87 protein-coding genes (1 of these 87 cut by a window edge) are annotated in these 115,343 nt (G+C 60.1%); 36 read left to right on the top strand and 51 right to left on the bottom strand.

Annotated elements, in window-relative coordinates:
- A protein-coding gene (locus ACILSR_RS21540; RefSeq protein WP_395751862.1) for an AAA family ATPase crosses the window boundary here: on the top strand, positions 1 to 538 show its 3' end. It extends 584 nt beyond the left edge of the window; only the last 538 of its 1,122 coding nucleotides appear in the window; its start codon lies beyond the left edge, outside the window; its stop codon occupies positions 536 to 538.
- 79 nt (positions 539 to 617) lie between these two features.
- Here ACILSR_RS21540 and fusA read toward each other — a convergent pair whose 3' ends face one another.
- From fusA to ACILSR_RS21520, 4 genes are all read right to left on the bottom strand, one after another.
- Positions 618 to 2,690, bottom strand: a complete 2,073-nt coding sequence (gene fusA / locus ACILSR_RS21535) for an elongation factor G (RefSeq protein WP_395751861.1) — start codon at positions 2,688 to 2,690, stop codon at positions 618 to 620.
- 591 nt (positions 2,691 to 3,281) lie between these two features.
- The gene (locus tag ACILSR_RS21530) at positions 3,282 to 4,382 is read right to left on the bottom strand and encodes a glycosyltransferase family 4 protein (protein WP_395751860.1); all 1,101 of its coding nucleotides are present in this window, start codon (positions 4,380 to 4,382) and stop codon (positions 3,282 to 3,284) included.
- A 1-nt stretch (position 4,383) separates the two neighbouring features.
- The gene (locus ACILSR_RS21525) at positions 4,384 to 5,169 is read right to left on the bottom strand and encodes a glycosyltransferase family 2 protein (RefSeq protein WP_395751859.1); all 786 of its coding nucleotides are present in this window, start codon (positions 5,167 to 5,169) and stop codon (positions 4,384 to 4,386) included.
- Between the two features lie 51 nt (positions 5,170 to 5,220).
- Complete coding sequence (locus ACILSR_RS21520; RefSeq protein WP_395751858.1) at positions 5,221 to 6,366, bottom strand: beta-ketoacyl synthase N-terminal-like domain-containing protein; 1,146 nt, start codon at positions 6,364 to 6,366, stop codon at positions 5,221 to 5,223.
- Between the two features lie 280 nt (positions 6,367 to 6,646).
- Here ACILSR_RS21520 and ACILSR_RS21515 point away from each other — a divergent pair, with 280 nt between their 5' ends.
- From ACILSR_RS21515 to ACILSR_RS21500, 4 genes are all read left to right on the top strand, one after another.
- Complete coding sequence (locus ACILSR_RS21515) at positions 6,647 to 8,098, top strand: polymer-forming cytoskeletal protein (RefSeq protein ID WP_395751857.1); 1,452 nt, start codon at positions 6,647 to 6,649, stop codon at positions 8,096 to 8,098.
- Positions 8,099 to 8,348: 250 nt separating this feature from the next.
- Positions 8,349 to 9,095 carry a murein L,D-transpeptidase family protein gene (locus ACILSR_RS21510; RefSeq protein WP_395751856.1) on the top strand — a complete coding sequence of 249 codons (747 nt, stop codon included), beginning with the start codon at positions 8,349 to 8,351 and terminating at the stop codon, positions 9,093 to 9,095.
- 265 nt (positions 9,096 to 9,360) lie between these two features.
- Positions 9,361 to 10,353, top strand: a complete 993-nt coding sequence (locus ACILSR_RS21505) for a zinc-binding alcohol dehydrogenase family protein (protein ID WP_395751855.1) — start codon at positions 9,361 to 9,363, stop codon at positions 10,351 to 10,353.
- A gap of 693 nt (positions 10,354 to 11,046) precedes the next feature.
- Positions 11,047 to 12,216, top strand: coding sequence for a class I SAM-dependent rRNA methyltransferase (locus ACILSR_RS21500; protein WP_395751854.1), 1,170 nt, complete (start codon positions 11,047 to 11,049; stop codon positions 12,214 to 12,216).
- 378 nt (positions 12,217 to 12,594) lie between these two features.
- Here the strand turns inward: ACILSR_RS21500 and ACILSR_RS21495 are convergent, their stop codons facing one another.
- Positions 12,595 to 12,894 carry a hypothetical protein gene (locus tag ACILSR_RS21495; RefSeq protein WP_395751853.1) on the bottom strand — a complete coding sequence of 100 codons (300 nt, stop codon included), beginning with the start codon at positions 12,892 to 12,894 and terminating at the stop codon, positions 12,595 to 12,597.
- 213 nt (positions 12,895 to 13,107) lie between these two features.
- On the opposite strand from ACILSR_RS21495, the gene ACILSR_RS21490 reads away from it, so the two are divergent.
- Positions 13,108 to 13,503, top strand: coding sequence for a BlaI/MecI/CopY family transcriptional regulator (locus ACILSR_RS21490; RefSeq protein ID WP_395751852.1), 396 nt, complete (start codon positions 13,108 to 13,110; stop codon positions 13,501 to 13,503).
- Between the two features lie 386 nt (positions 13,504 to 13,889).
- Positions 13,890 to 15,965 carry a M56 family metallopeptidase gene (locus ACILSR_RS21485; RefSeq protein WP_395751851.1) on the top strand — a complete coding sequence of 692 codons (2,076 nt, stop codon included), beginning with the start codon at positions 13,890 to 13,892 and terminating at the stop codon, positions 15,963 to 15,965.
- A gap of 161 nt (positions 15,966 to 16,126) precedes the next feature.
- Here the strand turns inward: ACILSR_RS21485 and ACILSR_RS21480 are convergent, their stop codons facing one another.
- From ACILSR_RS21480 to murA, 6 genes are all read right to left on the bottom strand, one after another.
- Positions 16,127 to 17,005, bottom strand: a complete 879-nt coding sequence (locus ACILSR_RS21480) for a DUF4159 domain-containing protein (RefSeq protein WP_395751850.1) — start codon at positions 17,003 to 17,005, stop codon at positions 16,127 to 16,129.
- A 154-nt stretch (positions 17,006 to 17,159) separates the two neighbouring features.
- On the bottom strand, positions 17,160 to 18,644 hold the full coding sequence (locus ACILSR_RS21475; RefSeq protein ID WP_395751849.1) for a hypothetical protein: 1,485 nt from the start codon (positions 18,642 to 18,644) through the stop codon (positions 17,160 to 17,162).
- A 29-nt stretch (positions 18,645 to 18,673) separates the two neighbouring features.
- Positions 18,674 to 20,791, bottom strand: coding sequence for a c-type cytochrome (locus ACILSR_RS21470; RefSeq protein ID WP_395751848.1), 2,118 nt, complete (start codon positions 20,789 to 20,791; stop codon positions 18,674 to 18,676).
- A gap of 41 nt (positions 20,792 to 20,832) precedes the next feature.
- Positions 20,833 to 21,408, bottom strand: a complete 576-nt coding sequence (locus ACILSR_RS21465; protein WP_395751847.1) for a DJ-1/PfpI family protein — start codon at positions 21,406 to 21,408, stop codon at positions 20,833 to 20,835.
- A 173-nt stretch (positions 21,409 to 21,581) separates the two neighbouring features.
- Positions 21,582 to 22,484, bottom strand: a complete 903-nt coding sequence (locus tag ACILSR_RS21460; protein ID WP_395751846.1) for a sugar phosphate isomerase/epimerase family protein — start codon at positions 22,482 to 22,484, stop codon at positions 21,582 to 21,584.
- Positions 22,485 to 23,293: 809 nt separating this feature from the next.
- A complete protein-coding gene (gene murA, locus ACILSR_RS21455; protein WP_395751845.1) occupies positions 23,294 to 24,559 on the bottom strand; it encodes a UDP-N-acetylglucosamine 1-carboxyvinyltransferase in 1,266 nt (421 codons plus the stop codon).
- A gap of 139 nt (positions 24,560 to 24,698) precedes the next feature.
- On the opposite strand from murA, the gene ACILSR_RS21450 reads away from it, so the two are divergent.
- The 5 genes from ACILSR_RS21450 (at position 24,699) to ACILSR_RS21430 (ending at position 32,019) form a co-directional block, all read left to right on the top strand.
- A complete protein-coding gene (locus ACILSR_RS21450; RefSeq protein ID WP_395751844.1) occupies positions 24,699 to 25,103 on the top strand; it encodes a BlaI/MecI/CopY family transcriptional regulator in 405 nt (134 codons plus the stop codon).
- A gap of 7 nt (positions 25,104 to 25,110) precedes the next feature.
- Positions 25,111 to 26,919 (top strand): M56 family metallopeptidase, encoded by a 1,809-nt coding sequence (locus ACILSR_RS21445; RefSeq protein ID WP_395751843.1) that lies wholly within the window; start codon positions 25,111 to 25,113, stop codon positions 26,917 to 26,919.
- A 199-nt stretch (positions 26,920 to 27,118) separates the two neighbouring features.
- Positions 27,119 to 28,642: a polysaccharide lyase gene (locus ACILSR_RS21440; protein WP_395751842.1), complete on the top strand. Its 1,524-nt coding sequence runs from the start codon at positions 27,119 to 27,121 to the stop codon at positions 28,640 to 28,642.
- Between the two features lie 97 nt (positions 28,643 to 28,739).
- Positions 28,740 to 30,635: a DUF1549 and DUF1553 domain-containing protein gene (locus tag ACILSR_RS21435; protein ID WP_395751841.1), complete on the top strand. Its 1,896-nt coding sequence runs from the start codon at positions 28,740 to 28,742 to the stop codon at positions 30,633 to 30,635.
- Between the two features lie 34 nt (positions 30,636 to 30,669).
- On the top strand, positions 30,670 to 32,019 hold the full coding sequence (locus ACILSR_RS21430) for a DUF1501 domain-containing protein (RefSeq protein WP_395751840.1): 1,350 nt from the start codon (positions 30,670 to 30,672) through the stop codon (positions 32,017 to 32,019).
- Positions 32,020 to 32,079: 60 nt separating this feature from the next.
- Here ACILSR_RS21430 and ACILSR_RS21425 read toward each other — a convergent pair whose 3' ends face one another.
- From ACILSR_RS21425 to ACILSR_RS21415, 3 genes are read right to left on the bottom strand one after another with little or no spacing between them, the layout of a single operon-like run.
- Entirely contained in the window at positions 32,080 to 33,504 is a 1,425-nt protein-coding gene (locus tag ACILSR_RS21425; RefSeq protein WP_395751839.1) for a N,N-dimethylformamidase beta subunit family domain-containing protein, read from the bottom strand.
- A 32-nt stretch (positions 33,505 to 33,536) separates the two neighbouring features.
- Positions 33,537 to 34,289: an SDR family NAD(P)-dependent oxidoreductase gene (locus ACILSR_RS21420; RefSeq protein WP_395751838.1), complete on the bottom strand. Its 753-nt coding sequence runs from the start codon at positions 34,287 to 34,289 to the stop codon at positions 33,537 to 33,539.
- Between the two features lie 18 nt (positions 34,290 to 34,307).
- Positions 34,308 to 34,712: an FKBP-type peptidyl-prolyl cis-trans isomerase gene (locus tag ACILSR_RS21415; protein WP_395751837.1), complete on the bottom strand. Its 405-nt coding sequence runs from the start codon at positions 34,710 to 34,712 to the stop codon at positions 34,308 to 34,310.
- 136 nt (positions 34,713 to 34,848) lie between these two features.
- On the opposite strand from ACILSR_RS21415, the gene ACILSR_RS21410 reads away from it, so the two are divergent.
- Positions 34,849 to 37,554 (top strand): DUF1592 domain-containing protein, encoded by a 2,706-nt coding sequence (locus ACILSR_RS21410; protein WP_395751836.1) that lies wholly within the window; start codon positions 34,849 to 34,851, stop codon positions 37,552 to 37,554.
- Positions 37,555 to 37,598: 44 nt separating this feature from the next.
- Positions 37,599 to 38,255, top strand: coding sequence for a hypothetical protein (locus tag ACILSR_RS21405; protein WP_395751835.1), 657 nt, complete (start codon positions 37,599 to 37,601; stop codon positions 38,253 to 38,255).
- Position 38,256: 1 nt separating this feature from the next.
- Here the strand turns inward: ACILSR_RS21405 and ACILSR_RS21400 are convergent, their stop codons facing one another.
- Complete coding sequence (locus ACILSR_RS21400; RefSeq protein WP_395751834.1) at positions 38,257 to 39,219, bottom strand: Kelch repeat-containing protein; 963 nt, start codon at positions 39,217 to 39,219, stop codon at positions 38,257 to 38,259.
- Positions 39,220 to 39,332: 113 nt separating this feature from the next.
- On the opposite strand from ACILSR_RS21400, the gene ACILSR_RS21395 reads away from it, so the two are divergent.
- Complete coding sequence (locus tag ACILSR_RS21395; RefSeq protein WP_395751833.1) at positions 39,333 to 40,829, top strand: sodium:solute symporter family transporter; 1,497 nt, start codon at positions 39,333 to 39,335, stop codon at positions 40,827 to 40,829.
- Here ACILSR_RS21395 and ACILSR_RS21390 read toward each other — a convergent pair.
- From ACILSR_RS21390 to ACILSR_RS21340, 11 genes are all read right to left on the bottom strand, one after another.
- Positions 40,786 to 41,535, bottom strand: coding sequence for an SDR family NAD(P)-dependent oxidoreductase (locus ACILSR_RS21390; protein ID WP_395751832.1), 750 nt, complete (start codon positions 41,533 to 41,535; stop codon positions 40,786 to 40,788). The two genes, ACILSR_RS21395 and ACILSR_RS21390, sit on opposite strands and share 44 nt — an antisense overlap.
- A gap of 50 nt (positions 41,536 to 41,585) precedes the next feature.
- Positions 41,586 to 44,831, bottom strand: coding sequence for a LamG domain-containing protein (locus ACILSR_RS21385; protein WP_395751831.1), 3,246 nt, complete (start codon positions 44,829 to 44,831; stop codon positions 41,586 to 41,588).
- A gap of 20 nt (positions 44,832 to 44,851) precedes the next feature.
- Positions 44,852 to 46,240 carry a polysaccharide-degrading enzyme gene (locus ACILSR_RS21380; protein ID WP_395751830.1) on the bottom strand — a complete coding sequence of 463 codons (1,389 nt, stop codon included), beginning with the start codon at positions 46,238 to 46,240 and terminating at the stop codon, positions 44,852 to 44,854.
- A 201-nt stretch (positions 46,241 to 46,441) separates the two neighbouring features.
- The gene (locus tag ACILSR_RS21375) at positions 46,442 to 47,959 is read right to left on the bottom strand and encodes a hypothetical protein (protein ID WP_395751829.1); all 1,518 of its coding nucleotides are present in this window, start codon (positions 47,957 to 47,959) and stop codon (positions 46,442 to 46,444) included.
- Between the two features lie 58 nt (positions 47,960 to 48,017).
- Positions 48,018 to 49,682, bottom strand: a complete 1,665-nt coding sequence (locus tag ACILSR_RS21370) for a phosphate ABC transporter substrate-binding protein (RefSeq protein ID WP_395751828.1) — start codon at positions 49,680 to 49,682, stop codon at positions 48,018 to 48,020.
- Positions 49,679 to 50,869: a hypothetical protein gene (locus ACILSR_RS21365; protein ID WP_395751827.1), complete on the bottom strand. Its 1,191-nt coding sequence runs from the start codon at positions 50,867 to 50,869 to the stop codon at positions 49,679 to 49,681. The genes ACILSR_RS21370 and ACILSR_RS21365 overlap by 4 nt, the downstream gene beginning before the upstream one ends.
- On the bottom strand, positions 50,866 to 52,158 hold the full coding sequence (eno, locus tag ACILSR_RS21360) for a phosphopyruvate hydratase (protein WP_395751826.1): 1,293 nt from the start codon (positions 52,156 to 52,158) through the stop codon (positions 50,866 to 50,868). Before eno ends, ACILSR_RS21365 begins: the two co-directional genes overlap by 4 nt.
- Positions 52,155 to 53,105, bottom strand: a complete 951-nt coding sequence (locus ACILSR_RS21355) for a phosphotransferase family protein (RefSeq protein WP_395751825.1) — start codon at positions 53,103 to 53,105, stop codon at positions 52,155 to 52,157. The genes eno and ACILSR_RS21355 overlap by 4 nt, the downstream gene beginning before the upstream one ends.
- A gap of 19 nt (positions 53,106 to 53,124) precedes the next feature.
- Positions 53,125 to 54,495: a hypothetical protein gene (locus ACILSR_RS21350; RefSeq protein ID WP_395751824.1), complete on the bottom strand. Its 1,371-nt coding sequence runs from the start codon at positions 54,493 to 54,495 to the stop codon at positions 53,125 to 53,127.
- A gap of 133 nt (positions 54,496 to 54,628) precedes the next feature.
- On the bottom strand, positions 54,629 to 55,828 hold the full coding sequence (locus tag ACILSR_RS21345) for an SGNH/GDSL hydrolase family protein (RefSeq protein ID WP_395751823.1): 1,200 nt from the start codon (positions 55,826 to 55,828) through the stop codon (positions 54,629 to 54,631).
- 15 nt (positions 55,829 to 55,843) lie between these two features.
- Complete coding sequence (locus ACILSR_RS21340) at positions 55,844 to 56,944, bottom strand: sialidase family protein (protein WP_395751822.1); 1,101 nt, start codon at positions 56,942 to 56,944, stop codon at positions 55,844 to 55,846.
- Positions 56,945 to 57,016: 72 nt separating this feature from the next.
- Here ACILSR_RS21340 and ACILSR_RS21335 point away from each other — a divergent pair, with 72 nt between their 5' ends.
- A complete protein-coding gene (locus ACILSR_RS21335; protein WP_395751821.1) occupies positions 57,017 to 58,105 on the top strand; it encodes a substrate-binding domain-containing protein in 1,089 nt (362 codons plus the stop codon).
- Positions 58,106 to 58,109: 4 nt separating this feature from the next.
- On the opposite strand, the gene ACILSR_RS21330 is transcribed toward ACILSR_RS21335, so the two are convergent.
- The 3 genes from ACILSR_RS21330 to ACILSR_RS21320 form a co-directional block, all read right to left on the bottom strand.
- Positions 58,110 to 58,892, bottom strand: coding sequence for an SDR family oxidoreductase (locus tag ACILSR_RS21330; RefSeq protein WP_395751820.1), 783 nt, complete (start codon positions 58,890 to 58,892; stop codon positions 58,110 to 58,112).
- Positions 58,893 to 58,966: 74 nt separating this feature from the next.
- Positions 58,967 to 59,194 (bottom strand): hypothetical protein, encoded by a 228-nt coding sequence (locus tag ACILSR_RS21325; RefSeq protein ID WP_395751819.1) that lies wholly within the window; start codon positions 59,192 to 59,194, stop codon positions 58,967 to 58,969.
- Between the two features lie 115 nt (positions 59,195 to 59,309).
- A complete protein-coding gene (locus ACILSR_RS21320; RefSeq protein ID WP_395751818.1) occupies positions 59,310 to 59,828 on the bottom strand; it encodes a hypothetical protein in 519 nt (172 codons plus the stop codon).
- Positions 59,829 to 60,155: 327 nt separating this feature from the next.
- On the opposite strand from ACILSR_RS21320, the gene ACILSR_RS21315 reads away from it, so the two are divergent.
- Both ACILSR_RS21315 and ACILSR_RS21310 read left to right on the top strand, forming a co-directional pair.
- Positions 60,156 to 61,157, top strand: a complete 1,002-nt coding sequence (locus tag ACILSR_RS21315) for a permease (protein ID WP_395751817.1) — start codon at positions 60,156 to 60,158, stop codon at positions 61,155 to 61,157.
- An 8-nt stretch (positions 61,158 to 61,165) separates the two neighbouring features.
- Positions 61,166 to 62,482: a hypothetical protein gene (locus ACILSR_RS21310; RefSeq protein ID WP_395751816.1), complete on the top strand. Its 1,317-nt coding sequence runs from the start codon at positions 61,166 to 61,168 to the stop codon at positions 62,480 to 62,482.
- Positions 62,483 to 62,627: 145 nt separating this feature from the next.
- On the opposite strand, the gene ACILSR_RS21305 is transcribed toward ACILSR_RS21310, so the two are convergent.
- Together ACILSR_RS21305 and ACILSR_RS21300 are read right to left on the bottom strand one after the other, a co-directional pair.
- Positions 62,628 to 63,752, bottom strand: a complete 1,125-nt coding sequence (locus ACILSR_RS21305; RefSeq protein ID WP_395751815.1) for an Ldh family oxidoreductase — start codon at positions 63,750 to 63,752, stop codon at positions 62,628 to 62,630.
- 117 nt (positions 63,753 to 63,869) lie between these two features.
- Positions 63,870 to 64,226 carry a hypothetical protein gene (locus ACILSR_RS21300; RefSeq protein WP_395751814.1) on the bottom strand — a complete coding sequence of 119 codons (357 nt, stop codon included), beginning with the start codon at positions 64,224 to 64,226 and terminating at the stop codon, positions 63,870 to 63,872.
- Between the two features lie 243 nt (positions 64,227 to 64,469).
- On the opposite strand from ACILSR_RS21300, the gene ACILSR_RS21295 reads away from it, so the two are divergent.
- Genes ACILSR_RS21295 through ACILSR_RS21285 form a run of 3 tightly spaced genes read left to right on the top strand, consistent with a single transcriptional unit; the run spans position 64,470 to position 68,980 of the window.
- A complete protein-coding gene (locus tag ACILSR_RS21295; RefSeq protein WP_395751813.1) occupies positions 64,470 to 67,574 on the top strand; it encodes a hypothetical protein in 3,105 nt (1,034 codons plus the stop codon).
- A 3-nt stretch (positions 67,575 to 67,577) separates the two neighbouring features.
- Complete coding sequence (locus ACILSR_RS21290) at positions 67,578 to 68,057, top strand: hypothetical protein (RefSeq protein ID WP_395751812.1); 480 nt, start codon at positions 67,578 to 67,580, stop codon at positions 68,055 to 68,057.
- Positions 68,054 to 68,980 (top strand): hypothetical protein, encoded by a 927-nt coding sequence (locus tag ACILSR_RS21285; RefSeq protein WP_395751811.1) that lies wholly within the window; start codon positions 68,054 to 68,056, stop codon positions 68,978 to 68,980. The genes ACILSR_RS21290 and ACILSR_RS21285 overlap by 4 nt, the downstream gene beginning before the upstream one ends.
- A gap of 66 nt (positions 68,981 to 69,046) precedes the next feature.
- Here the strand turns inward: ACILSR_RS21285 and ACILSR_RS21280 are convergent, their stop codons facing one another.
- The 4 genes from ACILSR_RS21280 to ACILSR_RS21265 all read right to left on the bottom strand — a co-directional run bounded on the left by ACILSR_RS21280 (position 69,047) and on the right by ACILSR_RS21265 (position 76,154).
- Entirely contained in the window at positions 69,047 to 72,193 is a 3,147-nt protein-coding gene (locus ACILSR_RS21280) for a hypothetical protein (RefSeq protein ID WP_395751810.1), read from the bottom strand.
- A 175-nt stretch (positions 72,194 to 72,368) separates the two neighbouring features.
- Positions 72,369 to 73,256 (bottom strand): MBL fold metallo-hydrolase, encoded by an 888-nt coding sequence (locus ACILSR_RS21275; RefSeq protein WP_395751809.1) that lies wholly within the window; start codon positions 73,254 to 73,256, stop codon positions 72,369 to 72,371.
- A 151-nt stretch (positions 73,257 to 73,407) separates the two neighbouring features.
- The gene (locus ACILSR_RS21270; protein ID WP_395751808.1) at positions 73,408 to 74,316 is read right to left on the bottom strand and encodes a thiamine pyrophosphate-dependent enzyme; all 909 of its coding nucleotides are present in this window, start codon (positions 74,314 to 74,316) and stop codon (positions 73,408 to 73,410) included.
- Positions 74,317 to 74,360: 44 nt separating this feature from the next.
- On the bottom strand, positions 74,361 to 76,154 hold the full coding sequence (locus ACILSR_RS21265; protein ID WP_395751807.1) for a 2-oxoacid:acceptor oxidoreductase subunit alpha: 1,794 nt from the start codon (positions 76,152 to 76,154) through the stop codon (positions 74,361 to 74,363).
- A 163-nt stretch (positions 76,155 to 76,317) separates the two neighbouring features.
- On the opposite strand from ACILSR_RS21265, the gene ACILSR_RS21260 reads away from it, so the two are divergent.
- Both ACILSR_RS21260 and ACILSR_RS21255 read left to right on the top strand, forming a co-directional pair.
- The gene (locus ACILSR_RS21260; RefSeq protein WP_395751806.1) at positions 76,318 to 77,076 is read left to right on the top strand and encodes a hypothetical protein; all 759 of its coding nucleotides are present in this window, start codon (positions 76,318 to 76,320) and stop codon (positions 77,074 to 77,076) included.
- 125 nt (positions 77,077 to 77,201) lie between these two features.
- Positions 77,202 to 79,562: a DEAD/DEAH box helicase gene (locus ACILSR_RS21255; protein ID WP_395751805.1), complete on the top strand. Its 2,361-nt coding sequence runs from the start codon at positions 77,202 to 77,204 to the stop codon at positions 79,560 to 79,562.
- Between the two features lie 164 nt (positions 79,563 to 79,726).
- On the opposite strand, the gene ACILSR_RS21250 is transcribed toward ACILSR_RS21255, so the two are convergent.
- On the bottom strand, positions 79,727 to 80,368 hold the full coding sequence (locus ACILSR_RS21250; RefSeq protein ID WP_395751804.1) for a hypothetical protein: 642 nt from the start codon (positions 80,366 to 80,368) through the stop codon (positions 79,727 to 79,729).
- A gap of 205 nt (positions 80,369 to 80,573) precedes the next feature.
- Between ACILSR_RS21250 and ACILSR_RS21245 the strand changes: the two genes are divergently transcribed.
- Positions 80,574 to 82,010, top strand: a complete 1,437-nt coding sequence (locus tag ACILSR_RS21245; RefSeq protein ID WP_395751803.1) for an AAA family ATPase — start codon at positions 80,574 to 80,576, stop codon at positions 82,008 to 82,010.
- A gap of 389 nt (positions 82,011 to 82,399) precedes the next feature.
- Here ACILSR_RS21245 and ACILSR_RS21240 read toward each other — a convergent pair whose 3' ends face one another.
- The 4 genes from ACILSR_RS21240 to ACILSR_RS21225 all read right to left on the bottom strand — a co-directional run bounded on the left by ACILSR_RS21240 (position 82,400) and on the right by ACILSR_RS21225 (position 86,689).
- Positions 82,400 to 83,983: an aldehyde dehydrogenase (NADP(+)) gene (locus ACILSR_RS21240; RefSeq protein ID WP_395751802.1), complete on the bottom strand. Its 1,584-nt coding sequence runs from the start codon at positions 83,981 to 83,983 to the stop codon at positions 82,400 to 82,402.
- 146 nt (positions 83,984 to 84,129) lie between these two features.
- Positions 84,130 to 84,756 (bottom strand): hypothetical protein, encoded by a 627-nt coding sequence (locus ACILSR_RS21235; protein ID WP_395751801.1) that lies wholly within the window; start codon positions 84,754 to 84,756, stop codon positions 84,130 to 84,132.
- A 102-nt stretch (positions 84,757 to 84,858) separates the two neighbouring features.
- Positions 84,859 to 85,686, bottom strand: a complete 828-nt coding sequence (locus tag ACILSR_RS21230; RefSeq protein ID WP_395751800.1) for a fumarylacetoacetate hydrolase family protein — start codon at positions 85,684 to 85,686, stop codon at positions 84,859 to 84,861.
- 43 nt (positions 85,687 to 85,729) lie between these two features.
- Positions 85,730 to 86,689 (bottom strand): MerR family transcriptional regulator, encoded by a 960-nt coding sequence (locus tag ACILSR_RS21225; RefSeq protein WP_395751799.1) that lies wholly within the window; start codon positions 86,687 to 86,689, stop codon positions 85,730 to 85,732.
- A gap of 135 nt (positions 86,690 to 86,824) precedes the next feature.
- On the opposite strand from ACILSR_RS21225, the gene ACILSR_RS21220 reads away from it, so the two are divergent.
- Positions 86,825 to 88,249 (top strand): nucleoside recognition domain-containing protein, encoded by a 1,425-nt coding sequence (locus ACILSR_RS21220; RefSeq protein WP_395751798.1) that lies wholly within the window; start codon positions 86,825 to 86,827, stop codon positions 88,247 to 88,249.
- Positions 88,250 to 88,500: 251 nt separating this feature from the next.
- Positions 88,501 to 89,763 (top strand): glutamate racemase, encoded by a 1,263-nt coding sequence (locus ACILSR_RS21215; RefSeq protein WP_395751797.1) that lies wholly within the window; start codon positions 88,501 to 88,503, stop codon positions 89,761 to 89,763.
- Between the two features lie 6 nt (positions 89,764 to 89,769).
- On the opposite strand, the gene ACILSR_RS21210 is transcribed toward ACILSR_RS21215, so the two are convergent.
- The 3 genes from ACILSR_RS21210 to ACILSR_RS21200 all read right to left on the bottom strand — a co-directional run bounded on the left by ACILSR_RS21210 (position 89,770) and on the right by ACILSR_RS21200 (position 94,123).
- Positions 89,770 to 91,431, bottom strand: a complete 1,662-nt coding sequence (locus ACILSR_RS21210) for a prenyltransferase/squalene oxidase repeat-containing protein (RefSeq protein ID WP_395751796.1) — start codon at positions 91,429 to 91,431, stop codon at positions 89,770 to 89,772.
- Between the two features lie 128 nt (positions 91,432 to 91,559).
- Complete coding sequence (locus ACILSR_RS21205; RefSeq protein ID WP_395751795.1) at positions 91,560 to 92,975, bottom strand: M81 family metallopeptidase; 1,416 nt, start codon at positions 92,973 to 92,975, stop codon at positions 91,560 to 91,562.
- Positions 92,976 to 93,151: 176 nt separating this feature from the next.
- A complete protein-coding gene (locus tag ACILSR_RS21200) occupies positions 93,152 to 94,123 on the bottom strand; it encodes a L,D-transpeptidase (protein ID WP_395751794.1) in 972 nt (323 codons plus the stop codon).
- A gap of 90 nt (positions 94,124 to 94,213) precedes the next feature.
- Here ACILSR_RS21200 and ACILSR_RS21195 point away from each other — a divergent pair, with 90 nt between their 5' ends.
- Positions 94,214 to 95,074 carry a hypothetical protein gene (locus ACILSR_RS21195; RefSeq protein WP_395751793.1) on the top strand — a complete coding sequence of 287 codons (861 nt, stop codon included), beginning with the start codon at positions 94,214 to 94,216 and terminating at the stop codon, positions 95,072 to 95,074.
- A 105-nt stretch (positions 95,075 to 95,179) separates the two neighbouring features.
- Here ACILSR_RS21195 and ACILSR_RS21190 read toward each other — a convergent pair whose 3' ends face one another.
- From ACILSR_RS21190 to ACILSR_RS21180, 3 genes are read right to left on the bottom strand one after another with little or no spacing between them, the layout of a single operon-like run.
- A complete protein-coding gene (locus ACILSR_RS21190; protein WP_395751792.1) occupies positions 95,180 to 97,414 on the bottom strand; it encodes a trypsin-like peptidase domain-containing protein in 2,235 nt (744 codons plus the stop codon).
- Positions 97,415 to 97,460: 46 nt separating this feature from the next.
- Positions 97,461 to 97,862 carry a PIN domain-containing protein gene (locus ACILSR_RS21185; protein WP_395751791.1) on the bottom strand — a complete coding sequence of 134 codons (402 nt, stop codon included), beginning with the start codon at positions 97,860 to 97,862 and terminating at the stop codon, positions 97,461 to 97,463.
- Positions 97,834 to 98,094, bottom strand: a complete 261-nt coding sequence (locus tag ACILSR_RS21180) for a type II toxin-antitoxin system VapB family antitoxin (RefSeq protein WP_395751790.1) — start codon at positions 98,092 to 98,094, stop codon at positions 97,834 to 97,836. The genes ACILSR_RS21185 and ACILSR_RS21180 overlap by 29 nt, the downstream gene beginning before the upstream one ends.
- Positions 98,095 to 98,211: 117 nt before the next feature.
- On the opposite strand from ACILSR_RS21180, the gene ACILSR_RS21175 reads away from it, so the two are divergent.
- From ACILSR_RS21175 to ACILSR_RS21160, 4 genes are all read left to right on the top strand, one after another.
- Entirely contained in the window at positions 98,212 to 101,316 is a 3,105-nt protein-coding gene (locus ACILSR_RS21175) for a PVC-type heme-binding CxxCH protein (RefSeq protein WP_395751789.1), read from the top strand.
- A 104-nt stretch (positions 101,317 to 101,420) separates the two neighbouring features.
- Positions 101,421 to 102,317 (top strand): 1,4-dihydroxy-2-naphthoate octaprenyltransferase, encoded by an 897-nt coding sequence (menA, locus tag ACILSR_RS21170; protein ID WP_395751788.1) that lies wholly within the window; start codon positions 101,421 to 101,423, stop codon positions 102,315 to 102,317.
- 13 nt (positions 102,318 to 102,330) lie between these two features.
- Positions 102,331 to 103,296, top strand: coding sequence for a hypothetical protein (locus ACILSR_RS21165; protein ID WP_395751787.1), 966 nt, complete (start codon positions 102,331 to 102,333; stop codon positions 103,294 to 103,296).
- A complete protein-coding gene (locus ACILSR_RS21160) occupies positions 103,281 to 104,408 on the top strand; it encodes an AMP-binding protein (protein WP_395751786.1) in 1,128 nt (375 codons plus the stop codon). Before ACILSR_RS21165 ends, ACILSR_RS21160 begins: the two co-directional genes overlap by 16 nt.
- A gap of 7 nt (positions 104,409 to 104,415) precedes the next feature.
- On the opposite strand, the gene ACILSR_RS21155 is transcribed toward ACILSR_RS21160, so the two are convergent.
- Positions 104,416 to 105,030, bottom strand: a complete 615-nt coding sequence (locus tag ACILSR_RS21155; RefSeq protein ID WP_395751785.1) for a hypothetical protein — start codon at positions 105,028 to 105,030, stop codon at positions 104,416 to 104,418.
- A 204-nt stretch (positions 105,031 to 105,234) separates the two neighbouring features.
- Between ACILSR_RS21155 and ACILSR_RS21150 the strand changes: the two genes are divergently transcribed.
- From ACILSR_RS21150 to ACILSR_RS21135, 4 genes are read left to right on the top strand one after another with little or no spacing between them, the layout of a single operon-like run.
- On the top strand, positions 105,235 to 105,474 hold the full coding sequence (locus tag ACILSR_RS21150; RefSeq protein WP_395751784.1) for a glycine zipper domain-containing protein: 240 nt from the start codon (positions 105,235 to 105,237) through the stop codon (positions 105,472 to 105,474).
- A gap of 42 nt (positions 105,475 to 105,516) precedes the next feature.
- Entirely contained in the window at positions 105,517 to 105,828 is a 312-nt protein-coding gene (locus ACILSR_RS21145; protein ID WP_395751783.1) for a glycine zipper domain-containing protein, read from the top strand.
- Complete coding sequence (locus ACILSR_RS21140) at positions 105,767 to 106,390, top strand: GtrA family protein (RefSeq protein ID WP_395751782.1); 624 nt, start codon at positions 105,767 to 105,769, stop codon at positions 106,388 to 106,390. Before ACILSR_RS21145 ends, ACILSR_RS21140 begins: the two co-directional genes overlap by 62 nt.
- 6 nt (positions 106,391 to 106,396) lie before the next feature.
- A complete protein-coding gene (locus tag ACILSR_RS21135; RefSeq protein WP_395751781.1) occupies positions 106,397 to 106,867 on the top strand; it encodes a tRNA (cytidine(34)-2'-O)-methyltransferase in 471 nt (156 codons plus the stop codon).
- A gap of 244 nt (positions 106,868 to 107,111) precedes the next feature.
- On the opposite strand, the gene ACILSR_RS21130 is transcribed toward ACILSR_RS21135, so the two are convergent.
- The 4 genes from ACILSR_RS21130 to ACILSR_RS21115 form a co-directional block, all read right to left on the bottom strand.
- Complete coding sequence (locus ACILSR_RS21130; RefSeq protein ID WP_395751780.1) at positions 107,112 to 107,825, bottom strand: hypothetical protein; 714 nt, start codon at positions 107,823 to 107,825, stop codon at positions 107,112 to 107,114.
- Between the two features lie 204 nt (positions 107,826 to 108,029).
- Positions 108,030 to 108,746, bottom strand: a complete 717-nt coding sequence (locus ACILSR_RS21125; RefSeq protein WP_395751779.1) for a hypothetical protein — start codon at positions 108,744 to 108,746, stop codon at positions 108,030 to 108,032.
- A gap of 42 nt (positions 108,747 to 108,788) precedes the next feature.
- Positions 108,789 to 111,449: a hypothetical protein gene (locus tag ACILSR_RS21120; protein WP_395751778.1), complete on the bottom strand. Its 2,661-nt coding sequence runs from the start codon at positions 111,447 to 111,449 to the stop codon at positions 108,789 to 108,791.
- Between the two features lie 101 nt (positions 111,450 to 111,550).
- Positions 111,551 to 114,265 carry a hypothetical protein gene (locus ACILSR_RS21115; RefSeq protein WP_395751777.1) on the bottom strand — a complete coding sequence of 905 codons (2,715 nt, stop codon included), beginning with the start codon at positions 114,263 to 114,265 and terminating at the stop codon, positions 111,551 to 111,553.
- Between the two features lie 379 nt (positions 114,266 to 114,644).
- On the opposite strand from ACILSR_RS21115, the gene ACILSR_RS21110 reads away from it, so the two are divergent.
- Positions 114,645 to 115,322, top strand: a complete 678-nt coding sequence (locus ACILSR_RS21110; RefSeq protein WP_395751776.1) for an ABC transporter ATP-binding protein — start codon at positions 114,645 to 114,647, stop codon at positions 115,320 to 115,322.
- The last annotated feature ends 21 nt before the right edge of the window (positions 115,323 to 115,343 follow it).

Here is a 115,343-nt window from a genome sequence, read left to right as displayed (position 1 = left end):
CTTCACGGCAGAGTATCCCTTTGCCAATGATCAGGCGCGCTTTCTCTACCACCGCGATGAACTGACGAGCCTCCACTACACACCGCACGAGGAGCCACGCTGCACTGTCACCATGATGAGTGCCCTGCCCGGTGCTGGCAAGGACACCTGGCTGGCCAGGGACCGGCGCGGGCTTCCCGTGGTGTCGCTGGATGCCGTGCGCGAGGAACTCGATGTCTCCTCCACCGACAATCAAGGCCATGTCATCCAGGCTGCGAGGGAGCAATGCCGTGAGCACTTGCGCGCTCATCGCGACTTCGCCTTCAATGCCACCAATCTGACCACCTCCCTGCGCAAACGCTGGATCGACCTCTTTGCCGATTATCACGCCCGCATCGAGATCATCTATCTCGAGCCGCCTTTGGCCACCATCCTGAAGCAGAACAAAGCCCGTGAAGCCGACGTGCCCGAGAGCGTGATTCATCGCCTGCTGGCCAAGACCGAAGTCCCCACACTCGCCGAAGCCCATGCACTCACGCTCATCGGCAGCCCGTCTTGACCTCTTGACTACACCTTGACCTCTTGACTCAAAAAAAGCGGGGCCTGCTCTCTTTCGAAAACAGGCCCCGCCGTAGGGTTCACTTGCCCTTGACCAACTTCGCCTTCACCGACTCCGGCACTACTTCATAGGAAGCAGGCACCATCGAGTAGCTGGCGCGGCCGCGGGACAGACTGCGGATGGCGCCCGCATAACCAAACATCTCCACCAGCGGCACTTCGGCGAGGATTCCCGCCTCGGTTCCACGATGGTCGATGTTCATGACACGGGCACGGCGGCGGTTCAGATCGCCCAGGATGTCTCCCTGATGCTCTTCTGAAACGGCGCACTCCACCTGCATCACAGGCTCCAGCACAACGGGAGCCGCCTGACGCACAGCTTCGCGGAGGGCTTCTCCAGCGGCCATGCGGAAGGCCTGGTCATTCGAGTCCTTCGCATGGAAGGCACCATCGACAATGCGTACGCGGACATCCACCAGCGGACTGCCGGCCAGAGGTCCGGCCACAGCAGCTTCGGCGATGCCACGACGCACTGCGCCCATGAAATGCGACGGAATGGTGCCACCGACGACAGCGTCTTCGATGACGATGCCCGAGCCACGCTCCAGGGGCTCAACGGTGAGCTTCACCCGCGCATACATGCCTGAGCCACCGTTTTGCTTTTTGAGCAAATGGTCGGCTTCAGCCGCCTGCGTGATGGTCTCGCGACACGCGATCTCCGGTGCGCCAGCAATCGTTTCGACGCCATGCTCGCGCAGCAGTTTTTCGCGGATCACTTCCAGGTGCAGCTCTCCCATGCCGGAAATCAGGCACTGGCCGGTCTCCTCATGAGTGCGCACACGGAAAGTGGGGTCCTCATCACTGAGGCGTCCCAGAGCGGTCGCCAGCCTCGACTGGTCGGCGGATTTCGCAGGCTCGATGGCCATGCTGACGACGGGTTCAGGGAACAACGGCGGCTCGAGCATGATCACGTGGTCCTCCAGGCACAGGGTGTCCCCTGTGCTGAAGTCACGCAGACCTGTGACTGCGCAGATGTCGCCCGCCTGAACGCTTTCGAGTTCATCCCGGCGATCAGCAAAGACACGGAGCAGCCTGCCGCAGCGCTCGGTTTTGCCGAGCCGCGGATTCAGGAGCGAGGCCCCCTTCTGCAGCGTGCCTTGATAAACACGCACATAGACCAGACGCCCCGCCTGCGGATGACGCACGACTTTGAAAGCCAGCGCTGCAAACGGAACCTCAATGGCCTGCGTGCGCTGCACCTCGGCAGGAGCAGGCAGGAAGTCCACGATGGCATCCACCAGCGCCGAAACGCCGATGTGCTTGTACGCACTGCCGCCGATCACAGGCACGAAGCGCCCAGCGATGGTCTGACGACGCACCGCGGCACGCAGCACCTGTGCAGGCACAGGCTGGCCTTCGATCCACAGCGCGGCGATCTCATCATCCAGATTGGCAAGCGCTTCGATCAGCTCACGCCGGGCCGTTTCCACGGCGGAAAGCCATTCCACAGGAAGGTCTTCCACAATGAATCCAGCGGGCGATTCTGCATTCGTACGCAGCGCATGCTCGTCGATGATGTCGATCTGGCCGCAGAGTGCGGACTCCGCGCCCCAAGGCAGCAGCACAGGCCAGGCGTTGGCGCCCAGCTTGGCACGCAGTTCATTCACCACGCGGGCAAAGTCGGCCCCCTGGCGATCCATCTTGTTGATGAACGCCACACGAGGCACGCGATAGCGGTCCGCCTGTCGCCAGACGGTCTCGCTCTGCGGCTGCACACCGCCGACGCCGCAAAACACGGCCACAGCGCCATCGAGCACGCGCAGGGAGCGCTCCACCTCGGCTGTGAAGTCCACGTGGCCGGGTGTGTCGATGATGTTGAGCCGGTGCGGCTGGCCCGCATGCAGACGCGTCAGTCCTTCCACCGAGCGCTGCGTCCATGTACAGGGCGCGGCGGCGGAGGAAATGGTGATGCCTTTGTCCTTCTCGATGTCCGAGAAGTCCGTGGTGGTATTGCCCTCATGCACATCTCCACACGCATGGATGGCGCCTGCATAGAAGAGAATGCGTTCGGTGAGCGTGGTTTTGCCAGCATCAATGTGGGCGGCGATGCCAATGTTGCGGATGCGGCCAGTGTCAGTCGTATTGAGTTTCATAAGAGTCAGATGTTCGAAGTTTGGAACGTGCTGCTCCCCGGACATGAAAAGGCCCTGATGCAGACTGACGGCATTCAGGGCTCCCGGGGATAGCAGCAAAATCTGACCTCTGTCTCTATGACATAGTCATCCCGAGCCCTGGCCGCAGCCGGGCTGAAGAAACTATTTTGAGAACGCGGGGTGTCATAAGACGCGGTGATGATTTAACATACGGCTTGAAAAAGTCAATGGCTGCACCAGCCTCCGGTCCCAAAACCAAACCAGGAGGGCCTTATGCAAAACAACATTGATCAATACGAACAGGCATCCTTTTTTCGAACGCTCCAGCAAGCGTCGTAAAGGCTACCCAAGCGAAACACGCGTCAAACGCGGCGTACGCATCGTCCACGGAGACAAGTGGCTGGAAGAGAAACTCGGCCGCGAGGATCTCTGCCCCTGCGGTTCCAGCCGCCGGTTTCAAAAACTGCTGCCTCGCCGCAGGCCGCTACGAAGGCGCGGAACGCCACCGCTTTTTTCCGTGAGTGAATGAAGCGACGCGAGAGCGCTGCCTGTTGTTCTTTGACAGCAGGCAGCGATTCTCAAGATGCCGCACTATCTTCCCTCAAGAACCTCCGCCCACTCCTGCATGTGGCGTTTCCAGGTAAGCGCCTGGACGGTCTCCCGTGCCGCGGCGGAGAGGGCCTGCCAGGCTGGAACATCATAAGCCAGAGCCTCCTGAATCCGGGCGGCCAGTTCCTTGGACTGCTGCGGGTGATAGAGCATGAGGCCGTTCTCTCCGTTGCGCACATGATCGACAGCACCATCCATGACTGAGACAAGGCCCGGAAGCCCGCAGGCCATGCTTTGCAGCACAGTGTTTGAAAAGGCATCATACTGCGTGGGATGAATAAACCAGTCGGCGGACTGGTAGAGCTCCACGAGATCACTCGTGACTGGCACAGCGCGGATACGGGAGGAGATGCCGAGGCGGTTTACCTTCTCACGCAGAGCGGAGCTGAGGCTTTTGCCGACGATCCAGAGTGTGGCGTCAATCCTCGCCATGGCCTCCAGCAAAGGCTCCAATCCGCGACGACGATGGCTGAGCGAGACGAAGATGAGCACCGGCTTTGCTGCATCTGTTTGCAGTTTCCTGCAGATGATTTCGCGAGTGTTCGCCCGATTCTCCGCCGGCTTGAAGAGATGGGTTTCCACAGGCGGCGAAATGATTCGATAGCGTTCGCCATCGGCACCGTAAACGCCCTGCAACTGGGCGGCCACACGGGCGGAGCTTGAGATAAACCGTTTGGTTTCGCGGCCAGTGTAGAGGCGGCGCTCGAGATGGAGTTCGTAGAGGTGCTTGACACTCAGGCGCTGCCACAGGGGGAGCAGATTGCCGTAAAGGCGGTGGCATCCGGTTCCATTCCTGTGGATGTCCTGCAAGCAGGTGCGGCCAAATGCAATGCTGAGATCCACGCCCGCAGCGGCGCGGGGGGCGAGGCGGTTGAAGTGCCACATCCGCATGGTGGCGGAGCCGCGGATGCGGGGCTGCAACTCCCAGCGGCCCGGCAGGGCGGCGCCGGTTTCAGGAGTGGTGAGGGTGGTGATGTAGGTCAGTTCATGACCCGCAGTGGAGAGGCGTTTGGCGAATTCGATGAGGTAATTCTCCACGCCGGAGCCGCGGATAATTTGCGGATGGATGAGGGCGAGTTTCATCTTATTGCCTCTTCCTGCTCTCTGCTGCGCTTTCATACATGCGGCTGTAACGGTCAAAGGTGAAAAAGGCGGTGGCGGCGGCGATCCAGAGCCCGGGGAAACCGTCGAGGAAGCCGAGTTTCAGGATGTAGGCGCGGGTGAAGCGCCACCAAGGGCGGAAGAGGGTGTGGAGAAGGGACCAGCGTTTTCCTTTGGACTGCTGGGTTTGCAGGAAGACGGTCGAATACTGCACGTGCTTGATGAGGTAGTGCTGGATGTTTTTGAAGGAGTAGTGAAGGAGGTCTCCCTGCAGCGTGGTGCAGGGCCCTGCAACGTCGAGGCGCTCGTGAACCTGGCCTCCGCCGTCTGCAATCCATTGACTTTCAGTGCGTCGGAAGAGGCGGATTTTGCGGTCGGGGTACCAGTCGCCGTGGTGAATCCAGCGGCCCATGAACCAGACGAGGCGGGACATCCAGGCACCATCGAAGCGTTCGTCATCGCCGTTTTTGAAGAAGTTGTGTATCGAATTCCGCAATTCGGGGGTGATTTCTTCGTCGCAATCGAGCGCCAGAATCCAGGGTTGGGAGCAGAGGGAGAGGCAGTGATTTTTTTGGGCGGTGTAACCCAGCCAGTCTTGATGCACAAAAGTTGCACCAAACTCGGCGGCGATTTCGGCAGTGCGGTCCGTGGAGCCGGAATCGACGATGATGATTTCCTCGGCGAGATCGACCACGCTGGCGAGGCAGCGGCGCAGGTTTTCCTCCTCGTTGAGAGAGATAATGGAGATCGAGAGAGGCAGGCGGGTCATGCGGTGCGGTGGGCGATATTCGCGAATCCGCCGCCGGTGCCAAGCACGGAATCAGATGACCGCGAGGGATACGGCCGCATTGTGGCCGCCCATGCCTGAGGCGAGTTTGATGATTCGGTCGCCGGAGGCGAGGTGGAAGGGGGCCTCGATCAGGGGGAGGCCGCAGGCAGGAGGGGTGAGGTTGGGGAGGGTGGCGGGGAGGCAGCGTTCGGCCATGCAGGGGGCGAGGAGGGCGACGTCCAAGAGGCCGCTGGCGCCGAGGGTGTGGCCGGTGTGGGGCTTGAGGGGGAGGAGAGGGACTTTGCGGCCATCGAGGGCACGGAGGAGGGCGGGAGGCTCGACGCGGGCGTGATTGAGGGTGCCGGTGGCGTGGGGGCAGAGCGCGACGACTTTGGCGGGATCTCCTGCCAGAATGGCGGCGCGCAGGCAGGATTCGATGCCGCCGCCGTCTGCGGGGATCATGAGGGTGTCGTAGGCGTCGCTGTTGGCGGAGTAGTGTTCCAGGCGACAGAGGCCTGAGGTGCTGCGTTCCAGGGTGACGGCCACAGCGGCTTCGGCGGGGAAGAAGCCGCTGGTGGTGGGGGCGAAGGGGTCGTTGAGGCCGTTGGTGGAGAGGAGACCGGTATCGCGGAAGTCCTGCAGGAGGGCGGGAATGAGGGGGAGATCGACGGCGACGACGAGGGCGCGGGGGGCGGCGCCACTGGCCACGGCCATCCAGGCGAGGCCGAGAGCATCGAGGCCGGAGGAGCAGCCGTTGGAAATCATCTGCCAGGGGCCGCGGATGCCGAGTTCGATGCTGACGGCGGCAGGTATTTCACAGTGCATGGTATTGCTGGCACTGAACTTGCGGAGAGGTCTGCGTGATGCATTCACTCCCAGCATTTCTCCTGCGTTGCCACGGCTGCTGGCACCGAACAGCCAGGACTGGCGCAGATCGTCCTGGCTCCAGCCAGCGCGGCGGACGGCTGAGGAGGCTGTTTGCAGGGCTGCATTGCTGGCTGCGCCGTAGCGACGGCCTTTCAGAGGTTCGCGTGAAGGCAGAGTGCCTGCCAGCAGAGAGGCGAAGGGCGTGTCTGCGAGGCAGGCGGACAGGGAGAGGCCGCCGCGCCGCTGACGCAGAGCGGTGAGGCAGTCTTCCAGCCGTAACCCCAAAACACAGGCCGTCTCCACGGCTGTGATAAACACAGATTCCATCATGACAAGATACAGCCGCAAAACCCACCCAAAGCAACCCCGCGCCACAACACACTGACACCAAACTGACAAAAAATAAGCAAGCCGAAGATTGACACTCAACTTAATAGCCAGCTATATTTTAAACCTCATGTTAAGGCAAATCATTGGACAACCCGAAGGGCAAAAGGAAGACAGGCGTTCCGAGGCACACGCACCGGCTCCAGCAGCTGAGCGCGCACCCATTCTCTCCACCGCATCCGCTCCCGCTGCACAACCCCAACGCTCACATCAAGCTCCCGTCATGACCACCAGTAAAAACGTTCTCGCCAACGACGTCGAAATCAAAGGTTCCATCAAGTTTTCTCACGATCTCATCATCGACGGTAAAATCGAAGGCGAAGTGATTTCTGACGGCAGCCTTACCGTGGGTGAAAACGCTCTGATCAAGGGCGAAGTGAAAACCCGCTCCGTCATCATTTTCGGCAAAGTCGAAGGCAACATCACCGTGCAGGAACGCTGCGAGCTGAAGAGCAACGCGATCCTGGTGGGTGACATCGCAGCCGGCACGCTTGCCATCGAAGAAGGCGCCACCTTCATGGGTCAGTCCCAGGTCGGTAAAAAAGCTGAAACAAAAGTCCCCCCCCACCAAAACAACACACTCTTTGGGGGTCCCCTTTGTGGGGGCGGTCTTATTTTGCCCCCCCGCCTCGTTGTTTCCACATTTTGCAAAAAATGCGGAGTGCACCTGACCGTGGAAAAACGCCGGGTCATTGCCTCGGCCGTGACCCGCTCAGGAGCCGGCATGGGAGATGACTGGGCGACGGAGAAGGCTCCTGCCAGTCCGGCCCCCACTCCTGCAGCCTCCGCTCCTGCCAAGGAAGCGCCACCGGCCAAACCGGCGGCTGCGAAACCCGAGCCGGTGCAGGCGCCAGTGCCTGAGAGCCAAGTGGAACTGCCCCTGACCGCCGCCGAGGGATTTGGGGCCTTTTTGCAAAGCCAGAACCTGCCTCCGCCTGCCGATGCAGCGCCGAAAGTGAGAGCGGAGACTGTTGAACCTGCTCCGGCGGCTGAGGCGAGCACTGCGAGCATGCGCCGTCCGCAGTCCAACTCCCCTCCCCCAACGCCTGCCCCCGCGCCGCAGACTGCGACGTCCCTGCAAAAGATGAAGGAGCAGGGGATGTACCGGAACCAGTATTTCAAGGACGCGGAATGCTTTGACTGCGGTCACAAGTTCAAGACCGGGCGCTCCGCCAAGTCCGCCAACTGCCCTGCCTGCGGGGCTTATATTTCACTGGAGGATGTGGAGATCAACATGACCTCCACGCAGCCAATCAAGACGCGTGGCGATGTGCTGATCCGCAAGCGCGGGCGTCTTTCCGCCAGCAGTGTGATGTGCCGTGATCTGGTATGCCAAGGCATCATTGAAGCGAATGTGACGTGCTCCGGAGACGCCACCTTCCGCACGACGGGAAGCATCATTGGTGAGATTCACTGCCACCGTTTTGTGGTGGAGAAAGGGGCGGACGTGGCCTTCCTGAACACCGTGCATGCCAGCGAGGTGGAGATCCAGGCCCGGGTGACGGGGACGATTTACAGCAGCGGGCCGGTGCTCATTGGTGGTGGCGGATCGGTGAATGGAGATGTGACGGCGCGGTCGGTCTCCATCGAGCCCGGGGGTGAACTCAACGGCGCGATGAACATTGTGAGGGGCAAGCAGCCGCCGCCTTCACTAGCGCCAGCGCCCGTGGCCTGAACGAGGAACTGGCATGAAAAAGGCGCGCGTGATGAATTTCGTGATCGCGACTTTTGTAACAGGGATGCTTGTCCTGTGCGGGCATGTGCTGAAGCTGGCGTTTAACGAACTGAGTCCGCCTGCGGCAAGCACTGCGTCTGCGCGTGCATCTGAGCCTTCGCATTCCTCATCGAAGGCTCGGAGCCCGACTTCCAAGCAGCCGGCAGTTCAAAAAGCTGATGCCCCCCCAAGACAGGGTGAAGATTCTTTGATGAAGAAAGCCGAAGCCTGGATCCGACCCGCCATGCAGATCATCACCCACCGCGACATGCCCCTGCCCTACCCCGCCCCACCTGCTGCTGAGAAGTGGCAGGGACTGCCTGCGGCGGAGCGGCTGAGTGATGTGCGGAAGCGGCTGCAGCCGAGACTTAATGAGGAACTGGCCTCCAAGCAGTGCCGGCTGGGGCAGCCGGTGTTTATCCGGATTTTCAAGGAGAGCCGTGAGCTGGAACTGTGGATGAAGGTGGCTGACAAGGCGGAGTGGCGGTTGTTCCGGAGTTATCCGATCGCGTGTTTTTCAGGGACGCTGGGACCGAAGACGCGGGAGGGTGACCTGCAGGCGCCGGAGGGGTTTTACAGTGTGGCGCAGAAGCAGCTGAATCCGGCGAGCCGGTATCACCTGGCGTTCAATGTGGGGTATCCGAATGCGTATGATCTGGCGCAGAAGCGGACGGGGAGTTTGATCATGGTGCATGGGGACATGTGCAGTGTGGGGTGCTTTGCGATGACGGATGCGGTGATCGAGGAGATCTATCTGGTGGTGGAGGCGGCGGTGAAGGGTGGAGGGAGTGTGCCGGTGCATTGTTTTCCGTTTCGGATGACGGAGGAGAGGATGAAGGAAGCGGATGCCCAGCATGTGGAGTTTTGGCGAGGACTGCAGGGCGGCTATGATGTTTTTGAGAAGGAGAAGCGGGTGCCGGAGATTGGGGTCGTGGGTGGGAAGTATTTGGTGAGGTGATGACGGAGCCGGAAGGGGTTGGCCGAAAGAGGGAAAAGAAGGAAAAAGTCGGAGGGGAGTGAAGGTAGAAAGATTTGGGGTAGAAAAATTTCCCGGAGGTTCTGAGAGGGGACTGTTTGGTGCGGGAGCGCGGGGGGAAAGAAAGGTTGAGGGACGGGCGAGCCGCTCAGGGGACTGAGCGGACCACTATGAGGTGGGTGGATTGTTTGTTGTGAGGAGGAATTATGGGATAGACCGGACAGGCGGGACGCCTATCCTCCGAGGTATGCGTGCGCTGACTCTTTCTGCTGCGAGGACTTTTGAATGGACGACTTTGCCAGAGGCGGAGGGGCCGGGAGTTGGGGAGGTGTTGGTGGGGATTCGGGCGATTGGGATCTGTGGGACGGATTTCAGCGGGTATCTGGGGAAGATGCCGTTCATTGAGTTTCCGCGGATTTTGGGGCATGAGCTGGGGGTGGAGGTGCTGGCGGTGGGCGATGGGGTGACGAATGTGGCTGCGGGGGATCGGTGCTCGGTGGAGCCGTACTTGAACTGTGGGACGTGCCACTCGTGCAAGCGTGGGAGCACGAACTGCTGTGAGACGTTGCAGGTGCTGGGGGTGCACTGTGATGGGGGCATGCGGGAGCGGATGGTGCTGCCGGCGCACAAGCTGCATGTGTGCAGTGCGCTGGGCTTTGAACAACTGGCGCTGGTGGAGACGCTGGCGATTGGGTGCCATGCGGTGAACCGGGCGCAGGTGGCGCCGAGTGATGATGTCTTGATTATTGGCGCGGGGCCGATCGGGCTGACGGTGCTGGAGTTTGCGCGGGCGGCGGAGGCGGCGATCACGGTGCTGGAACTGAACCCGGCGCGGCGTCTGTTTGTGGAGCAGAATTATCCGGGCGTGAAGGTGGTGGCGACGGCGCCGGATGAGGCGGCGTTTCAGGTGGTGTTTGATGCGACGGGCCACGCGGGATCGATGAGCGGGGCGCTGAGGTTTGCGCGGTTCACGGGGAGGATCGTGTATGTGGGGATCACGAAGGAGCCGGTGGGGATTGATGATCCGCTGTTTCACCGGAGGGAGCTGACGGTGATGGCGAGCAGGAATGCGGTGGCGTCAGACTTTCCGAGGATCTTGGGGATGATTCAGAGCGGGCAGATTGATACGAGGCCGTGGATCAGCCACCGGTGCGAGTTTGAGGAGCTGCCGGGAAAGATGGAGGAGTGGCTGCTGCCGGAGTCGCGGGTGATCAAGGCGGTGGTGGCAGTGGCGGGATGATGGGTACTTACTGCTTGAGAGACTGAAGCATTGGATTCATCCGTGCTGGTCGTGATATCCGTGGTTCAAATCCGGAATTTTTTGACCACGGATTTCACGGATTTCACGGATGACGGAAACTGAAGCAGTGAATTGATCCGTGCTGGTCGTGAGATCCGTGGTTCAAATACGGAATTTTTGACCACGGATTTCACGGATTGTCACGGATGACGGAAACTAAAGCAGTGAATTGATCCGTGCTGGTCGTGAAATCCGTGGTTTAGGTCCGGAGTTTTTGACCACGGATTTCACGGATTGTCACGGATGACGGAGGCCGAAACATTGGATTGATCCGTGCTGGTCGTGAAATCCGTGGTTCAGATCCGGAGTTTTTGACCACGGATTTCACGGATTGTCACGGATGACGGAGGCCGAAACATTGGATTGATCCGTGCTGGTCGTGAAATCCGTGGTTTAGGTCCGGAGTTTTTGACCACGGATTTCACAGATTGTCACGGATGACGGAGGCCGAAACATTGGATTGATCCGTGCTGGTCGTGAAATCCGTGGTTCAGATCCGGAGTTTTTGACCACGGGTCGCACGGGTCGCACGGATTGTCACGGATGACGGAATTCGGCATTCGTCATTTGCGCGAAGCGCTTTAACATCTCCTCCAATCCTGTTTAACAACCTTACTCCCCTTCCCTTCAACCATGCCTACTCTTACTGTTCAGCCACGCGCGCGTCTTTTTCACGGTCACCTTTGGGTTTATGCGACGGAGATTCAGAAGAGGTTTGGGGATCCGAAGCCGGGGGATGTGGTGCATTTGCAGGATGTGAGGGGGAAGCCGCTGGGGAGTGCGATTTATAATCCGCAGTCGCAGATCTCGGCGCGGCTGTTTTCGTATCGGCGGCAGGACCTGGATCTGGACTTTTTTACGCGGCGGATTCAGCGGGCGATCAAGGTGCGCGAGGAGTCGGGGGTGGATTTGAATTTGTGCCGCCTTGTGTGGAGTGAGTCTGATGGCATTCCGGGACTGATTGTGGATCGCTATGGCGACTTTCTGGTGGTGCAGACGCTGACGCTGGCGATGGATCTGCGGAAGGACCTGATTGTGCAGGCGCTGAATGATGTGCTGAAGCCGCGGGGCATTGTGGAGCGGAATGAGGTGGCGGTGCGCAAGGCTGAGGGGATGGAGCAGGTCAAGGGTGTGATCAGTGGGGAGACGCCAGAGCCGTTTGTGGTGCGGTATCAGGGCAGCGCGTTTCATGCGGACCTGATCGAGGGGCAGAAGACGGGGCTGTATCTGGATCAACTGGACAATTATCAGCAGGTGGCTCGCCTGGCGAAGGGTCGGCGGGTGCTGGACTGCTTTTCCAATCAGGGCGGGTTTGCGCAGGCCTGTGCGCTGGCAGGTGCGAGCGAGGTGACGGCGGTGGACATCAGTGAGCCGGCGACGGAGGTGGCGAAGCAGAATGCGGCGATTGCGGGTGTGAAGATCGAGTGTGTGGCGGAGAACTGCTTTGATTTCCTGAAGCGGAACGAGGCGGCGGGGACGAAGTATGATCTGATCATCCTGGATCCGCCGTCATTTACGAAGACGAAGAGTTCGGTGAAGGATGCGCTGCGAGGGTACAAGGAGATCCACCTGCGGGCGATGAAGATGCTGGAGCCGGGCGGGATCTTTGCGACGTTCACGTGCTCGCACCATGTGAGTGCGAGCGAGTTTCACAGCAGCATCACGGATGCGGCGGTGGATGCGAAGAAGACGCTGAGGCGAGTGACGACGTACACGCAGCGGCCGGATCATCCGATTCTGGCGACGATTCCGGAGACGGAGTATTTGAGAGGGTATGCGTATGAGGTGGTGGCGAGCTGGTGAGTGGATGGGTTTGGGGACGTTCGATTTTGCCGCAAAGGGGCAGAGAGGCAGAGGGAGCAGAGCTTGAATCTTGTTTTTGATCTTCTGTTCCTTTGGGATTGATCGGATGTTGCAGGATTTCTGAATTGGAGCGCGGGCTGATCGCGGAGACAAGGTGTGGCGGGGATCCTTGTTGACGCTGCTGGTCGGCGCTAGGTGTGGCGGAGTGCTGGGTTTGCTTCCCACTCATGAGGACTGAAACCCAGGGCGGCGCTCGCTGAGGCTCGCTTGCCCTGGGCTATATTACGTCGCCCCTTTGGGGCTGGAGCGAGGCGGTGGAAGAGCCGCGTTATGTATGCGGTGGCGGATGCGAAGCAATGATGCTCGCTGTGGGTTGGCTCATGAGTTCATTGCTTCTAATTCGTCCAAGATTTCTGCAACTTGAATAAAATTGACATCATCTTTTGATGGATAGTCGCGCAAAAAGGTTCTTCCCTGAACCTCGATAAAATATTTTACGGCTCTTTCATCACAATCTGACATCAACAGAGGCGGCACCATATGACAAAGCTCAGCCCATTCCTCTAGCATTACTTGCTGCTGATCATTGCGATTAGAGGATGCAGAAAAGTTACGAACTGCGATCAGTCCTATCCTCAACAAATGCAATAGGAGAAGCTCTTTTGTGCTTGTTTTCATAACTTTCTTTTCGGTGAGAGCATAATTGGCCAATGTTCGTTGCCTCAGGCAAAATCCACCATCGTTCATAACTAAATTTTTATAGGGCTATTCAGAAGAAGCCATCACAAACCAGCATGCGCTTTAGGGCTTTAGAGCCTTGCCCGCTTCAAAGATTGAAAATTCAATCTTTGATATTGACTCGAAGGCCTTCATGGGTTGAAAATTCAACCCATGAAGAAAATTGCTCAATTGAGCCGCCGTGAGCGGGAGGTGATGGACCTGGTGTTTGCGCAGGGGGAGGCGACGCTGTCGCAGATTTTGGAGGGGATGGAGAAGGCGCCGACGCGGGCGGCGCTGAGGTCGATCCTGACGATCCTGGAGGGGAAAGGTCAGCTCAAACACCGGCAGGAGGGGCGGGAGTTTATCTATGCGCCGGTGCACTCGCGGGAGGAGGTGGGGCAGAGCACGCTGAGCCGGGTGATCGGGACGTTTTTCGGGGGATCGCTGACGCAGGCGCTGGCGGCGTACCTGAGTGCTCCGGGGACGAGGCTGAGCGAGGGGGAGGTGGAGGAGCTGAGGGAGTTCCTGGCGCAGGCGAAGACGGGGAAGAAGTCTAAGAAGGCCTGAGTTTCAACGCAGAGATTAGAAGACCGCAGAGATGAGGGACTGATTTTATGATTCACCAAACACTGAGGCATACCTCTATGAACGCGGAACGCTTCGGGACGAACACGATTAAGGAGACCGGATTTCTACACCGCAGAGTTTTGAAAAACGCAGAGATGAGGGACTGATTTTATGAGTTACAAACTGCTAACGCATCGGGCCATGAACAGCGCATTCTCTCTGAGGGAGACGGTGGGGCATGGAGGGTGTGGAGAGATGCGGGGCATGGGGTGGATGCGGAGTGAGGCGGCATCGGAGTGCCGCGCTCGCGGCGCTGCCAGAGGGGCTGATTTTTCGAATTTGAAGGCACAGATCTAACCACGAACACAAACAAGGAGATGACTGTTATGAACTTGGAATCGATCTATACTTTTACGCCGGGGTGGCTGGTGGATGTGGGGCTGCAGATGACGGTGGTGATGGGGGTGGCTGGCGGTGTGGTGATGATGCTGGGGAGACGGATGGCGGCGGCGAGGAGGCACTTTATTTTGGCTTCGGTGCTGATGCTGATTCCGGTGGTGATGGGGTGCAGTTTTGTGGCGCCGGTGTGGCGGATGCCGTGGAGTGAGAAGGCGGGGGTAAGAGAGGGTGGGGCGATGGAGGGGAGCGGGGCGCTGACGACCACGAAGGTGGATTACAGCGGTGGGCGGCCGAGGCTTGCTTCGGTGGTGACGGTGGCGCTGCCGAAGGATGAGGCGCGGGCTTCGTGGGTGTGGACGGTGCTGTGGCTGACGGGGATGGGAGCTGGCGCGGTGGTGCTGGGTTTTTCGGCGTGGTCGCTGCGGAGGCTGCGGGTGGGAGCACGAACTGTGGTAGATCCTACCATGCAGCGGTGTTTTGACGAGGAGGCGGAGGGGCTCGGGCTGTCGCTGCCGAAGGCTTGTCTGCGGATGAGCGCGGGGTGTGCGGTGCCGATGACGTGGGGGATTTTTACCAAGACGGTGCTGCTGCCGGAGGCGGCGGCGGATTGGGAGGAGGGGCGGCTGCGGCTGGTGCTAAGGCATGAGCTGGGGCACATCGCACGCGGGGATGTGCTCACTACTTTGCTGACGACGGTAGCGGCGCTGCTGCTGTGGTTTCACCCGCTGGTGTGGGTGGTGCTGAGGGCGTGCGGGAGGGCGCGGGAGCAGGCGTGTGATGATGTGGCGCTGGAGCGCAGCGGGCAGAGCGCGGAGGATTTCGCGGAGGAGCTGCTGGCTGCGGTGGCGGGGCTGGGAGGTGGCGGAGGTGCTTCGCGGGCCCGGCCGTGGATGCCGCTGGCGCTGGCCATGGCGATGGCGGTGTCTGCAAATGCGAAGGCGATGCGGCTGAGGCTGACGAATCTGGTGCAGGCGGGTCGCGGACGATGCGGCTATTCTTTGATGCAAAAGATGACGATGGTGGTGCCGATGCTGGGCGTGGTGTTTGTGCTGGCGGGGCTGAGTGCGTGTCGGAAGACGGAAACGAAGGCGGGGGCGGCAGCGACGAACGAGGTGCCGAGGCAGATCCTGGTGAGGAGCCGGTTTGTGAGCATTCCGAAGGATTCGCCGGTGCTGGCGGAGATGGGGCTGGTGCTGGATGAAAAGCAGCCGCCGGGGCTGCAGAGCCTGGGTCTTTTAACTGAGGAAAAAACCAAGGAGCTGCTGCACAAGCTGAGCGAGCAGAAGGGTGTGGAGCTGATGAGCGCGCCCTCGGTGACGACGCGGAGCGGTGCGAAGGCGACGGTGGAGGTGGCGCGTGAGTTTATCTATCCGACGGAGTTTGATCCGCCGAAGCAGGCGACGCAGAAGGAGCCGGTGATCCCGACGACGCCGACGGCGTTTGAGATGAAGAAGGTGGGGGTGAAGATGGAGGTGGTGCCAACGCTGGAGGAAGGCGGGAACCTCTTTCTGGAGGTGACCCCTGAGGCGACGAGCTTTGAGGGGTTCATGGACTATGGCGCACCGATCACGCACGAGGGCAAGGTGGTGTCTGAAAACAAGATTCAGCAGCCGATTTTTTACACGATGAAGACGACTGCGAGCTTTGTGATGAAGCCGGGGCAGAGCGTGGTGTTTGGCGGGCTGGGAAGTCCGGATGCGACGCCGCTGACGAGCCGGATGCCGAAGACGAAGGACCTGATGTTTTTCATCATCGAGGCGGATGTGGTGGAGGCGGGGAAAGAGGTGGCGAAGACTAACGTCACGGCTGACGTTCGGGTGGCGGACGCTGCGGTGACGGTGGTGGGACAGGTGAAGCGCCAGGGCGTGTACGCTTTCAAACCGGGGATGACGGTGGGGGATCTGGTGAAAGAGGCTCAGGGGCTGAGCGAGCGGGCGGATGCGACGAAGGTGGAGCTGAGGCGCGGACCGAAACACGCGGCGCGAGCCACGGTGCTGGATCTTCCCAACGGCAATGGGAAGGTGCTGGAGGCGGGGGATGTGGTGACGGTGCCGGAGAAGTGAGTGGGGCGGGCACCTCATGCTAGTGAAGGGTTTCCGCCCGCCCCTCACCCCAACCCTCTCCCCGAAGAAATGCCGTCGATTTCTCCGTGTTTTATGGCGGGGAGAGGGAGAACCGTTTTGGCAGCGCTATCGTCTATCGGATTGAAAATGGATTCACTGAGCTAATGAGTGAGGGCGTAGAAGACGATGTTGATGCCGAGGGGGTAGGCGTGTTTTTCGGAGACGTGGGTGAAGTACCAGGGATCGCTTTGCTCCTGCTCCCAGCCGTCGCCGAGGTCGTTGTTGAGGCAGATGAGCATGACCATGCGGTGGCGATCATCAAAGACGGCGCGGAAGTGAGGGGTGGCGGATTCGGGGCGGATCTCGTTGTGCATGTTTGTTTTGCCATGCTGGTTCATTTCCTGCCAGTAAACGTTGCTATGGATCTGGGGTGGTGTGGGGAGATCGTAAACGCAGTGGAAGATGGGGTGGTCGGGCTGGAGCTCTGTGTAGCCGCGGTCGGGCCAGATTTTTTTGAAGATGGGCTCGAAGCCTTTCCATTCATCGTTGCCCCAGAAGTCGTCGATCATGATGAAGCCGCCATTGAGCATGTAGTCGCGGAGAATGCGGGCCTGCGCGGTGGTGAGATCCATGTGGCCGGGCTCTGAGACGTAGAGGAAGGGATGGTGGCGGAGACGCTCGGCGTCGATGTCGAGGATGACGGGAAAGGGGCTGACCTGGACGGAGGTGAGCTGGTGGAGGCGGAAGGAGAAATTGAGATCGGCCTCGGGGTAGTCTGCGGTCCAGCGGCCGCCACGGCGATGGGGGTAGCTCAGGCGGGCGAAGGTGAAGACGTCCTTGGGGAGCTCGGCGGAAACTTCCCACAGAGGGGTGTTTTGGCCGTAATGGCGCCAGCCTTTGAACTGGCGTGGATCCTGAGGAAAGTGGACTTCCCTGCCATGGTAGGTCATGCGGATGCGGGGCGCTTCTTCCTGGGAGAGCAGTGGCGTGCCGAGGAGGAGCAGCGCCAGGCATGGCGGCAGGAATTTGAGAAAATTCATGCCGTGCTTTTACCTGAGGTGGGTGGGTAAAAGCGATGTCTTTTTTGGGGAGGATAGGCGCGGGAGTGGGAAGGGCGGACTGGATGGAGTGGTGCGCTTTACAGAGTGCGATAAAGCTCACGAGTACTTTTCCAGAGCGAGCTAAAGCTCTAGACTACTTTAGCTTGTTCACCGTGTAGTAGGCCATGCGGTGCCAGAGCGGGGTGCCGTCTTTGGCTTTAAGCTGGGGGAGTTCGAACTCGTGGACGTAGCCGGGGCGGAGTTCGGAGCATTTGACTTCGAGGGTGAGTAAGTCGGGGCTGAGGGTGGCGCTTTGGATGGAGAGAGGCTGGGTGTCGAGCTCTTCGCCGCCGTATTTGCTCTGGAAGGGGTAGGTATAGCTTTTGCCGGTGAGGGTGGTGAGGGTTTTCTGGTCCAAGGGGAGGGTGAAGGTGAAGCGGAAGCCGGATTTGGCGAGCTCCATTTTTTGGACTTCAAGAGGGGGCTTTTTTGTCCAGACGATGCGCTGGAGGCCGAAGGGGCGGTTGCCTTTGCTGTTCCAGCCGCGGTTTGACTGGCCGACGACGAGGGAGCCGTCAGGGAGGAAATTGAGGGCGAGGGCGGCGCACTGGAGGCCATCGATGAAGGGGAAGCAGGCGCCCTGGTATTCGCCGCCCACTTTTTCGAGGAAGACGCGGTTGACGCCGGAGAGGACGAATTCGCCGAGGAACATTTGTTTTTCAAAGGGGCCGAATTTGCCGGAGCTGAGATCGCAGGCGATGCCGGTGCCGCTCTGGCCCATCTTCACATAGGGGAGCCATACGGCGGCGGGCGTGTATCCCTGGACGGTCTTCATGGCTTCGGCGACGGTGATGCCATCGGGTTGCTTGGTGGCGATTTTGACCGGGGACTCGGGGCGCTGGGCGTCGGGGATGGATTCGGCGTGGGAGAAGTAAGCGCCTTTGCGGGCGTGGAAGAGAGGGGTGGTGGGGATCCAGTTGCCCTGCTGGTCGGTGATGAAGATGTCGCCTTCGGCGTTTTCGCCAATGCCGCAGGGACTGCGGAAGCCGGCGCAAAAAGGCTCGAGCTTGCCGGAGGGCGTCATGCGGACGACCCAGCCGCGCCAGAGGGGGTGCGTGGCTTCTTCGCCCGCGCCCTTCCAGGCTTTGCCCATGCTGGAATTGAGGGAGGTGTAGAGATTGCCTTCTTTGTCGAAGACGGGGCCGTAGGCGTACTCGTGATAGGCGCCGGAGACGCCCCAGCCGGTGGAGGCGCAGAGATATTCATCGGCTTTGCCGTCGCCATCGGTGTCGCGGAGCTTGGTGACTTCGGAGCGCTGGGTGGTATAAAGTGCTCCGTCATGCCAGGCGAGGCCGAGGATCTCGTGGAGGCCGGTGGCGAAGAGATGGAAGTCGGGGCTGGCGGTATTGGTGGGATTGTGGGCGATCCAGACTTCACCTTTGCGGAGGCCGACGGCGAGTTTGCCGTCGGGGAGGATGGCGATGCCGCTGGCTTCGAAATTGACGCCTGGGGGAGAGGCGTAGGTTTCGATGTGGTAATAGTCGGACTGGTCCTGGGCGCGGGATGTCGAAGCGACTGCCAGGAGACCAAGGATTAGCCGCAGAGGGGCAGAGAGGCAGAGGGAGCAGAGTTTTTTCATGGATGTTCTCTGCCATTTTGTGATTGATTTTACCATGACAGCACTTCCTTGGTTTCTTTGCCGTTCGTTTTTATGATGTGCTCGAAGCCGTCTTTGACGGGGCGTAGGGTGTCTTCGATTTGCTGGCCGTTTTCGATATATCGGAAGGTGGGGATGCCGGCTTTGTCGAGCGTGTAGCCGCCGTAGGTGCGTTCGCTGGTCGATGCTGGCATTGGCTTCACATCGGTGCCGAGGGGCTTGATGGGCGGCATGGAGCGATCCTGCCAGTTGCTCATGGCATCGAGGAAACGGCCTTTCCAGATGACTGCCCAGCGGCTGGTTTTGGCATCGAAGGCGGCATTGAGGCCTCCGGGGAAACCGACGCCGATGGCGTGGGTGCCAGCACCTTCGATGAAACTGCGGAAGATGATGACGCGCTTCTGCTGGTCGGGCTTGAGCTCGAAATCTTCGGAGGACATGAGGCCTTCGGGGAGGGGCTGGCCTTCGACTTCGCGGAGATAGGTCCAGATGCTCTCTATGTCTTTGTCGGCGGTCTTGCGGCCGATGAACATGGGCGGCATGACGGTGCCGGGCTGGGTGACCTGGGGATTGAGAAGGAGTTCTTTAAAGTATTCAGGCTGCAGGCGCTCGGTGGTGTGGGTGAGGCGGATGACGGGCGGGCCAAGTGATTTGCGATCTTTGAGGCCGTGACAGGCGACGCAGGCGAGGCCTTTGGCACCGAGGAGCTGGCGCCCGAGTTCTGCGCGGTGATGTTTGGCGAGCCCGGTGACGTCGATCTTGAATGGCTTTTCCAAGGCGTCCGCTTCATTGAATGAAGGGATCAACATTTCGGTCTGCTCGCGACCGAAGCTGGGCATGCGGGTGTCCATGTAGGGGCGGACGCTGCCGTCCTGACCCCAGAGGATTTTTTCGAACCAGGCACGGGTGAGCTTGCGGCCGACTTTGTCGAGATTGGGCGGAAGATTGGCGAGGTGACCGAGGGACTCGGCACCGGGATCGTTTACGCCAAAATACTGCGCACGGGGATCTTCAGGGCCGCCTTTGCCATCGCGATCGTGGCACGCGTAGCAGTTGAGGCGAGTCATCTGCCAGTCCACTTTTTCATGAGCGGTGAGCTTGGGGGCATCTTCTTTTTGGATGAGTGCCAGTGCGAGAGTGAGGGCGCGTTTCTGGAGATCGTTGAGGTCGTAGCGTGGGGTGCCGGTGAGTTGTTTTTCAGCGAGGCAGCCTTTGGCTGGTGCGAGATCTTTGAGCGGTTTGGGGGCGATCGCTTTTACCGGCGGAGAAACTGGGGAGAAAGGTGCCCCGACGGAGCTGATGGTGTGGCATGCCACACAGTTCATCTGCTGGAAGACATCGCGGCCTTTGGCGGCGCTTTGTTTTGGGAGCTTGAGGGCAGCGCGGGTGGTGGCTTTTTCGATGGTGCGGCCGGTGTGGAGGTAGGCGGCGATGTCTGAGGACTGCTGGGCGGTGAGGCGCATGTCTGGCATGCGGCCAGCGGGGCGGGAGTGCAGCGGGTTCTGGAGGAAACTGGCAAGTGTGAGGAAGTCGTAGGCATCGGCGAGAGCGATGGGCACGGAGGCCTCACCGGGTTTTTCCACTTCGGCGTCAGCGGCGACTTTGGGCGGGCGCGCATCTTTGGCGGGCTCGTGGCAGGCGATGCAGCCGACTTTGTGGTAGAGCTCTTTGCCGCGCTCGGCATCGCCCGAAGGCATGGGAGCGGGCGAGCTTTTGAGGGTGGAGAGATATTCCACCAGGGCTTCGACCTTTTCGTCATCGCCCTCGGCTCCGTGGAAGAGTCCGGGCATTTGCGTGCCTTTCTTGCGCGACTGAGGGCTGCGGATGAAGAGCCAGAGAGTATCGGGATCGAGACGCGAGCCGACGCCATTGAGATCCGGGCCGGGCTTGGGCTTGAGGCGCTCCTCCCATGATTTCGGGACCGCATGGCACTGAGTGCAGTTCAGTTCGGCAAGGAGGAGGAGACCGCCGTTGACGAGAGATTCGTCCGGGTCTTGCGGAATGTTGAACCGGTCGAAGGTAGAGACGAAGGCGTGGTTGATGGGCTCTGCCTGGAGAGGATGGGCCTGGAGATGGCCGCAAAAAAACGCAGAAGCCGCAAAAAGGGGCCAGAGTTTTGAGGTGTTCATTTTGCGTTTTTGCGTCGTTTTGCGGCCATACACATTCTGAGTTAGAGGCCCATGCGCTTCTTCTCTTCGTCGAGGGCTTTGATCCAAGGAAGAACGAAGTGGCCGGAGTCGTGGTAGGTGCGGCCGGAATACATGTGCTGATCGATCACGCAGGGTTCGTTGACGTAGATGCCGCCGCAGATTTCGAGGTCGAACTTGCACTTGGCGACTGTGGCCATGCGGAGGCCTTTGACGATGTCCGCACGGGCGGGGATTTCGACGCCGTGGCACACGCTGGCGCAGGGCTTTTTATTCTCCCAGAACCATTTGGTGATGCGGAGAAGATCGGCGTCTTCGCGGATGTACTCGGGTGCGCGGCCGCCGCTGAAGAAGATGCCGACGTATTCTTCGGGCTTGATGTCCTTGAAGGCGATGTCGGCATCGATGCTGTAGCCTTCCCACTCTTTGGTGATGGTCCAGCCGGGCTTGATTTCATGCAGAACCATCTGGTATTTCCGCTTTTCCGGTGCGGCGACGACGGGCTTGTAGCCGCCTTCGATGAGGCGGTAGAAGGGATAGAGGGTGTCAACGGTTTCGGTGGCGTCGCCGACAATGATGAGGACTTTGGCGTCTGACATATTTATGATTTATGATTTATGATTTATGATTTATGATTTCGGATGTGGGGGACTTTGAGAGTGCGGGGGAGATGAATGGGCTGGGGAAAGTTGAGTGGGGCTATTTTTGTCACGGTTTACGATCTAGGCGAAGCCAAATCATAAATCATAAATCGTAAATCATAAATGCGGCATCAGCTGATCAGGCTATCGAGATGCCGTTTGGCTCTCACGATTTCCGCCGTGGTCTCTGCGGCGGTGGGCATGATGGGGATGCCGCGGGGAGTGGGGTGCATGAAGACTTCGGTGGGGCCGGTGAACTTGATGGCTTTGAGGGCCTGGAGCAGAGGCTTCCAGTCGAGCTTGCCACGGCCGGGCATCTGCTGGAGTTCTTCGTCTTTGGGCATGGGCTTGGAGCAGCCCATGCCGTGCTCCCAGGCATAGAAGAGGGTGAGCTTTTGGTCGATGTGCTTGATGAGATCTGCCATGAGGGCAGTGTCCTGCGGCAGATGATAAGGAGCGAGGGCGATGCCGATGCCAGGGATGGTGCGGATGTCATCGGCGAGCCAGCGAAGGGAGTCAGGGGTGTCGATGAGGTTGTTGATGTGGTTTTCGATGCCGATGGTGACGCCGTTTTCGGCGGCGAGTGCGGCATGGGGCTTCATCTTTTCGACGAAGGCTTTGACGTTCAGCTTGAGCTTTTCCGGGGTAACTTTGTAGTCCCCTGCCCCGCCTGTGACGATGAAGGTGCCGCCGAGTTTTTTCACGACGGGGATTTCATCGGTAAGGCGGAAGGGCCCGAGATCATAACGGGTGGTGCCGCCGAAGGTGAGACCGTGGGACTTGAGCATGCCGGCGAATTTGTCGTGGCCGATGGTGTCCATCTCTTCGCGCTGGGTGGCGTGTTTTTTTGGCCAGAGCTCGATGCTGGTGGCGCCGGTTTTCGTTACTTCGGGGAGGATTTCTGCGAGCGGCAGATTTCCATACATGGAGGAAGCGAGCATGTAGTTCAGCTTCCACGGCGACGCGTCTGCCGCGAATGCGGGAGCGGCGGCGAGCGCGGAGAGTGACTGCAGGAAGCGGCGACGGTTGGTCATGCGGGAGTAAACGCAGGCTGGGGAGGTGAGTCATTCAGACTTTGATTTGGGTTCTTCAGGTTTTGCGGCAGGGGGAAAGATGCCGATTCCCAACACTGTCACTTAGACCGGTTCTCAAAACGCGTTGTGTCGTATCGGTTTGAAAGCCGTAGGAATGTTCGATTTTGCCGCAGAGGGGCAAAGAGGCAAAGGGAGCAGAGAATGGTCTCAAACGTGACTGCATGGCGCCGCCACACGGATTTACCGGAGTCGAATACCGAGGGGAAAGGAAGCGGATTTGAACCGCTGATGAGACGCTGACATGGCGCTGATACAGAATCCGGAATTCGGATTTTCCAAATGTCGTTATAGCGTCGCACCCGTGGTTAAGATGAATGAGGAGCTCCATGCGTTGTGAACACACGGCACGCTGCCTCAGGCCGTGTTTGAAAAAGCCGCTCTATCGCTGGCGCAGTCTGGCCAGTGTATGGCGGCGTTTTGTGCTACCGCTACGCGGTTCCACGACCTTTGGGAGGTGTGGGTGATGCGGTTCCGTGGGCTGGCACCCACGGCGACGGTTGTGCCAGCGCTACGCGCTTTCGGAAGGAGAGCAGGTGGAGAGGCGCCGCTCCGTGGCATGAAAGGTCACCCAGCGTGTTTCGGCTGCCCAAAGCCGCACTCGGAGAGTGCGGACCACTGCACGAGTCGGTTTGCCACGCTCCGGGAGGTTTGCGGCCGCAATGGATTGTTTGCCTCGCTTTGGACAAGCAATGTTCTTCAACAGAGCACGCTCTGCCTTGACCTCTTGAACACTCCTTGATCGTTGGGCCTTACTTGTCCTGAACGCGCTCGAGCTGGGCGCCGAGGGCGGCGAGTTTGTCGTCGAGGTGTTCGTAGCCGCGGTCGATGTGATAGAGGCGGTTGATCTCCGTTTTGCCTTCGGCGACGAGACCGGCGAGGACAAGGGCTGCGGAGGCGCGAAGATCAGAGGCCATGACGGGGGCGCCTTTGAGGACATTGCCGCCGCGGATGCGGGCGGTGGCGCCCTGGAGATCGATATTGGCGCCCATGCGCTTCATCTCGGCGCAGTGCATGAAGCGCTGGGGGAAGATGGTCTCCGTGATGGTGCTGGTGTCATTGATGACACAGGCGAGGGCGCACATCTGGGCCTGCATGTCGGTGGGGAAGCCGGGATAGCAGAGGGTGGTGAGGTCGAAGCCTTTGGCGTTAGGATTGGGCCTGACGGTGATGCTGTCCTTGGTGATGTCGATGGGGAATCCGCATTTGATCATGGCATCGGTGACGGCTTTCATGTGCTCGGGCATGACGCGCTTGAGAGTGACGCCATCGCCAAGCATGGCTCCGGCGACGAGGAAGGTGCCGGCCTCGATGCGGTCTGGGATGACGACGTGCTCAGCGCCGTGGAGTTCCTTGACGCCTTCGATGGTGATGCGGTTGGTGCCTGCTCCTTCAATTTTTGCGCCCATTTTGATGAGGAAGTTGGCGAGGTCCTCGACTTCAGGTTCTGCGGCAGCGCCTTCGATGATGGTGGTGCCTTTGGCGAGGACGGCGGCCATCATGACATTGTCGGTGCCGAGGACAGTGGAGCCGTGCTTGCCCATGAGATTCATGGGGCCGCCTTTAAAGCCTTTCTTGGCGTTCACGTAGATGTCGCCGCCTTCAACGGTGATCTGCGCACCGAGGGCTTCGAGGCCTTTCAGGTGCAGATCGACAGGGCGATCGCCAATGACACAGCCGCCGGGAAGGGAGACGGTGCACTCTTTCAAGCGACCGGTGAGCGGGCCGAGCACGCAGATGGAGGCGCGCATTTTGCGGACGAGATCGTAAGGAGCGACGGATTTGATCTTCTCTGCCTTGACGACGACGACGCCGCTGGCGCGCTCGACCTCGGCACCGAGTTCACCGAGGATGCGGACCATGTAGTTGGTGTCGCTGAGATCAGGGACACGGCGGATGGTGCAGGTGTCATTGGTGAGGAGCGTGGCCGCGAGAATGGGCAGCGAAGAGTTCTTTGAGCCGCTGATATTGATGCGGCCTTTGAGCGGAGCGCCGCCGTGTACGATGAGTTTTTCCATGTGATGGTGTTTTGTGCTGCGGAATGGGGCAGTGGCAAGCCATTCTTCGAATTCCTCGCACTGGAAAGACCACTTGAAAAAAAGTTCTTGCCGTTTCGGATTACATGCGTAATCCTCGGATCACGTTTGTAATCCTAACATGGCACGCCGCACTCCCACTCCCCCCGCCCCGAAGATCTCCGACGCCGAATGGACGGTGATGAATGTGTTCTGGCATCGTGGCACGAGCACGCTGGCGGAGGTGGTGAAGGAACTGGAGGGACGGCTGCACTGGAAGCCGCGCACGGTGCAGAGTCTGATCCGCCGACTGGCGGACAAAGGGGCGCTGGCGGTGGAAGCGGTGGGGCGGGAGTTTCGCTACACACCTGCGGTGGCCCAGGACCAGTGCCAGCATGAGGAAAGCCGGAGCTTCCTGGACCGCGTGTTCAACGGCCGACTGGCCCCCTTTGTAGCGGGACTGATGGATCGTGAAGAAGTCACGCAAGATGACCTGGCCGCGCTGCGTGAAGTGCTGAGTCAGGCCGAAAAGAAACTTAAAAAGTAGCACCTCCATGAATGCTGACACCCTCCTGCACTGGCTTCTGCGCACTTCGCTGGAAGCGAGCCTCCTCATCCTGGCGGTGCTGGGGCTGCGGCTGATGCTGGGAACGCGGCTGAGTCCTGCGTGGCGGATCGGTTTGTGGATGCTGGTGGGAGCGAAACTGATGCTGCCTGCTTTTATTCCAGCGGGGTTTGGGCTGGGAGGATGGTTTCAGCAGCAGGAAGCAGCCCCCCTCATTCAAACACCAGCGGCCCAGCCTATAGTGGCGATGGCGGCGGTGAAGGCCGCTGAGACTGGAAGCCTTGATACTATAACTGCAGCCCATGGATCTGCTGCCCCTGTGAAAATGCCGTCCGCATTTACCCTGATGCTCATGTTGTGGGTGGCAGGAGCGGCGCTGGTCATTGCGGCGGCGTTGTATCGTCAGCATCGTTTCAATCGTGTACTGCAAAAACGTCCGGCAGCGACGGCTGCGCTGCTGCGTGCCCTGGTGGCCAGCCTGTCACAGAAGGCGGGCATTCGCCAGCCTGTGCGAGTGCTTCTGATGCCGGCGGGCACCACGCCTGCCATCGTGGGCATTTCGCAGCCCTGCATTCTGCTTCCCGAAGACTGGGATGCGCGCTTTGACGAGCACAGTCTGAGACATGTGCTGCTGCATGAACTGCTGCATGTGAAGCAGCATGACCTGATCTGGAACTGGGTGGCCACAGCAGTGCAGGCGCTGCATTGGTTCAATCCGCTGGTATGGTTTGTGGTGTCGCGCTTTCAGGCGGACCGCGAACTGCGCTGCGATGCGGGCGCGCTGGAGATGCTCTCGCCCACGGAGCGGATCGACTACGGACACACGCTTCTGAGGATTCAAGAAAGCTTTATCGCACCTCCGGCCATGGCAGGGTTGGCCCCATGTGTGCGCAACCACCCTACCCTGCGCCAACGCATTCACATGATCGCCCACCCAACCGCCCGCCAGCCTGTACTGCAACTGATGCTCGCCGTCACGCTCAGCGCACTCGTCTGCTACTCATTCACCACGGCCCGCGCGGCTGAAAAGGAAGTGCCTGCGAAAGAGAGGAGCCGGGATGGTGCCAGAGCGCCCGCTGCCGAGCAAGGCAAGGCCGCGCCAGGAGAAGAAGGTGCTGCAACGGGCACCAAAAAGAGCGGTGATGGCGATGGCGGCAGCAAGAAGCCGGGAATGCGTGAAGGTGATGGCGGCTCCAAAAAGCCGGGGACGCGCGATGGCGAAGGTGGCAGCAAGACCGGCATGCGTGATGGTGAAGGCGGAAAGAAGACCGGTGCCCGTGATGGCGAAGGTGGCAGCAAGACCGGCATGCGTGACGGTGAAGGCGGAAAGAAAACCGGTGCCCGCGATGGCGAAGGTGGCAGCAAGACCGGCATGCGTGACGGTGAAGGCGGAAAGAAGACCGGTGCCCGTGATGGCGAAGGTGGCAGCAAGACCGGCATGCGTGATGGTGAAGGCGGAAAGAAGACCGGTGCCCGTGATGGCGAAGGTGGCAGCAAGACCGGCATGCGCGACGGTGAAGGCGGAAAGAAGACCGGTGCCCGTGATGGCGACAAGGCCACGGGATCTGAAAAGGCCATCACTCTTCGGGTGATCAAGAAAGGCGAGGCTGTGATGGTGGGAGATGAAGAGGTGGCCATGAACCGCCTGCGCGGACACCTGAGCACGTTTCTTCCCGAGCATGCAGGCGCCAAGATTATCGTAATCGGCGAAGGCGATGTGCCGATGAGCGCGATGAACAACACGGTGGATGCCGTGCGCGACAACGGTAACAAGAACGTGGGGATTCAGGCGGAGTGATGTAGCCGCACACTATGCTCTGCCTCCCATAGAGCGCATCTTCAAAGCCCTGCATGTGGCATGAGTCTCAAGCCAGACACGGATCACAAGTTCTAAACGATCTCTTCTCACCAGCACTGGAATCACACTTCCAGTACAACCACGGCACGGCTCTTGATTTTGATCCGGCCCCTTCTTTGCAGCCCCAACTCTTCTCATTATGAGGAAATCATCAGTCATTCTGATCTCGGCACTCGCTTTTTCGCCGCTTGCGAATGCTGCGACGCCGCAGGAGATCACCGCGGCGGTCACGAAGGCGGTATCCTTTTATCATTCTCATGCGGCGGCACACGGCGGCTATGTGTACCGTTACAGCGCCGACTTCACTTTGCGCGAGGCAGAGGGCATTCCGGGTGCGGACACGATCTGGATTCAGCCGCCGGGGACGCCTGCGGTGGGCATGGCGATGCTGGATGCGTATGAGGCGACGAAGGATGAGAAGTGCCTGGCCGCAGCGGTGGAGGCGGCGCATGCGGTGACGAGGACTCAGCTTTGCTCAGGCGGGTGGGATTACTCGGGGCATTTTGATGCGAAGAACCGTGGATCGCAGCTTTATCGGCGTGATGAGACTGGAAAGCTCATCGAGCGCAAAAAGATGCCTCAAGGCGAAGGTGGCTGGCATGTGTGGAAACGGCACCAGAACAAGAACAACTACTCGACCTTTGATGATGATGTGTCGCAGGCTGCGACGCGACTGCTGGTAAGGGTGAATCACGCGCTGGGTGGGAAGGATGCGGAGATCAAGGAGGCGGCGGATTTTGCGCTGAGCGCCATCATGGCGACGCAGTATCCGGCGGGCGGGTGGAGTGCGAACTGGGAGACGTGGCCCAGCTCGCCGCCGCCGGTGGCGATGTATCCGGTCAAGGCTGCGAACTATCCTGCGGATTGGCCGCGGACCTGGCCGAAGGATTTCACCGGATGCTATGTACTGAACGACAACACGCATGCGACACTGATGAGCACGCTGCTGCTGGCGTGGCAACTGCGGGGAGATGCGAAGTATCTGGAGGCGGCAAAGCGTGGAGGCGATTTTCTGGTGACCGCTCAGATGCCGGATCCACAGCCAGCGTGGGCGCAGCAGTATGATGCGGAGATGCATCCCTCCTGGAGCCGGGCCTTTGAGCCGAGTGCGCTGTGCGGACGCGAAAGCCAGTCGGCGATGTGGGCGCTGCTGAAACTGGCGGCGGCGAGCGGAGACAAGAAGTATCTGGCGCCGCTGCCGCGTGCGATTGCGTATCTGCGGAAGTCCCTGCTGCCAGATGGGAGGATCGCGAGGTACTATGAATTGAAGACCAACAAGCCGCTGTACTTTGAGCGGGGCGAGGGGGGGAAGGGATTTGTGCTGACGTATTCGGACAAGAAGGCTTCGTCTAACTACGGGTGGAAATGGGACAGCGAGCTGGATGCGCTGGAGAGTTTTCGGCAGAAGATCGGGCGCGGAGAGCCTGTGGTATTTCCTCGAGTGGAGAAGGAGCGATGGTCCTCGCCACCGACGGAGGCGGATATTGCGGCGATTTTGAAGGAGCAGAAGGCGGATGGCTCGTGGGCTGCGACGGATGCTGAGCGCGGATGGATGCGTGATGCGAACGGGAAAAAAACGAGCCCGGCGGGCGGTGTGATTTACAGCCTGGACTTTGTGCAGGGTGTGAAGGCGCTGTGCGCGTGGCTGAAGGCGAAGCGATAAAGCGCACTGATTTTTTCAACCACTAATCGAACACTAATATTCACTAATGTTCCGAGCCATGAAGAATTCATTACTAGTGATGCAGTTTGTTTTTGGAATGTGTTTTCCTTTGGCGGCGGCTGAGAAGTATGAGAATGCGACGCCGTGGTCTTATCAGAGAATCGTGCGGTATCCGGCGCCAGCGGTGAAGGATGCGGCGTGGCCGAAGGATGACATTGACCGGTTTATACTGGCGCGGCTGGAGAAAGAGAATCTGCACCCGATCGGTGATGCATCGCGGCAGACGCTGATCCGACGGGCGTCGTTTGACCTGCGGGGACTGCCTCCGACTCAGGAGGAGGTGGAGCGGTTTGTGCGGGATGCGGCCTCTGATGATGTGGCGTTTGCGAAGGTGGTGGATGCGTTTTTGCAGTCGGAGCGCTTTGGTGAACGCTGGGCGAGACACTGGCTGGATGTGGTGCGGTATGCGGACAGCGTGGGGCGGGTGTGGAATGCGCCGTTTACATACGCGTGGAAGTATCGCGACTGGGTGATTGATTCTCTGAATGCGGACAAGCCGTACAACCGGTTTGTGGCGGAGCAGATTGCAGGAGATTTGCTGTCGGCTACCACGGTGCTGCAGAAGCGCGACCAGATTGTGGGGACGGGCATGCTGGCACTGGGCAGCGTGAATCTGCAGGAGGGAGACTATGAGCAGTTCGTACTCGATCAGGTGGATGATCAGATCGATGTGGTATCGCGTGCGTTCATGGGGCTGACACTGAGCTGTGCGCGATGTCATGACCACAAAACGGAGCCGGTGAGCCAGAAGGATTATTATGCGCTGGCGGGGATCTTTTACAGCAGCCGGACGCTGCCGGGACAAGCGAATCGCAGTGACATGAACGGCTCGGGCTATGTGGATCCGGAGATGCTGGTGGATCTGCCGACGAAGCTGGATGAGGCGATAGGACCGCCGCAGAAGCTGCCAGAGGGAATTCACTCGATGGATGACATTCGTGCGCTGGGAAATCCGAAGACGACGATCCGCTATGATGTGGATCCGCATTTCTGCATGGGGGTGATTGATGGTGAGATCCAGGACTGCGAGCTTGCGGTGGGTGGAGATCCGCATGACCGCAAGGCGGCGCCGGATCGTGGAAAACTCGGCATGCCTGCCCTGCCGCCGCTGCCGAAGATTCCGGCAAAGTCGTCCGGAAGGCTGGAACTGGCGCAGTGGATGACGCAGCCGACGCATCCCCTCACCTCCCGTGTGGCGGTGAACCGCATCTGGCAGCATTTGATGGGCGAAGGGATTGTGCGGACGGTGGATGATTTTGGCATCACGGGGAGCGATCCGACGCATCCTGAACTGCTGGATCATCTGGCGATCCGGTTTGTGGAAGGCGGATGGTCGGTGAAGAAGATGGTGCGTACGATGATGCTGAGCCGGACGTACCGGCTGGCGAGCACTGGAAATCCTGAACACCCGGATGCTGGGAACAAACTGCGGTGGAGGATGAATGCGAAACGGCTGGAGCTGGAACCGCTGCGCGACACGCTGATGCAACTGGCCGGGAAGCTGACGCTGGGCCGGCCGGAGGGCATCCAGGTGGCGGGCACCGGCGGCAAAGGGCGGCATGGGCTGACGCGTGGTTTGCTGGGGATTGAGGAGCCGTATCGCACGATCTATCTGCCGGTGGTGCGGGACAATGTGCCGGAGCTTTTCAGCACCTTTGATTTTCCTGGACCAACGCAGATCAAGGGACAGCGGGATGTGACGACGGTGGCTCCGCAGGCTTTGTTTTTTATGAACAACGCGATGGTGGAAGAGATGGCAGGAGAAATTGCCGAACAAGCCAAGAACGACGTGAAGGCTGTTTACCGACTGGTTTTGAACCGGGAGCCTGCCAGCGATGAACTGAGCGACGCGGAGGCTTTGAAGCGCGAACTTGGGCTGGCATCTCTGGTGCAGGCGCTGCTGGGGACGGCGGAGTTCAGGTATGTGTTTTAATCCGTCATTTTTAGCTTCATCTTAAACACCTGCCATGATCAACCGCCGCTCCATCCTCCAATCCACCAGCACAGGCTTCGGCTGGCTGGCGTTTAATGCGTTGCATCAGCAGTGGGCGGGTGCTGCGGCGCCGCCGAAGACGATCAATCCGCTGGCGCCGAAGGCACCCCATTTTCCCGGGAAGGCCAAGCGGGTGATCTTTATGTTCATGCAGGGCGGACCGAGCCACCTGGACACTTTTGATTACAAGCCGGAGCTGGCGAAGGCGGAGGCGAACAAGGTACAGAAGTACATGGGAAGTGTGTTTGAGTTCAAGCCGCGTGGCAAAAGCGGCCTCATGATTTCCGATGCTTTTCCGGAACTGGCGAAGCATGCGGATGACCTGTGCCTGCTGAATGGAATGCAGACGCGCACGAATGCGCACCAGATGGCGACGGTGGCGCTGCACATCGGCAGCGAGACGTTTGTGAGGCCTTCCATGGGGGCGTGGATTGTGTATGGGCTGGGGACGGAGGCGGAGGATCTTCCTGGGTTTGTAACGATCAACCCGGCGGCGGACAACGGCGGCGCGATGAACTATGGCTCGGCTTTTCTGCCTGCGACGTTTCAAGGTACGCGGCTGAGCACCGGTGGTGGTGGTGTGCCGGATTTGAGCAATGGGAAGCTGAGCGACGCGCAGCAGCGGAAGCAGATTGAGTTTATCCAAAAGGCGAATCGCAAGATGCTGAGCGGTGATCCGGGGAATCCGGAGATCGAGGGCATCATCCAGAGTTATGAGCTGGCGTACAAGATGCAGACGAGCGTGCCGGAGGTGCTGGATCTGGACAAGGAACCGCAGCACATTCGTGAACTGTATGGTCTTGATGATGGGAGTACGGAGCGCTTCGGAACGCAGTGCCTGATGGCGCGGCGGATGGCGGAAAAGGGTGTGCGATTTATCCAGCTCACTTCACCGGGATGGGATCATCACAACGGGCTGCGCGACAATCTGGCAAGGCAGTGCACGTCGATTGACAAGCCGATCGCAGGACTGATCGCGGACCTGAAGCAGCGGGACATGCTGAAGGATACGCTCATCATCTGGGGCGGTGAGTTTGGGCGTGGGAGCGGGTATGACAATGAGCCGTACAATGGACGCGGCCACAACGGCGGCGGCTACACGATGTGGATGGCTGGCGGCGGGGTGAAAGGCGGTTTTGCTTATGGCAGCACGAATGAGATGGGGAACACAGCGGAGACGGGGATCATCGGCACGCATGATCTGCATGCGACGGTGCTGCATTTGCTGGGGATCAACCATGAACGGCTGACGTATCGGTATGCGGGAAGAAATTTCCGCCTGACGGATGTGAGCGGAGAGGTTGCGAAGGCGATTTTGGCGTGAGGGAAGCTTGCGCCGCCAGAGTCAGGCAGGATGCCTGACCTCCATGGACAGCCGGGACGGCTATCCTCCAAGTGCGCGTTTGAGCAGATTTTCGGTGATACGCTGGACGCGGGAGTCGGGGCCGTGGGGGCGGGAGTAATGGCTCCAGACGGGCATGTGGCCGGGAGGTTTGCTGAGGCCTTGTGCCCACCAGATGGTGGCGGCGTTGAAGACGAAGTTGTTTTTAGGCCCGGGATAGATGGTGGCGGTCCATTGCTGGGGATTTACGCCGCCCTGCCAGGCAGTGCCACCGGCGATGACTTCGAGGCCGGAGATCTTGGCGGGATCGCCGTGATATTCCCAGCCGACCATGCCGGGAATGGAGTCGCCCTTTTTCATGCCGGTGCCTTCGAAGAGCCAGTGACCAGGCTGCGTGCAGATCCAGTCCCCTCCGCCATTCACAGGTATGACATTGATGGCGCCCATGAGCAGGCCTTCATCGGGGCCGGTGGTGTGGCCCACGAACTTTTTGAGCTCATCGAACTTCTTCTGCCGCGCAAGGCCGCCATAGGGTGCGTCACGTGTGAGGATGCGGTTTGGCTTGCCGGTGGAAGAATCGCGAAAGGGGCTGACCCAGCAGACGGAGTTGCCGGAGAGGAAGAGCAGATTCACGCCTGCATCGCGCATGGCCATGGCGCTGTGATACTGACGTACGTCCCAGTATTCATCATGGCCAGCGCTGATCCAGGCTTTGCATTTGAGGCCGCGCTCGGGAGTGAGCATGTCGCTGTTGGAGCAGTAGCTCACATCGTAGCCGTGCTGCTCCAGCCAGTAGGCCATGGGAAACTCAAAGCAGAGCCACTCGCCGCTGCCCACGGACTGGGGGTTTTCGTAGATCTGACGATACTTGCCGTAGGGACGATCAAAGCTGATGTCGATGCCGGGCGGGCTTACCATGCCGGGGCTGACGCCGTCATCGTAGAGTGAGAAGGTGTCCGGCCAGCGGTTGTAAGCCTGCCAGGTGTTGTCGCTGCACTGGAGGAGAACGTCGGCCTTGCGGTCGTCTTTGACGATGAAAACGATGTAGCTCTGCCAGTAGGGCTCGTCGGGTGATGCGGGAAGCGTGGTGAACCGGCCAAGGTAAACGCCGCTGAGCCAGTCCTGAGGAATGGTGATGCTGGCAGTCTTTTCCCAGCGGCACTCGCGCAGGCGGCTGGCTCCGACTTCGGGTACGGACTGCTCTTTGCCTTCGAAGGGGCCGTACTCCGCCATCAATCGCGCGCCGCAGCCGCCGTAGTAGCCGGTGCGGAAGATTTCGAGCTTGAAGCGTGCGGTAGGGCGGGTGCTGACGAAGATGTCCAGCACTTCGCCTGCTTTCACAGACTGGCGCGAGCAGTAGCCTTCAATGAACGAAGTGCGGATGCCTTCGTTTTTGTCAAGGCGCATGCGGGAGAGCTGCCAGTCGCGCGAGCCGGGCCTGGCGTTTTCTTCGGAAATCAAGGACATGCGCAGAGTACGCGATGCGGAGTCCAAACTGATCAATACGTGGCACGACCGCCGGAGAGATCGAAGACGGCACCGGTGGTGAAGGAGCAGTCTTCGGAGGAGAGCCAGGCGACGAGGGCGGCGGCTTCCTCCTTTTTGCCGAAGCGGTTCATCGGGATTTTGGAGAGCATGTAGTCCACGTGCTGCTGGGTGAGCTGCTTGAGGATATCGGTTTCGATGACCGCCGGGGTGACGGCATTGACGATGATGCCGCTGGTGGCGAGTTCTTTGCCGAGAGATTTGGTCAGGGCGACGACGCCCGCCTTGGAGGCGCTGTAATGAGCGGCATTGGGATTGCCTTCTTTGCCAGCAATGGAAGCGATGTTGACGATGCGGCCGTAACCACCCTTGAGCATGTGCGGGACAACGGCGTGGCAGCAGTGGAAGGGGCCGTTCAAATTGATGGCCATGACGCGCTGCCATTCGGCGGGGTCGGTTTCCCAGACTTTGGCGTTGGTGCCGGCGATGCCTGCATTGTTGACGAGGATGTCGATCCTGCCAAAGGCGCCGATGGTGGAGGCGGTGGCGCTCTCCACGGAGGAGATGCTGGTGAGGTCCACGGTGGCGGTATGAACTTTGCCGAGGGGCGAGAGTTCGGCCCTGGCGGTCTCGAGTGCGGCGGCGTCGATGTCCCAGAGGCAGACGCCAGCGCCCGAGCGCAACTGGCGTTCTGCAATGGCGTAGCCGATTCCGCGTGCGCCGCCGGTAACGATGGCAACTCTGTCCTTGAGGTCGATTTGGTTCATGGACAGAGCAAATCGCGCTTAGTCCTCCCAGACTTTCAGCAGTTCGACTTCAAAGATGAGGGTTTCATTGGGACCGATGTCAATGCCCGCGCCACGTTTGCCGTAGGCAAGTTCGGAAGGAATGAAGAAGCGGAATTTCGCCCCCTCCTGCATGAGTTGCAGGCCTTCGGTCCAGCCTTTGATGACGCGTTTGAGGGGGAACTCGGCAGGTTCACGCCCGGCGAGGTAGGAGCTGTCGAACTCGACGCCATTGAGCAGGGTGCCACGGTAGTTGACCACGACGGTGTCCTTTGCCTTCGGGCTTTTGCCGGTGCCGGGGATGAGCACCTGATACTGCAGACCGCTGGCGGTGGTGGTGATGCCTTCTTTTTTGGCGTTTTCGGCTAGGAAGGCTTTGCCGGCTTCGAGTGCGGATTGGGACATGAGTAAAAACTGGCGCGTTTCATCAGCGCATGCCCGCGCGCACGCAACCGCAAATCGCGCACAATGCGTCGTTGGTTTCGGCGAAATCCCTGCCACTTTGGGAGCGTATTCAAGAATACCCCCCTATTCCCCTTTCATGCTTCGTCGATTCCTTTTCGCGTCCACACTTGCCCTTCCCTGCCTGCTGACCGCCGCCGAGCGCGGCCAGGAAGCCTACAACAAGCGCATCCTGCCCCTGCTGCAAAAATACTGCTACGATTGCCACGGCGATGGAACGGACAAAGGAGACTTTGCGCTGGATGAGTACCCCGAATATTCGAAGCTCATCGGCGACAAGGTGCTGTGGGACCATGCACGTCAGCAGCTCGTGACGCATGTGATGCCGCCGGAGAAAAAGGAGAAGCCGCCGCTCAACGAACGCGATGAGATCGTGGCATGGATCGATGACACGGTGTTTTATTTTGATCCGCAGAAGATTGATCCTGGACACATCACCTACCGGCGCCTGAACCGAACGGAGTACAACAACACGGTGCGCGATCTGCTGCTGGTGGACATGAAACCGGCCAATGAGTTTCCGCCCGATGACACTGGCTACGGATTCGACAACATCGGTGATGTGCTGAGCATCTCCCCGATGCTGATGGAAAAGTACATCCGCGCGGCCAATGCCGTGGCGGAAAAGGCGATGGACACCTCCGATGTGGAGCGGCTGGACCTGGAGCTGGGAGCGAAGAAATTCTGGAACCAGAAAGGCGAGACCAAGGAGTGGGATGGGGTGCGCTGGTTCCACAGCAATGCGGATGCCGCGACTAAATTCACCGCGCCCGCGAGCGGCAACTATCTGCTGAAATTTCGCCTGTCCGCGACCCAGGCCGGACCGGATGCGGCGAAAGTGGCGCTGCTGGTGGATGACAAGGATCTCGGCACTTTTGACGTGACGGCGCCCTATCGCGGTGCCAACGGCCCTTGGCAGACCATCCAGCAAACAATCCCGCTCAAAAGCGGTGAACATAAGATCGTGGTGAAGTTCCTCAATGATTTTGCCGATCCGCAGAATCCAGATCCAGACAAGCGCGACCGCAATCTGGCGCTGGACAAAATCGATGTGGAAGGCCCTGACGGACTGCTGCCGCCGCGCGGCACCCGTCTGGTGCAGTGGCTGCTGGATGGTAAACCTGCAGGCCTGCCTGCGATGAAGCTGAGCGGTGAGGATTTCGAAAACGGCGAGGGGAATGCCCACCGCGACACGGGCACGATTGAGCTGGCGATGAACGGCTACGTAAAGCATCACATCGATCTGACGATGGCGGGCAAGTATCGCCTGATCATCAAGGCAGGCGCGCAGCAGGCCGGAACGGAACCGGCGAAGTTTGACGTGCGCATTGGCGGGAAGAATGCAGGCTCGTTTTCCATCACCGCCAAAAACCAGACGCCGCAGTGGTTCAGTGCGGAAGTCGAACTGCCTGCGGGCAAGCACGAAATCCAGGTGTGGTTTCTAAATGATTATTACGATGAGAAAACGAAAGACGACCGCAACTTCTGGCTGCACCAGCTGACGGTGGAAGGGCCGGTGAACCAGCCTGGCGGCATTGCGGTGGCCGACATGCACGGCCTCGTGGACAAGCTGGGCCAGCGGCTTTTCCGCCGCCCGATGAGCGAGGTGGAAAAAACCAAGTGGCGCGGCATCGCGGATCTGGGGCTGAAGGAGAATCTGCCGCCGCTGGATGCGATGGGGTATGTGCTGCGCGGCATGCTGATGTCTCCTGGATTTCTCTACCGCGGCTCTCCCACGCCGGTGGGAGCGTCACAAAACGGCGTGGCTTTGATCGATGAACACAGCCTGGCCTCGCGGCTCTCTTACTTCCTTTGGTCCGCACCGCCCGATGACAAGCTGCTGCAACTGGCGGCCAAAGGCGAACTGCGCAAAAATCTGGCGTCTGAGGTGAAGCGGATGATCGCCGACTATCGCGCCTACAGTCTGACGGACGACTTCGCCGGGCAGTGGCTGCAACTGCGGGACATGGACATCGTGGATGTGGACCAGAGGCGCTTTCCTGAGTGGAAGGGCGGACTGGGCTACTCGATGAAGAAGGAGTCGCAGACGTTCTTTGACCATATTCTGCGCGACAACCTGAGCGTGATTGAATTCCTCAATGCGGACTACACGTTTGTGAATGAGAAGCTGGCGAAGTTTTACGGACTGCAGGGTGTGAAGGGAGAGAAGTTTCAAAAGGTCTCTCTGCAGGGCACGCCCCGCGGCGGCATTCTTACACAGGGCAGCATTCTCACGCTGACCTCGACGCCCACGCGAACTTCTCCCGTGAAGCGTGGCAAATACCTGCTGGAGAACATCCTCGGCACGCCGCCGCCACCGGCACCGGGCGGTGTGCCGCCGCTGGATGAAAGGAAGCAGCAGTTTGGCAAGATGACGCTGCGGCAGCAGTTTGCAGAGCACCGAAGCAATGCCTCGTGCGCCGGGTGCCATGCCTTCCTGGACCCAATGGGATTTGCGTTTGAAAATTACGACGCCATCGGTCGCTGGCGCGATGAAGAAAAAAAACAGCCCATCGACGCCTCCGGCTCGCTGGTGCGAGGACAGACCTTTGCCAACCTGGCCGAACTGCGCAGCATTCTCGTGCGCGACATGAGCGACCAGTTTGTGAAAAACCTGGCCGACAACCTTCTCATTTACGCCCTGGGACGCGGGCTCGAATATTCTGACAAGCCCACGGTGGAAGAAATCCAGCGCAAAGCCAAAGCCTCCGGCAACCGCATGCAGGACATCATCCTCGCGGTGTGCGAGAGCGTTCCGTTTCAGAAGATGCGGGTCAGCCCCTAGACAAGCGAGGGCCAGCGAAGCGAGACACCCAACACCGACCAACCATGGACAGCCCGCCCAAGGCAACCGCAAACCATTCGGGAGAAGCCTGGCGCGAAGAGCCGATACTGCCGAAACAGAAAGCGGTCCTGGAGTTTCTCAAGATACCGGCACCTCCGACACGGGGTGGAGCGAGCAACCTGATCAAGGCTGTGTTTGAAGGGCCTGCCGGCAACGCGCATCAGAACGCCTGGGAGGCAGCCAAGCACAAACTGCATCCGAAGCTGTATCCTCCGGCACCGCCGGACGAACGTATGCCTGCGGCCGATGCTGCGATAGAAGGCTCGCGGCTGAAGATCGTGTTTCAGGTGATCGTGCTTTGCGGCAGCGCTATTTTTGCGTGGATGTATTTCACTCAAGACGCAGCATCGGCCGATGCCCATGGCACGCCTGTTTTCAAGGCTCCAGTGCCTGCCCGGACAGTCCTGCAGAAACCCACCACTGCTTTGCCTGAAAGCAAGGCCGTGAGCGAGATGATTGAGCTGCAAAGCACCGATGGAAAAACTATCCGCGCCAAGGTGCTGACACTCACCAAAGACACCGTGATGATCCAACGCGAAGACGGGCAGACGTTTGATCTGCAACTGGACCGGCTGACGCCCGAGTCGAAACAACGCATCGAAACCTATCGTGCAGCCAAACGGACGGGGCAGGTCCAATGAATCAGCGCAAATCCTTGAGCGGAATGCGAAAGAACTTGTTGGTGCGCGACTGCTTCCTGTCTTCGCCGCCGAGGCAATAAAGAAAGCCATCGAGCTTTACCAAGGCGACCATGGCGGCGTAAGGCAGCGGCTTTGCCTTGATGTATTTGTCTGATTTCACATCGTAGATCAGCGCATCCGCCGTGAAGTCGCTGGTATAACCGCCAGCGAGGTAGATGTGCTGCGCGTCCAGAGCCACGGCAGACATGCCACGAGCGGCGGCAGGAAGGGGCTGCAGTTTTCGCCATGCGTTTTTTGCTGGCGAGAAGGCATGGGCTTCGGCCGAATTCACCACGTCCTTCGTGGACTCAACGTAGTTCATTCCGCCGAATACGAACAGTTCATCTCCCACCACGGCGGAGGCAGCCACAGCAAAAGGTTTGCCTGGATACACTGCGCGCTCCCGCACCCCCTCCCTGGTGATTTCAAAAGTCTTGTTGGTGACGCCGGAGATATTAGCCGCGTCGTCTGTTCCGCCCGCAAAAACAATGTTTTCTCCCACCATGCCACCGGCTGACAATACGACAGCGGATGGCAGTTCCAGTCCCTCCAAGGCGATGGTTTCCACTGGATTTACGACCAGCAGTTTGCGGATGGGCGCCTTGCCATCGCTGCCGCCAAGAAATTCGACCGCTGGTTCATTTTGAACACTTAATCCATACGCAACCGGCGAGACAAGGTCTCGTACATGAGTCCAGCGCATGACCGACGGGTCACATTCGTGGAACGCTTTCAGCCAGTTCTTGACACCTCCGTTCCAGTTGGTGCCGCCGAGGATGGAGATCTTACCAGCGGCGGTGCAGCAGACAAATCCTCCGTTTGGTTCCGGCAGCGGCGGGAGGGGTTCCCAGTCTGCAGCCTGGAGGCGGCCTGCCAATGAAGCAAAGAGCGTGGAGCAGAGGAGTGCCAGGGCAGCAGATTTCATGATCTCTAGTACCGTCAAACCGGGGGCATTTCTTCTTTTGAATGCCGTGGTTCAACAAACAGACCAGAAACACCTTGAGTTCGGTGCGTTATACTTTGCTGACGCCGCTTCTCATGACTCACTTTTCCTGGCTCGACTACACAATCTTCGGCGTTTACCTCAGCGCTTCGGTTGGGGTGGGACTGCTTTCGGCACGGGGTTCGAAATCACTCGGAGACTACTTCCTGGCGGGCCGAGGCATGAACAGCACGCTGGTGGGCATGTCGATTTTGGCGGCGCTGTTTTCAGGCATCAGCTACCTCTCCGGACCTGCGGATGTGTACAAGAACGGCTTCGACTTCGGCTACGTGATGCTGGCTTTTTTCATCGCCACACCGTTCGCGGCGGTGTTCATGCTGCCGAAGTTTTACCAGTCGCGCTTTTTTACCGCCTACCAGTTTCTGGAAGAGCGCTTTTCGCTTTCCGTCCGGCTGCTGGCTTCCGGCTTCTTCATTTTCCGCGTGGCACTCTGGCTGGCAGCGGCGACGTACGCGCCTGCACTGGCGCTGGAAAAAGTCACGGGCATACCGCTGTGGATCACCATTCTGGCGAGCGGAGCACTGACGACGATTTACACCGCACTCGGCGGAATGAGGGCCGTGATCTGGACGGATGTGCTGCAACTGATCGTGCTGTTTGGAGGACAGCTCACCATCATGATGGTCGCGGCCGGAAAGATCCCGGGTGGGCTCGGTGGCGTGTGGCATACCGCGGTGTCAGACGGACTCATGGATTTAAGCTTCTCCTTCAGCATGACCGAGCGGGTGAATTTCTGGTCGGTACTGCTCGCGGCAGCGTTCCTTCATCTGGTGCAGATGGCGACCGACCAGGTGTCTGTGCAGCGCTACCTGAGCGCCGGGAGCCTGCGGGAGGCGCAGCAGTCTCTCTGGATCAAGCTCCTGCTGCTTCTGCCGGTGCTGGTGCTTTTCTACGGCACGGGATTGGTGCTCTATGCGTTTTATAAAACGCATGGAGACCCGCTGGCCGCAGGACTGATCGCCAAAGAAGATCAAATCCTGCCCTACTTCGTCGTGACGCAACTGCCCGCAGGGTTGCCGGGACTTCTCATTGCGGCGATTTATGCGGCCAGCATGTCCACGATATCCGCCGGGCTGAATTCCATGGCTTCAGCCACAGTGGTGGATTTCAAGCAACGCCTCGAGATCGGCCGCGTGGAATCCAATGTGCAGCAAGTAGGCAACGCCCGCTTGATCACCGTGATCTATGGCATCATCGTGGTGGGTCTGGCTTTCGCGGTGTCCGTGATGTCCGGGAATCTGGTGGAGTCTGTGAACACGGTCATGGGCCTTGTAGGCGGGCCGTTGCTCGGACTGTTCTTCCTGGGAATGTTTACACAGAAGGCCACCACACGCGGTGCGCTGATTGGCTGCATCGTGGGATTTGTAGCGCTGCTGGCGCTGTATCTTTATCAAAACGGAGCTTTCACCACCGCCAAACCGGCGACGGTGGTCTCCTTCATCTGGTTCAGCCTGCTTGGCACCTTGATCACCCTGATGACGGGATTGCTCACCTCCGGCCGATCTGCCACGTCGTCAGACCGCCGTCAATGATGATGGTCTCGCCAGTGATATAGCTGGCCGCGTCAGAGCACAGAAATACGGCGGCGCCTGCCACATCCTCCGGCACACCGAGACGGCCCAGGAGGATTTTTTTCTCGTAGTGCCGCACCTGCGAATCCTGCAGCTGCGAGGTCAGCGGCGTTTTGATCAGGCCCGGCGCCACGCCGTTTACTCGGATGCCATGATCCGCAAGTGCCACGGCGAGCGATTTCGTGAGCATGACCAGCGCGCCTTTGCTGGCGTCATAGGCGCAGGAGTCCGCCTCCGCCTGAAAGCCATTGGTCGAAGAGGTGATCACAACGCAGCCCCCGCGCTTCTCCGCCACAAGGCGTTGGGCAAAGGCCTGCACGGTGAAAAAGACAGAAGCCATGTTAAGCTGCACGGTTTTGTCCCAGCGCTCGCGAGACATTTCCAGAAAAGGTACGTCGAAGAAACTGCCCGCATTGCAGATGAGAGTGTCAAGTCCAGGAGCCTGGACAAAGGCGGCGGCCAGCAGCTCGGCGGGGGCGTTTGGCGCACAGAGGTCGCAGGAAAGATAACCGGCCCAGGCTGGAAAACCTGACGGCCTTTCAGTCAGACCGTGGCAGAGAACATTTGCGCCAGCGGCGTTCAGACCGCCGGCCAGGGCCAGACCGATGCCTTGCGAAGAACCTGTCACCAATGCTGTCCGACCTTCAAGAGAGAATGCTTTCATCATGCGCCGTCAGATAGGCGCGGATGTTTCGTTGTGCAATCGCGTCCGTGGTCTCAGCGGCTCACCCGCATCCACTTCACGGCCTCCATGCCGGAGGCAAGCTCGCGCACACGCACCTCCCAGATTCCTGGCGTTTCATTTCTGGCGAGATCCAGACGCAGGATCAATTCGCCATTGTCCACGACGTGATATCCTTCAAACTCGGCAGGAGCGCCGTCCGCATCGCGAATGGTAACCTCCACCGGGATGGCCGCAGGCATGGGACTGCCGCCCGAGGTGGTGAGACCGATGCGCACCTCGGCCACGTTTCCGCAGGTGCCGACCACCGGCACATCGAGCTGCATTTCGATCAACGGAGAAGGCGAGAGCAGCAGCACGCGGCCTTCCGCCGGTCCGAGTTGCAAGGGAATGATGAGCCCGCTGTCCTCGCGCTTCGGCAGCAGGAAACGGGATTGAGTGAGATCATAGACGTTCATTTTTTCCTGACCAAGATTCAGGCTGGCAACCACCGGCAAACCGGACTCCATCACCTTGCCATGCTGACCGACATAGGTGCCGGCTTCGCGGCGGTCATTCATGACAAAAAGACAGGTCGCCTCCCCCGTCTTGCTGGCATGCAGTATGATGTCCGGGCTGTCACAGCTTAGCGCTGGCTGCCAGCCGCAGTCTTTGCAGGCCTGCGCGAGCCTCTCCCACAAAGGCTGCGTCCGTGGAAGGTCTTGGGCCAGTGTTCCCGAATTGTCCGCGGGTGGACTGCTGCCCGGGGCAGCGACTGCCGCTGTGGCGGGTGCTGCCAGATCCGTCAAAACCACATCTGCTTTGAGCGCCGAGCAAAGATGCTCGTCTGCGATGACTTTACCGCCCGTTTCCTGCCACTGCCTGATTTTCTCCACCACACTGACGGGAAGCACATCGCAGTCGGTGAGGAACAGGACCTTGCGGTCATCCAAACCGCCCTGAAGTAGAGTCTCCTCATACAGCAGTTCTGCCTGAATGTGGGCATGCTGCAGGGCCTGCCACGCTGCCAGAGTGCTTGGTGAACCACTGCAATAGAGACCGCGGCCGGCCATGACCTGCGAGGTGAAACTCTCCAGCATGACCACCGGAGAACGCAGAGCCTGTCGTCTTGCCAGCATGGGTCCCAGCGGAAGGAGCAAGCGCTGCGCAACATCGCTCAAAGCAGAGCGGGCCTGAGGATGCGTGGTGCTGAACTTGTTATATGATGCATCCTTCTCGGCCGGGCGCAGGGCAAAGCCGTCGGTAAGCACAAGGGCTTTCACCGGGCGGGACATCGTCATCCAGACGTTCTCCTTCAGAATCGCGGAGGCCATGGTGATGCGCTGCAACTGCGCGGTCCGATCCGCCTGCACGATGGCATCCACGGTGCCTTCAGCCCCCGGGGGAGAAACCAGACTGCGTTCCCAGCTCAGCGGGACAATGCCATAGATGCCCATTTCAGTTCCATGCGCAGCCCTCATGGCGACCTGCTGATCCGCACAAAGGCCTGCCAGCAGAGGGTTTCGAGAATCCATGCTCTGGTCTCCGATGTTCGTGACGAGGCTGTAAGCACCCGCTTTTGACGGCTGGCGCACCGAGGGGTGATGCATGATCCAGGTTTCATCACGATCCTGCTTGCGCCGATCATAGGATCGGCGCCAGGTGTCATTCAGTTCCTTCCAGCCATTGCCTTCGGACCACAGCCAGCGGTAGTATTTCAGGATGGGATGATCATTCGATACCATGCGATTCTCCGGAAACCCGGGAATCATGCGCCAGTTGACCGATTCGCCCTGAACCTCCGCGGGAATGTCCTGCCCGCTGAAAGTACGGTAGGCTTCCTGCTCCTTGGCACTGAAGCCCGGCTTTGATTTGCCAAGAGAGGACTCGATCATGACGCCAGACCACAGATTGTTGGCACGGTAATAGACCGTGAACATGTTGCCGCAGCCGAACATGAAGGCGGCGGCCTCCGGACTGGCCACATTGAGCTCAGGCGGAGAGTATTCTTTGCCATCGCGACCGACTTTGATGTGCTTCATGGCGAGCATGAGCTTGTCATAATTCACCGAACCAACGGCCTTCAGGCCGGACAGCAGCCCCTCCTCAAGCTTTGCCTGCACCAGCGGAGGACGCTGTCTGTCGGCGGTGCCGGCGTAGGGAGCGTCGTCGTTGCTGATGCCAGCCCAGTGCGTGCAACCCAGCGGCGCCAACCACGGCAGGTCGCTCGGGCCGACGCCGTCCATGATGACGGGAAACATCTGCCTACTCCTGCCAATGATCTTGAAGTCTTTTTTGCGGCTAACCCGCGTGGTGCCGCTGCCCATGACCACCTCCAGCGTGTAGGTGCCGGGCTTGAGGGCTGTGTCCGGACCGAATTCATTCACATTGGCAGCCCCGGGAGCGAGATCGGGAAAAATGAATGACTGAGGAACACCATCAACGACATAGGTCATCTCCATGCCGCGCAAAGGCTGCTTGCGGAGATTGGCGCATCTGATCTGCATCGAATTGGAGCGCGACAAGCGCTCCCAAACATGAGACGTGCCGATAATCTCCAACGCGAATGCCGCAAATTCGCGCACTCCCGAACAGAGGCGCACCTCATCGATGACGCCAGGAAACGAGGCGTTCCCGGGAATGGTGGCCCCCACGCTCAGCGGCTGAGGACCGGGTTGCGTTGCGCCGCAGCGTTCCGCAAAAGATTCGCCGACGGTCTGCGAATCGACAAAGAAAACCACTTTGCCAGCTCCATCATAAGTGAAAGCCAGATGCCGCCACTCGTTCAGTGGAAGAGCAACGGGGATGGAGACATGCTCTTTGACAAACGCTCCATAACCAAGGCGAACCATTATCTGACGCAGGCCGCGCTCGTCGGCCGGCAGCAGACTCCAGCAGAAGTCCTCCATTTGTGGGCCTTGTTTGTCCAGCAGACAGGCTGCCGCCTGCGCAGCAGGAGCACTGTCTGTCACCTTCACCCACATTTCAGCGGAGAATGCTCCATTAGGAGACAGATGTGGCAGTGCTGCCGGGGTTCTGACATGCGGACTACCTTTGAGCCCACCGTAGAAACGTCCATCCGGAACCGCCGAGGAGGGGTGAACAGACAGGCTGATACCGCGGCCGGAGGCATCGGTCTGCGGCATGTCATCAAACTTCCAGCAGCCCAGCACATGCGGCCCGGTTGCGTCCAGATTGGAATAGCCCGCATCCCATGGATCTTGCAGCTGCGGGGCCACCGACGCACCGAAGCATGCCCCGGTCAGAATCAGGAGAGGGAGGATGGCTCGGCGGAGATTCATGGCAAAAGACCCACCAGGCTTTATTCCGCTCCCATGTTCCGCTTTTGGTCGGCGGGCAGCTTTTCGATCTGCTGGTGACGGACGTAGCGATAGAGCACCGGAAGGAGCCCCCGGGCAAGCTCAGGCGCCGCGCCGAGGCAAGGCGAATTGGGAGCAAGGGTGAAATCTTGATCTGCCAGAGAAACGAAGCCAGGATCGGCTCCCACGTCAGAAGGCACGAGAGTTTCAATGGTGCCCGTGAATTCATCCTCCGTGGGGATCCAGCCTTCAGTGAGCCAGTTCCTGCCCATCTTCAGCACACCGACCTTGCAGACGAGGGAAAGGTTTTTTCCTTTGGTGGTCGCATGCAGGATGTTTCCCTGGCAGTCCACCGTTTCATTGGCTGTGGAAAGGCGGAACACAGCGATGGGCTTGTCGCGGGTGGAGACGACGGTGTTGTTATAGAAGTGGAGCACGCCTTTGCGATAACCATTGGTCTTGCCGCTGTCTCCGCCGTAATGAACGATCTGGTTGTTGCCATCACCATCGCGCTCAAGGAAGACATTGCCAAAGACGTACGTGTCCCGATAAGAAGATGATGCATTAAGCTCCGGATTGCCGGTGGCATCCACGAGATCAAGCTGCCGGTTGCCACCTTCAATCCAGTTGTAGGAAACCACCAGACCCGCGGAGCGGTCCTTGAGATTGTTGCCCAGACAACCTGTGCGCAGCGGTCCAAAATGATTGCCCTCAAACACGATGCCGTTGCATTCGGTGTAGGCATTGTGCTCCGTGATGCTGCCAGGATTGCCATTGTCATAAATGTGGCAGCGCTCCACGCGCACATTTCTTGATTGCGGGCTGATCATGAGACCATTGCTGCTCCCGTGCAAAGTCAGGTTTCTCAGAACCAGATGATCCACGATCTCGACGTTCACACTCGCGGCATCTTTCTTGTACGGGGTGGGACCGCGCCTGCCGGTGAAGCTGAAAGAAGACCTTCCATTTCGGATGTCTAGATTCTCCAGAACAATGTGCGCGGGCATTGTGACCGCCGGCACATTCGCTCCGCCGATTTTGATGACGCCTCGCTCCTCGCCCCAGTACTGAACCATGGGGCTGGTCATTGCATTCTCACCATCGATCACGGGCAGCTTGCCACCCGGCCCCGGAACCCCGCTGACCGTGATGGGGCTTTTTGCCGTTCCACGGCAGGCCAGCACCCACTTTTCATGATAGGGCTGCTTGCGCCAGTTGATGCGTACCACATCGCCGGGAGCCAACGCCTGCCAGGGAACGGAGCCGATGTCCTCATACGTTTTGCCTGGGCCCACCTCGTAAACCGCAGCGCTTGCAAGCGTGGGTGCCAGCAGGCTTGCAGACAAAGCTATCAAGCGGAGAATACTGAAAGAAGTGTCCAACTGTGGCATGATCGTGGTAAAAAATGATCTTGGGTAAAATTATAGTCCAGTGCAGGCACCCTTTTTCCAGTAAAATCTCCCTCGGTCAAAACGATAAACTTCGGCTGATCCTGGCGCGCAACTCATCTGTCCACCTCGGGAACCTCCTGTTACGCAGACGTCCAGGAAAGCGGTCGTATCAAATTTTAAGCATCGGCGAAAAGCCGACTGTCATTCGTTCAGGTAGACCGCGTATACCTTTGCTGAGCTGCCGGGAGCGAAGTTCACACGCAGCGCGAGTTTCCGGCCCGCCGGAAGTGGCTTGGCCCAAGGAAGAGGCACACGGATGCCATGGGTGGATACTTTGCACGAATAGCCTGCAATCGGATGGTCCAGATGATCCAGCAACTCAACGGTGAGCGGCAACTCTGGCGTCACGCCGTCCACGTTCAGGGCGATGTCTCTGGCGGTGAATGTACTGGTGATGAAGTGAGCCTCTTCATCCGCCACCTTGCAGGAGAGGGAGCCGAAGCCATCACGGCGCAGGGTGGCGAGGCCGATGTCCATGTTCTCAAGGTCACCTCCTGTGTTCCAATGAGAATACCAGACCATCGTCTTGTCTCCTTCATTCACAAACGCATGCCCCTGCAGGATGGCGACATCATCCCACTCCCCCTCCCTGCCCCGAGGAATGACCTGGAATCCCGGAACCGGTTCGCGAAAATGCACGCCGTCATTGCTGATCATGAGGCCGAGATCCACACGCACGCCGTAGTTCCAGCTTTTGTCCTTCGGCGGCTTTTCCCCGGCATCCTGCCACATGCCGTGGAGACCGACCATGACATTGCCGCGGTTCCACAATCCTGCGCCCATGTGCATCTGCTGGCCTTTGACCGGCGGGTCGGAAAGCTGACCGGGACGTGCGTAAGAGAAGGCTTTGGCCTTTGACCAAGACACAAAATCTGGGGAGCGATAGGCCAGCATATCGCGCCCGATGTCCCTGCCATCCGCGCGCCATGACCACGGGCTGAGGAGCTGTCCGGTGGCGTAGTAAAAGTCTCCGAAGCGGTACAGGCTGCTCACTTCAAAGCGCTCGCCACCGGCATTGGCAGGACGGTCGCCAACGCACTTCCATTTCAGACCGTCCGAACTGGTGGCGGTGACGAAAGCGCCCCAGCGCTTCTCGTTTGGGCCGATCTTGCTGCGTCCGCCTTTGACGTCCTCGATGGGCATGTGCGCGATGAATGCGCACTTGTAACGTTTTGCGGGATCGGGCTCATCAGGTTCATAGAGCACTGAGAGAAAGTCGTTCACCCGGGTCATGGACCACGGCTCACCTTCGACAAGGCAGATGTTGTTTTTGGTGCTGCCGCTAAACTCCACGAGCCCGAGCTCAGGCTTAATCCAGGTAATGCCGTCTTTGCTCTCGGCGTAGCACATGGGCCGCCACCAACCGGGAGCCTGGCCTTTGACGACCTGTGGCTCGTGCATGCCGAGATACCACATGCGGAAGACGTCCCCCTGCTTGAGGACTGTGCCATACAGAATGGCATGACCGTGGTCCGGAGATCCAGGCGGACCGTTGCGCAGCACCGGATTCCCAGGATGCTTCTGTGCCGTTTCCAGCGTGAGCTTGAGATTGTGCTGCCAGGCAATGTTGTGGTCATCAAAGGCAAAAAAGACCTGCTCGGCCGCATGGAGCGGATGCATGAGCAGAAGGAAGCTGAGAGTGCGGAGGGAGCGCTTCATGGATGAATAGTTAGAACGATCCAGGCGGCTCTGATTCTTGCTCCAATAGCACTTTGGACTAATCCACGCTGAAATCCGAGAAGAGGACGCACCAGTTCCACAAGGGATATGGCAGGCCTTCCCGGGTGCCAAACGTGGCATCGGCAAACCTATGGACCGAGGACTCGGGGTCGGAGTCGCGCAGATTGCCATAGCTGAACGAGCGCTGAGCCACAACATTCTGACCAACTTCGAATTTCACGCCGTTGCGGAGCTCACCGGGAAGATAGCGCAGCGTGGTGGTGCCGTTGAGTTCACTTACCGCGCGAATAGGAACACGGGTCACCGGACCGGAAATGCTGGTGACGAAAAAGGCACCTTCCGCGAGCAGTGGCTGCAGCAGCGCAGATAACGAAGTGGGCAGTTCCATTTCCGCCATCGGCGCAGCCCCCTCGGTGAGTTTGGAGATCACACCGAGGGCCGCGGCGAAGGGATGACCGTAGCTGATGCGGCATTTTTTGCCTTCAGGAAGCGGTGTGTAGAGACGCAGACGGACCTGTGTGGGAGCACTGACTTCGACGGCGGCAAGTGTAACAGGCTGCCCCGCGCTGTCGTGAACACGAAAGCCTGCAAGCGATGTGAAGCCGTCTTTGGCAGCGATCTCCTGCCTGGCGAGAAACACGGTGTCGAGCACCAAAGGCGGACGAGGAACCGTGAAGTCGATGAGGATGCTGTCGCGTTTGGATTCAAGCCGTGCTTTGCGTGGGCGCAGCGGCTGCCAGTTTTCGCCCTTGTCCAGGACGCGGTGCATGACTTTGCCCACTTGCTCGCCCCACCAGCGCTCGCCATCAGCGGCGAGGTGGATGGGATCGCCATGGCGTCCAGGTTTGGTGCGACTGTTGATGGCACTGGGCACAGCGTAATGCGGCCCCACGAGAAAGATGGAGGCATCCGCATCCGCCGCCATAAGCTGGGCCTCTCCCGCAGGGCCCAGCGTCTGGTAGGTGAACAGCGGGAGGTCGCCTTTCTGCCCGGTGATGGCACATAGATCCGCAGACCATTGGCGGCGGTAGGCGGTGAGCTGATCGCGATACCATGCGAGTCCTTCGGCATGGGGCAGCTCGGCGTCCCACCGAGAGGGAACGATCCCGCCGGTGGGGCCTCCATTGCCTTCTCCCTGCATCCAATACAGCGCGGCCATGCGAAACTCTTTTCCAACGGCCTTTGCCTGCGCCGCGGCGCGGCGGGCGTCATCCAGGCTGGTCTTATAATAACCGCCACCGTGCTGGCGTGAAGCCGGCGTACGGGCATCCGTCGAAAGGTCAGCGATGGAGAGTTCCTGAATCTGCCGACCACCCTGCCCTGCACATGCTACGAGAAAAGGTGCTGCGGATTTACCGACCAAGGCCTTGTCCCCCGACACCAAAGAAGCGAGCCAATGATCTGCGATGCCGTTTGCGGCAGTCTCTCCGAGGCCGCCGTTTGCCTGCGCACACAGGGGCGTGAAAGCAAAATGCCCTGCCTCACGCTGCGCGGGCAGCGAGGGATGATCAGATGGCAGCCAGGTGCGAACACCGCGCTGGAACGCCAGGTTTCCCCAGCCGCTGTCCTTTTCAGTCACGATGGGAAGCGACTCCGAACCATCGCACAAGGACTGGCCCATCATCCAGATCCCGGAGATGACGGGCCTGGCATCCTCCGCTAAAATCTCGGCGGCAAGCAGGAGGAAGAGAATGGCTTTCACGGCTTGAAATCCTGGGGCATGAGTTTCAGCAGTCCGGACACATCAGCACCCGTGGCCTTGCTGCCTTCAGGCAGCGGCTTGTCATTGACGAGGCAGTTGTTCCAGGTGGCACTGCCTGCGACTTTGACGTCCATGCCTTCAAAGGTGCAGTTTTTTGCCTCCAGCACGGCACGAGTGGTAACATTGCCCAGACGGGGTTTGGCAAGACGACGAATAAGAACATTCTCCATTTTCATGCAGCAGTCGCCATTCGTGCGGCCCGTGATGGTGAGGGCATTCTGCGCGGAGGACAGCACCAGGGCATTGGTGAGAGTGTAACGTCCTTCATCAAGGAAGAAGAGATCAAAGCCGATGTTGTTCGCGAGAAAGACGCGATTGTAGCTGGTCTGCGCCGTTCCGGTGTCGGTGATGCCGGTGCTGTTGCCCATGCTGACAAAGCCATCCACGCGATACTGCGCGGATTCGTGGGCGCTGATGCCATCGTCGCCGCACTCGATGGCGCGGATGTTTTCAAAAACGACATCGCGGCAGTCGCCATGAATGTTGAAGCCGTCGTTGTAGGGGTGGGTGGCGGTGAGATTCTTGATGACGAGATGCGCATTGTCCCCGCCCATCTGCACACCGGCGCTGCGCACGGGAGCACGGATGATGGCATCGGCGAGCTTCTGCCCCGCAGGCAGCCTGATATAGAAGGCTCCGTAGATTTGCAGCGATGGCGGCTTCTCCCGTGAGGGATCTTTGACAAAGGTCCATTCGCCAGGCTGGAGATCCTCGGGCTTCTTTAAAGGTGCGGCCCTGCCCTTGGAGGTGCGGCCCATGTGGTTCATCTGGCCGTTCCACAGGAAGAACCAGCGCCCGATCACGGCGTCATCGAGCCGGGGCAGCAGGGCGTCGTTTTTGAAGAGCCCGGGAGACACCTCCGTCCAAGTGGCGGGATCAAGCGGATCGCTGCCTTCCAGGGTCGCACCATGGCCATCCAGCGTGATGGGTTTGGCTGGCTCTCCTTTCTTGCCGTAGAAGCCGGCGTAATCGTGATAAACCTTCGGCTCGAGATGAATGACATCTCCCGGCAGTGAGGCCTTGATGGCTTGCGCGATGGTGGGGGCATCTTTGTCGAGGCCGACGCGGATGTCGCGTGCCTCGGTGCCTGCCACAGCGAGCAAGAGGGCGAAGAGAATCCTGTTCATGGTAGCTGGATGCCGGCGGAGGCGAAGAGTCCTGCGCCAACGAAGCGAGCACGTGAGCCGAGCTGGCGCTGGATGCGGAGCACCTCGTTCCACTTGGCCATGCGTTCGCTGCGGCTGAAGGACCCGACTTTGAGCTGGCCGGCATTGGTGGCCACGGCGAGGTGGGCGATGAAGGCATCCTCCGTTTCGCCAGAGCGGGCGGAGACCACGGGCAGCCAGCCTGCAGACTGCGTGCGGTGAATGGCCGCAATGGTTTCGGTGACGGTGCCGATTTGATTGAGCTTGATGAGTACAGCGTTGGCTGTGTGTGCGGCGATGCCACGCTCGATGCGTGAGATGTTCGTGGTGAAATGATCGTCGCCGATGAGCTGGCAGCGGTGGCCGATGGCCTCGCGCACGATTTTCCAGCCCTCCCAGTCGTCCTCGGCCATGGGATCTTCGATTGAAACGATGGGATATTTCGTCACCCACTCGATCATGAGCGCGGCGAACTGCTCTGAGGTGAAGCGGCGCTGCTCCAGGCCGAGGGTGTAATGCCCGTCACAAAAGAGATCCGTGGCGGCAATGTCGAGCGAGATGCCGACCTCATGCCCTGGAGTGTAGCCCGCACGTTCAATGGAAGCGATGAGGGCATCGAAGACGTCTTCATTGCGGTCAAACATGGGCCAGTAGCCGCCTTCATCCGCCACACCCGCAAGCAGTCCGCGCTCGCGCATCACCTCGGCGGCGGCGTGGAAGACATTCGCGGTGACTTCGAGTGTTTCCTCATAAGTTTTGGCGGTGAGCGCCATGATCATGAAGTCTTGAATGTCGATGCGGCCCTGCGCGTGTTTGCCGCCGCCGAAGATCTGGATTTCGGGAAGCGGCAGCAAGGTCCCCTGCCCGCCGCCAAGGGACTCAAACAGCGGCATGCGCTTCACATTTGCCGCCGCCTGCGCCACGGCCATGCTGGTACCGAGAATGGCATTGGCACCAAGACGTGATTTTCCGGGAGTGCCATCAAGGGCGATCAAAGCGGCATCCAGTCCGGCTTGATCGAAGACGTCCCGGCCGATGGCGGAGGAGGCGATCTCGCCTTTCACATGAGATACCGCTTTAAACACGGATTTCCCACGGAATCGGTTCTTGTCTCCATCACGGAGTTCCAGCGCTTCATGTTGTCCGGTGGAAGCGCCCGAAGGAACGAGGCCATGGCCGCAGGTGCCGTCTACCAGAGTGGCGATGACTTCCACGGTGGGATTGCCACGGCTGTCGAAAATTTGCAGGGCGTCTAATGCGGTGATCTTCATGTGTGTGCGGCCCAAGCTTCCGTGAGCGCGGCAATCGAGGGCGGTCGGGATAAATGGGAGAGAACGAAACGCGTGACGACGTCCCGTTGTTCAGCGGAAAGATATTCGGCGGGGGATTTTCCATGCGCGCGAGCAAGGAGGAGGCAGAGCAGCAAAATCACGGTGCGCTGTTCCAGATCGTGACCGCAGGCTGCGGTGTAGGAGGACCAGAAAGCGGGGATGAGTTGAAGCGCTTGCGGATTCAGCAGGCCCTTGAGATGCAAATGAGTGAGCAGGAATGCGGCGTCAAAGGCGGGATCGCCAAACCAGGCACATTCGGCATCGAGCACGATGAGGCGTCCGGGTCCGACGAGGAGGTTTTTGGGGCTGTAGTCGCCGTGCACCAAAGCGAGTTTGGTTTCCGCGAGTCGTGCGGCTTCCGCGCGAAGAAACGGGGCGGCATCAGGAACGCGTTCAGCGGTGGTCAGCAAGTAGGGATCGATTCGCAGGGCCTGAAAGTTTGGCAAAGTGGCAAAGCGCTCATGAGCAACGGGATCATTCCACGATGAGGCGTGCATGCGACCGAGGACCTCGCCAGCCATGCAGGCGGTATCGGCGGAGATGTGGCCTGCGAGCAATTGAGCCTTCCAGTTCTGCAGGGCATCGCCGAGGTACTCCATGGCGAACCAGCCATCACCGCCACCGAGGATGCGAGGCACTGAGGCGGGCAATATGGGCGAGACGTACTCAAAGAAGGACTGCTCGACGCGATTGCGCGAGACATCGACAAACCAGTCATCCTTCACGCGCAGTTTTTCGAGGGCTGCTTTGACGACGAGTTTCTGCGTGGTCGATTCCACCAGCACGATGTCGCTGGAGACACCGCCGGTCAGCGGTGTCACGCAAATGTCGGTGCCGGTGATCAGGCCGGCGGATTGAAGGCGTGGCAGGAGATCCTCTGTGGTCATGCGGGTGAGACATTCCACATCACGGCTTTTTTCCAAGCAACTGCTGCATCGCTGAAGTCAAGACCTGCTCCACCTCGGGAGCCACATTGGAAGACGTGGGGCCGGTTTCGTAGCCGCCTTCGGGATAGGCGGCGGCGGTGCCGATGTAGCCAGGACCGTAGTTGCCGTAGGCGGCCATCATGACGTGGAGATCCGGGCGCATGGCTTTGGCAGCGAGCTGGTATTCCACAAAGAGCTCACCAGGCAGGTGCAGCATGCGGGAATCTCCCACCTGCAGGCAGGTGATGTCGATCTCCTTCCCAGCCTTGCTGCGGCGCACGAAGGCGAGCTGATCGGCAAAGGAGATGTAGCCCTTGGCTTCAGTGGCCTTGAGCTTGGCGATCAAATCATCTTCATCCAGCCGGGGAGACAGTGGAAGTTTCACAGATACGCTGCCCCAGCCTATGTCTGCGGCGGTGAGAGGTAGCTTTGCGGTCTTGTCATAAGCCTCCCGCATTCCAGCGGCGAGACGGGTGGCGAGTATAATGCGGTTGCTTTGTGCACCGTCGTTATATTTGCCCGCGGCCACATTGCCGCCTGCACCATTGAAGTGGACATGCAGCGCCGCATTCACATCCTGCCCGCGAATGAAGCGAGCGATACCGGGGAAGTCAGGACTTGGAATGCCGAGACGGTAGTAGCTCTGCGGGTGACAGGCATAGGCGCTGAGCACGGCGATGGGTTTCTCTCCATTCCAAAAGCTGAGCACGGAAACAACGGGATCGATGAGACCTTCCGGCAGCGCGATCAGCCCTTCGATTTTGCAACTGCTGCCGCGCATGCGTCCCACCCTGCCTTCAGGTGTGCGCTCCACGCGGCGGTTTGAAGCCACCTCCTTCACCACGGCCTCGCCGTAGCCGTAGTGGGTGGCGGTCTGGGCGTTTGGCAAAGAGGCACCGATGGCGTCTGCCGCACGCTGGATCACCTGGCGGTGAAACGTGCCTTCAAAGCGTGTGTAGCCCTTCACATTGAGTTCCTTGATGATCTTTTCCGCTGTAAAGTCGCAGCCGGGCGCATCATGCTGATGCAGAGTGTGCACGGCCACGCGACCCGGCACGGTGCCAGCGGCCTCAGCGAGCGCTGCACGAAAAGCGTCGTGTCCTTCATTGGCGATGCCGATCCAATCCACCGCGGAGAGAACAACAGGCTGGCCGCCTCCCAGGATGACGATGCCACGGCAGCGCAGAGTGAGGTCGTCCACACGCTTCACCGGATCATAGGCCATGGCAGCGCCCAGCGGTGGCGTGGCATCCACATCAAAGGTGGCAATGCGCACCGCATCATCCGCGCGGGCGGACTGCCACAGACAGAGGGTGAAAAGAACGATGACGGAATGAAGCAGGGCTTTCATGAGCAGAGATGAATGGAAGACAGCCGTGAACTGGACGATTCAGCATGAACCGGCCGCCACTACATCAGCGAGTCCCACGAACATTTCTTTCCATGTGTCGTTGAAAAGATGCCGCCGTGAGCACGAATCCAAGTCAGGGCTGATTCCGGGAAAGCCAGCGGAAAAGCATTTCGGGCAAGGATGACTCGTCCCCATTGCTACGTGAGATCATGGAAAGGTCCTGCGCCTTGATGAGGCGCTGCGCGAATGCTTCACGGCGGCGTTCCTCAGCGTTGAGCACTGGCCTGGCCGATGAAGGCAGGGCCGCCACCACATCCCACTGCTGCAGGCCAAAACTCAGGGACCAGTTCATGACCCATGAATAGTCGTGATGAAACTGCGCCTCATTCTTGAGTGGCAGCTCGACAGGAATGGCAATGATCACAAGATCCTGCTGGGTACTGCGCACCTTGCGCGCGGCAGCTTCCAGCTGTGCCAGCGACTGGCCTTCGACTGGCCATGTCGAAACTTTGACGGCAGCAGCGGGATACAGGCGCTTTATCGCGGGTGCGATGAGCGCATCATACGGCGGCATGGCAAACACCTGGATGGGCTCACCCGCTTTGAGCTTGGCAAAGGTGCGAGGGAGCGCAGGCATGGGCGGGCCGATGTCCCGGAGAGAAACTGTCTGCCCGGTGATGGCCAGTGCGAGGGTTTCCGCAAACAGCTTATGCCCAGCCATGTTTGGATGAATGGTGTCGCTGAGAAGCAGATTCCATTCGGCAGCATCGGCTGAGTGGACCACCTCAAATGCCGCGAAGCAGTCGGCGACCGCGAGCACTTCCTCCTGCGCCGTGTCACGAATGGCCTGCGTGAATTCCGCGAGACGGGCACAGGGACGCTGCGGAGTCTCGACGACAGAGTTCTGGGTGCACAAAAGCACCTCGGCACCGGCTTTTCGGCAGCGTGCGATCATCTCGTGGAGATTCTTTTTGAAGGTTCCCACAGGGGTGCCCACCAGATCATTCATGCCAAACATGATCGTCACAAGGTGGGGCTTGTGCACGAGCACGTCTGCATCCAGACGCTTGAGCCCGCCGGTGGTCGTATCGCCACTGCGACCGGCATTGTGCACGGTGACCTGTGCCTGAGGGTAAAGCTGCCGAAGCTCGAGCTGGAGCATCTCAGGGTACGCGCGGCGACCGCCGCTGTGATAATACACGCCGGTAATGCTGTCGCCGATGCATACGATGCGCACCGGCTCCTTTCCTGAGGCGAGCAGTTCCGCCATTTTGAGCGGCGACGCCGCGAGCGTGCTGGCGCAGCAGCAGAGGAGGAGTAGAAGCAGGCGCATGCGTGCGGAAGTTTATCAGAGCTGTTTCAGCCAGTCCAGTGTGATACGCCGGATGCGCAGACGGTTGAGCGCACCGACCTTGCTGTCTCCTGCGCAATAGCCGATGAGCATGGCATCTCCCACAAAGTGGATGGCAGTGTAATGGTAAATGCCCTCGGGATCGCTCTCGATAAGCTTGCGCTGGGGCCAGGTCTTGCCACCGTCCGTGGAGATGGCAGCGACGAAGGGATTGCGCTTTTTAGGTGGGAACGGGAACTTGCCGGAGTGATCATTGTAGATGGCCAGGAGATCGCTGCTGCCGGGCAGGAGTTTGATGCTGGCCGGTCCGTTGGGAGACTTCATCTCGGTCGGCTCTGGCGGAGAAAAGGTCTTGGCAGCATCCTTGGAATAGAAGCCGTATTGCGCGCCGCGATCCGTGCGGCACCAGGAGAAGAGCGAGCCGTCCGCCAGCTCCACGACACCCGGCTCCTGCAGTCCGCTGCCGCTCGGCACCGGCATGGCCCACCAGCTTGATGATTCGGTCCAGGTGGTTCCTTCATCATCGGAGTAGATCCACATGGCAATGGCGTGCTGGTCCCAGGATTTGCTGGTGGTGGGGTCCGTGCCGCGCGAGCGGTGGAAGGCCAGCGGAATGATGATGCGGCCCTTGCTGGTCTGGATGACGCGGTCGTTGTTCATCACAAAGTAGCCCGGTGCCTGCAGCGCCAGCTTCGGCTCGGTCCAGGTTTCGCCGTCATCAGTGGAGACGCGCATGTAGGGCCGGCAGTCGAGCCAGCTGTTTTTGATGCAGTAAAACATGGCGAGCTTGCCGCTGGCGAGGCGCAGCAGGGACACGCTCATGACATTGTTGCCGCCGTTGTTTTCCACCACGGTGACGGGCTGGCTCCAGGTGCGGCCCTGATCATCGGAATGGATGCGCACGATGCGTGCCGGGCTTTCATCATGGGCGCCGCCGTAGAAATGGGAGTAGCAGAAAATAATGCGCCCGGAGGCGAGCGTGGCAAACGAGCCCTCCGAATTGCGCGGATTGTCCGGCGTGGGGTCGAGATTGAAAGTGACCACGCTTTCGGCGCGGGCCAGACAGGCGAAGGCGAGACAGAGTGCGAGGAGTTTCATGCGTGCTGCGGAGAAGAGGCAGTCGAAACGATTTGTCACAAGGCCTTGATTCTGGTCTGTTGTCCAAACCAGATGCACTCCGCCACACCCGACAGCCCACGGCTTCCACAGCGAGTCTCGCTCGTCACCCTGACAGCGCAGAGCCTGCGCGAGTCCATCCTCTCAGGCCACTGGCAGGGCCATCTGCCCGGAGAACGCGAGCTGTGCGAACGCCTTCAGGTGAGCCGCCACACGCTGCGCGAGGCGCTGCAGGAGCTGGAGCGCGAAGGCAGCGTGGAGGTGGCGGTCCGCCAGCGGCGGCGCATCAAGCTGGCCGCCAAAACAGCGTCTAAAACAATACGCTCCAGGGCGATCGCGCTCATCTCTCCGCGCCCGCTGTTGGAGATGTCTCCCAGCACAGTCGTGATGGTGGATGATCTGCGCGACCAGCTCTCCCGTTTTGGATTCAGCTTCGAAGTACACGTGAGCACGGCCTGCTTTTCCGCCAAACCAGCGCGAGCGCTGGAGGCGCTGACCACGCGCTCTCCGGCGGCGGCATGGCTGCTGTTTGGCTCCCTGGCGCCGGTGCAGAGCTGGTTCATGCGCCAGCATGTACCCTGCCTGGTGGTGGGCTCCTGCGCGCCAGAGATCAGCCTGCCCTCCATCGACACGGACTATCGTGCGCTCTGCCGTCACGCAGGCGGCATGCTTTGCAGGAAAGGCCACCGCCACATCGCCTTCATCCGGCCCACGGGAGATTACGGTGGTGATCTGGAGAGCGAGCAGGGACTGCGTGAGGCGCTGGCAAGCAGCCAGGCAGCGGCTTTGCAGGTGATCCTGCATGACGGCACCGCTTCAAACCTGTGCGCCATGCTGGAGAAGGCGCTGCACTCGGTGCGTCCACCCACGGCATGTGTGGTGGCGCGGGCGCTGCATGTGGTGACCGTGCTGATGTTTCTCGCGCAGCGTGGCAAACGCGTTCCGCAGGACATCGCGGTGATCTCGCGCGATGACGAAGGCTTTCTGCAGCACACGGTGCCCGCCGCAACCCGCTATGCCTCAAACACCAGCCAGTTTGCACGCAGTGTGTGCAAAGCGGCACGACAGCTGGCTGAAACCGGCACTCTGCCACCGCGTGCGATAAGACTGATGCCAAAGATGATTCGCGGCGAGACGCTGTGATATTTCACCATGCCGTCCAGCCACCATCCACGGCCAGGTTTTGGCCGGTGACGAATGAAGAGGCATCGCTCAGCAGAAAGGTCACTGCCCCAGCGATCTCCGCAGCCTGCCCCACGCGGCCGAGCGGCACTTTTTGCGCCAGACGTTCGATAAATTCCGGCTGCTGCAGCTGCAGCGAGGGATTGGGAAAGGGGCCGGGGGAGATGCTGTTGCAGCGCACGCCATGCCTGCCCCAATGCACGGAGAGATAGCGCGCCATCTGTTGAATGCCTGCTTTGCCTACACCGTACTCCACGGGGTTTGGATTCATCGGCGCGGCATACACCGCGGGATCGGGAGAAACACTGCCGTACATGCTGGAAAACAGCACGATGGCGCCCCGGCCCAGCTCCGCCATCTGCCGGCCGACGGCCCGTGCGAGGGCGAAGGTAGCGGTGAGATTGCCATGATTTGCCATGTCAAAATCTGCCGCAGTCAGGTCATCAAATCGTTTGGCCGTGGAGGCATAGGTCATCACCACCAAGCCCTGCGGCACACCATTCGCGGCGATCTGCTCCTGCACAAACGCCTCCAATGCGCAGACATCGGAGGCATCGAGCGAGGCGGCTGACACCTGCGCCTGCAAGCCCGCTTTTGCAACCATCTGCGTAGCGCGATCTTCCAGATCCACGCAGAGAACGCGGGCCTGCATCTCCGCCAGTTGGGTGACGACCGCAGCGCCGAGGTAACCCGCGCCGCCGAAGACCCAGATGGAACGCTGGCTGAGATCGAAAGGATGGGTAGGCATGCCGTTGGGAGAAAGTTCCCGGCACAAACGCAGTTCGCACACGGGATTCTATCTTCCAAGACGGCAAAGCCCCGTCATTTCGCCACTTCTTTCTTCTTCACCGGATAGGACCCCGGGGATTTGGCGAATTTCTGCATGCACTCCGTGCAGCAGAAGGAAACGAAGCCTTCGTCCGTCTTCACGCGATAGATCGGGCGGGAAGCCTTGTGATCCACCGGGCACTCATCGTTGATGGGCCACGCGGCAAACACGGTGGCGGTCATGGCAAGGCTGAGAAGCAGAGGAGCGAGAATCGATTTCATGGATAGGAGTCGGTGTGGAGTTGGTGCGCGTTACCCCATCAACGCACACGCCCCCGGCCTTCATAGGCCATCGCAAATCCTGCCCATGGATGCGCAAGGCAGGCACAATGCGGGTCTATTTCTCCTCGATGTCCCAGTAGGAGAGTCTGGCAAGTTGCTCGGGCGTCAGCGTGTCGATCCAGCTTTTGCCGTCCGGGCCGAGATTTCCTGGGGAGTGCCAGTCCATGGTGCCGTCTTCCCGAAGCCGCTCCACGGCAACGGAGCCGTCATTGCGACCGATGACGATCTTGCGGTTAGGCCAGGCACTGCCGCGTGTGCCACGCGCGTTTAGACTCCATTTCGGCGGCCAGCCTGGCGTGAGGCTATTCTCGATTACAATGGGGGTTTTGGGATGTGAATCGCGACTCTGACCTTTCAGCAACATCCAGTGGCACTCTCCCTGAGTCAGGGCGCGGTCAAAAAGCGGTGCCTGCCCGATGTCCCTGTCTGGATTGAAGGGGCTGGCAGTACAGCCAAAGATGCGCTCATCGTTGATAATCTCCTCCCTGAAGAGTTCACGAAACACCTGATTGGCCGAATGAAATTGGGTTTCCTTTTTGTCAGGATAGGTCGCGTCGTGATCCCGAGCATACATTTGGAGGGAAAGAATGATCTGTTTGCAATTGAGCACAGCTCTCATCTGATTGCCCTGGGTTGAAATTCGCGGGCCAAACATGGACATCCAGACACTCCCAGCGAGACCTGCCAACATGACGAGGCATACTGCCGCGAGGCTCCACTGCATGCAGCCCCAGCGCTTTTTTGGCGACTCGTCCATGGAGTGATTGCAGCAAAAAGGTGGCGCCGGAGCAATCTCAATCGCGTATTCGTCATTTCCCAGCATCGACATTCGTCGTTTCCGTCTTTCTTTCCCGCTTGAACCTGCCTTTTTGGAGCGTTTAAGACTCTCCCACCCAACCCCATGATTTTTCTTGCCGAACTGCCCGCTTCCAGCCGCACGGGCGATGTCCTTTACTCCTTCCTGAGCATTGTCTTTGAAGGTGCGCCCTTCATTCTGATCGGGACCCTGATGTCAGGATTCATCGCCGCGTTTCTTCCCTCCAAGATGCTGGAAAAGATGCTGCCCAGGAACCGGGTGCTGTCCACCTTGATCGCGGGTTTCATGGGCCTGATCTTTCCGGTGTGTGAGTGCGCAGTGGTGCCGGTGGTGCGCCGCCTGGTGCAAAAGGGGCTGCCGCTCTCCTGTGCCATCACCTATCTGGTCAGTGCGCCGATCATCAACCCCATCGTCATTTTCAGCACGATGAGCGCGTTTCAAAACGTGGAGGTCAAGGCCGGGGAACTGGGCAGCGTGGGGATGGCGATGGCCCGTATTTCGCTGGGGTATGCGATCGCGGTCATCATCGGCCTTCTGCTGCTGAGGAGAAAGCCCGAGGAGGTGCTGACCGCCGGAGTGGCGGCCGGCATGGCCAGGGCTGCTGCGACGACCGAGGAGCCAGCCCCCCTGCCCTTCAACACCCGTCTGGTGCATGCCATGCGCACGGCGATGCGCGACTTTCTGGACACCGCGATGTATTTCTCCGTGGGTGTGTTCATCACGAGCGTTTTCAACACGCAGGTGGACCAGTCGAAGGTGGAAATGGTGGCCGGCACGGACTGGGCGGCGATCCCCTCGCTCATGGGGCTGGCATTTGTGCTGGCGCTTTGCAGCACCTCGGACGCTTTCATCGCGGCACCGATGTCGGCCTTTTCCAGTGCGGCCAAGCTGGCCTTCCTAGTTTTTGGTCCCATGCTGGATGTGAAGCTCGTATTCATGTACTCGGCGGTGTTTCGCCGGAAGTTCCTGCTGTGGCTGTGCGCGGGCATGTTTGTGCTCGTGGCCTGCCTGGCGCCCCCATGGGTCATTCTCTTCGATAAGATTCAGCCAAAACCCGCCGCTGCTGTCCAAGCCCCCATCCCCTGACTCACGCCATGAACGCCCAACGCCTCGTCATTCATCTCCTCAGCGTGCTGCTCCTGATCCTCTGGGGCGGCGTGATGCTGTATTTCTACATCAGCGGCCGGGTGGACAGCTACCTGGCATCCGACGGCCTTTTCCGCCCGCTCATGCTGACGGGGGGCATCGGCATGGTGGTGCTGGCGCTTTTCAATCTGCTGACCTACTCCCAGGATGAGGGTGCCTGTTGCAGCCATGATCATAGTCACGACCACGACCACGACCATGATCATGACCACGATCATTCTCACAAGGGCGGCTGCGGTCATGACCATGACCACGAGCACCATGCCGGATGTGGCCACGACCATGCGCATGAGCACAAACACGGCCACGAGGGCTGCTGCGGTCATGATCACGAGCACAAGCATGACCATGGGCATGCGCACGAACACAAGCATGAGCACGGCTGCTGTGGCCATGATCATGACCACGATCACGGCCATGCCCACGACCATTCGCATGGGAACGAACCCCACGACCATGCCCACGGCATCCTTGAAGAAGGCGGCTGGGGCGGACGGCTGACTGCCGTGGCCATTCTTGCCATCCCGCTGACGGTTGCCGCCGTGCTCTCACCAGACAAGCTGAGCAAGGAAGCCGTCCTGAACAAAAATTTCTACAACCCCAATTACGGCACCGGTGCACGCAAGGAGCAGTTCTCTTTGCAAAGCAAGATGGCCGCGGCCGCCAAGAGCGAACCCAAAACTGTGGCCGCCCCCTCGCCCACTCCTGCAGTGGTGGTGGACACACCGCCTGCCGCCACCACTCCTGCTTCTAAAACGCCGCCTCCAGGAGTCGCCGCAGCCTCTGCCGCAGCCGCTGAAACCCAGACTCCACCCAAGGCGATGCCACCTCCGGGACAGGCTGCCAAGAACCAGGGCAGTTTCACCTTTGAAGACCTCAAACGCCAGGTGCCGCAGAGCAAGGAAGGCAACTTCATTCTCGAAGTGCCGGAGCTGTACTACACTGGTGGCGACACCGAGATCCAAAAGGTGCTGACCGGCCAGATGGTCGAAACCGTGGCGCAAATCCTGCCGGAGAAGGTCAACAACACCGACGGCCACCGCATGCGCATCTTCCGCATGCTGGTGCAATGCTGCGCCGCCGATGCCCGTCCGTATTCCGTGCCCGTCGATTTCGGCAAAAAAGCCCCCGAGATCAAAGACATGACCTGGGTCAAAGTCGTCGGCAAGATGAACTATAAGAAGGAAGGCACGCAGACCGTGCCAATCATCGAAGTGACGAATGTGGAAGAGACCACAGCCCCGGACAATGCGATGATTTACTGAGGCACCTTCGTTTACAAAGGACGCTCGTCCAAACGGGGACGAGCGTTTTGAAGTTTGTCCGTGCAGGGTGTTTTCGGACCATCCAGAGAACTGGAGCACTCCATGAGGCTGGTCGCGCTCGGAGTACTCCCATTCCCCAAATCTATCACGGCACGTCGTAGGTCTTCAAGGCAGCCACATCAAAACGCTGCACGCCTGCCTCATCGGCGATTTCATTGAGCGCTTCGACTTCCGCGGTGCTGAAGAGCAGGCCACCGGCTTTGGCGGTGTGGGCGGCGTTTTGGGCTTCGGGCTGGCCGGGGAGCATGCAGTTTTCATTGCCGTGACCGAGGATGTCGTCGATCACCACTTTCACGTTTTCCTTGAAGCTGCGTCCATTGGAGAAAAGGCCGGTGCTGATGGCGTCGGGGTGGATGACCTGGAAGTAGAAGGATGAGGTGCGCTTCTCGCCTGCCGGGAAGGGTTTGCTCTTGATATCGGGATGCGCGCCGCCGCCGCGCAGGGTGGGGATGCCGCCGCCGATCATGCCGCCCATGACTTCGATGAGGAGGGAGAGGCCGTAGCCTTTGTGCGCTCCGAAGGGGAGCAGCCAGGCGGCTTCATTGGCGTCGGTGGTCGGTTTACCCTCCTTGTCCACGGCAGCGCCGGGAGGCAGGGGTTTGCCTTCACGCTTGAGCTGCTGCACGCGGCCCATGGCCACGGTGGAGGTGGCCCAGTCGATCACGATGGGGAAACCGCAGGCGTCCTGCGTGGGCAGGCCCCAGGAGTGAGGATTGGTGCCGAGCACGGGGAACTTGCCACCGAAGGGGACGACTTCGCCGAGAGTGGAGGTGCAGTTCGTGTAGGCGATATAGCCTTTCTTCGCGGCATCCATCACGTAGCCGCCGCCCCAGAGGTAGTGAAAGGCATTGTCCACGCTGACCTGGCCGATGCCGTATTTGTCCGCCATCTGCATGCAGCGCTCCATGGCGCTGAAGGCCACACTCTGGCCAAGTTTCAGCTTGCCGTCCCAGGCTTCGCTGGCGGCGAAGTTCTTTTTGATGACTTCAATTTCTGCGCCTGGCTTGCAACCGCCGGTGGCACTGCCGAAAAGGTGGTCCAGGTGCAGGGCCTTGATGGCATTGTGCGTGCGGATGCCATGGGCCGAGGCCATCTCGCAAAACCGTGCGCCATCCTCGGCCTCCGCCTGGGTGTAGCCACGGTGCTGGTAGGCGGCGCGGACGAGTGCGTTGTGAGCTTCAGTGGGGACGATGTGGTACGTGGTGGGCATGGTTGGCGGATATTGGAGCATCTGCCCGGACACGCAAGAAGCAGAAAAAAAGAAGGCCCCGTCCAGATGAACGGGGCCTCAAAAATCTTGCTGAAGACGGGTCTGGTCTGGCGAGCCTTATTTGGCGGCGGGCTTGAAGACGTTGTGGCAGGCCTTGCAGTCGTTGGCCTTTTTGAACTCGCTGATGCCAGCGGCGTCCTTGGCCTTCACTTTTTGCAGAGCAGCAACCATGGCCTTGCACTTCTCCACCCAGGCGGCCTTTTCTCCCCTCGGCGGTGTGGCGGCGCAGATGGCCTGCACGCATTTGATCAGGCTGTCGAGTTCGGCGTCAGTGGCCTCGCCTTTGCCGACTTTCTTGGCGACGGCGTCATCGGGTTTCCAATTCTTCTTCATCGCGCCTTTGATGACATCGTCCGCGCTGGCGGTGGCAAGGCTGGTGGCGAGGAGGAGGAGGGTGAGTGCTGTCTTCTTCATGTGGTATTTGGTGTATTGGAGGAGTTAGGGATGTCAGATGAGAGGAGCCGGAGCGCGCACGGCCCTGAACATACGCAATCCAAGCAGTTTTTTGACCAACTGCCGGATGGCAATATTTCAGTTTTATCGTTTTAGGCCGTTCACAGCACGGAGGTCAATCCCGGAATGAACATCCCCGCAAAATCTTCTGCAAAACTCCGAGCGAGATTGGCGGAATCGCGTCGTTTTACGCCGCTCCCAGCCATGAAATCCATCCTCCTCCCTCTCGTCCTGCTCGGCGGTCTTGCCTCCGCCGCCGATACCGAGCTTCTGATCCAGCTCGGCCTCAATGACAAAGCCGGCACTGTCTGGGATGGCAGCGTCAAGGTGACACCCGGGGAGGTCACCGAGGTCACTGGCTACCGCTTTGAGCAACAGGATGGCGTCAAAGACAAGACCTCGTGGAAGGTCTCCACCCGCACTCCGGCGGGTGCAGGAGCGAAAGGCGCGCGTGGCAACAATCCAAAGAAAATCGGGCAAATGGCCAAGCAACTGGGCCCTATTTTTGAAAACGGAGTGTATGTAAAGTTCAAGGACATCACCCCGGAGAGCAGTGTGGAAGTCACCACCGCCCAGGGCAACGTGACTTTCAAGCTGGCCGATGTGACACCTGGGGAGGCGCTGGACCTGATGGATGGACGCGTGGCGGTGCAGCAGACGGCCTTCAACCTGCGCAGACTCTCTCCGGACCGCACGGACGATGACTTCCCTGCCCTGGCCGTCGGTCCAAACGGCCACGGATTTCTGATCTACCAAAGCTTCACTCCCGGCCTGGACCGTGATGAACGTGCCCGTCGCCTGGAGAAGGAGCCGGAGGATTTCTCCTACCTCGCCACCCCCGTGGGCGGCGACCAGCTATGGCTGCACCTTCGCAAGGGGAACAAATGGGAGGAGGAGCGCATCGCCGTCACGGAAACAGGCCGCGACATCTATAAATCTGCGGTCTCCCTCGACGGCAATGGAGGTGCGTGGATCGTGTGGAGCGAGCGCTTGGACGGCAATTTCGAGATTCTGGCGCGTCATTATGCACAGGAGAAACTGGGTCCGGTGGAAAACCTCTCCAATGCCCCCGGCAATGACCTCTGCCCGGTGGCAGCGTATTCCACCAAGGGCACGGTGATGGTGGCGTGGATGGCGGCGAAGGACGGTAAGTTTGAGATCCGCACCCGCACCCATCTGGATGGCGCATGGGCGGCGGCGCAGACGGTTTCAAACAGCAGCGGCAACTGCTGGAATCCCTCTCTCAGCACCGATCCGCGTGCCGAGGGCAGCGGGCAGTTTGCGCTGGGCTGGGACACCTATGAAAAGGGCGACTACGATGTGTGGCTGTGCATGCTGGGCGCAAATGGCAGCGGCCCTTTCAAGCCCATGCCCGTGGCGAACACTGCACAGTATGAGGCACGCGCCTCCGTGGCTTACGATCTTCAGGGCGCGGTCTGGGTGGCGTTTGAAAAAAGCGGCGAGACATGGGGCAAGGACTGGGGTGCCTACGACAGCAATGATGGCATCGGCTTGTACCGCAATCGTGAAATCGGCATCGTGGTGTGGGACGGCAAGACCTTGCAGGAGCCGCAGGGCAGCATCGCCGATGCGCTTCCGGGCGCTCAGGCCGCACGTGCCGCTGGCAAAAAAGGCAAGGGCAAAGGCCGTGGTGCGGATGTGACCGCACCCGCTCCGGCCAAGAGCCCGGAAGCTCCGGACGGCCTCGCCTTTGAGCGTCCGGCCGAGCGCAGAGGAGCGCCGGGCGCGCACGCCGAAGCCAATGGCCCGCAGACCTACAACAATCTCGGCCGCATCATCTGCGACTCCGAAGGGCGCATCTGGCTCATCGCGCGCACGCGCTTGAACAGCTTCCGTGGTCCTCTGGGCAGCACCTGGGGCAGCGTGGCGGCCTATCTTGATGGCAAGGAGTGGGTGGGGCCCATCGCCATCCCGCACAGCGACAACCTGCTGTACAATCTGCCCGCCCTCGCCTCCGGCCCCAAGAACCTCTTCGTGGCGCACAGCAGCGACCACCGCCAGGACCGCATGGCCGAGTTCAACCGTGCCAAAACGCCAGGCGGCAAAGGCGGCAATGCCTCCCTGGACGCGAGCAAGGACCCCTTTGACAATGACGTCTACTTCAGCCGCCTGAACGCAGCTGGAAATGTTAAAGCCTACGAGCTCAAGCCACTAAGCGCCGCTGTGCTGGACAATCCAGCCCCGAGCAAGCGCACCACCGCGGAGCGCGCGGAGCTCAGCGCCATCCGCAGCTTCCGCTCCACCATTGGCGGCACGGAGCGGCAGATCCTGCGTGGAGAATTCCACCGCCATACCGAGATCAGCGGAGACGGCGCCAATGACGGTCCGCTGGAGGACATGTGGCGCTACGCCATCGACGCCGCCTCCATGGACTGGATCGGCAATGGTGACCACGACAATGGCGGCGGCCGCGAGTACACCTGGTGGCTGACACAGAAGACGACGGACGCCTTTTTCCTGCCCAAGGCCTTCACGCCGATGTTCAGCTACGAGCGCAGCGTGAGCTACCCGGAAGGCCATCGCAATGTGGTCTTTGCCCAGCGCGGCGTGCGCACCCTGCCCCGTCTGCCCATCAGCGACGCCCGCGTGCATGAGCCTGCCCCGGACACCAACATGCTCTACAAATACCTCAAGAAGTTCAACGGCGTCTGCGCCAGCCACACCAGCGTGGGCACCATGGGCACCGACTGGCGCAACTGGGGCGGCGAATTTGAGCCGATGGTGGAAGTCTATCAGGGCGCACGCCAGAACTACGAATACCCCGGCTGCCCCCGCTGCCCCACTGAAAACGACGCCATTGGCGGCTGGGAGCCCGGCGGCTGGATCAGCGATGCCTTTGCCAAAGGCTACAAGTTCAGCTTTCAAAGCAGCAGCGACCACGGCAGCACGCACATCAGCTACGCCATGATCCTGGCCGAGGACTACAGCCGCGAAGGCATCATCAAAGCCATGCGCCAGCGCCACACCTACGGTGCCACTGACAACATCATCGCCGACAGCCGCTGCACCGCCGCCGACGGCAAAGAGCGCATGATGGGGGACGAATTTTCTGTCAAAGGCGCGCCCACCTTCAAGCTCAAGCTCGTCGGCACCATGCCTTTTGAGAAGGTCACGATGATCAAGGACAACGTCGAGATCCCCATGACCATCTCCAAGGAGAAAAGCATCGATCTCACCTGGACGGATCCGAAGCCTGAGAAAGGCAAGACCAGCTACTACTACTTCCGTGGCGAACAGACGAACGGCGAGCTCGTGTGGGTCTCGCCGATGTGGATTACATTGGAATGATTGATGACCAGTGAACCCAACAAACGCTGGGAACAACGGCTGATGGCTGTCGTGGACGGCGTTTTGTTTGGCTGGTTTCTGCTTATCGCCCACTTTGCCGCCGGAAATCTGATCCAGATTTCCGAATACATCTGGTATCCCAAACCTGAAGATTTACGACCGGCTCTCACCGCCTGGATTCTGGCCGTTTATCCAGAAGAACCATGGTCGCTGCAGGCAGGGTGCCTGATGTTTTCAGTCGGCTTTGGTCTTATCAGTGTGACCTCTGCCGAGGCACTGGCAAGTCGTTTGTTCCGCTGGGCAGCAATCGCGGTTTTTACCGCACTCCTTGCACTTGCCCAGCCTGCGATGAGCGCCTTCAAAAATCTGGTTGAGAGATCAGACGGACGGCTGTGGGACGAAGTACTTTTTGTTGCCCTCTCCCTTGCTGTGCTCGTTTATGGCATCATCCGATGGCGCCGCTTCCAACATCCTCAGGCATGAAGTGCTTCTGCTTTTGGGCAGCATTCATCCTCTGTCATGCTGCTTTGGGTCACCCCGCGGATCAGAGCGACATGCGCGTGCGTCCCAAGCCGCATCAGCTGGAGATTCGCTTCACGTTCAACATCCTCACGCTGTCACGGTTTGTGGGGATCGATGCGGATGGGGATGCGAAGATCAGCATGGCGGAGCTGACGGCGGCACAGCCGCGCATTGCGGAATATCTGAACCAGCATGTTCACATCGAGATCAATCAGCAGAAGGCATCGCTGGGGGCTGGCGTGCGTTTTGAGGCGCTGTGGCCGGAGCCGGAGAAAACACCTCCCATGACCGAGCCGGACTATTCCGGAAGGAAAATGGACGTGACCTTCATCCAGGTCATCTATGGCAAACGCCTGGAGGATTTCTGGCTGGGCTTCGAGATCTTTGAGCAAACCGGCCCCATGCAGACCATTCGCGGCGTGTTTGAGCAGGACGGGCGCGTGGAGGAGGTGCCCTTCAGCGTTCAGGAACCCGAATACCTCTACGACACCGGTTACGCCGATGACCCGTTCGAGCAGGAAGCGGACAAAAAGGCCGCGAAGGCTGACATGCCAGACTCTGCTTCTGGCTCCGGATCATCCCCTGCCCCGCCGGAGGCCCTGGCATCCACATCAGCGGCGGTGCCTGCTGCCTCCATGTCGACGGCAGGATCATCAGCCTCAATGCCCGGAGCGGGCCCTGCGGCAGGTCCCGGCTCCGTCAAACCCTCCGCGGCAGTCGCGGCCGCGCTGGAAGCGGCAGCGGCTGAAGCGACTGGTGAAAAGCGCTGGTGGATGACCCGCGCCGTGGTGTTGATGATCCTGCTCGTGGTGGGCCGCAAGATGCAGCTGAGCGCACGCTCGCGCATCGTCAGCACAAGACGGCGCCCACGACCAAGGTCGTAGCGATGCGCCGTCAGGCGGCTCCACTCATATGCGCCCGTTCATCCAGTCTGGGCTCACCTTACTTTTTCACGCGGCACTTTTTCCTGCGGCGAGCTGCGCCTGATATTCACCGCGGATTTCGGCGATCTGTGCTTTCAAGGCGGCGATTTTTTCCATCAGGTTTTGTTCGTCGAGTGCCGCACGTTTGACCTTGGCCTCCCAGTTGGCCTGAGCTTCCAGCGCCTCGGGAGTCTGAACAGCCTGCTCGTCCGAGTTCGCAATCAACTGGGCCCGCCCGCGGGCACGAAGCTCAAGGGTGCGGGCGTTTTGGCGCAGCAGGTGCAGGCGGGTTTCCTCGCGCTGGAGTTCCTCACGCAGGCGGCCCAATCCGCCGGTCTGCCGGCCTTCGCCCGAGGAAGATCCGGTCGCAATGCCCGATGTGGTGAGTGCGGCGCTTGAAAGTTTGGCGCGCAGAGCGGTGGTGGAAACTTCGACCACGGCAGATGCTGCGGAGGGCGTGGGAGCCTCCAGCTTGCTGGCCTGAATCTGCTCCACGAGGTGGCGCAGCGCGCCCAAGGTCATGTGCACTTCATGCATGGCGTTGCGCGCCTCCGCGGAGTCAGGCTCGGCGGACTGCTGCAGTTTCAGGCTCTTGTCCATGCGCTCTTTCCAGTCGAGCAACGAGGCAATCTGCGCCTCCCAGCCGGCAAGCTGCTGACGCGCATGATGAATCCGCGTGGAAAGCTCCGCGCTTTCCTGATCGTGCACGCGCTGGGCTTCTTTGGAGAGGGAGCGCAGTTCATCGTACATGCTCCGTTCCTGCTGAGCGGAGGTGGTCAGTGTCGCAATTTCCTGCCGCAGGTCTTTTTCCTGCGCGCTCAGAAGTTCCACCTGCTGGCGTGATTCGGTCTCCTGATGATTGACGGCATCGCAGCGCGCAGTCGCCGTGGCGAGCTGCTGGGTGGTTTCGCTCAGCACTGCGTCGAGCTGTGTGCGGCGCTGGGAGGCAGTCTCGATCTGCTGCTTCAGATCCCCCAGGTGCTGCTCCGCCGCCGCGACATTCGCCTGCCGTGAGGTGAGAGCTTCAAGTGTGACTTTGATGTCGTGCGCCAGTGCAAGTTCCTGCGTCACGGCATCGAGCGCACCGCGAGTTTCCACCAGCTTCTGCTCCTGGCCGGCGAGAGTCACACGGGTGCTTGTCAGGTTGTTTTCGGTCGCCTGCACCCGGGACTGCAGCTCGGAAAGCTTGGCAGTGGTCTCGGTGACGCTGGCCTGCTGATCAGCAAGCTCCTTGCGCACCGTCACCAAGCTGGCGGTGGCGGCTTCGTGATCCTGCTGGGCCTGACGCGCTGCCGTGTTGGCGGCTTCGCGTTCCTGCTCACGCCGGGCGATCTGTGCTTCGATCTCACGCAGAATGGCCTCCTGATTTTGCTGCCGCATGAGCAGGTTTTCCACCTCGTGATTCAGGGCGATGCGCCGCTCCTCCGTCTGCTGACACTCCGAAGTTTTCTGCTGCAGGCTGGTTGTGGTCGCGTCCAGTTCCGTCTGCCGTGTTTCCAACCGGATGCCGACTTCTTCATGCTGCTGGCCAAGGCGTTGCAGCTCAATTTCCGCCCCGATGCGCTCCTGGCGCAGCTTTTCTAGTGCGCCGGTCTGATCCTGTGTCTGGCTCTCCAGCTGCCGTGATTTCTGCTCAAGGGCGTGGATGCGGTCGCCAAGGATGGCCTCCTCCTCCGTGCGCGCCTGCAGGGTCTGATTGAGCGCAGCGAGGCGTTTTTCGGCGGCGTCACACTCATTTTGCGTACTCCGCAGCCGCTGCTCCGTGGTGGCCAGCTCCGCGCGACACGCCTCCACAGCCTCAGCCGTGGTCTGCCGGGTGCCTGCCAAGATCACAATCTCCGCTCCCAGCGCGCGATGCCTCTCTCCAAGCTCCGCCAGTGAGATTTCTTTCTCGGCAATCTGCTTCTCCAGCTCCTGGCGTTTGGTGCCAAGATCCGCCACCTCCAGGGTCAGCTGCTTCATCCGCGCCACGACGGCTGCTTCCAGCGTCTGCTGCTCCGCCACGCTGCGGCCCATGTCTGCCAGTTGCGCGGCTGCTTCGGCGCATTCGTTGAGGGCAATGCCGAGTTTTTCTTCCGCGCGTGCGACTTCCTCACGGCGCGCAAGCAGGGTCTGCGCCGCCGCCTTCTCGCGATCAAGCAGATCCTCCATTTCGAGCTGACTTTCCGCCCGTTGCTGGCGGAGCAGCAGCAAAGCCTCTTCATGATGATCGGCTTCGGCATGGATGTCATTGAGCGCAGCAGCCGCGGCCTCGCGCTGGCTGGCGAGATCGCTGATGGCGTTTTCGAGATCGGTGTGGTGCCGGCCCGTTTTTTCCACGGCCTGACGTATTTCCTGCAGTCGAGTCCTCTCATCGGCGATGGCACCGCGGGTCAGATTCAGCGAGGCCTCGCTCTCACGGCATTGGGCGGTGAGCTGTGCAAAATTTTGCTCCAGAGTCTGGTAGCGCGCGGTCAAATCCACCACGTGCCCCGTGGCCCTGCTGCCCGCCTCTTCCAGATAGTTCAGCCGCTCCTGCTTGAGCTTCACGTTCGCTTCGATCTGCTGCGCGTTCACCTCCAGGCGCGCGATGTTGATGGTCAGTTCCTGCTGCCGCGTTTCATGCCGCACCACGACCCCGCGTGCCTCGACGATGCGCTCCTGCTGGCGGGTCACTTCATCGATCGCCTTTTGCAGAAGGTCGGAGAGTTCCGAGCTGCGTTCATTCAGCAATGCGGACTCTGCCTTCAGACCGGCCAGTTGCTTGGCAGCGGCCGCCACCTGCGCCTCCATGGCTTGCTTGTGCCCTTCCCATTCGCTCAGCTGCTGCTGCGTTTTTTCCAGCCGGCCCTGCTCCTGCAGATACCTATTGTTGATTTCCTGCAAACGTCCCTGCAGCAGCTCGCGGTGCCCGTTCAGCTTGGAGAGCTGTTCATTCATGCTGGCCTCCAGGCTCAGGAGGCGGTTCACCTCTGAAGTCTTTTGCTCATGCAGCCGGGTCATCTGCTGCAGTTCCAGCGCCCGCGACCGGTGCTGCCCCTGGACAGACTGGAGTTCCGCGTGCCAGCGCTCGTAAGTCGCCTGCGCATCAGCCGCTGCGGCGGAAAACTCCACCGTGCGACCAACCGAGATGCCGTGAATAGGAGATGCCTTGATCTCCCGGCCATTTTCCAGTTCGAAAGCGAGGTTACTCATAAAAGGGGACTCCGTTGCAAGAATTTGTAAGCTTACCTCAATATTTTGAAATGGTTAAGGAATTTTTTTGAAATTCAGCACCTCAATGCAGAAAAGTGCGGCCAGAGCTTGGTCATGCTGGCGGTTGGGTTGGTAAATGGCTAAACAACCGGACCGTCAGAAAACGTCCCGCCTCTCAGCGTCCTTTCTCGCAATAGAGGCGCACCCCGTCGGCGCACATGGAGGTGACATTGGCATCCTCCCCTTTCCGCCAGAGCGCTTCATCGACGCCATCCGCCATGGCGATCGCATGCTCAGCGGCGGCATAGCGCAGACGGTTTTCCTCCGCGCTGACTCCCGCCTGAAAGTCGGCCGCCACCCGCTCATAGACTTCGGCGACACGATCACGGTAGTGCTTCAAATGCCATTCCACATCTTCCACCGCGCCAAAATGAGTGAGGTAGAGTGTTTTGAAGTTCGCGGCCAGAAGCCGTTCCAACGAGTGCCCATAAGCCACGGGGTCAAACTGCGGCGGTGCTGCAGTAACGGAAAGGTAGCGGCTGTGCTCCAGACGCATCCCAGCCACGTCTCCAGTGAAACACACATCGCCGATGACGAACGCATGATGATGCCGCGCATGCCCGGGTGTGTCCCAGGCGATGATCTCAACCCCTCCGAGCGGCACCTTTTCACCGTCCTGCAAAGCCACCACGCGGTCCGCAGGCGCAGGCAGCATCTCGCCCCACAGCGAATCCATCTGAGAACCATAGACCATGCGCGCGCTTTCGATCAGCTTTGAAGGATCGATCAAATGCCGCGCTGCATTCGGATGACAGTACACCGTGGCCCCCTGCTGCGCAAACCATCCGGCAGCACCGGCGTGATCGAGATGGATGTGGGTGACGAAGACCTTCCTTATCGCCGCTTCATTCACGCCTGCACCACGAATCGCCGCACGCAGAGTCTCCAGCGTGGAGCCCGGCCCGGTTTCGATCAGCGCATACTCGCCACCGCTCTCGATGAGGTAGGAAGCGATGAGGCCGGGAATGCCAATGAAGCGAAGATCGAGGGTATGGATGCGCATGGGAAAAGTAGTACAGAGCTTTAGCTCGTTCCGGTGAAAACGCACGAATGAGATGCCGGCTGCCATGAAGCAAGCACCCCACCGAGCCGCCGAAAACTCCAGCGAACCTTCAACTGCAAACCTCCCACTTGGAGTTCAACGCAAAGCGCCTCTACCGCATCGCCTCAAAACGCTTCTTCAGCACGTCCTTCTGCGAAACACCGCCGAGCTTGGACTGGGTCTCATCGACCCACTTTTGCTCCAGCGCGTTTTTGGTGGGGCGGTTGACCTGGTAATAGACGCCGAATTTCCCTGGCGCGAGGTTTTCGGCCAGCTTGAAGGCGGCGGTCTCGTCCGTGACGTCGTGCTGCGTTTCGTCGATGAGGTCGTAGGTGCCGCCTTTGCGGGGCGTGCTGTCGTCAAACGCACCGGCGTAGAACATGACGCACTCGCTGAGACACTCCACCACGCTGAAGCCATCATGCAAAATGGCGCGCTCAAACATGGCCTCCATGTGCTTCACCTGCGCGGCATGCGTGCGGGCGATGAACGTGGCGCCGCTGGCGAGGAGCTGACGCATGGGATTGATGGGGCGGTCGATGCTGCCGGTGGGGTCGGTCTTGCTCTTGAAGCCGATGGGGCTCGTCGGGCTGGTCTGCTTCTTGGTCAGGCCATAGACGAAGTTGTCCATGATGACGTAGGTGAGCTTGATGTTTTTGCGCGCTGCGTGGTTGAGGTGGTTGCCGCCGATGGAGAAGCCGTCGCCGTCACCGCCGAAGACGAAGACGTGCACGTCCGGACGGCTCAGCGAGATGCCGGTGGCCAGCGGCAGCGCACGACCATGGATGAAGTGGATGCCGTGCGTGTTCATGAAATACGGGAAGCGGCTGGAGCAGCCGATGCCGGCCACGCAGACGATGTTTTCATGCGGATACTGCAGCTTCTCCAGCACACGATAAAAGATGTTCAGCACGGCGAAGTCGCCGCAGCCAGGGCACCACGTGGGGTGGTCGGCAGTGAGGGCTTTTTTCGTGAGCTTGTCCGCAACGGGAGCGGCAGGAGTGTCGAGGGCGGTGGACATGATGGTTGGAAAAATAAAAGGTTGTTGGATGCAGCGAAACTGGCTCAGGACTGACCGGCCATGATCTTTTCCACACCGGTGACGATCTCGCGGATGCGGAAGGCGAGGCCGTCGGTTTTGCACACGGACTTGATGCGGGGATCTGCCAGGCTGGCGCGCAGCAGGGTGGCCAGCTGGCCGTAGCCGTAGAGGCCGGAGTCGTTCATCTCCACGCAGACCACGTGTTTGAATTTTTTGAAGAGACCGTCCAGGCCGTCCGGCATGGGGTGCAGGTGGCGCAGGTGCAGGGCGCCGGCCTTGTGGCCTTCTGCGCGCAGGCGGTCCACGCTTTCCTTGATGGGTCCATAAGTGCTGCCCCAGCCGATGACGAGGACATCGCCGGTCTGGTCGCCGTGGATCTCGGGCAGCGGGAGTTCCTTGGAAAGCTGCACCAGCTTGTTGCGGCGCTTGGCGGTCATCAAGGTGTGCATCTTCGGGCTGCCGCTGGGGTGGCCCATTTCATCGTGCTCCAGACCGGTGGAGATGGGATATTTGCCGCCGGCCATCTTGGCTCCGGGAGGGGCGTGGCGGGTGATGGAATCGAGCGGGTAAGGCTTGAAGTCGGCGGGGCGAGTGGACAGGTCCAGCTCAGGCTCCACCCAGTGCATGTCGAGGTCCGGCTCTTCAAAGGCCTCGATGCGGCTGCTCAGAGCCTGATCGCTCAGAATGATGACGGGGCAGGAGTATTTCTTCGCCAGCTTGCCAGCTTCGAGAGCGATGTAGAAGCAGTCTTCCACGTCCTTCGGCGCCAGCACGATGCGCGGGCTGTCGCCGTGGCTGCCATAAATGGCCTGCATGAGGTCGGACTGCTCCACGCTGGTGGGCAGACCGGTGGAGGGACCGCCGCGCTGCACGTTCACGACGATAAGCGGGATCTCAGCCATGCTGGCGTAACCGAGCGCCTCCATCTTCAAACTGAGGCCCGGGCCCGCGCTGCCGGTGATGGCAAGATGCCCTGCGAAAGCAGCGCCGATGGTCATGGCCACGGCGGCCAGCTCATCCTCGGCTTGAACGTAGATACCGCCATACTTCGGCAGCTCGGCGCGCAGGGTTTCCATGATCGAGGACCATGGGGTGATCGGGTAAGCAGAGCCGTAGCGCACACCTGCGGCGATGAGCCCCAGCGTGAGCATCTGGTTGCCGTCTGCGCTGATGCGGTGGCCTCCGGGGGCCTCGCCTGGCACAAAGGCGAACTTCTCCACTTCGCCCACCTGGTAGGCAAAGCCAGCGTCAAAGGCCAGCAGGGCATTGCGCAGCACGCTTTCGTCCTTGCGGCCAAACTGGCGGCTGACGATGCCCACGAGCTTTTCCTTGTCCAGATTGAAGACGGCGCAGACCATGCCGAGCACAAACATGTTCTTGCCACGGTCACGCGTGGAGCCGCCCACAGCCTCCACCGTGGCGGAGGTAAAGGGCACTCCTATGTGGATGATGCCGCGCTCGTTCTTGACATCCTCCGGCGTCATGTCCGCAGTATCGTAGAAGCAGATGCCGCCATCGCGCAGCGCGGCGATGTGGTTCTCGTAGCTATGCTTGTAGAAGGCCACCAGCACGTCTGCCTCGTCGCCCTCATGGAGCACCTCGCCGGAGCCCAGATGCACCTGGAAAATGGAAGGACCGCCCGAAATGGTGGACGGGATGGTCATGTAGGTCATCACTTCCTGCGCCGTGCGGCCGGCCAGACGCGCCAGGAAACCGCCGATGGACTGAATACCGTCCTGCGAATTGCCCGCGAGGCGGATGACGGCGTTGCGCAGGGAGGTGGGAGATGACGACGAAGGAGCGGAAGCGGTGGACATGGTTGGGGTACGGGCATGCACGCCCGCAGATTGGTTGGCTGAGGAAACGCGATTCTAGAAGGGCTTTTGCAGCCGTCCATGGTGGAGAATGGCTTTTTTATGCGATGCCCAACTGGAAAAACCGGTTGATTCCAGGCCATGGTCTGCGCCTCGTTGTCAGTCCATGAAGATGCCGATGAAACGGACGTTGATGCTCTGGGGCAGCCTGCTGGCGGCCTGCGCAACGAAACCCGCGCCCGTGAAAGTGGCAGTGCCGACGAAGCCCGCCCCCATGCACGCGCCCGGCGTAGCAACGGTACCCGGAGATCCTCACGGCGCACGAGTCGCTCCAGGACCAGATGGGCGGGCGCAAGCAGTGGTGCCAGGGCCGGATGGCAAGGCGCGGGTACTGGTTACTGCATCCGGAATTTCGCTGCAGCGGCGGCCGAACGGGCAGCCCGAGGTGCTGGAGGAACCGCTGGAGGTCCCGAGTGAGCCGATGGACATGGAGAAGGACCGCTGGGAAGAGACGTTAAAGGAGGTGGCTGAGGGCATTCGGTGGTCGCCAAGCGGCACTAAGATATGTCTGTTGCGCCTTTACAAACGCGGGAGCGATGTGGCGGTGTATACCCAAGCCTCACACCCAGCAGGGGAGATAGAGCTGGACCTGGACGTGCTGGTGAAGGCCATTGAGGAGCGCTACGGAGATGTGTTCAAGATGGGGCGATTTTACTACATCTCTCCTAAGCGGTGGATCGATGAGGACCATCTGGAGATCGAGTTCAGCGGTAACGTTGTGCCGAAAGTGGTGCCAAAAGTCGAGACATCACCGGAGTTGTGGGGATATTACAAAGGGACGGCGCTCGTCGAGATGGGGGCAAAATCTGGCAACGTAAAGGGTGAGCTCAAATGGGAGCCTCTTGAAAAGCACGAGGTCTTCTGAAGAAGCATGGCTCTTCAGGTCTGCGCCCTCTCCCCGGGAGCTAAGGATCAAACTCCTTGCTATATCCTCCGCTTGTGACAGTATGACACCCCTCAAATTCTGAGGGTTACGTTTCGTTTGTTTTTATGAGTACCCACACCTTCCCTGAATTGGGAATCGCCCCCGAGCTTCTTGAAGCCGTTAAATCTCTTGGCTTTGAGCAGCCCTCACCCATCCAGGCCGAGGCCATACCCGTGGCCATCACTGGACGTGACGTCGTGGGCCAGAGCCAGACTGGCTCCGGCAAAACGATGGCCTTTGGCATTCCCGTCGTGCAAGGCGTGGACGGCTCCAAGCGCCAGGTGCAAGCCCTGATCCTCTGCCCCACCCGCGAGCTGGCCATGCAGGTCTGCGCGGAAATCCACAAGCTGGCCACCTTCAAAGAAGGCGTGCGCGCCACGCCCGTTTACGGCGGCGCTTCCTATGACCGCCAGATCCGCGCGCTGCAGAGCGGTTCCCAGATCGTCGTCGGCACCCCAGGACGCATCCTCGACTTCATGGAGCGAGGCCTGATCAAGTTCGACGCCCTCAAGACCCTCGTCTTTGATGAAGCGGACGAAATGCTGGACATGGGCTTCAGCGATGACATCGACCGCCTCATGGCCGCCGTGCCGAAGGAGCGCCAGACCATTTTCTTCTCCGCAACGTTTGAGCCGCGCATCCGCCGTCTCGTCGAAAACTACACGAACAACCCGGCCACCATCACCATTCAGCAGAAGGCGCTGACCGTGTCCACCATCGAGCAGCGCTACTACGAAGTGCAGGGCCGCTCCAAGCTGGAAGTGCTCTGCCGCGTGATCGACATCGAGGCCCCGCGCCTGACCATCGTTTTCGCGAATACCAAGCGCGCCGTGGACGATGCCACCGACGCCCTCGTGGCCCGTGGTTACGCCGCCGACCGCCTGCATGGCGACATCAATCAAACCATGCGCGAGCGTGTGATGCGGAACTTCCGCAGCGGCAACGTGGAAGTCCTCGTGGCCACCGACGTGGCCGCGCGTGGCCTTGACGTGAACGACATCGATCTGATCGTGAACCTGGAGCTGCCGTATGACGCCGAAGACTACGTGCACCGCATCGGCCGCACCGGCCGTGCCGGGCGCAGCGGCAAGGCCTTCAGCCTCGTGGCCGGTCGTGAAATCTACCTCATGCAGCGCATCCAGCGCTTCATCAACATCCGCGTGGAGCGTGCCAAGGTGCCCTCCCAGGAAGAGCTGGAGGCCACGCGTGTGGACAAGACTTTCGAAAAGGTGAAAGCAGTGCTGGAAGGTGCCAGCTACACCAACCACGAGCACAGCATCCAGCGCCTGCTGGACATTGGTTTCTCCCCCACGGAGATCGCGAGCGCCTTGATGGATCTGCTCATGAAAGACCAGGGCCGCGAGGCCGAGGCGATCGTGGAAGATCGCGCTGGCAAGAAGTTTGAATCCAAGCCGCGTCCGCAGCAGGCAGCCCCTGCCCCGCGTCCCGCTCCTGCCGCAGCACAGACTCCGGCTCAGGCTCCTGTCGCTGCACCCGTTGCCGCTTCTGCGGTTGCCCCCGCTCCGGCTTCGACTGAACCCAACACCGAAGCCTCGGATAGCTCGGCCCCCGTTGCCGAAACTCCAGCCTCGGCACCGGCTCCAGCCGCCGTGGAAAGCCGCGCTGAAGAAGGCGAAGAAGACGCCGGACCCACCAATCACGAGGCCGCCTCTCCGGCCCCGGCCCAGCGACCTGCTCCCGCCAAATTTGACAACGAGTACGACACTTCCGACGAAGAAGATGAGCGTCCTCTGCCCAAGAAGCAGAGCAGCTGGGTGCAAAAAGGCCCGCGCTCTGGCATGGTGCGCCTGTTCATCAACGTCGGCGGCATGGACCAGGTGCGTCCGCAGGACATCGCTGGCATGCTGTATAATACCATTCAAGACCTGACCCCGGGCAGCATTGGCGCGATCGATGTGCTGGAAAAGTGCAGCTTCGTCGAAGTGCCAGGCGACAACGTGGAGTCTGTCCTCGAAGGTGTGAAAGGCGCGCAGATCCGCGGTCGTGACATCCGCATGGACCATGCGGACCGCCCCGACAACATCAGCGGCGTGCGGCCCAAGCGCTTCGGCGGCGGAGGCGGTTTCGCTAAGAAGCCCGGCTTCGGCGGCGGCGGTGGTGGCGGCTTCAACAAAGGTGGCCACGGTGGTGGCGGCGGAGGCTTCAAAGGCTTCGGCGGTCAGGGTGGTGGCTTCAACAAGCCCGGCTTCGGCGGTGGCTTCAAAAAAGGCGGCTTCGGCAGCAAGCCCTGGCAGCAGCGCGAAGGCGAAGGCCCCAGCCCCGGCTACGGTGGTGGTGGTGGCGACGACGGACCACGACGCGAAGATGCTGGCGGCGGCGGCGGTGGTTTCGGCGGGCCTCCCAAGCGCCCCTTCGGTGGCGGCAATCGCTTCGGCGGTGGCGGCGGCTTCAAGAAGAAGTGGTAGCCACATGAACGACACGCCGGTGAGGATGGCTCGCACCAGTCCTCACCGTGAAGCCTGGGCCGTGTTTGAAAACCATCGCTGCGCGTGCAATTCCGTGGAGCGCTTTGGCCTGCCCCATTGCGACAGGAGTACCCAACACGCCTCCTGTCAGCGCATGTCCGGCATCATGACTCCTCACGCTTCTGTTTCTCGACCCATTCCCGAGACACGGTGGGCTTGAACTCAAACTTCGGCATGTGCCGGTCCACTACGGCAAACAGCGAACTGGCCAGAGCAACCACCACTTCGGTGTCTCCCTGGGTGTGGAAATAGCCCACAGACATGTTGTAGGCGGCTACTTTTTCCTTCATCAGCTTCAGCGCCTCCTGATGGCGGCGCGTCGCCTTGCCACGGATGTCCGCGCCCTCCTTGCGAATCATCTTGGCAAGACCGGGGTTCGGCCCAGAGAGCGGACTGCCAACGGTCTCCGTGTGTTGGGCCAGGTCATCCTTGGCCCCTGCCAGACGCTCGGCGATTGCCAGGGCGTTCTCCGCTTCGATCAGTTCCTCTTCCTTTTGATACAGGTCTCTGAAAATGAATACCAGAGCATCCACAGCCTTTTTGTTCATTCCTTCCTGCGTCTTGGAAAAGGTTTCCAGACGCTTCACCGTTTCCACCGCTTCCTGCAGTCCGGGTTGCTGCGCCATCCGTATCGGTCTGAGGCAAAGTACCATCGTAGGAGAGAGCAGCGGATCCTCGGCGGCATCTGACGCCAGGCCCGGCAGAGCATTTCCCAGCAGCAGTAATGTCAGGAGGCATGCTTTCATCGGCGTCCGGGTCAGTAAGCCCGTTTATCTTCATTCGTAACACCCAAACATCAAGCGTGATCCGCTGGCGTCACGGCGCCACCCCTCGCCGCCGCTCTCGCATCTCAATTTGGCAGAAGCTGTACCAAGAAATCATTGGCGGCATGCTCTGTGCGCACTTAAATCTCAGCAGGATCGCCTCCGCGGCTGTCTTACATTCAAAATCATGCCAACCTCCTCCGCACTCCGGGACGCTCTGACTCAGTCACCGAACAACCTGTCGCTGCTTCTGCTCTACGGTCGTGCTTGCCTTGAAGAACTCCACCTGGATGAGGCTCGCGAGGTCTTCACCCGCGCCTTGGAACTGGATCCGGACCAGACGGATGCCATGCTCGGCGTAGCGAAGGTTTTGTTCATGGAGGGAGACACATCCGGCGCCGCCGTGCGTGCGGAACGCGTCATCTTTCTGGAGCCCACCAATGCCCAGGCGCATCTGCTCATGAGCCGCGTGTACCTCAGCGAAGGAGACCGTTCCAAGGCCATCGAGCACTTTGACCGTGCCGCACAGATTGACGGAACCATGAGCGATCCCGCTCTGGAGCGCGAACTGGGACGCACCGCCCGCGACGCGCGCAAGACCGCCCCTGCCCCGGCCCCTGAACCGGCCAGCCAGGAAGCACCTATGTCCGGTGGTGGAGATCAGGATGAATTCTTCGAAGACCCCTTTGAGGATCCTCCCTTTGACTGGCGTCCCGAAACCTTCTACGCTCCCGGCGACCCCGAGCGCGGCAATGTGACCTTCGCCGATGTGGGCGGCATGGAGGAGCTCAAGGAAGAAATCCGCCTCAAGATCACCTACCCACTGCAGTTCCCGGATTTGTACAAAGCCTACGGTCGTAAAACCGGCGGCGGCATCCTCATCTACGGTCCGCCCGGCTGCGGCAAGACGCTGATCCTCCGCGCCGTCGCAGGAGAAGTCCCCTGCAACTACCTCTCCGTGGGCCTGCATGAGATTTTTGACCCTTACTTCGGCAGCACGGAGCGCAATCTGCACCAGATTTTTGAAACCGCCCGCGCCAACGCGCCCTGCGTTCTGGTCTTTGATGACATCGACTCCCTGGCCATGGACCGCCGCCAGATCCGCGAGAGCCAGATGCGCAATCTGGTAAACCAGTTCCTGCATGAGATGGACGGCATCCGCAGCGAGAACCAGCGCATCCTCGTCATTGGCGCCACAAATCAGCCCTGGGCGCTTGATCCCGCCTTCCGCCGCCCCGGTCGCTTTGACCAGGCCATTTTCGTCGCCCCGCCGGACGCCCCGGCCCGCGCGCAGATCATCGAACTGCTGGCCAAGGACAAGCCCATTGCCGAATTCGACACCACGGAACTCATCGAAGCCACCAACGGCTTCTCCGGTGCCGATTTGAAGTGGGTCTTTGACCGCGCCGCCGAGCTTGCCCTCTCCGCCGCCATTCACACCGGCCAGCCCGTGCCGATCACGCTCGAACTTCTCCTCGCCGTAGCCAAGGCCCACACTCCCAGCACCCAGGAATGGTTCGAAGGCGTGCGCACCCACGCGCAGTCGCAGGAGGGTCCGAACAGCATCTTCAACGACATGCGCAAATTTCTCAACGCGCCGTCGAATACGAAGAAGGAGAGGTAAGAAAGTAGTCCAGAGCTTTAGCTCGTTCTGGGAAACGCCCCCTGAGCCGTCATCGCCTCCGATACTCAACTCTGCCGCCGTGTGGAGGCGCAGAGCTTTTGGATTGCGGTCGCGCAGATGTACGGCGCAAGCCAGCAGCGGAGCTACCGCTTTCGAGCGGCTCCTGGCATTCATAAACTCAAAGCCCCGACGCACACCACGGACGGCACTGTGCTCGGTTGGGACACGCCGCCTCCGAACCGCACAGCCTGCGAAAGCGGTAACTCCGCTCATTCTTCGCTCCGCGACCGCACTCCAAAAAGCGTGGTTCATCAGCAAGCCGACATGACTTGCTGATGCTGTGAGAAGAGAGGTCTCTCAGAACGAGCTAAAGCTCTAAACTACTTTCCTTACCGCGTCAGCCCGCCATCCACGATGCGCATCGCGCCTCTCGGATTCGCATCCTTCAGCAGCTCAGGCAACGCCTCCTCCGGGAAGCCCTGGTAGCAGACTGGACGCACGAAGCGGTAGATGCTTCCCGTGCCGATGCTGGTGAAGAAGCTGTGGCTGGCGGCAGGGTACGGACCGCCGTGGTGCATGGAGGGGCAGACCTCGATGCCGGTGGGGAAACCATTGAAGATGATGCGGCCCACCTTGCGCTCCAGCACGCGGACGAGCGGGGCGAAGTCGCGCAGATCCTGCTCGGTGCCGTGCAGGGTGGCGGTGAGCTGGCCTTCAAGGCTGTTCGCATACCGCAGCATGTCTTCCAGCGTGGCGCATTGGGTGATGATGGAGCACGGGCCAAAGACCTCGCGCCGAAGTTCTTCATTGGACTCCAGCACATCGATCGTGGTGGTGAAGATGCGGCAGGCGGCCTGCGAGGCCTTTTCACTCGCCGGAGTTTCAGACTGCCCGGCCAGGTGCAGACCCTTCACTGTCTGCCACACGGCGGTGCCGGCATCGTACGCCTCGCAGATGCCACGATGCAGCATCGTCTGCGGAGCTACCTTGCCCGCGAGAGCGGCGGCATTGCTGATGAACTGGTTCAAATCGTCACCCTTCAAGCCGAGCACCACGGCGGGGTTCGTGCAGAACTGGCCCACGCCCATCGTCACAGAACCGACATAAGCTTCCGCGATTTTCGAGGCGCGCTCCTTCAGTGCGCCGGGCAGCACAAACACCGGATTCACCGAACCCATTTCAGCATACACCGGGATCGGGTGCGCACGGGCGGCCGCCACGTCCATCAGCGCACGACCACCGCGCAGGGAGCCGGTGAAGGCCACGGCTTGGGTGAGCGGGTGCTTCGTCAGAGTGGTGCCGATGTCATTGCACTTGCCATGCACCAGAGAGAAGCAGCCCGCAGGCAGACCAACTTTGTGCAGGGCATTGAGTACCGCACGCGTCAGCATCTCGCAGGTGCCGGGATGGGCCGGATGGCCTTTGACCACCACCGGGCAACCCGCCGCCAGCGCACAGACCGTGTCCGTACCGATGACACCAATGGCGAAGGGAAAATTGGAAGCACCAAAGACAACCACTGGGCCGATGGGCATCATCACACGGCGCACATCCGGCTTCGGCAGAGGCTGACGGTCCGGGATCGCGTGGTCCACGCATGGATTGGCCCAGGAGCCTTCGCGGATCAATGCAGCAAAAAGCTTGAGCTGGCCGATGGCACGACCGCGCTCTCCAGTGAGGCGGGCCATAGGCAGGGCGCACTCCGCATGGGCGCGCTCCAGCAGGGCATCGCCTAGCGCGGTGATCTCGTCGGCGATGGTGTCGAGCAACGTGGCACGCGTCTCCGGCGTGGCAAAACGCAGGGCATCAAAGGCTCCGTCCGCAGCCTGCATGGCCTCATCCGCCTCGGCATGGGTGGCATCTCCAAACGCAGGCTCAAGCTGCGCACCCGTCGTGGGATTGTAAGCGTGAAACAGATGGCCGTGGGGAGCAGCCTCGCGGCCCGCGATGAAGTGATGTCCAGTGAGTGTCATGGTTGGTAAGTCTCTAAAAGAGAAATGCGGTTTCGTCCAGTGTTCGTGCGTGGGCCTCTCAGCATCGTTGGGATGTGGCCGCCATAATTCCAACCGCGAGGCCGCCTCCTCTCCTCACTGCGGCAGGCCATTGATCACCGCAGCCATCATGGAATCGCCGGCAACTCCATGATGAAGTGAGACTTTGAAACCAGAATTTCCATCGTTGGATCCTGCTCCGCCAGCTCTTTCAGCACCCGGACTTTGAGATAACGGGCCTCGTCCGGCATTTGCGGAGCCAGATCGTAGCTGATAAACCCAAACCCACCTTTCTTGCTCATCTTCGTCATCGGCATTGGCACCGTATTGTCTCTTCCCCGCCAGACGAGCTGGAGTCTGGGATTCATATGCGGACTTGGATTGAGGAAGGCGAAGAAGTCCCCCAGAGGCCGCCCCTCGCTGTTTAGCCACTGCCCCAAGAACCGAAATTTGAAGCCTTTGCGATCGCCCCAGTCCTTGCCATAGACAAACAATCGCCGCCCTAAGATGACACCCACCACGATTTCTTCCTGGTGCTCAAAGGCGAATGTCGTCTTGTCCCCTTCAGGAAAAAACTGCAGCAGTTCAACGGCTGTCAGCCTGGTTTCTCGAAGGTCCAAATCAGTTGTCTGTGCCACGGGCACCACGAGAACTCTGCTTCCTTGAAGGATCTCATAATGCCGCGAAGTGTCCTCAGGCAGTTCACTCGAAAAAAGATGCCCGGCACACAACAAACTGAAGAAGAGTGTTTTCATGGGAATCCAACGCCAGCATTTGAAAGGCGACCGGGGGAGTTTCGACCGCCCATTTTCAAGAAAACTACAGCAACCGCATAGGTGTTGGAAAGGGCATTCGCATCACCCCACCGGGTTCACCAGCGTGCCGATGCCTTCGATGGTGATGCTCATGATGTCTCCACTTTGCAGGGTGAACTCGTCTCCGGGGACGATGCCTGTGCCGGTCATGAGGAAAGTGCCGGTGGGAAAGGTGTTGTCGCGGAAGAGGAATCCGGCGAGCTCCGTGGGAGTACGCTTGAGCTGGGAGACCGTGGTCTCTCCTTCAAAGGCCGGTGCGCCTGCGCGGTCGATCTGCAAATGAATGCGCGTGGTCGGAGCGGGCGCTTCGTTTTGGATGAGGATGGCGGGGCCGAGCGCGGCACAGAGCTTGAAGCATTTGGCCTGCGGCAAGTACAGGGGGTTCTCGCCCTCGATGTCGCGGCAGGAGAGGTCATTGCCAACGGTGTAGCCGATGATCTCGCCACGGCTGTTGATGCAGAGGGTCAGCTCCGGCTCGGGCACCATCCATTTCGAGTCGCTGCGCAGGTGCATGGGCTGGCCGGGATGTGCCACACGCTGAGGGGTGGCTTTGAAAAAGATCTCGGGGCGCTCAGCGGCATAGACGCGGTCATAGAAGCTGCCGCCGCCGGCGTCCTTGCTCTCCTCCATGCGTGCGGTGCGGCTGCGGAAGTAGGTGACCCCCGCGGCCCACACTTCCTGGGAAACGATGGGAGCCAGAATCGTCTCAGCGGCCGGCGCTTCCACGGCTGGAGAGGTGGCGGCGATCTGCGCGAGGTAGGCGGACAAACCCACGAGTTCAAGCAGTGCATCCCAGTTCGTTTCGGGCACGGCGTGCCATGAGTTTGCGGTCTGAATGTAGCTGCCGGTGGTGGTGCGATAGAGAAGCATGGGAGCGCAAGCTAGAGGCTGCTCACGCCGTGTGCAACCCACCTCAGAGCTGATTCTTGCACAGGGCCTCGTCCAGGCCGTGCAGGCAGTGCACCCATTGGATGTTTTCGTTGGGAAGGCTGGCCCGGTAGCTTTCAGAGGCACGACCGCCCACAATGAAGCGCATGGACGGTGGCAGCATCTCGCGCATGCGGCGCAGCTTCTCCACGATGACCGGACAATTTTCCGGGTACACGACACTCAGGGCCACGGCGGTCACGTGCCGGGCCAGGGCACACGCGGCGATTTCCTCCACCGGCAGATTGGGGCCGAGGTAGGTCACATACCAGCCCAGGTCTCGCGCTGAGGCGGCGACGATCAATGCTCCCAGTTCGTGCAGTTCTCCCGCAGGCGTGGCGACGACGAGTTCCGGGGCATGTGCCGGAGTCTGGCTGCCGGGCACCGGGGTGAGAAGCAGCTCCCGGATCACAGCCGTGGCGATGTGCTCGTGGCTGGCGCGCATTTCGCCATGCTGCCAGTTGCTGCCTATCTTCACGATCAGCGGGCACAGCACCTGGTGCAGCATGCCGCGCTGGCCATACTGCAGGCGTGCCTGCAGCAGCATCTTCCGCAGTCCCTCACAGTCATAGCGTTTTGCCGCTTCGATGGCGGACTCCACATAATGTGCGGGCTCCATTGCCGGAACTTGCGGCACACGATCATCGGCAGAACTCGGCGCTGTAGGATCCGCAGGAATCACGGGGACCGGCCGAGCGACGGGCACGGTGCCCTGGGCCAGCTGCTCCAGCTCCTCCGTGCTCAGACGCGCCACACCACCGATGCGGTGGCCGTTCTCCGTGAGCATTTTCAGCAGCTTCAGCCGCTTCACCGCCTCGTCACAGTACATGCGCCGGTTCGTGCCTGTACGGCTCGGGCTCAATGCGCTGTAGCGCCTCTCCCAAATGCGGATCACATGCTGGCTGAGGCCACTGAGCTTGCTGGCGAGCTGGATAGGACAGGGCATTGATGAAGTGAACGAAGAAAGAATCAGGAACGTGCAGTAAAATGGAAGAGCACTTGGCACTTGAGGCCAGCGCAGAAACGTTTACGCATTGCCGCCGCATCTGGCTACCACGTTGTCACACTTTCCGCCACAGCCATGCTGAATTATATTTGGGCCACCCTCCTTTTTATCGGACTTCTGGTTGCCGGCCTGGTGGGGCGCATTTCGGGAGATGCCAGCGTCATCGATGCCGCGATGAAAGGCGCGGAAAAGGCCGTCATGGGCATCGCCCTGCCGCTGGCGGGCATGATGATGTTCTGGCTCGGGGTGCTGCGCCTGCTGGAAAAGGCCGGCGTGCTGGAGGCCGTGGTCCGCCTGCTCTCTCCCCTGCTCCGCCGTTTGTTTCCCGACGTGCCCACCGGCCACCCGGCCATGAGCGCCATGGTGATGAACCTCTCCGCCAACATGCTGGGCCTCTCCAACAATGCGACCCCGCTGGGCCTGAAGGCCATGGGCCATCTGCAGGAGCTCAATCCCCACAAGCAGAGCGCCAGCAATGCCATGATCACTTTTCTGGCGCTGAACACCGGCGCCTTCACTCTCATCCCCATGACCGCGATGAATTTCCTCAACGCCGCCGGTGTGAGCCACAGCTTCCGTGTCATCGTGCCCACCATCCTCGCCACCGCCTGCGCCTCGGTTGCGGCGGTGATCGCGGCCAAGAGCTTTCAGCGTCTGCCTGGTTTCGCCGCTCAGCCAGATGAGGTCGTCACCGAAGCCCAGTCCTCCGTCTCCAGGCCCGCAGGCATCTCGCCGCTGGCCAGATTCTGGCTCATGCTGCTGGCCACCCTGTTCATCGGCGTCTCAGCTTTGGAGCTCGGCCCGCCACACTGGCGGAAGTCCATCCTCGACCATACTGGCCTCTCGGCAGTACTGGCGCAGTCCGCGCAAAGAAAGGCAGATGCGGAAAAGACGCTCGCTTTAAAAAAAGAGGAGGCCAAGGCCGCAGCCGCCACGCAGGAGAAAGCCGAGCCCCCGGTTTGGCGCCGGGTCATGGACGGTGCCTCCGGCCTCGCCATTCCCGCCATCCTCATCCTTGCAGTAGGCGTGGCTTGGGCACGCGGGGTGAAGGTGTATGAAGAATTTGTGGATGGTGCCAAGGAGGGCTTTCAGGTGGCGGTGCGCATCATGCCCTATCTCGTGGCCATGCTCGCCGTGCTGGCCATCCTGCGTGAGTCCGGCGCGTTTCAGCTTCTGGAGTATGCGCTTGCTCCCGTGCTGAACGCCCTGGGCTTCCCGGTGGAGTTGCTCTCACTGGCGCTCATGCGCCCGCTCAGCGGCTCTGGCGCGCAGGGCATCCTCAATGAAATCCTCACCCGCCCGGACCTGAGCGAGATGGTGAAATTCACCGCAGGAATCCTCTACGGCTCCACGGAGACCACCTTCTACGTGCTCACCGTGTACTTCGGCAGCGTCGGCGTCCGCCGTTTCCGCCACGCACTCGTCGCGGGCCTTACCGCGGACTTTGTGGGGATGGTGGCCGCAGTGTTTTTTGGGCGGCTCCTGTTTGCGTTTGCGTGAGGCCCCCGAGGCATTCCTGAAATCTTCCGCTGCCTGTTTGGCAAATGCTGCTGCCAGCATTCATTATTCCCCCCGCCGCCAAGATCCGCCGTCACGGATTGCGTATTTGAGAGCTTGCCATTGCCGCACACCGCCCCACTGCGCCCATTGCCATGCTCTTCCGCCCTGATTGTTCCTTCATGAGACCGACTTCACGCGTGATTGGCATGCCTGCTGCGTACATACCTACCCCCTCTCCGCCAGCCCTTCCCATGAAAATACTCACCGCGCTGCTCCTGCTCGCTGTTGCGGTTCACTCCGCTGATTTGATCGAGCACGCGCGTGCGCATGCGGATGGCAAGGCCGCCTTCAGCTTTGACGCCAGCGCCTGGGACGATGCCGAGGCCACACGCCATCTGCCCATCGGCGTGTTTGACTCCGGCATCGGCGGGCTCACGGTGCTGGAGGCGCTGCTCACACTGGACACCTTTAACAACGAAACCCTGCAGCCTGGCGCGGATGGCGTGCCAGACTTCGCCCAGGAGCGCTTCATCTACTTCGGCGACCAGGCAAACATGCCCTACGGCAACTACTCCGCCGTCAATCGCACCGACTACCTCCGTGAACTCATTCTCAAAGACGCCGTCTTTCTGCTGGGCCGCCGCTTCTGGCCCGCGCAGGGCACCGAACCTCTTTACCAGAAGGCACCCGTCAAAGCCATCGTCATCGCCTGCAACACCGCCACCGCCTACGGCCTCGAAGACCTCCGCAAGGCGGTCGCTGCATGGAAGGTGCCCGTCATCGTCATCGGCGTGGTGGAGGCCGGAGCGCGCGGTGTTTTGGAATCAAAAACGACAGGAGGCATCGGCATCCTCGCCACCATCGGCACCTGCTCCAGCCAGGTGTATCCGCGCACCATCACCAGCACGCTCGGCCGCGCGGGTCAGAGCGTGCCCGTCATCGCCCAGCAGGGCAGCCCCACGCTGGCCGGTGCCATCGAAGGAGACGCCGCTTTTCCCGACTCTGTCTCTGCCTACGCACTGAAGGAGGCCCGCTCTCTGGCCGAGGCCTATCGAGATTCCAAACCGACCGCGCCTTTGCAAACCATCGTGCTCGGGTGCACGCACTACCCTCTGGCCAAAGAAGAGATCGACACCGCTTTCGCCGCTCTGCGCAAGGAGGACGCGTTTCGCGATCTCATCGCCGAGCAGCGCACCTTTGTAAATCCCGCAGAAGCCACCGCCCGCGAGCTCTTCCGTGAACTCGCCCAGGCCAAACTCCGTCTCAAATCCGGCGAAGTCTGCCTCCTCGATCATCATCAGTTCTACCTCTCCGTGCCTCGCGTGGAGGAGGTCGGCATCCAGCTCTCAGGAGATGGCAGCCTGGACAAAGACTACAAGTACTCCCGCAGCCCCGGCCATCACGATTTCGAAGACACCAAGAACGTCCCCATGTCCCCCGCTTTGATCCCAAAAAACAGCGCCAAACTGGTGCGCGAAAGGCTGCCCGCCGTATGGCGCAGTCTGAGCCGGTGAATCCACCTATCGCTCAAAGATCGACCCCTCGTCCCGATCCGCGACCTTCAGATAGCGGAAGTAAACCTCCAACTGCAGCGTGCATAGGCACTGCCGGTAAATCGCATCCGCCGCATCACCCGCCGGCCAGTTCGGCCGCCCACGCTTAAAGGATCCATCCGCCAGCTGTGCACCCAGCACCTGCGGCATGAATTGCGCGTTGTAAAACTTCCAGTCATCTCCTCCAGCCTGGAAGAAAGCCTGCGTGTAGTAATACCAGCAGTACAGGTTGCAGTTGCGCTCCCAGTCCAGCGGCTCGCCCGCCAGAAACTCCCGCAGAAAGCGAATGCCCTTCTTCACCGCCGTCGCTTTGTTGTGCGCCAGCGTTTGCAAACCCAGCACGCCGCAGCCGGTGAGGCTCCATTGGTTGTAGTGAGAATCACGGTTCGTCACGCCGAAGCCACCGTCCTTCGTCTGCTTGGTTTCCAGGTAATCGCAGCAGCGCTTGATCGCCTCATCCAGTCCCGCGATTTTTAAACCCGAATGCTTCGCGGCCTTTAGCGCCTGAAACTGCCAGCCCGTTACGGACAAATCCTCGCCGCCGCTCTCCTTGTTGTAAGCGGACGGCATCCCCGCATCCTTGCCGCCATAAGTCCACGCGCCCTTGCGATTTTGTTCGGCAATGATCGTCTGCACGCCTTTCTCAAACGTGTCGCGCAATCCGGGCAGACTGCGGTTGCCGAGGCGATAAAACGAATACATCTCCCCCAGCGCATACGTCGCGATGCCATGCTCATACGTCGCAGAATTCGACATCGGCTGCTCCGCCACAATGCCCTGCGGATTCTTCCGCGCCAGCTCCACCAGATACAGCATGCCATTGCGCACATTGTCGCCATAGAAAGGTGAGTCCGGCGTCTCGCAACGGCCCAGATAGCACAAAAGCGTCAGCCCCGTCATCGCGGCCTTGTTGTTTCGCCCCCACGAACCATCCGCATTCTGCTGTGTCTTCAGCCACGCCAGCGAGCGCGACACTGCAGCCTCGCACTCTGGCGTGCCTCCATTCTGCCGCAGCTTTTCCAGACGGCTTTGCACCGAGCAGCGCCCGCCAAACGTGCTGGGAAGATTCAGGACCACAGCCGAAGGTCCGGTGCCCCCGAGTCCTGGCATCAGCGATTCAGTGCCCAGCTTACCAAATCCACCGACTCCTCCATTCCCACCTTCCGGCAAAGGCACGTCCCCTACAGCATCCATGATTGGAGCCCCCTCTCCGCCAACCACAACAAGGCGTGTCTGCGGCTGCTTCTTCGCCATTGAGGCCTGCCGCTTGGTGCTGACGCGATGCTCCAGTGCTTGCGAAGCCTCCACGCCCGCCTGCGTCTGCCCCGCAGGAATAAAATCGATCTCCTTCTTCGTCATCTGCGTCCCCACCAAAATCACCCCCGCCAGCAGCAGCATCCCCACATGCACCGCAATGCTGAGCATGAGCGACCCTCCGCCCATCTGCCGCCAGACACGTCGCAGCGCTGAAGGCCGCGCCTGCATCTTCACCGGTTGCGGCGCAACATCCTCCACTGGCACCGCTGTCAGCACAGGCTCGGCCACAGCCGGCGGCGGCTGAAACCTCTCCCATCCAGGTGGCACAGTATAACCAGGAGATGTCGGCTGATGTGGATCATGAGTGTTCATATCGGTGTGGATTCACACCTCATCACGCCGAACTAAAAATCCTCTTGGGGTAAAGTTACGTCACCCCATTCACAAGCCTCCGGACAACTTTAAACTTCAAACCTTAAACTTGAAACTCCGGCTCTACTTCAACTCTTCAAATGCCGGTACGGCAACGCCGCCAAATTGCTGCTGCACGGCCCCGGCGTATCCACCCACAGCATCCGCGCCGCGATCTTGTCATACGCACGCCGATGCGCCACCGCAGCCTTCACCGCGACCACCGACAACGCCTCTACTTCGATCCCCTGGCTATGCCATTGACCGAGATCAAACGGCGGCGTCTTCACACTCGTGATGAGAATCGTAATCCCCGCATGCTTCACCACCGCGCAGCGCCCCATGTCAAACACATCGCCGCACATGCTGGCCAGATGGCTGTTCTTGTCCTCCAGTTCAAATCGCCCGTCTTTCAAGGCAACAAGCTCCACTTCAAGTTCCAGCGGCCCCGCATCCAGCCTGCTGCCCTTGCCACCGAGTTGAATAACACGCGCCCCCGCCTCGATCTCACTTACCGCCTGAGGGTCAGCGATGCAGATCGCAGCCTTCTCTATGCCATGGCGAATCATCGCGCGCAGCAAACCCGTGCAATCCCCCGGCGCACCTCCACCAATGTTGTCCGCAGGCTCCACCAGCACCGTCAGTCCCGCAGGAAGCGGCTTGAGCCCCGCCAGAGCTTCATCCGCAGGCGGATCAGTGATCTGACCCAGATGCGTCAGTTCATGCGCACGCTTGGCCAGCGCCTCAAGCTGCGGCGTCGCATCCGCTGTCGTACACGCCACGAAGCTCACTCCCGTATCTGGCGTGTCCGCAAAGCTGAAGCCCGCCACAATGTTCATCGCCCACAGTGATTCATTCTCGCATTCAAACTGCCGCGCCATCGCTTCCAGCGTCAGCATCGGGTCCTGCGCTGTACCCGTTCCCGTCGGTGGCCAGACGATACCGGGATTGTTCAGTTGCATGCGCGGCCGCTGCCCCGTGGTCAGACAACGGTTCAGCAAACGCGCGGCAATCAATCCCGCCTCACGCGCATCCGTATGCGGATTCTCACGATAGCCCACCAGGCAGTCCGCCAGCGCAGCCATCTGTGGCGAAAAATTGGCATGCAGGTCGAAGACGCCAAAAACCGGCACATCAGTGATCACACGCACACGACGCAGAATCTCACCTTCCACATCCACCATCGTCTGCGACACCATCGCCCCATGCAGCACCAGGTAGATCGCGTCATAGCAGCCCTTCTTGACATAGGAATCAAGATCATCCCAGAACTGCTCGATCACCTCATCCGCCACCGTTGCCGAAGGCTGCGCGCGATAGTCAGCAGCCGGGATCATCTCCCACCCAAACTCATCCGCAAGTTCCAGCACCCCGCCGAGCGGCGATGAGTCCCCTTTGCAGGCCCATAGCTCATCCCCGCGCCTGATTTGAAAATCAGCGAGCGTCGTCAACCCGTCGAGAAAGGTGTGAGTCTCGTGAAAGAGACCGGCAATGAGAATACGCATGATGGAAAAGTAATGAAAAAAGCGGTTCCGTCTTCTACGCAGTTCGCAGGCCGTCGTTTGCCTGAAAGCTGCGCAGCACCTCCGGCACGAGTGGGATCATCCTGATCCCACACGCTCTCGCTTCATCCACCACGCCCAAACCAAGAGCCTGGATCCCCTTCCTGTCAGACTTCCACCTACCTCACAATCACCCGCGTCCCAGGCCTGATCAGCCCCGGCAGTCTTATCGCATCCCAGTTCGCAAATCGCACACACCCCGCGCTGCGCGTCCGCCCAATCGTGCGCGGCATGGCAGTGCCGTGCAGCCCAATGCCCGACTTGCTCAGCCCGCACCAGATCACCCCGATGGGACTGTTCGGCCCCGGCGGAATCTGAAATGCCTCCTCACCGCGCACCCCTTCTTCGAGGAACTGCTTGTCATAGCGAAAGGTCGGCGTTGCCATCATCGTCATCACCTTCCACGTGCCCACCGGGATGAACTGTGGCTTCCCCGGCGTGATGGGAAAGGCCGCCAGCATCTCCTCCTTGTCGCTGTAGATCGCCGCCATGCGCTCCGTCGTATCCACCACGATCGTGCGGCTGCTCAGCATCGGGTCGTTCTTGAAGCTCTGCATCGGCTTGATGTCCTCGATGCGGAACGACTTCACATTGGGCACCACGATGATGTCCCCCGGCTTCAGCGCCGCCAGATTTTTGCCGGGATTGATCACGCCCACAAAAGACTCATCCGTATGGAACCTCTCCGCAATCAGCTCCAGCATGCTGCGGTAGGCCATGAAGGGATACACCGACGCCTTCTCATAATCTTCCGGCAGATCGGTCGTCACATACTTGGGCAGCACCGGCTGGATTTTGAACGCCGCAAAAATCACGGGCACCTCCGCCTCCGCAGCCTCCTGAATCCGCGTCCAGTTGTACAGGTCCTTGAAGCCGTGCGCATAGTTGTAGTTCACCACCGCCTTGTAGGTGAACTCGCCGATCGCCCCATCCAGCTTGCCGGGGCCAAAGAGATGTTTGTCGAGAAAAATCTGGATGCGCAGGATCGTGTCACGGTCCTTGGGCACGGAAGGGTCATCCTTGGCCGGCCCCAGATCTTGAGCCTGGGCCGCGACCATCAAAAGGCAGAGCAGCAGGAGGTGTTTCAGCATCGAGCCCCCATGCTAGTTCGCCTTCCGCAATGAGCAAGGCTCTGCACGCCCTTGCCTGCATCCGTTCTGGTGCTTAGCTTGCCCTAAGCCATGAAAGCGCTGTTCATCACCCTGCTGATCTTTGTTTCGGCGTTTCTGATCTATGACCGCTTCCTCACGCCTGCGGGCCGTCGCATCGTGTTTGAAAATCCGCCCCTCGTACTCCCGGAGGAAACGCCATCACGCTCCACCACCATCCGCACCGAGCGGGTGCCGCGTCCGTCCACGGACTCCCCTGCCCCACTCGTCAAATCCGGTGATGGTTTCGTACCTCCTCAAATCGAGCCGCTGGAGCAACTGACCAAAAACTGGACCGTCTTCCCTCCCACCGCCTTTCCACGTCAGGTCAAGCTCAGCAAGCCCGTGCAACTGCGCATGGCAGGCGGTGCCTCCACTCTCCCCGCTGGTTCCACAGCCTTCGCTCTTTCCGCCCAGAGTAATGTCCTCCTCGTAGCCCCCACGGAGACCTCCCAGGCACGCGGCCAGATCTTCGTGCACGATACCGACATGCCCACCCAGGTCCGCGCCTCCTACGAGCGCTGGAAAAAGGGCCGCATTGAGCAGGCACACGCCGCCTGGAAGCAAAAGCTCGCATCCGGCGCCATCACCGCAGCGAGCATGCCCCACGCCGTGGATGCCCTCGGCAAACCCAAAGCCAATGCCGACGGCAGCTACGACCTCCTGCTGGCCAGCATGCGCTCCGGACAGGTCACTGACATCAAGCCCGCCAAAATCAAACGCTGGGGCAGTCCGCAGGCCACCACCATCGACGACAAGCCAACCTGGACCCTCAATCTTTGGTACGAAACCATCGCCTTCTGCGGCCCGCTCGATGCCGAAGCCCAGGCCCAGATCCGCGACGGCCAGGTCATCCGCTGGATCTACCCCGGCTCCGGCGAACCCGTGCCATAGCACCTCTGAACGTGATACAGGCTGCCAGCCTGTGGGTCTGCGCCTAGCCAGCCCCCTCGCTCACGCCCTTTCCCAAACCTACAGGCTGGCAGTCCGTGCCACTCCTCATTCCCTCAGCGACTGCATCCACACATCCAGCTGCTGCATGACTTCCGGCGGACCGCCCTCTGGGAAATTCTCGATCAACCAGCTCACGTCCTCGCGCGCGCCCGCTTTCTCTCCGAAGCGCTGACGCATCTGCGCGCGCGTGAGCCGTTCCGGCGCGGCCTTGGGGTCGATCGCCAGAAACAGGTTCAGGTACGGCAGCGACTCCCGCAGCGAGTGGTTGTTGTCAAAAACACTGCTCATCAGGTTGCGCAGCATGCGCAGCAGAATGGTCTGCTTGGTGGTGGGCGCCAGCGCATCTTCCGGAAAGCGGCCGTCTTCCGTGAGGGCCAGCGCCGCCTGCTCCACCGTCACCAGCTTGCCATGCTCAAACACATCCACGAGCTGCAGTTCGCCCTCCGGTCCATCCCGAAATCCCACCATGAACTTCCCTGGCAGCGGCACGCCAAACACGCCCTGCACCCCCAGCGCGGAGGCCAGCTCCACATACAGCACGCTCAGCGTGATGGGCAGCCCTTCGCGATCATCAATGACCTCGTTCAGATAACTATTGGAGCGGCTGGAGTAGTCACCGCGGCTGCCGTGAAATCCATTCTCTTCAAAGAGGTAGCGGCTCAGGCGCTTCACCGCCGGGATCGTCCCCGCCTTGATCTCCGGATCCTCTTTGAGATCCAGCACCATCGCCTTGAAGCTCGTCAGGTAGGAGGAGATGTCCACTTCGGGGTTGTCATGGCGCGCCAGCAGCAGCGCGCAGCGCAGCAGGTTGATCTCAGGCTCCGGCTTCGCCAGCTCCGCCAGGATCTCCTTTGTCATCGCGCGGCGGTGCAGTTCGCGCTCCAGATCCCGCAGCTTGGTCGCTTCTTCCTCCAGCTTGCGCCGTTGCTCCACCAGCACGCGCTTGGCGGCGGCGGGGCTTTCCAGCAGCCCCTCCAGGGTCTTCTCAGAGCTGGTGGCATCGGCGACGTATTCCTCCACCTTGGACCGCATTTTGGAGGCCACCTCCGGTTCCAGTGCCTTTTCAGCCAAGTCCGTGCCGATGCGGAAGTTGCGAAACTGCGCCACCGTGGTCCTGAATTTGCACAGCCCGGCGGAGCCGCCGCGCAGCCCCGTGTCAGCGCTCTCGATCACCTTCTTTCCATTCACAAAGCAGAGGATCCGCTCCGGTTCCACCCGCACTCTCAGCGCGTTCCATTCTCCGGGCTTGTACGCATCGCTCGGCACATCCGCCAGGATCGTCCATGAGTACACATCCGGACCGTTGAAACGGGTCAGTCGCAGCTTGCCGCCGGAGGCATAAAAGCCGTAGTGCTTTTCCTCGCCGTCAGAGCAGAAGGTCAGACCGGCGGCGCCGCCCTCGTCATCCAGATGCACCGTCGTTGCGATCTCAAAGCTCTCCTCCGGGACCTTGTGGGTGGAAAGGCACAGCGCCCTCCCGCCAAAGCCGGAGCCAGGAAGCTCGGAACGGATGATGCCCGCGTGCTGCGTCCACTGCGCACCCAGGTGGGTCTTCCAGAGCTTGGGGTTTAGCGCCCCGATCGTGAGCCAGCGAGACATCGGCACCGGGTTCGGTTTTTCGATCAGCGTTTTCAGTTCGTTCACCGGCATGGCAAAGCCCAGATTGTCAGTCTTCAGCGACTTCAACGTCAGCAGCCCCAGCACCCGCCCCTGCATGTCCAGCAAGGGTCCGCCGCTGTTCCCCTGCTCGATGGGCACCGCCACCTGCAGCATCTGCCGGCCGTCGATCTCACGCGTCGCGGAGAGCACCCCCTGCACGATGCTGAATCCCAATCCCTCCGGAGCACCCATCGCCACAATAGGCTCCCCCTGCCGCACCTTGCTGGAGTCTCCCAGCGGCAGCGCCTTCAGTCCCTTGGCCTCAATCTTCAGAAGCGCCAGGTCCAGATGGCTGTCGCTGGCCTGCACCACGCTGACGTCATGCGTCGTGCCATCATGCATCTCGATCTGCAGCCGCCGCGCCTCGCCAATGACGTGCAGATTGGTGGCTATCAGACCATCCTCCCGGATGATGAAACCGGAGCCGATACCATCCGCGCCCTCCCGGCCTAGCTGGGTGATCTTCACCAGCGAAGGGCGGATCACCTCCGCCAGTTCGGCAGCCGTGCGTGCGGCAGAAGGCGCCCTGGCCGCCGGCTTGGGAACGGACTTGGATTTCGGGGCCGCGTCTGCCTGGCCCAGCAGCAGGCTGGTGAGGAGCAGGAGGTGGAAGGGGCGCATGACAGAGTGTGGTGCAAGAAACGCGCCACGCGAGCATTTCCATGCATCACAGATCATCGCCGCTCATCGCCACATGGATGCCCGGAATCTCCAGGAAGTGGTGGTCGTGCGTGAGGACCGTGGCCCCCAGGCGCATGGCGCAGCAGGCGATGACGATGTCCGTCAGCGGCAGTATCTTGCCGCTGCCGTCCAGTTTCCACGCCAGATCCTCCGCCTGCTGCCACAGCTTGCTGTCCGTCTGCACATTGATCATCACATCCCAAAAGCCATGGAAAGCCTCCCGCACCTTCGGCAGGCGAATACCCCGCCCCACCTCGGCCCGGATGACGCCACAGATCGCCAGATCTCGGTCCACTGCCAGATAGGTGAGCAGCGGCAGCGGGTTCTTCCCCTGCCGCGTCATGCCGATGTAAAAGCTGCTATCGACGAGTACGGGGCTTTTTTGCATAGGTCACAGGGGTTTCAGCCACACGCATCTCGATGACGTTGTAGCCGTCATCAAAGGCGTTAAGGATTTCTTTCTCCGTCAGGCCGAGGTTGGTTTCCGCCAGCCGCTTCAGGGTGCTTCTCCGATCCACTTCCCTCAATGCGAAGTCCACGGCCTTGGTCTTGCTGGGAATGCCGTGAGCTTTCATCACCCGCTCCAGAAGGGCATCATCAATGTGCATGGTAATCTTCATGCATACAAAGTATGGCATGCATGCCATACTCTCAAGCGGTTGCTCGCTTCTTTTCCTGCCAGCTTTGCCTTCTCATTTGCGATTTAGTCTCCCCCGCTTCAAAAATCCCGCCTTCTCATGCGCCCCACCACGCTTCTCTCCCTGCTCGCCCTCCTCACCTCCGCGCTGCATGCGGACGAGTTCCCCAAGCCCTTAAACACCGAGAAAGGCGATCCCATGCCAGCGGAAGAAGTCGCGCGCACCATGCAGCTTCCCAAGGGCTTCAAAGCCGTGGTCTTCGCCGCCGAGCCGGACGTGCAGCAGCCCATCGCCATGAGCTGGGATGCCAAGGGCCGCCTCTGGGTCGCGGAAAACTACACCTACGCCGAGAACCCCATGCGCTGGGACACCAAGCTGCGCGACCGCATCATCATCCTGGAGGACAAGGACGGCGATGGCAAACACGACGGCCGCAAGGTCTTCTGGGAAGGCGGCAGCTACCTCACCAGCGTGGAGACCGGCTACGGCGGCGTCTGGGTGCTGCACAATGGCACCTTGAGCTTCATCGCGGATAAAAACGGTGACGACATCCCCGATGGCGAACCCGAGGTGCTGCTCGACGGCTTCAATGTGAAGACCATCGGCCACAACATCGTCAACGGCTTGCGCTGGGGCCCAGACGGCTGGCTTTACGGCCGCCACGGCATCACCGACACCTCCAGCGTCGGCGCTCCCGGCACTCCTTCAGACAAGCGCGTGAAAATGAACTGCGCCATCTGGCGCTACCACCCCACGCAGAAGATCTTGGAAACCGTCGCCCATGGCGGCACCAACTCCTGGGGCCACGACTGGAACGAAAACGGCGACCTCTTCATGATCAACACCGTCATCGGCCACCTCTGGCACGTGATCCCCGGTGCCTACTACCGCCGCATGTTTGGCACGCATCTCAATCCGCATGTGTATGAGATCATCGAGCAGACCGCCGACCATTTCCACTGGGACACCGGCTCCGAAAGCTGGAGCGACATCCGCAAAGGCATCAGCAACAAGACCCTCGAACTCGGCGGCGGCCACGCCCACGTCGGCATGCTCATCTACCAGGGCGGCCTCTGGCCCAAAGAATACCACGGTGCCGTCCTCACCTGCAATCTCCACGGCAACCGCATCAACATGGACAAACTGGAGCGCCAGGGCTGCGGCTACGTCGGAAAGCACGCGCCGGATTTCATGCAGGCCCAGGACAAATGGTTCCGCGGCATCGATCTCCTCACCTGCCCCGACGGCAACGTCATCGTCTCCGACTGGAGCGACAGCGGCGAATGCCACGACAACGACGGCGTCCACCGGACGAGCGGGCGGATTTATAAGATCGTGTATGGAGAACAGAAGAAGGCGGCGCCGATCAATGTGGCGGAGATGAAGGATGAAAAACTGGTCGAACTCCTCGGCTTGCCAAACAGCTGGTGGGTTAGACAGGCCAGTCTTGAATTGCAAATGAGGTCCAACGATCTCACGCCAAAAATCAAGACGGTCGCAAACGTCGCCCCTGCATTAAATCCGAATATCGCCTTTCACAATGCCACCAATCGCCTTGGAGTTGCGGATACCATCGATACAGAAACCACCTGCGTTATCGCGACGCAATTGCTGTCTGGGAAATACCGCCATCCCGACGAATCGATTCGTGCCGCAGCAGTGCACATCATTGCAAACACCAACTGGGACGCATGGTCCCAGGAAATCGGGAAGGATCACAAGCTACCAAAGGAAGCGATCGTGACCAATGGGGAGTGGTTCAAAGATCCATCCAAAGACCTTTTCAGAGAGTTGCTTCCTGAAGCGGTCCAACTGGCAACCTCAGAAACATCAGGATTGGTGCGCTTGGCGATAGCCTCTGGCTTGCAGAGAATTCCCCTCGAATACCGCTGGCCCATCGCCACCGCCCTCGCAAAACACGAGGAAGACGCCAACGACCGCCAGCAGCCTCTCATGATCTGGTATGGCATCGAGCCTGCCGTCGCCGCTGATCCCATGAAAGGCGTGCAGTTGATCAAAGAAGCCAAACTGCCCACCGTGCGCCGTCTGGTGACACGACGCATCGCGGAGATGATCGAAGCGAAGCCAGAAGCCGTGGACGCTCTGGTGGCGCTGATGACGGACCAGAAGGACGTGCGCGAAGATGTGCTCGCCGGACTGGCCGCGGGACTCGATGGCTTTAGCACCGCGAAGAAGCCCAAGGGCTGGGATGAGTTTCTTCGCACAGCAGGCGGAGTAGAAGCAGCCAAGGCCGCCACAACCATTCAGAGTCTCTCCGCCGTCTTCGGCAGCGGCCGTGCGGCGGAAGAACTCGTCGCCATCGTGAAAAACGCCGAGGGCGATGCCAATGCGCGCCTCAACGCCTTCAAGAGCCTCACCCGCAGCGCCAAGCCGGAGCTGCTGCCTGTCATCCGTGGACTCATCAATGACAAGGTGCTCGGCACCGTCTCCCGCAGCGCACTGGCCGCCTACGACGACCCGAACATCCCCAAGGCCATGCTCAATCCCTGGCCGGGCCGAAGCGAGGAGCAGCAGGCCGCCACCGTGGCCACCCTGACCTCCCGCCCCAGCTACGCCAAGGCCCTGCTGGAAGCCATCAAGGCCAAGAAAGTCCCCACCTCCGCGCTCTCTCCCTTCCAGGCACGCCAGATCCGCAGCCTCGGCGATGAATCGCTCAACCAACTGCTCACCGAAGCTTGGGGCGAAATCCGCGACACGCCGGAAGCCAAGAAGGCCGAGTTCGCCAAATGGGAAGGCTTCCTCACTGCGGACATTTTGAAGAAGGCAGATCCCTCCAAAGGCCGCATGATCTTCATGGCCGCCTGCGGCGCCTGCCACAAGCTCTACGGCCAGGGCGGGGCCATCGGCCCCGAACTCACCGGCAGCGACCGCCACAACCTGAAGTACCTCCTCGAAAACATCCTCGACCCCAGCGCCGTCGTCCCCGCTGACTTCCGGGTGAGCGTCCTCAATCTCAAAGACGGCCGCACCATCACCGGCGTCATCCCCGAGCAGACCGAACGCACCCTCACCGTGCAAACACCCGCCGAGCGTCTCACCATCGAGCGCACCCAGATCGCCAAGCAGGAGCAGCTCCCTGTGTCCCTGATGCCCGAAGGCCTGCTCACCGCTCTGGGAGACGAAAACGTCAAAAACCTCATCTCCTACCTGATGTCGAACGGTCAGGTCGAAATGCCGAAGTGACGGAACTCAGTCAAAGTCAAGAATCGTCAAGAGGGTCATGAGTCAAGCCTTGACCACGCCTTGACCATCTCTTGACTAGTTCTTGACCTCCCGACTCTTCATCCATGCCCAATCTCCTCGACTGGATCGCCGCCGCACGCCCGAAAACCCTCGGGGCTGCCATCGCGCCTGTCGCGGTTGGCTGTGCGCTGGCGGCGAAAATTTCGGGGACCTTCAACTGGACGCTCGCGTTCTGCACCTTGGGAAGCTGCGGTGCGCTGCAGATTGCCACGAATTTCTTCAATGATGCGCTGGATTCCATCAAAGGTGCGGACACGCAGGCACGCATCGGCCCGCGGCGCATCACCGCCAGCGGTGCGGCCTCGGCCAAAACGGTGAATTTCGCCGCATGGCTGATGCTCGGCATTGCCACCGTGCTGGCGATACCGCTGTTTCAGGCACGCGGCCTTCCCATCCTGTTCATCGGCCTCCCCTCGCTTTATTTTTGCTTCGGCTACACCGGCGGGCCGATGCCGCTGGCGTATCGCGGGCTGGGCGAGCTGTTTGTTATCTTGTTCTTCGGCTTCGTGGCGGTGACGGGCACCGCCTTCGTGCAAACCGGCGAATGGTATGTGGCGGCGGTGGTGGCAGGTTTCCAGATTGGCTGCCTGAGCACCGTCTTGATCGCCATCAACAATTTGCGCGATGTTTCCGAAGACAGCCAGACGGGAAAGAAAACGCTCGCGGTGCGGCTGGGCATTGGCTTTGCACGTGCGGAGATCGTGCTGCTCATCGTCGCGGCGCACGTGGCGGGGATTCACTGGTTTCAGGAGGGCTGGCCGCGCGCCTTCTCGCTTCCATTGATCACCCTGCCCATCGGCTTGTTCGTGTGCTGGCGGGTGATCGCCGAACCACCGGGACCCGGTCACAACCGCCTGCTGGCCCTGAGCGGGGGCCAGCTGCTCCTGTTCGCCGGACTGATGTGCTGGGGCATTGTACATGCGCCGAATGTGATGCGCTGACGTATCTTCCCGCATGCAGTCCTCCCCGATCTACGTCCATGAGTACCTCCTGCGCAGCGGCGTGGCGCTGAATGCGGTGTCCATGCGGCGGGTGTTTGCCGGGGCGCTGATCTTCGTGGACGGCGGCTACGGCTGCGTACATCCCTGGCCGGAATTTGGCGATGCTCCGGTGGAGGAGCAGCTTCGCCTGCTCAGCGAGGGCATCACCACACCAGTGACGGCGATGGCGCTGCGCTGCGCGGAGCTTGATGGTGCCGCACGACGTGCCGGCGTGAGCCTCTTCGAAGGGCTGGAGATCCCGCGCAGCCACTATTCCTGGAGTTTTGCCACGGACACGGAGCTGCAGATGCAGCGCATACTGGAGGAGGGCTGGCCCGCCATCAAAGCGAAGGGATTTGCGAATTATGGCGAAACGATGCGCTTTCTGGAAGGCTGCGCCAAACGCTTTGAAACCCAGGGCGTTCGGTTGAGGGTGGACTTCAATGGTGTGCTGGACCGGCTGACGTTTGAGAAGTTCATCGAGTTCATGCCACTGCGGGTGTACCGCGCCCTGGACTTCGTGGAAGACCCCTTCCCCTACGATGCGACGGCCTGGGAGGCCATGCGCCAGCGCTGGGGCGTGAGGTTTGCATTGGACAAGGCCTGGAAATCCGGGACGGAGGGCTTTGATGCGGTGGTGGTGAAGCCTGCACGGCGAGACTGGCGCACGGTGGCGCAGACGCATCCGCAGCACCCGCTGGTGCTGACCTCGGCGATGGATCATGGGCTGGGCCAGATGTTTGCCGCGTATGAGGCGGCCGTGGCCTGGTCTGAAGGACAGGCGCTGGACTACTGCGGGCTGTGCACGGAGCACCTTTTTGAGAAGGATGCGTTCTTTGAGCGCATCTCGACGCACGGCGGGCACCTGTCCGCGGACCGCAGCGGAGGCGGGCTGGGATTTGGCGAAGTGCTGGAGGGGCTGCCATGGAGACGGCTCTGATCCTGAAACCCGCCTTCTGGGAGGACGGCAGTGTATGGATCGCGCAGCCGGCGGCTGACGAGGAAGGGCGCAGTCTGGCGCAGTTTGCCCGGGATGAGCTGAAAGTGCGGGACTGGTGTTTTTTTCAAACGAGCGGGACGGAAGGCAGCCGCAAGTGGGTGGGACTGACGAAGGAGGCGCTCATGATTTCGGCGCGGGCGGTGAATGAGCATTTCGGAATCACGGCAGGTGATCACTGGCTGCTGGCGCTGCCGGTTTATCACGTGGGAGGGTTTGGAATCTTGGCGCGTTCAGCGGCAAGCGGGAGCAAGGTGACGCAGCTGGAGGGCAAATGGGATGCTGCTGCCTTCGTGCAAAAGTGCGCCGAGGCGGGTGCGACGCTGGCTTCTCTGGTGCCGACGCAGATCTTTGACCTGGTGTCGGCAGGATTGCAGGCACCGGGGACAATGCGGGTGGTGCTGGTGGGAGGCGGAGCTTTGAACCAGGAGCTGGAGGAGGCGGCGCTGAAACTCGGGTGGCCGGTGCGGCGGACGTATGGGATGACGGAGACGGCTTCAGGCGTGGCGGCGCAACGGGACGCAGGAGGAGGCATGGAGGTGCTGCCGATCTGGGAGGTGCGCACGAGTGCGGAGGGCGTGCTGAGCGTGAGCGGCCCGGCGCTGGCCAGGGGCTATGCGATCCAGGAAGGCGGTGTGTGGCGCTGGGAGGACATACCTGCTGATGGCATGCGGACGCGGGACCGGGTGGAGATCTGGCAGAACGCGGCAGGAAAGAGCTGCCTGCGGTTTGTGGGGCGGGAGTCGGGGATCGTGAAGATCCTGGGGGAGCTGGTGGCGCTGGAGCCGATCCAGGACCGGATCGAGGCGCTGAAACTTCAGCTGGGGCTGAGTGGCGCGGATGCGGCGGTGTGTGATGTGCCGGATGGCCGGAAAGAGAGCCGTCTGGTGCTGGCGGTCAGCGGTACTTGTGTGTCGGATTCGGCAAAACTGCAAGCGAGTCTCAACAACGCACTGAGGCCGCTAGAGCACATCCATGATGTGCGGCTGGTGCCACGGATTCCGCGGAGCGAGCTCGGCAAGGTGAAACTGTCCGAGCTCAGGGGGCTGCTATGAAGCCGGGTTACTTCGGCTCTTTCGGAGCGGAGCCGTCCAGAGGGGTGATGACCGGACGATCCTTCATCTCAGGGGAGATGAGGTAGTTCTTGGGATTGGAGGGATCTGTGACGAAGGAGATGAGGAAGAGCTCTTCGATGCGGTCGGTGAGGGTTTCCTGTGAGGTGCGGACGGTGGCGTGGACGTAGCCTTTGTCCTTTTCATCGACGAGGCCCAGGACGGTGATCTTGAGGGTTTCCTGCTTCCGCTTGGTGGCTTCGGGGGTGAGCTTGAGCTTTTTGTGCCAGGCTTCACGGTCCACCTGGTAGAACTCCTGAGGGGACATTTTTTCGAGGTCGCTGACGCCTTTGACGTTGTAACCGTTGAGCATGTTTTCCTCGTCGGTCATGGTGGGGGCCTGACGGATGATGCTGACGGTTTCCTGCTGGCGGCGCTCAAGGGAGGCGGGCACGAGCATCTGGGCGGCGGTCTTCCAGTCCTGCTGCACGACGGCGGTGAGGTACTTCTTCACCATGACGGCGCATGGGTGATCGAGTGGCAGCTGGTCGGCCTGAGCAGGGAGAGCGGAAATGCTGAGGAGGGAGACGGCAAAGAGGCTGCGAAGGAAAAGGGACACTTGCATGGGAAGTTGGAGAAGGAGGCGGGGAGGTTTTGTAAGCTCTGGCAGAATGCGCGTCAAATAAAGAAAGACGGACAAGACCGGAGGTTTCAGGAGGTGCGAATTGAAGGCAGAACCAAGCCCGGCACAAAGGATTTTGCTTTTCTTTATGAACAAACCGGGCGTATTTCACGACAAAGCATTCTGCTTGATCATAAAACAAACATTATGAAACACCTCATCCTCACCCTCATTACTGCCACTTCCATGGTTTCCTGCGCAACCGGACCGGGCGCACAACAAGGTGCCGTCATTGGCGGCCTCGGTGGCGCAGCCGTCGGCGGCATCATCGGCTCTCAAAGCGGACGCGGCCTGGAAGGCGCGGCCATCGGTGCCGGGCTCGGAGCGCTGGGCGGCAATGCCATCGGCAATGCTCGTGACCGCCGCAATGGCTACTACTATCGTTAAGAAGCAGCCATCCGCATCGTACGTTTACTCCCACTCAACATCATGAAGAATACTCTCCTTACCCTCCTTACCGCAGTGTCGCTGGTTTCCTGCGCTTCCGGTCCTAATGCTCAGACGGGTTCCGTGCTGGGTGCCCTTGGTGGCGCTGCAGTCGGCGGCATCATCGGCTCCCAAAGTCATCGTGGGCTTGAAGGCGCTGCGATCGGTGCCGGTCTCGGCGCCTTGGGCGGCAATGCCCTGGGCAATGCGCGTGACCAGCGCAACTATCAGCAGGGCTACGGTCAGCCGGGCTATGGCCGCCAACCACAGCAGCGGGGCTACTACGACAACAACGGCCGCTACCATTACTATTGATCGAAACGCATCCTTTGCTTGCAGAGGAACGATCCCCGGAGAGCCTCACCTGATGATTTCAAAATTGGGTGAGGTTCTTCGATTTATACGTGATAACAACTGGCGTTCGATTCTGGCGCGACTGAATGCGCGCGATACGGATCCGCTGATTCAGTTCATCAAATACGGAATCTGTGGCATCGGCTCGCTGACCCTCACCACAGCGATTTTTTACTGCCTCTCCAGATGGGGGATGTTTCCTGCGCTGGTGAACAGCGGTGTGTCCGATGAGGTGCGTTCCGTGAACGTGACCTACAACAACATCATCTCCTTTTTCTTTGGCAACATTTTTGCCTATGTGACCAACTCCCTGTGGGTGTTCACTCCGGGGAGGCACCACCGGGTGCTGGAGTTTCTTTATTTCACAGCGGTGAGCTCTGTTGGTTTTGCCATCGGCCTGCTGGCCGGGCCGCCACTGATCCGGATGTATGGCATCAGCACTCTTTCTGCGCAGTTGCTGCTGATTGTTTCATCCACTCTGGTGAACTTCATCTGCCGGAAGTTTTTTGTGTTCAAAGGCTGACGCCCGATGCTGAATGTGGTTTTGTTTCAGCCGGAGATCCCGCATAACACGGGAGCAATCGGGAGGCTGTGCCTGGCGACGCGGGCGAGGCTGCATTTGATCAAGCCGCTGGGGTTCTGCCTGGATGACAAGCAGCTGAAGCGTGCGGGGCTGGACTACTGGCAGGAGGTGGAGGTGCGTGTGTGGGAGGACTGGGAGACGCTGAAGAAGGAGATCCCGGCTGAGGCGGCTTGCTGGTTCATCGAGTGCCAGGGGGAGAAGGTCTATTGGGAGGCGGATCTGAGGGCGGCGGAGGAGATTTATCTGGTGTTTGGGCCGGAGACGAGGGGCATTCCGGTGTCGGTGATGGAGCCGGAGAGGTGCCTGCGGATTCCGATGGAGGGCACACGGAGTTTGAACCTGGCGACGGCAGCGGGGATTGTGATGTATGAGGCGGTGCGGCAGAGGAGCGGTGGATTTATGATTTACGATTTATGATTTATGATTTCCGGAGGTGGGGCGAGGGATGCGAGAGAGAGAGAGATGGGACGGTTGGTGGGTTTGGGGATGCCGGAAGGTGGGACCACGGATGGCACGGATTGACACGGATGCCTGAGACTGCTGTGTGTTTGAGGAGAGATTGCCTGCAGACGGGTACATTCTGAATGCGAAGGAGCCATCGGGATGAAGGGGGCGAGGGGAAATGGGTATTGTCAATTTTTTGCCTGACCCGCTTTTTCCGCTATTTCCGCCGACGCCGAACCAGAAATCCAACAATGAGCAGCACAAGGGCTGCTACTGAGACCCAGGGAATCCATGCCACGGGTTCTTGACCCTCCAGCGGCGGAGTCACCACTGACAGTTGCGCCTTGGGTGGACTGGCAGTGGGGGGTGCCGGATTTGGTGGGACCACCGCAGCAGGGACTGGGTTGGGAGTGGGCTTGGCGGACTGCTGCTGCTTGGCCTTCATCAGGGCTTCCAGCTTGTCAGCAAACGCGAGCCTCTTCTCGGGACTGTCAAGCAAGGTATAGTCAATGGTCCAAACAGGAAAATAATCAGTTAGCACACGGCCTAGATGTTCCATCAACATCGCCCGCCTACCGTCGAGCATGGTATAACCGTCCAACCAAAGATTGCTTCTCCCACCGTCACGCAGCATCATGAGCATCTGTTTGCCACGAAATACTGGATCCCGGCTTTCCATCATTCTCTGGCAACACCAATGATTACAAGAGTTCAGAGACCAGCACAACGCAACCAGGTCATCCCTCCCGCTGGCATAAGCAGCATCCACAAATTCAAATGAGCTTTTTCCTTCGCCCAAGTTTTCGGCGATCTTGCGCAGTTCTTCGATGCTCTTGCCTTGCAGGATGTTGGAGGTCGGCTTCGGCTGCTGGGAATGGGCCGTGACGGCCAGCGAAGCCACCAGAATCAACAGGGTGCGAAAGGCGTTCATAGATTGGGGAACTCAAGGGGTGGCTGGTGGATCAAAACTGGAATCACTGGTCGTGTCATCTTCCCATCGATTGCCAGCGGTGAATTGAAAGTGCGCCCTGTGGTGCCAGCGGCCATCAGCAGGGTCGGAGATGCGGAACCAGACACGCCCTTTGGTCCGCGTCGATGCCGAGCTTGTCGCTTTTTGGCCAATGCTTGGTTTCCTCTATTTCCGCCGACGCAGAACCAGAAACCCACCAATGAGCAGCAGCACGGCTGCTGCTGAGACCCAGGGAACCCATGCCACGGGTTCTTGCCCCTCAAGGGGAGGAGCCACCACTGGCAGTTGCGGCTTGGGCGGACTGGCAGCATTGGGCGCTGGATTCGGTGGTGCCACCGCAGCAGGGGCCGGGCTATGAACGGGATTGGTAGACCGCTCACGCTTGGCCTTCATGAGTGCTTCGAGTTTGTCAGCAAATGCGAGACGCTTCTCAGGGGTATTGAGAAGCGAGTATTCAGGATTCCAGACAGGAAAATAATCTTTCACCATACGCCCCAAAGCTTGCATCAATGTCGCCTGTGCACCGTTGAGAAGGCCGCTGCCGCCGTCTGGCCAGCCACTGTTTGCACCACTATTGCGCAGCATCATGAGCACCTGTTTGTCTCGAAACACAGGATCCTGGCTTTCTTCCAATCGTTTAAAGCACCAGTAGCCACAGGTATTCAGAGACCAGCACAATGCGACAACTTCATCCCGACCACTGGCATAAGCAGCTTCCACAAATTCGAAGGAGCTTTTTCCTTCACCCAAGCCTTCGGCGAACTTGCGCAGTTCCTCGATACTCTTCCCTTCCAGAATTTTTTTACTCGCGTTAGGCTGCTGGGCAAAGGCCATGCCAAGCTGCAAGACCAGGAGAATTAGCAGGGAGCGAAAGGCGTTCATCAGATGGAAAATCAAAGGTTAGTATACGGGCTTGGTGGCTGATTAAAAACTGGAATCGCTACCGTTGGTTGTGTCATCTTCCCATCGATTGAGAATATTAAACTGAAAGTGAGTCCTGTGATGCCATCGCCCCTTCGTTGGGTCGGAGATACGGAACCAGACACGTCCAGAAGTTCTCATGTTATCCCAAAGCTGAACCCGGGCAAATTCGATAAAATCAAGGTCGATACCGAGCTTGTCTCCCTCCTTCTTCCCCCATTTCTCCAGTCCTCCTTGTGAAGGACTATCTACAGATGACAAGCACCCTACTGGGTGATTGAGCCAATCGTAGGGAATGTTTCTTTCCACATACGGATTGTCATCCTCATCATTAGCTGTTGATAAAGGAGGGTCGTCATTGCCTTCCACATCACTGAGTTTTCCAGATGGGAACGGAACAGGGGTCACGTCGGAAAAAACTTTTGAGGGCTTTGTATCAGGTTGTTTTTCGCAGAACTTTGGTGGCCATTCGATGGCCAGCTCATTTTTAAGAATACCCTGTGGGTTTTTTATCGTTATTTGCATCTGCCGAGAAACATCCCATTTGTCTCTGGCCGAATCTGCTTTGACAGATTGGCTAGCTTGATTCGTTGGAGAAGGCTTGTTATAGCCAGGCACTCGGTTGTTTGGCTTTTTGTCGTCGGCTGGGCCCGTTAAATTAGGAATGTCGGCATTCTGAACATTGCCAATAATCGATGGTGGCAAGATTTGGAAACGGAACGTCACCCCGTTTAGACGCTCAATTATCCCCAAGGGGTTCAGGATATTAACTGAACCATACCTGAACCACGAGCCACGCTCCGAAAGGTTTCTCCCAGATATTGTGCGATCAACCTTAGCAAGCGCCTGGTTCGCGGAGAAGTATTGAGGCGTTATCTCCGTCCACACCACCCAGACATGCATTTTGATCTGGTCGGCGGCAGGATTGCCGCCCTTGGGGCCAATCGAGACGACGGCGTGGCGGGGTTTGTCGCGCCGCACGTTGATCCGAAGTGGATCGCCAGGAATCGGCACTAAAAAGTTGGTGTCTAGGGGGTCGTCTGGGTTTACGCCGTGCCACTCCAACTTCAGCTTTCCATTCTGGTCATAGTCTGCGTCAGTCACTCCTTCGGCGCGGAGCGTCACATAGTCCCAATATATCTCATCCGTCTTCTTGGGTGTGACAAAATGCTGAGTACCCTGCTGGCTGGCGATCAAATCCCCCCTTATAGGGTTGTTCGAGACAGCCGTGCCCGACACGGCCATTGACAGGAATAGTGAAGGCGCCAGTCCCATTGCCAAGACCGGGTCATACATGGATTCATCCGGCAGGATCTTCACAGGCTGGAGATGAACGCTGAGCAATTCATTGTCGCTGGTGGAGGGCATCACATAAAGCCAGTCGCCCAGGGTCTGTCCTTTACTAACCGTCATCTTCACGGATTCGACCGACTTGACGGTCGGGTCAGGATAAGTCCAGTAGCCGTCGCTGAAGATGTCCCAGATGTCGTACGGAGTCCAAACGGCATGAGCGGTGTCCCACTGATAAGTGATTTTGAGATAGGTCTCTTCGTAGGCAGTTGACAGGGGCGCAGGCAGACGCACGCGGTAGCGCTTCCAATTGGCTGACCAACCGACCTTCTCCGTATTGCCAGTCGTCTTGTCCCAACGGTTGATAATAGGAAACCACGAGCCGTTGGGAACAACCTCTTCAGGCCCCAACTGAGCATCGTATGCGTCCACGATCCATGTTGCGCGCCCTTCCTGCTGCCAATGCTGGTCAGAGCCTTGAACGCCGCTGGGATAGCTTTTCAGGGCAGTGAATGGAGAAGCACTGGAAAATTTAGAAACCGAGCCGCTTCCTGAAGCGTCGAACCACTCGTGGACGCTGTACCAGCGGTTGTTAGGATTCGGTGCCCCGGTGTTTTCAGTGAGAGACCAAGTGTCGCTTGCCGCGTAGGAGTCAGTATCGTATGTGTGATGATGGGCCGCAGCGGCAGCTGTGGGCAGGCTTGTCCCATCCGTAGGCGAGCTTCCAAAGCTCACTTCTATCTGGTCATTCCAGCCATCTCCATCAGTGTCGCGTCTCGTGGGATCTGTGGAAGCCTGCATTTCTTCCAAGTTGGTTAATCCATCAAAATCGGAGTCGTCATCGATATCCACACTGGTAGAGCCAAAGTACTGCTGCGCCCAAGCATTGAATGCCTTGTGGATTGCCGTAGCGGACAAATCAAAAGCAAACACCGTTTTCAACTGCCCTATGTTGACCAGTGCGTAGTCATCGGCGTTTATGCCGGTCCACGGATAGGTGTTTGGCAGAATGGAGCCTACGGCTGCGAGACGGTCATAAAACGGCCTGGCCACGGTTTTGAGCTGGCCCAATGTCAGGACGGCAAAATCATCCCGTATCACCCCATTGGGGGGCGTAGTCCATTGAGCGATCATGTTGGTGATCGTGGTGTCGGCGCCAATGGGCAAGAGCGTGCTGTTCATTTCATCAGCAGCTTTCCTGGCGATGGTTTTGAGCTGTCCCAGATTGGCGAGCGCATAGTCATCTGTGAAGGAACTAGATCTGAGCACATTGCGGGTCGTCCACCAGCCGGGGGCTGCCGCAATGGCAGTTTGCAAGGAAATCCCGACGAACAGCAGCAGCGCAATGACTTCGCGGAGGAGGCTGCAGCGCAAGCAGCAGAAGGAGTTTGATCTCATTGCTTAAAAGTAATTTGCGTTTTAACGGCCAGTCTTTGCTGGACTTAAAGTTGTGCTGGCGTGCCACAGATTGTTACTCACGGGGCAGTCATGCCAGGGGGAGATGTTTTGAAATCATCGTCCATGTCAATGTCGCCGCCGGGTCGCACGCGGAGCACTCCGTTGATTGTACTGATGCCGCCGGGTGTAGGATCGAGCACGACGCCTGCATTCCCGCTGGTGCGGTCGTAGAGGGTGAGCTTGCTGCTGGCATCGAGCTTCATCACTGGAAGAGGGGGCAGCCCGCTGGTGGCTGCGGCGCGAGACCACTGCCACTGGGCCAGAGGGCGAGCCAGAATGCTGGAGAGGCTGGCGGTGAGGGAGCCGGCGATGGTGACGTCCTGGAACTGGAGAGCGGCCCCTGCCATGGCGGCATTGTCAATGAGGGCACCGAAGCTGAACACGCTGCCGGTGATGTCGAGGTCGGCGTCGAAGGACTGGAGATTGTTGCCAAGAGGGGTAAAGTCGAGCCGCTGACCGTTGTACTGGCCGGAGTAAACGACGCTGCCATCGCTCAGGCGCGCGCTGCCGCGCACATTGCTCAGGGTGCCGGTGATGGGGCTGCCGGTGCCCTGAACGGGGTCGGTGACTGTGACGACATGCAGACCGGTGGCCGGATCTGGGGCGGTAACGGTCATTTGCTGGGAGATGCCTTCCAGGGTGGTGTAGTAGCCCAGATAGGTGGAGACGCCGGTGGTCTGATTTGTGCCGGTGTAGCGCCAGACGTCCCCATTGACGATGAAGGTGGCGGGCAGGCCGGTGGTGGAGGCTGGCTGCAGAAGGCCCCAGTAGGCATAGTTGGCATTGGGATCGACGCCGTAGATTGGCAGTGGGAAGCCGCTGGCGGGCGTGCTGGTCTGGAACAGATGGGTCTGTGAGCTGTAGATGCCGGTGGTGCTGGTGGCGGTGCTGTAATTGGTGTGGGTGGCAGTGTAGGGGGTGGTGGTGCTGCCATCGGTGCGCAGTTTGAAGAGCCAGGGGGTTTGATCTGAGAGCACGCTGCTGCCGTAGTAGGCGGCGGTGGTGGCGGTGTGGGTGTCTTCTGTGGCGGTGCCGAGATAGACAAAAGTGTGATTGCTCATGAGCAAGGCCGGGGGCATGCCGGTGGGAGCGGCGCTCCAGGAAAGGTGGAGTGTGCCGTCGGCATTGGCTGCGACGACTGGCACCATGACTCCTGAAATGGGCTGACCGGCCTGGTCCAGTGCCTGCACGAGGAAGACGCCGACGGGGTCCTTGCTGCAGGTGCCGCTGAAAGCGCCGGTGGCGTCCGTGCCTGCGAGTGTCCAGGTGCTGCTGCCGGTCAAAGTGAGGCTGTGGTTGTTGGGCGCAGCTGAGGTGTAACTGGTAGGGGTGGTGGGATTTTGCTGGTATAACTCGCCGCGGACCCAGAAGGCGGGCGGGCCGTAAATGGACGGCTGGTCATCCTCTTTGAAAATGTCATTCTGTGATACGGAGAAAGTTCCGTTGCTGTATGTGCCTGAATAGTTAAGACCACTTCGATATAGTTTTACCGTGGCGTGATGTGTGTCTGCGGTGGTGCCCAAGAGGGTCAGCGTACCGTAGCCTGGGTTGACATAGGTATCAGCGCGGTTGCCCAGACTGTCCTGAAAGCCTCCGGCGAAGGCGTAGTCGGAGTAGTTCACACTGATGAGGGTGGCGGTGCCGGTGAACAATGGAGCGCTGTGATTGGGCTCAGCATTTTGCAGCACGTGGCCGCTGAGGGTAAAGGTGCCATCCTGCCCGAGCGCTCCGGTGCCGCCACCGGCACTGGTAATGGTGACTGCGGCATTGCCATGGGTGACGAAATAGTCCTGCGCGAGCGCGCTGACCGTGAGTGTGACGCCAGCGCCGCCGTAGGTGTCTGCAACGAGGCCTGCCGTAGTGATGGAACCGGACTGCCAGTTGAGCAACTTGCCATCGAACCATAGCTGCGGTCTGGCAAAAGTGGGGGCCGTGCGTGCGATCCACGTGATTCCGGTGAGGGAACTACTGGGCACAGTGGAAACTGCGTTAGACGTCATGCTTCCCAGATGCGGATCCCAGACTTTCAATTGGTAATGAGGAGTGCCGTAGGTAGAGGTGGAAATAACCTGCAGTGTGCTATCGCCGGAACCAGTGTAGTAGTCGGTCCAGCCTGCATCGATGGAACCACCGTAGTCATCTGTGTAGCTGGTGGATTGGGCAGGATTGTAGGTGAAGATGTTGCCAAATACAGTGAATGATTGCTGACCGCAGAAGGGTGTGGTGCCGCCGGAAAAGGTGGAGTGAGATTCATCACCCAGCCACCAGCGGTGAAGGCTGCCATTCGGACCGCTGTAATCATCAAAGCCTGTATAGGCCAGGTAGGTCACGTCATCGGTAAAACCCACCGAGTAACTTCCCTGCTTGTGGTGATGAGTGTAGGTCACTCCATTGATCTGCCAGGAAGCATCTTCGGATAAGTCGATCTGGCTGTCGCCATACACTCCTGCGCTGAGATATCCGTCCACTGCGCCAGCGGAACTGGTACCACTGACGGTGGCGACATCCGGACGACCAAGCATGCCGGTGACGGTGACCGTCTGGGACGTGGCGTTGGTGTAGGTGTCGTAATGCCAGGTGGCGTCTTCGGTGGCCGGACCGGTCCAGGTGAAAACTTCGCCATGAATCGTCAGGGTGTTGCCGGAGGCGAACATCGGCGCGGTGGTGTCGGCATGAACGGCTGCGGGCAGGATGAGGAGGGACAGCAGCAGGGAACGCAGGGGAGACTTCACGGAGGTCAAAAACTGGCTAAGGGTTTCACGGATATGCACTCAGCGCATTCCGTTATCTTCTAGTCATTAGCCTCGTCTTTTTGGTGACAGATTTGAAATATTTCACCTACCATGTCCTCTCAAGTAAATATTTCGCTTATGTTTAATAGGATTTTGTTCCCATGTGCAGCTTACTACGTAAAGGCGGCGGTGATGAGGGCGCCTTGTGGAGTCGCGAGGAACTAGGGCATCCACTTTCTCTACGGACCGGCATTTATACCTAGCTTGAATGGCGTTGTGAGTTTGAAGCGACGGAAGGGGGATCGTGGCTTGACGGGGTGGGGTGTGTGCGGGAGCGTGGGGGATTGTTTTTTGCCCCCTACTTTTTCCTTTTTTATTCATGAGCCAGGAAGCAGCCCCACTCGCCGCGCACGATGTGCACCGTACATATCATTTAGCGGGGCATGATCTGCCGGTGCTGAGGGGGGTGAATGTGGAGGTGGCGGCGGGGGAGAAGGTGTTTCTTTGCGGGCAGTCGGGGGCGGGCAAGACGACGCTGCTGTATGTGCTTGGGGGTCTGGAGCAGCCGACTTCGGGGGATGTGATGGTGCATGGGCGCTCTCTATATAAGGCGGAGGCGGCGGAGCGGGCGCGGACGCGAAACAAGGTGATGGGTTTTGTGTTTCAGCATTACTTTCTGCTGCCGGAACTGACGGCGCTGGAGAATGTGGTGCTGCCTTCGATGATCGGGGGGAAGAAGGCGGAGGCGCGGGCGCGGGAACTGCTGGACAAGGTGGGGCTGACGGCGCGGCTGCAGCATCTGCCGACGGAGCTTTCGGGGGGGGAGCAGCAGCGGGTGGCGATCGCGCGGGCGCTGATCAACAATCCGGGGATCATCTATGCGGATGAGCCGACGGGGAATCTGGATGCGAGCACGGGGAGCGGGGTGATCGACATGCTGATGCAGGTGGTGGATGAGGCGAAGAAGACGCTGGTGGTGGTGACGCATGACCAGACGCTGGCGAAGCGGGGCGACCGGCGGCTGCTGCTGAAAGAGGGCAGACTGGAGGAAGGATGATACAGTCGCACTGAGGCTGAA

It is taken from the genome of Prosthecobacter sp., assembly GCF_044222565.1.
Taxonomy (GTDB): Bacteria; Verrucomicrobiota; Verrucomicrobiia; order Verrucomicrobiales; family Verrucomicrobiaceae; genus Prosthecobacter.
This window is presented reverse-complemented; position numbering and strand designations above follow the sequence as displayed.

Excerpts from the sequence above, each read along its gene's own strand:
- ACILSR_RS21335 (WP_395751821.1), top strand. The coding sequence starts at position 57,017 with ATGCACTCCGCCACACCCGACAGCCCACGGCTTCCACAGCGAGTCTCG.
- ACILSR_RS21210 (WP_395751796.1), bottom strand. The coding sequence starts at position 91,431 with ATGAACACTCATGATCCACATCAGCCGACATCTCCTGGTTATACTGTG.
- fusA (WP_395751861.1), bottom strand. The coding sequence starts at position 2,690 with ATGAAACTCAATACGACTGACACTGGCCGCATCCGCAACATTGGCATC.
- ACILSR_RS21110 (WP_395751776.1), top strand. The coding sequence starts at position 114,645 with ATGAGCCAGGAAGCAGCCCCACTCGCCGCGCACGATGTGCACCGTACA.
- ACILSR_RS21160 (WP_395751786.1), top strand. The coding sequence starts at position 103,281 with ATGGAGACGGCTCTGATCCTGAAACCCGCCTTCTGGGAGGACGGCAGT.
- ACILSR_RS21460 (WP_395751846.1), bottom strand. The coding sequence starts at position 22,484 with ATGACCAACCGTCGCCGCTTCCTGCAGTCACTCTCCGCGCTCGCCGCC.
- ACILSR_RS21140 (WP_395751782.1), top strand. The coding sequence starts at position 105,767 with ATGGCCGCCAACCACAGCAGCGGGGCTACTACGACAACAACGGCCGCT.
- ACILSR_RS21415 (WP_395751837.1), bottom strand. The coding sequence starts at position 34,712 with ATGTCCCAATCCGCACTCGAAGCCGGCAAAGCCTTCCTAGCCGAAAAC.
- ACILSR_RS21330 (WP_395751820.1), bottom strand. The coding sequence starts at position 58,892 with ATGCCTACCCATCCTTTCGATCTCAGCCAGCGTTCCATCTGGGTCTTC.
- ACILSR_RS21205 (WP_395751795.1), bottom strand. The coding sequence starts at position 92,975 with ATGCGTATTCTCATTGCCGGTCTCTTTCACGAGACTCACACCTTTCTC.
- ACILSR_RS21300 (WP_395751814.1), bottom strand. The coding sequence starts at position 64,226 with ATGAAGAAGACAGCACTCACCCTCCTCCTCCTCGCCACCAGCCTTGCC.
- ACILSR_RS21340 (WP_395751822.1), bottom strand. The coding sequence starts at position 56,944 with ATGAAACTCCTCGCACTCTGTCTCGCCTTCGCCTGTCTGGCCCGCGCC.
- ACILSR_RS21425 (WP_395751839.1), bottom strand. The coding sequence starts at position 33,504 with ATGTCCTTGATTTCCGAAGAAAACGCCAGGCCCGGCTCGCGCGACTGG.
- ACILSR_RS21390 (WP_395751832.1), bottom strand. The coding sequence starts at position 41,535 with ATGATGAAAGCATTCTCTCTTGAAGGTCGGACAGCATTGGTGACAGGT.
- ACILSR_RS21505 (WP_395751855.1), top strand. The coding sequence starts at position 9,361 with ATGCGTGCGCTGACTCTTTCTGCTGCGAGGACTTTTGAATGGACGACT.
- menA (WP_395751788.1), top strand. The coding sequence starts at position 101,421 with ATGCCCAATCTCCTCGACTGGATCGCCGCCGCACGCCCGAAAACCCTC.
- ACILSR_RS21430 (WP_395751840.1), top strand. The coding sequence starts at position 30,670 with ATGATCAACCGCCGCTCCATCCTCCAATCCACCAGCACAGGCTTCGGC.
- ACILSR_RS21480 (WP_395751850.1), bottom strand. The coding sequence starts at position 17,005 with ATGAATTTTCTCAAATTCCTGCCGCCATGCCTGGCGCTGCTCCTCCTC.
- ACILSR_RS21135 (WP_395751781.1), top strand. The coding sequence starts at position 106,397 with ATGCTGAATGTGGTTTTGTTTCAGCCGGAGATCCCGCATAACACGGGA.
- ACILSR_RS21280 (WP_395751810.1), bottom strand. The coding sequence starts at position 72,193 with ATGAGTAACCTCGCTTTCGAACTGGAAAATGGCCGGGAGATCAAGGCA.
- ACILSR_RS21350 (WP_395751824.1), bottom strand. The coding sequence starts at position 54,495 with ATGAAAGCCCTGCTTCATTCCGTCATCGTTCTTTTCACCCTCTGTCTG.
- ACILSR_RS21405 (WP_395751835.1), top strand. The coding sequence starts at position 37,599 with ATGGACAGCCCGCCCAAGGCAACCGCAAACCATTCGGGAGAAGCCTGG.
- ACILSR_RS21525 (WP_395751859.1), bottom strand. The coding sequence starts at position 5,169 with ATGACCCGCCTGCCTCTCTCGATCTCCATTATCTCTCTCAACGAGGAG.
- ACILSR_RS21435 (WP_395751841.1), top strand. The coding sequence starts at position 28,740 with ATGTGTTTTCCTTTGGCGGCGGCTGAGAAGTATGAGAATGCGACGCCG.
- ACILSR_RS21165 (WP_395751787.1), top strand. The coding sequence starts at position 102,331 with ATGCAGTCCTCCCCGATCTACGTCCATGAGTACCTCCTGCGCAGCGGC.
- ACILSR_RS21315 (WP_395751817.1), top strand. The coding sequence starts at position 60,156 with ATGATTTTTCTTGCCGAACTGCCCGCTTCCAGCCGCACGGGCGATGTC.
- ACILSR_RS21520 (WP_395751858.1), bottom strand. The coding sequence starts at position 6,366 with ATGATGGAATCTGTGTTTATCACAGCCGTGGAGACGGCCTGTGTTTTG.
- ACILSR_RS21295 (WP_395751813.1), top strand. The coding sequence starts at position 64,470 with ATGAAATCCATCCTCCTCCCTCTCGTCCTGCTCGGCGGTCTTGCCTCC.
- ACILSR_RS21495 (WP_395751853.1), bottom strand. The coding sequence starts at position 12,894 with ATGAAAACAAGCACAAAAGAGCTTCTCCTATTGCATTTGTTGAGGATA.
- ACILSR_RS21375 (WP_395751829.1), bottom strand. The coding sequence starts at position 47,959 with ATGAAGCGCTCCCTCCGCACTCTCAGCTTCCTTCTGCTCATGCATCCG.
- ACILSR_RS21395 (WP_395751833.1), top strand. The coding sequence starts at position 39,333 with ATGACTCACTTTTCCTGGCTCGACTACACAATCTTCGGCGTTTACCTC.
- ACILSR_RS21290 (WP_395751812.1), top strand. The coding sequence starts at position 67,578 with ATGACCAGTGAACCCAACAAACGCTGGGAACAACGGCTGATGGCTGTC.
- ACILSR_RS21250 (WP_395751804.1), bottom strand. The coding sequence starts at position 80,368 with ATGAAAGCATGCCTCCTGACATTACTGCTGCTGGGAAATGCTCTGCCG.
- ACILSR_RS21310 (WP_395751816.1), top strand. The coding sequence starts at position 61,166 with ATGAACGCCCAACGCCTCGTCATTCATCTCCTCAGCGTGCTGCTCCTG.
- ACILSR_RS21410 (WP_395751836.1), top strand. The coding sequence starts at position 34,849 with ATGCTTCGTCGATTCCTTTTCGCGTCCACACTTGCCCTTCCCTGCCTG.
- ACILSR_RS21420 (WP_395751838.1), bottom strand. The coding sequence starts at position 34,289 with ATGAACCAAATCGACCTCAAGGACAGAGTTGCCATCGTTACCGGCGGC.
- ACILSR_RS21270 (WP_395751808.1), bottom strand. The coding sequence starts at position 74,316 with ATGTCCACCGCCCTCGACACTCCTGCCGCTCCCGTTGCGGACAAGCTC.
- ACILSR_RS21240 (WP_395751802.1), bottom strand. The coding sequence starts at position 83,983 with ATGACACTCACTGGACATCACTTCATCGCGGGCCGCGAGGCTGCTCCC.
- ACILSR_RS21230 (WP_395751800.1), bottom strand. The coding sequence starts at position 85,686 with ATGCTTCTCTATCGCACCACCACCGGCAGCTACATTCAGACCGCAAAC.
- ACILSR_RS21510 (WP_395751856.1), top strand. The coding sequence starts at position 8,349 with ATGAAGAAAGCCGAAGCCTGGATCCGACCCGCCATGCAGATCATCACC.
- ACILSR_RS21185 (WP_395751791.1), bottom strand. The coding sequence starts at position 97,862 with ATGCAAAAAAGCCCCGTACTCGTCGATAGCAGCTTTTACATCGGCATG.
- ACILSR_RS21180 (WP_395751790.1), bottom strand. The coding sequence starts at position 98,094 with ATGAAGATTACCATGCACATTGATGATGCCCTTCTGGAGCGGGTGATG.
- ACILSR_RS21130 (WP_395751780.1), bottom strand. The coding sequence starts at position 107,825 with ATGAACGCCTTTCGCACCCTGTTGATTCTGGTGGCTTCGCTGGCCGTC.
- ACILSR_RS21465 (WP_395751847.1), bottom strand. The coding sequence starts at position 21,408 with ATGTCAGACGCCAAAGTCCTCATCATTGTCGGCGACGCCACCGAAACC.
- ACILSR_RS21150 (WP_395751784.1), top strand. The coding sequence starts at position 105,235 with ATGAAACACCTCATCCTCACCCTCATTACTGCCACTTCCATGGTTTCC.
- ACILSR_RS21285 (WP_395751811.1), top strand. The coding sequence starts at position 68,054 with ATGAAGTGCTTCTGCTTTTGGGCAGCATTCATCCTCTGTCATGCTGCT.
- ACILSR_RS21220 (WP_395751798.1), top strand. The coding sequence starts at position 86,825 with ATGCTGAATTATATTTGGGCCACCCTCCTTTTTATCGGACTTCTGGTT.
- ACILSR_RS21265 (WP_395751807.1), bottom strand. The coding sequence starts at position 76,154 with ATGTCCACCGCTTCCGCTCCTTCGTCGTCATCTCCCACCTCCCTGCGC.
- ACILSR_RS21355 (WP_395751825.1), bottom strand. The coding sequence starts at position 53,105 with ATGACCACAGAGGATCTCCTGCCACGCCTTCAATCCGCCGGCCTGATC.
- ACILSR_RS21245 (WP_395751803.1), top strand. The coding sequence starts at position 80,574 with ATGCCAACCTCCTCCGCACTCCGGGACGCTCTGACTCAGTCACCGAAC.
- ACILSR_RS21385 (WP_395751831.1), bottom strand. The coding sequence starts at position 44,831 with ATGAATCTCCGCCGAGCCATCCTCCCTCTCCTGATTCTGACCGGGGCA.
- ACILSR_RS21190 (WP_395751792.1), bottom strand. The coding sequence starts at position 97,414 with ATGCGCCCCTTCCACCTCCTGCTCCTCACCAGCCTGCTGCTGGGCCAG.
- ACILSR_RS21305 (WP_395751815.1), bottom strand. The coding sequence starts at position 63,752 with ATGCCCACCACGTACCACATCGTCCCCACTGAAGCTCACAACGCACTC.
- ACILSR_RS21255 (WP_395751805.1), top strand. The coding sequence starts at position 77,202 with ATGAGTACCCACACCTTCCCTGAATTGGGAATCGCCCCCGAGCTTCTT.
- ACILSR_RS21320 (WP_395751818.1), bottom strand. The coding sequence starts at position 59,828 with ATGTATGCTCGGGATCACGACGCGACCTATCCTGACAAAAAGGAAACC.
- ACILSR_RS21470 (WP_395751848.1), bottom strand. The coding sequence starts at position 20,791 with ATGAACACCTCAAAACTCTGGCCCCTTTTTGCGGCTTCTGCGTTTTTT.
- ACILSR_RS21515 (WP_395751857.1), top strand. The coding sequence starts at position 6,647 with ATGACCACCAGTAAAAACGTTCTCGCCAACGACGTCGAAATCAAAGGT.
- ACILSR_RS21450 (WP_395751844.1), top strand. The coding sequence starts at position 24,699 with ATGGCACGCCGCACTCCCACTCCCCCCGCCCCGAAGATCTCCGACGCC.
- ACILSR_RS21380 (WP_395751830.1), bottom strand. The coding sequence starts at position 46,240 with ATGCCACAGTTGGACACTTCTTTCAGTATTCTCCGCTTGATAGCTTTG.
- ACILSR_RS21500 (WP_395751854.1), top strand. The coding sequence starts at position 11,047 with ATGCCTACTCTTACTGTTCAGCCACGCGCGCGTCTTTTTCACGGTCAC.
- ACILSR_RS21260 (WP_395751806.1), top strand. The coding sequence starts at position 76,318 with ATGAAGATGCCGATGAAACGGACGTTGATGCTCTGGGGCAGCCTGCTG.
- ACILSR_RS21530 (WP_395751860.1), bottom strand. The coding sequence starts at position 4,382 with ATGAAACTCGCCCTCATCCATCCGCAAATTATCCGCGGCTCCGGCGTG.
- ACILSR_RS21235 (WP_395751801.1), bottom strand. The coding sequence starts at position 84,756 with ATGAAAACACTCTTCTTCAGTTTGTTGTGTGCCGGGCATCTTTTTTCG.
- eno (WP_395751826.1), bottom strand. The coding sequence starts at position 52,158 with ATGAAGATCACCGCATTAGACGCCCTGCAAATTTTCGACAGCCGTGGC.
- ACILSR_RS21215 (WP_395751797.1), top strand. The coding sequence starts at position 88,501 with ATGAAAATACTCACCGCGCTGCTCCTGCTCGCTGTTGCGGTTCACTCC.
- ACILSR_RS21275 (WP_395751809.1), bottom strand. The coding sequence starts at position 73,256 with ATGCGCATCCATACCCTCGATCTTCGCTTCATTGGCATTCCCGGCCTC.
- ACILSR_RS21365 (WP_395751827.1), bottom strand. The coding sequence starts at position 50,869 with ATGAACAGGATTCTCTTCGCCCTCTTGCTCGCTGTGGCAGGCACCGAG.
- ACILSR_RS21400 (WP_395751834.1), bottom strand. The coding sequence starts at position 39,219 with ATGAAATCTGCTGCCCTGGCACTCCTCTGCTCCACGCTCTTTGCTTCA.
- ACILSR_RS21125 (WP_395751779.1), bottom strand. The coding sequence starts at position 108,746 with ATGAACGCCTTTCGCTCCCTGCTAATTCTCCTGGTCTTGCAGCTTGGC.
- ACILSR_RS21200 (WP_395751794.1), bottom strand. The coding sequence starts at position 94,123 with ATGCTGAAACACCTCCTGCTGCTCTGCCTTTTGATGGTCGCGGCCCAG.
- ACILSR_RS21155 (WP_395751785.1), bottom strand. The coding sequence starts at position 105,030 with ATGCAAGTGTCCCTTTTCCTTCGCAGCCTCTTTGCCGTCTCCCTCCTC.
- ACILSR_RS21485 (WP_395751851.1), top strand. The coding sequence starts at position 13,890 with ATGAACTTGGAATCGATCTATACTTTTACGCCGGGGTGGCTGGTGGAT.
- ACILSR_RS21225 (WP_395751799.1), bottom strand. The coding sequence starts at position 86,689 with ATGCCCTGTCCTATCCAGCTCGCCAGCAAGCTCAGTGGCCTCAGCCAG.
- ACILSR_RS21325 (WP_395751819.1), bottom strand. The coding sequence starts at position 59,194 with ATGAAATCGATTCTCGCTCCTCTGCTTCTCAGCCTTGCCATGACCGCC.
- ACILSR_RS21345 (WP_395751823.1), bottom strand. The coding sequence starts at position 55,828 with ATGCGCCTGCTTCTACTCCTCCTCTGCTGCTGCGCCAGCACGCTCGCG.
- ACILSR_RS21145 (WP_395751783.1), top strand. The coding sequence starts at position 105,517 with ATGAAGAATACTCTCCTTACCCTCCTTACCGCAGTGTCGCTGGTTTCC.
- ACILSR_RS21475 (WP_395751849.1), bottom strand. The coding sequence starts at position 18,644 with ATGAAAAAACTCTGCTCCCTCTGCCTCTCTGCCCCTCTGCGGCTAATC.
- ACILSR_RS21440 (WP_395751842.1), top strand. The coding sequence starts at position 27,119 with ATGAGGAAATCATCAGTCATTCTGATCTCGGCACTCGCTTTTTCGCCG.
- ACILSR_RS21175 (WP_395751789.1), top strand. The coding sequence starts at position 98,212 with ATGCGCCCCACCACGCTTCTCTCCCTGCTCGCCCTCCTCACCTCCGCG.
- murA (WP_395751845.1), bottom strand. The coding sequence starts at position 24,559 with ATGGAAAAACTCATCGTACACGGCGGCGCTCCGCTCAAAGGCCGCATC.
- ACILSR_RS21490 (WP_395751852.1), top strand. The coding sequence starts at position 13,108 with ATGAAGAAAATTGCTCAATTGAGCCGCCGTGAGCGGGAGGTGATGGAC.
- ACILSR_RS21445 (WP_395751843.1), top strand. The coding sequence starts at position 25,111 with ATGAATGCTGACACCCTCCTGCACTGGCTTCTGCGCACTTCGCTGGAA.
- ACILSR_RS21195 (WP_395751793.1), top strand. The coding sequence starts at position 94,214 with ATGAAAGCGCTGTTCATCACCCTGCTGATCTTTGTTTCGGCGTTTCTG.